General features: G+C 41.2%; 100 protein-coding genes, 2 tRNA genes and 4 pseudogenes (1 of these 106 running past the window's edge). 67 read left to right on the top strand and 39 right to left on the bottom strand.

Annotation, left to right across the window (positions count from 1 at the left end; all coding sequences use genetic code 11):
* Positions 1 to 178: pseudogene (locus VB693_RS00005) on the top strand (photosystem II q(b) protein); the annotation flags it as partial.
* A 229-nt stretch (positions 179 to 407) separates the two neighbouring features.
* The gene (locus tag VB693_RS00010; RefSeq protein ID WP_323264510.1) at positions 408 to 701 is read left to right on the top strand and encodes a hypothetical protein; all 294 of its coding nucleotides are present in this window, start codon (positions 408 to 410) and stop codon (positions 699 to 701) included.
* Between the two features lie 180 nt (positions 702 to 881).
* On the opposite strand, the gene VB693_RS00015 is transcribed toward VB693_RS00010, so the two are convergent.
* Positions 882 to 2,303, bottom strand: a complete 1,422-nt coding sequence (locus tag VB693_RS00015; RefSeq protein WP_323264511.1) for an NADP-dependent isocitrate dehydrogenase — start codon at positions 2,301 to 2,303, stop codon at positions 882 to 884.
* A gap of 420 nt (positions 2,304 to 2,723) precedes the next feature.
* Here VB693_RS00015 and VB693_RS00020 point away from each other — a divergent pair, with 420 nt between their 5' ends.
* Together VB693_RS00020 and VB693_RS00025 are read left to right on the top strand one after the other, a co-directional pair.
* Positions 2,724 to 3,440: a GUN4 domain-containing protein gene (locus VB693_RS00020; protein ID WP_323264512.1), complete on the top strand. Its 717-nt coding sequence runs from the start codon at positions 2,724 to 2,726 to the stop codon at positions 3,438 to 3,440.
* A gap of 139 nt (positions 3,441 to 3,579) precedes the next feature.
* The gene (locus tag VB693_RS00025) at positions 3,580 to 4,662 is read left to right on the top strand and encodes an ABC transporter ATP-binding protein (RefSeq protein ID WP_323264513.1); all 1,083 of its coding nucleotides are present in this window, start codon (positions 3,580 to 3,582) and stop codon (positions 4,660 to 4,662) included.
* Between the two features lie 61 nt (positions 4,663 to 4,723).
* Here VB693_RS00025 and VB693_RS00030 read toward each other — a convergent pair whose 3' ends face one another.
* From VB693_RS00030 to VB693_RS00050, 5 genes are all read right to left on the bottom strand, one after another.
* Positions 4,724 to 6,343: a histidine kinase N-terminal 7TM domain-containing protein gene (locus VB693_RS00030; RefSeq protein WP_323264514.1), complete on the bottom strand. Its 1,620-nt coding sequence runs from the start codon at positions 6,341 to 6,343 to the stop codon at positions 4,724 to 4,726.
* A 371-nt stretch (positions 6,344 to 6,714) separates the two neighbouring features.
* Entirely contained in the window at positions 6,715 to 7,758 is a 1,044-nt protein-coding gene (gene mtnA / locus VB693_RS00035; RefSeq protein WP_323264515.1) for an S-methyl-5-thioribose-1-phosphate isomerase, read from the bottom strand.
* A gap of 192 nt (positions 7,759 to 7,950) precedes the next feature.
* Complete coding sequence (locus VB693_RS00040) at positions 7,951 to 9,987, bottom strand: cation:proton antiporter (protein ID WP_323264516.1); 2,037 nt, start codon at positions 9,985 to 9,987, stop codon at positions 7,951 to 7,953.
* Positions 9,988 to 10,258: 271 nt separating this feature from the next.
* The gene (gene dxs, locus VB693_RS00045; protein WP_323264517.1) at positions 10,259 to 12,166 is read right to left on the bottom strand and encodes a 1-deoxy-D-xylulose-5-phosphate synthase; all 1,908 of its coding nucleotides are present in this window, start codon (positions 12,164 to 12,166) and stop codon (positions 10,259 to 10,261) included.
* A 320-nt stretch (positions 12,167 to 12,486) separates the two neighbouring features.
* Positions 12,487 to 13,170, bottom strand: coding sequence for an S-layer homology domain-containing protein (locus tag VB693_RS00050; RefSeq protein WP_323264662.1), 684 nt, complete (start codon positions 13,168 to 13,170; stop codon positions 12,487 to 12,489).
* 271 nt (positions 13,171 to 13,441) lie between these two features.
* On the opposite strand from VB693_RS00050, the gene rpiA reads away from it, so the two are divergent.
* Positions 13,442 to 14,152 (top strand): ribose-5-phosphate isomerase RpiA, encoded by a 711-nt coding sequence (rpiA, locus tag VB693_RS00055; protein ID WP_190710160.1) that lies wholly within the window; start codon positions 13,442 to 13,444, stop codon positions 14,150 to 14,152.
* Positions 14,153 to 14,243: 91 nt separating this feature from the next.
* On the opposite strand, the gene VB693_RS00060 is transcribed toward rpiA, so the two are convergent.
* Both VB693_RS00060 and VB693_RS00065 read right to left on the bottom strand, forming a co-directional pair.
* Positions 14,244 to 15,845 carry a hypothetical protein gene (locus tag VB693_RS00060; protein ID WP_323264518.1) on the bottom strand — a complete coding sequence of 534 codons (1,602 nt, stop codon included), beginning with the start codon at positions 15,843 to 15,845 and terminating at the stop codon, positions 14,244 to 14,246.
* Positions 15,846 to 16,011: 166 nt separating this feature from the next.
* Entirely contained in the window at positions 16,012 to 16,275 is a 264-nt protein-coding gene (locus VB693_RS00065) for a hypothetical protein (RefSeq protein WP_323264663.1), read from the bottom strand.
* A 177-nt stretch (positions 16,276 to 16,452) separates the two neighbouring features.
* Here VB693_RS00065 and VB693_RS00070 point away from each other — a divergent pair, with 177 nt between their 5' ends.
* A complete protein-coding gene (locus VB693_RS00070) occupies positions 16,453 to 16,794 on the top strand; it encodes an isochorismatase family protein (protein ID WP_323264519.1) in 342 nt (113 codons plus the stop codon).
* Positions 16,795 to 16,813: 19 nt separating this feature from the next.
* Here VB693_RS00070 and VB693_RS00075 read toward each other — a convergent pair whose 3' ends face one another.
* Positions 16,814 to 17,938: a transposase gene (locus VB693_RS00075; protein WP_323264520.1), complete on the bottom strand. Its 1,125-nt coding sequence runs from the start codon at positions 17,936 to 17,938 to the stop codon at positions 16,814 to 16,816.
* Positions 17,939 to 17,976: 38 nt separating this feature from the next.
* On the opposite strand from VB693_RS00075, the gene VB693_RS00080 reads away from it, so the two are divergent.
* Positions 17,977 to 18,123: a ribbon-helix-helix protein, CopG family gene (locus tag VB693_RS00080; protein WP_323264521.1), complete on the top strand. Its 147-nt coding sequence runs from the start codon at positions 17,977 to 17,979 to the stop codon at positions 18,121 to 18,123.
* A gap of 28 nt (positions 18,124 to 18,151) precedes the next feature.
* A complete protein-coding gene (locus tag VB693_RS00085; RefSeq protein WP_242039320.1) occupies positions 18,152 to 18,364 on the top strand; it encodes an isochorismatase family protein in 213 nt (70 codons plus the stop codon).
* 90 nt (positions 18,365 to 18,454) lie between these two features.
* Here VB693_RS00085 and VB693_RS00090 read toward each other — a convergent pair.
* Positions 18,455 to 19,143, bottom strand: a protein-coding gene (locus VB693_RS00090) for an IS1 family transposase (protein ID WP_323264522.1) whose coding sequence is annotated in 2 segments (ribosomal slippage) — positions 18,455 to 18,808 and positions 18,811 to 19,143 — 687 coding nt in all. Because the reading frame shifts where the segments join, the coding sequence is not laid out codon by codon here.
* Between the two features lie 92 nt (positions 19,144 to 19,235).
* On the bottom strand, positions 19,236 to 20,858 hold the full coding sequence (locus VB693_RS00095; RefSeq protein ID WP_416233362.1) for a mechanosensitive ion channel family protein: 1,623 nt from the start codon (positions 20,856 to 20,858) through the stop codon (positions 19,236 to 19,238).
* A gap of 394 nt (positions 20,859 to 21,252) precedes the next feature.
* Here VB693_RS00095 and ahcY point away from each other — a divergent pair, with 394 nt between their 5' ends.
* From ahcY to VB693_RS00155, 12 genes and pseudogenes are all read left to right on the top strand, one after another.
* Complete coding sequence (gene ahcY, locus VB693_RS00100) at positions 21,253 to 22,530, top strand: adenosylhomocysteinase (RefSeq protein WP_190699909.1); 1,278 nt, start codon at positions 21,253 to 21,255, stop codon at positions 22,528 to 22,530.
* 196 nt (positions 22,531 to 22,726) lie between these two features.
* A pseudogene (locus tag VB693_RS00105) lies at positions 22,727 to 23,143 on the top strand (XisH family protein).
* Positions 23,131 to 23,460, top strand: coding sequence for a XisI protein (locus VB693_RS00110; protein ID WP_323264523.1), 330 nt, complete (start codon positions 23,131 to 23,133; stop codon positions 23,458 to 23,460). The pseudogene VB693_RS00105 and the gene VB693_RS00110 overlap by 13 nt, the downstream one beginning before the upstream one ends.
* A gap of 99 nt (positions 23,461 to 23,559) precedes the next feature.
* The gene (locus tag VB693_RS00115; protein WP_323264524.1) at positions 23,560 to 23,811 is read left to right on the top strand and encodes a type II toxin-antitoxin system prevent-host-death family antitoxin; all 252 of its coding nucleotides are present in this window, start codon (positions 23,560 to 23,562) and stop codon (positions 23,809 to 23,811) included.
* A 747-nt stretch (positions 23,812 to 24,558) separates the two neighbouring features.
* Positions 24,559 to 25,749, top strand: coding sequence for an iron-containing alcohol dehydrogenase family protein (locus tag VB693_RS00120; protein WP_323264525.1), 1,191 nt, complete (start codon positions 24,559 to 24,561; stop codon positions 25,747 to 25,749).
* The gene (locus tag VB693_RS00125) at positions 25,746 to 26,957 is read left to right on the top strand and encodes an aspartate aminotransferase (RefSeq protein WP_323264526.1); all 1,212 of its coding nucleotides are present in this window, start codon (positions 25,746 to 25,748) and stop codon (positions 26,955 to 26,957) included. The genes VB693_RS00120 and VB693_RS00125 overlap by 4 nt, the downstream gene beginning before the upstream one ends.
* 31 nt (positions 26,958 to 26,988) lie before the next feature.
* Positions 26,989 to 27,318 (top strand): metalloregulator ArsR/SmtB family transcription factor, encoded by a 330-nt coding sequence (locus tag VB693_RS00130; protein ID WP_323264527.1) that lies wholly within the window; start codon positions 26,989 to 26,991, stop codon positions 27,316 to 27,318.
* A 116-nt stretch (positions 27,319 to 27,434) separates the two neighbouring features.
* Positions 27,435 to 28,496 carry a PstS family phosphate ABC transporter substrate-binding protein gene (locus VB693_RS00135; protein ID WP_323264528.1) on the top strand — a complete coding sequence of 354 codons (1,062 nt, stop codon included), beginning with the start codon at positions 27,435 to 27,437 and terminating at the stop codon, positions 28,494 to 28,496.
* Between the two features lie 142 nt (positions 28,497 to 28,638).
* The gene (locus VB693_RS00140) at positions 28,639 to 29,652 is read left to right on the top strand and encodes an ArsJ-associated glyceraldehyde-3-phosphate dehydrogenase (RefSeq protein WP_323264529.1); all 1,014 of its coding nucleotides are present in this window, start codon (positions 28,639 to 28,641) and stop codon (positions 29,650 to 29,652) included.
* An 88-nt stretch (positions 29,653 to 29,740) separates the two neighbouring features.
* Positions 29,741 to 31,000, top strand: coding sequence for an organoarsenical effux MFS transporter ArsJ (gene arsJ, locus VB693_RS00145; protein WP_323264530.1), 1,260 nt, complete (start codon positions 29,741 to 29,743; stop codon positions 30,998 to 31,000).
* A 79-nt stretch (positions 31,001 to 31,079) separates the two neighbouring features.
* Positions 31,080 to 32,210 carry an ACR3 family arsenite efflux transporter gene (arsB, locus tag VB693_RS00150; protein WP_323264531.1) on the top strand — a complete coding sequence of 377 codons (1,131 nt, stop codon included), beginning with the start codon at positions 31,080 to 31,082 and terminating at the stop codon, positions 32,208 to 32,210.
* Positions 32,211 to 32,773: 563 nt separating this feature from the next.
* Positions 32,774 to 34,030 (top strand): exonuclease SbcCD subunit D, encoded by a 1,257-nt coding sequence (locus VB693_RS00155; RefSeq protein ID WP_323264532.1) that lies wholly within the window; start codon positions 32,774 to 32,776, stop codon positions 34,028 to 34,030.
* A gap of 157 nt (positions 34,031 to 34,187) precedes the next feature.
* On the opposite strand, the gene ilvD is transcribed toward VB693_RS00155, so the two are convergent.
* Positions 34,188 to 35,876, bottom strand: coding sequence for a dihydroxy-acid dehydratase (gene ilvD, locus VB693_RS00160; protein ID WP_323264533.1), 1,689 nt, complete (start codon positions 35,874 to 35,876; stop codon positions 34,188 to 34,190).
* 101 nt (positions 35,877 to 35,977) lie between these two features.
* Between ilvD and VB693_RS00165 the strand changes: the two genes are divergently transcribed.
* A complete protein-coding gene (locus VB693_RS00165; protein WP_323264534.1) occupies positions 35,978 to 36,871 on the top strand; it encodes a LysR family transcriptional regulator in 894 nt (297 codons plus the stop codon).
* Between the two features lie 41 nt (positions 36,872 to 36,912).
* Here the strand turns inward: VB693_RS00165 and VB693_RS00170 are convergent, their stop codons facing one another.
* Positions 36,913 to 37,683, bottom strand: coding sequence for a pentapeptide repeat-containing protein (locus VB693_RS00170; RefSeq protein ID WP_323264535.1), 771 nt, complete (start codon positions 37,681 to 37,683; stop codon positions 36,913 to 36,915).
* 855 nt (positions 37,684 to 38,538) lie between these two features.
* On the bottom strand, positions 38,539 to 41,667 hold the full coding sequence (locus tag VB693_RS00175; RefSeq protein ID WP_323264536.1) for an MFS transporter: 3,129 nt from the start codon (positions 41,665 to 41,667) through the stop codon (positions 38,539 to 38,541).
* Between the two features lie 466 nt (positions 41,668 to 42,133).
* Here VB693_RS00175 and VB693_RS00180 point away from each other — a divergent pair, with 466 nt between their 5' ends.
* The 4 genes from VB693_RS00180 to VB693_RS00195 all read left to right on the top strand — a co-directional run bounded on the left by VB693_RS00180 (position 42,134) and on the right by VB693_RS00195 (position 45,439).
* Positions 42,134 to 43,408, top strand: a complete 1,275-nt coding sequence (locus VB693_RS00180) for a general stress protein (protein WP_323264537.1) — start codon at positions 42,134 to 42,136, stop codon at positions 43,406 to 43,408.
* Positions 43,409 to 43,572: 164 nt separating this feature from the next.
* Positions 43,573 to 44,031: a BON domain-containing protein gene (locus VB693_RS00185; RefSeq protein WP_323264538.1), complete on the top strand. Its 459-nt coding sequence runs from the start codon at positions 43,573 to 43,575 to the stop codon at positions 44,029 to 44,031.
* Positions 44,032 to 44,315: 284 nt separating this feature from the next.
* Positions 44,316 to 44,750: a CAAD domain-containing protein gene (locus VB693_RS00190; RefSeq protein WP_323264539.1), complete on the top strand. Its 435-nt coding sequence runs from the start codon at positions 44,316 to 44,318 to the stop codon at positions 44,748 to 44,750.
* A 284-nt stretch (positions 44,751 to 45,034) separates the two neighbouring features.
* Complete coding sequence (locus VB693_RS00195; RefSeq protein WP_323264540.1) at positions 45,035 to 45,439, top strand: hypothetical protein; 405 nt, start codon at positions 45,035 to 45,037, stop codon at positions 45,437 to 45,439.
* Positions 45,440 to 45,492: 53 nt separating this feature from the next.
* On the opposite strand, the gene VB693_RS00200 is transcribed toward VB693_RS00195, so the two are convergent.
* Positions 45,493 to 45,963 carry a hypothetical protein gene (locus tag VB693_RS00200; protein ID WP_323264541.1) on the bottom strand — a complete coding sequence of 157 codons (471 nt, stop codon included), beginning with the start codon at positions 45,961 to 45,963 and terminating at the stop codon, positions 45,493 to 45,495.
* A gap of 130 nt (positions 45,964 to 46,093) precedes the next feature.
* Positions 46,094 to 46,888, bottom strand: a complete 795-nt coding sequence (locus tag VB693_RS00205) for a hypothetical protein (protein WP_323264542.1) — start codon at positions 46,886 to 46,888, stop codon at positions 46,094 to 46,096.
* Positions 46,889 to 46,969: 81 nt separating this feature from the next.
* On the opposite strand from VB693_RS00205, the gene VB693_RS00210 reads away from it, so the two are divergent.
* From VB693_RS00210 to VB693_RS00225, 4 genes are all read left to right on the top strand, one after another.
* A complete protein-coding gene (locus tag VB693_RS00210) occupies positions 46,970 to 48,145 on the top strand; it encodes a sigma-70 family RNA polymerase sigma factor (RefSeq protein WP_323264543.1) in 1,176 nt (391 codons plus the stop codon).
* Positions 48,146 to 48,309: 164 nt separating this feature from the next.
* A complete protein-coding gene (locus VB693_RS00215) occupies positions 48,310 to 49,488 on the top strand; it encodes a DUF1822 family protein (protein ID WP_323264544.1) in 1,179 nt (392 codons plus the stop codon).
* A gap of 71 nt (positions 49,489 to 49,559) precedes the next feature.
* On the top strand, positions 49,560 to 50,027 hold the full coding sequence (locus VB693_RS00220; RefSeq protein WP_190699969.1) for a DUF4870 domain-containing protein: 468 nt from the start codon (positions 49,560 to 49,562) through the stop codon (positions 50,025 to 50,027).
* Positions 50,028 to 50,225: 198 nt separating this feature from the next.
* Entirely contained in the window at positions 50,226 to 51,329 is a 1,104-nt protein-coding gene (locus VB693_RS00225) for a Gfo/Idh/MocA family oxidoreductase (RefSeq protein ID WP_323264545.1), read from the top strand.
* Positions 51,330 to 51,362: 33 nt separating this feature from the next.
* Here VB693_RS00225 and VB693_RS00230 read toward each other — a convergent pair whose 3' ends face one another.
* The gene (locus VB693_RS00230; RefSeq protein WP_190699975.1) at positions 51,363 to 51,554 is read right to left on the bottom strand and encodes a hypothetical protein; all 192 of its coding nucleotides are present in this window, start codon (positions 51,552 to 51,554) and stop codon (positions 51,363 to 51,365) included.
* A gap of 89 nt (positions 51,555 to 51,643) precedes the next feature.
* Complete coding sequence (gene modD / locus VB693_RS00235) at positions 51,644 to 52,573, bottom strand: ModD protein (protein WP_323264546.1); 930 nt, start codon at positions 52,571 to 52,573, stop codon at positions 51,644 to 51,646.
* A gap of 503 nt (positions 52,574 to 53,076) precedes the next feature.
* Between modD and VB693_RS00240 the strand changes: the two genes are divergently transcribed.
* The gene (locus VB693_RS00240; RefSeq protein ID WP_190699978.1) at positions 53,077 to 53,406 is read left to right on the top strand and encodes a hypothetical protein; all 330 of its coding nucleotides are present in this window, start codon (positions 53,077 to 53,079) and stop codon (positions 53,404 to 53,406) included.
* A 217-nt stretch (positions 53,407 to 53,623) separates the two neighbouring features.
* Here VB693_RS00240 and ilvB read toward each other — a convergent pair whose 3' ends face one another.
* From ilvB to VB693_RS00255, 3 genes are all read right to left on the bottom strand, one after another.
* Positions 53,624 to 55,522, bottom strand: a complete 1,899-nt coding sequence (gene ilvB / locus VB693_RS00245; protein WP_323264547.1) for a biosynthetic-type acetolactate synthase large subunit — start codon at positions 55,520 to 55,522, stop codon at positions 53,624 to 53,626.
* 280 nt (positions 55,523 to 55,802) lie between these two features.
* Entirely contained in the window at positions 55,803 to 57,068 is a 1,266-nt protein-coding gene (locus VB693_RS00250; RefSeq protein ID WP_323264548.1) for an MFS transporter, read from the bottom strand.
* Positions 57,069 to 57,345: 277 nt separating this feature from the next.
* On the bottom strand, positions 57,346 to 57,894 hold the full coding sequence (locus tag VB693_RS00255) for a hypothetical protein (protein ID WP_323264549.1): 549 nt from the start codon (positions 57,892 to 57,894) through the stop codon (positions 57,346 to 57,348).
* 501 nt (positions 57,895 to 58,395) lie between these two features.
* Here VB693_RS00255 and VB693_RS00260 point away from each other — a divergent pair.
* A complete protein-coding gene (locus VB693_RS00260) occupies positions 58,396 to 59,514 on the top strand; it encodes a ferrochelatase (RefSeq protein ID WP_323264550.1) in 1,119 nt (372 codons plus the stop codon).
* A 149-nt stretch (positions 59,515 to 59,663) separates the two neighbouring features.
* Here the strand turns inward: VB693_RS00260 and VB693_RS00265 are convergent, their stop codons facing one another.
* Positions 59,664 to 60,227 (bottom strand): alpha/beta hydrolase, encoded by a 564-nt coding sequence (locus VB693_RS00265; RefSeq protein WP_323264551.1) that lies wholly within the window; start codon positions 60,225 to 60,227, stop codon positions 59,664 to 59,666.
* A gap of 949 nt (positions 60,228 to 61,176) precedes the next feature.
* Between VB693_RS00265 and VB693_RS00270 the strand changes: the two genes are divergently transcribed.
* From VB693_RS00270 to VB693_RS00315, 10 genes are all read left to right on the top strand, one after another.
* Positions 61,177 to 62,553 (top strand): S8 family peptidase, encoded by a 1,377-nt coding sequence (locus VB693_RS00270; RefSeq protein ID WP_323264552.1) that lies wholly within the window; start codon positions 61,177 to 61,179, stop codon positions 62,551 to 62,553.
* 147 nt (positions 62,554 to 62,700) lie between these two features.
* Positions 62,701 to 62,940: a ketohydroxyglutarate aldolase gene (locus VB693_RS00275; protein WP_190700000.1), complete on the top strand. Its 240-nt coding sequence runs from the start codon at positions 62,701 to 62,703 to the stop codon at positions 62,938 to 62,940.
* A 78-nt stretch (positions 62,941 to 63,018) separates the two neighbouring features.
* Positions 63,019 to 63,480, top strand: coding sequence for a trypco2 family protein (locus VB693_RS00280; protein WP_323264553.1), 462 nt, complete (start codon positions 63,019 to 63,021; stop codon positions 63,478 to 63,480).
* Positions 63,481 to 63,501: 21 nt separating this feature from the next.
* Positions 63,502 to 65,187 (top strand): SIR2 family protein, encoded by a 1,686-nt coding sequence (locus VB693_RS00285; protein ID WP_323264554.1) that lies wholly within the window; start codon positions 63,502 to 63,504, stop codon positions 65,185 to 65,187.
* Positions 65,171 to 67,180, top strand: a complete 2,010-nt coding sequence (locus VB693_RS00290) for a hypothetical protein (RefSeq protein WP_323264555.1) — start codon at positions 65,171 to 65,173, stop codon at positions 67,178 to 67,180. The genes VB693_RS00285 and VB693_RS00290 overlap by 17 nt, the downstream gene beginning before the upstream one ends.
* Before the next feature lie 51 nt (positions 67,181 to 67,231).
* Positions 67,232 to 68,326: a WD40 repeat domain-containing protein gene (locus tag VB693_RS00295; protein WP_323264556.1), complete on the top strand. Its 1,095-nt coding sequence runs from the start codon at positions 67,232 to 67,234 to the stop codon at positions 68,324 to 68,326.
* 14 nt (positions 68,327 to 68,340) lie between these two features.
* Positions 68,341 to 68,613, top strand: coding sequence for a hypothetical protein (locus VB693_RS00300; RefSeq protein WP_323264557.1), 273 nt, complete (start codon positions 68,341 to 68,343; stop codon positions 68,611 to 68,613).
* Positions 68,614 to 68,686: 73 nt separating this feature from the next.
* A complete protein-coding gene (locus VB693_RS00305; RefSeq protein WP_323264558.1) occupies positions 68,687 to 68,968 on the top strand; it encodes a hypothetical protein in 282 nt (93 codons plus the stop codon).
* Complete coding sequence (gene grrM / locus VB693_RS00310) at positions 68,919 to 69,818, top strand: cyclophane-forming radical SAM/SPASM peptide maturase GrrM/OscB (protein WP_323264559.1); 900 nt, start codon at positions 68,919 to 68,921, stop codon at positions 69,816 to 69,818. Before VB693_RS00305 ends, grrM begins: the two co-directional genes overlap by 50 nt.
* Positions 69,819 to 69,854: 36 nt before the next feature.
* Positions 69,855 to 70,892, top strand: coding sequence for a hypothetical protein (locus VB693_RS00315; RefSeq protein WP_323264560.1), 1,038 nt, complete (start codon positions 69,855 to 69,857; stop codon positions 70,890 to 70,892).
* Positions 70,893 to 70,967: 75 nt separating this feature from the next.
* Here VB693_RS00315 and VB693_RS00320 read toward each other — a convergent pair whose 3' ends face one another.
* Positions 70,968 to 72,425, bottom strand: coding sequence for an MFS transporter (locus VB693_RS00320; protein ID WP_323264561.1), 1,458 nt, complete (start codon positions 72,423 to 72,425; stop codon positions 70,968 to 70,970).
* Positions 72,426 to 72,517: 92 nt separating this feature from the next.
* On the opposite strand from VB693_RS00320, the gene VB693_RS00325 reads away from it, so the two are divergent.
* Positions 72,518 to 73,027, top strand: coding sequence for a phosphoribosyltransferase (locus tag VB693_RS00325; RefSeq protein ID WP_323264562.1), 510 nt, complete (start codon positions 72,518 to 72,520; stop codon positions 73,025 to 73,027).
* An 87-nt stretch (positions 73,028 to 73,114) separates the two neighbouring features.
* On the opposite strand, the gene VB693_RS00330 is transcribed toward VB693_RS00325, so the two are convergent.
* On the bottom strand, positions 73,115 to 74,041 hold the full coding sequence (locus tag VB693_RS00330) for an AEC family transporter (protein WP_323264563.1): 927 nt from the start codon (positions 74,039 to 74,041) through the stop codon (positions 73,115 to 73,117).
* Positions 74,042 to 74,142: 101 nt separating this feature from the next.
* Here VB693_RS00330 and VB693_RS00335 point away from each other — a divergent pair, with 101 nt between their 5' ends.
* Positions 74,143 to 74,949, top strand: coding sequence for a M15 family metallopeptidase (locus tag VB693_RS00335; protein WP_323264564.1), 807 nt, complete (start codon positions 74,143 to 74,145; stop codon positions 74,947 to 74,949).
* Positions 74,950 to 75,024: 75 nt separating this feature from the next.
* On the opposite strand, the gene VB693_RS00340 is transcribed toward VB693_RS00335, so the two are convergent.
* The 6 genes from VB693_RS00340 to VB693_RS00365 all read right to left on the bottom strand — a co-directional run bounded on the left by VB693_RS00340 (position 75,025) and on the right by VB693_RS00365 (position 80,529).
* A tRNA-Thr gene (locus VB693_RS00340) sits at positions 75,025 to 75,096 on the bottom strand.
* A gap of 58 nt (positions 75,097 to 75,154) precedes the next feature.
* Positions 75,155 to 75,237, bottom strand: a tRNA-Tyr gene (locus tag VB693_RS00345).
* 134 nt (positions 75,238 to 75,371) lie between these two features.
* Positions 75,372 to 77,192: an ABC transporter ATP-binding protein gene (locus VB693_RS00350; protein WP_323264565.1), complete on the bottom strand. Its 1,821-nt coding sequence runs from the start codon at positions 77,190 to 77,192 to the stop codon at positions 75,372 to 75,374.
* A gap of 145 nt (positions 77,193 to 77,337) precedes the next feature.
* The gene (locus VB693_RS00355; protein ID WP_323264566.1) at positions 77,338 to 78,117 is read right to left on the bottom strand and encodes a DUF6816 family protein; all 780 of its coding nucleotides are present in this window, start codon (positions 78,115 to 78,117) and stop codon (positions 77,338 to 77,340) included.
* 37 nt (positions 78,118 to 78,154) lie between these two features.
* Complete coding sequence (locus VB693_RS00360; RefSeq protein WP_323264567.1) at positions 78,155 to 79,408, bottom strand: 50S ribosome-binding GTPase; 1,254 nt, start codon at positions 79,406 to 79,408, stop codon at positions 78,155 to 78,157.
* A gap of 443 nt (positions 79,409 to 79,851) precedes the next feature.
* On the bottom strand, positions 79,852 to 80,529 hold the full coding sequence (locus VB693_RS00365; protein WP_323264568.1) for a sugar transferase: 678 nt from the start codon (positions 80,527 to 80,529) through the stop codon (positions 79,852 to 79,854).
* Between the two features lie 744 nt (positions 80,530 to 81,273).
* On the opposite strand from VB693_RS00365, the gene VB693_RS00370 reads away from it, so the two are divergent.
* The gene (locus VB693_RS00370; RefSeq protein ID WP_190700037.1) at positions 81,274 to 81,576 is read left to right on the top strand and encodes a hypothetical protein; all 303 of its coding nucleotides are present in this window, start codon (positions 81,274 to 81,276) and stop codon (positions 81,574 to 81,576) included.
* 110 nt (positions 81,577 to 81,686) lie between these two features.
* Here the strand turns inward: VB693_RS00370 and surE are convergent, their stop codons facing one another.
* From surE to VB693_RS00390, 3 genes and pseudogenes are all read right to left on the bottom strand, one after another.
* Positions 81,687 to 82,367 carry a 5'/3'-nucleotidase SurE gene (gene surE, locus VB693_RS00375; protein WP_323264569.1) on the bottom strand — a complete coding sequence of 227 codons (681 nt, stop codon included), beginning with the start codon at positions 82,365 to 82,367 and terminating at the stop codon, positions 81,687 to 81,689.
* Positions 82,368 to 82,431: 64 nt separating this feature from the next.
* A complete protein-coding gene (locus VB693_RS00380) occupies positions 82,432 to 83,361 on the bottom strand; it encodes a M48 family metallopeptidase (protein WP_323264570.1) in 930 nt (309 codons plus the stop codon).
* Between the two features lie 354 nt (positions 83,362 to 83,715).
* A pseudogene (locus VB693_RS00390) lies at positions 83,716 to 84,000 on the bottom strand (hypothetical protein); the annotation flags it as partial.
* A gap of 603 nt (positions 84,001 to 84,603) precedes the next feature.
* Here VB693_RS00390 and VB693_RS00395 point away from each other — a divergent pair.
* Entirely contained in the window at positions 84,604 to 85,182 is a 579-nt protein-coding gene (locus tag VB693_RS00395; protein WP_323264572.1) for a hypothetical protein, read from the top strand.
* 83 nt (positions 85,183 to 85,265) lie between these two features.
* Here the strand turns inward: VB693_RS00395 and VB693_RS00400 are convergent, their stop codons facing one another.
* Positions 85,266 to 85,553: a DUF427 domain-containing protein gene (locus VB693_RS00400; protein ID WP_190700049.1), complete on the bottom strand. Its 288-nt coding sequence runs from the start codon at positions 85,551 to 85,553 to the stop codon at positions 85,266 to 85,268.
* A 413-nt stretch (positions 85,554 to 85,966) separates the two neighbouring features.
* Between VB693_RS00400 and VB693_RS00405 the strand changes: the two genes are divergently transcribed.
* From VB693_RS00405 to VB693_RS00435, 7 genes are all read left to right on the top strand, one after another.
* Positions 85,967 to 89,008: an HAD-IC family P-type ATPase gene (locus VB693_RS00405; RefSeq protein WP_323264573.1), complete on the top strand. Its 3,042-nt coding sequence runs from the start codon at positions 85,967 to 85,969 to the stop codon at positions 89,006 to 89,008.
* Positions 89,005 to 90,192, top strand: coding sequence for a methionine adenosyltransferase (gene metK / locus VB693_RS00410; protein ID WP_323264574.1), 1,188 nt, complete (start codon positions 89,005 to 89,007; stop codon positions 90,190 to 90,192). Before VB693_RS00405 ends, metK begins: the two co-directional genes overlap by 4 nt.
* 210 nt (positions 90,193 to 90,402) lie before the next feature.
* Complete coding sequence (locus VB693_RS00415; protein WP_323264575.1) at positions 90,403 to 93,189, top strand: PAS domain S-box protein; 2,787 nt, start codon at positions 90,403 to 90,405, stop codon at positions 93,187 to 93,189.
* A 175-nt stretch (positions 93,190 to 93,364) separates the two neighbouring features.
* The gene (locus tag VB693_RS00420; protein WP_323264576.1) at positions 93,365 to 93,994 is read left to right on the top strand and encodes a response regulator transcription factor; all 630 of its coding nucleotides are present in this window, start codon (positions 93,365 to 93,367) and stop codon (positions 93,992 to 93,994) included.
* Between the two features lie 281 nt (positions 93,995 to 94,275).
* Positions 94,276 to 94,545: a hypothetical protein gene (locus VB693_RS00425; RefSeq protein WP_190700057.1), complete on the top strand. Its 270-nt coding sequence runs from the start codon at positions 94,276 to 94,278 to the stop codon at positions 94,543 to 94,545.
* 648 nt (positions 94,546 to 95,193) lie between these two features.
* Positions 95,194 to 96,903, top strand: coding sequence for a GTPase (locus VB693_RS00430; RefSeq protein ID WP_323264577.1), 1,710 nt, complete (start codon positions 95,194 to 95,196; stop codon positions 96,901 to 96,903).
* A gap of 4 nt (positions 96,904 to 96,907) precedes the next feature.
* On the top strand, positions 96,908 to 98,164 hold the full coding sequence (locus tag VB693_RS00435; protein ID WP_323264578.1) for a GTPase: 1,257 nt from the start codon (positions 96,908 to 96,910) through the stop codon (positions 98,162 to 98,164).
* A 183-nt stretch (positions 98,165 to 98,347) separates the two neighbouring features.
* Here the strand turns inward: VB693_RS00435 and VB693_RS00440 are convergent, their stop codons facing one another.
* Entirely contained in the window at positions 98,348 to 99,403 is a 1,056-nt protein-coding gene (locus VB693_RS00440; RefSeq protein WP_323264579.1) for a hemerythrin domain-containing protein, read from the bottom strand.
* Between the two features lie 260 nt (positions 99,404 to 99,663).
* On the opposite strand from VB693_RS00440, the gene VB693_RS00445 reads away from it, so the two are divergent.
* The 4 genes and pseudogenes from VB693_RS00445 to VB693_RS00460 all read left to right on the top strand — a co-directional run bounded on the left by VB693_RS00445 (position 99,664) and on the right by VB693_RS00460 (position 101,676).
* On the top strand, positions 99,664 to 100,410 hold the full coding sequence (locus tag VB693_RS00445) for a DUF2993 domain-containing protein (protein ID WP_323264580.1): 747 nt from the start codon (positions 99,664 to 99,666) through the stop codon (positions 100,408 to 100,410).
* A 10-nt stretch (positions 100,411 to 100,420) separates the two neighbouring features.
* Positions 100,421 to 100,981 (top strand): DUF2231 domain-containing protein, encoded by a 561-nt coding sequence (locus VB693_RS00450; protein ID WP_323264581.1) that lies wholly within the window; start codon positions 100,421 to 100,423, stop codon positions 100,979 to 100,981.
* Positions 100,982 to 101,082: 101 nt separating this feature from the next.
* Positions 101,083 to 101,423, top strand: a pseudogene (locus VB693_RS00455) (DUF2809 domain-containing protein).
* Positions 101,424 to 101,448: 25 nt separating this feature from the next.
* Positions 101,449 to 101,676 (top strand): DUF167 domain-containing protein, encoded by a 228-nt coding sequence (locus VB693_RS00460; RefSeq protein WP_323264582.1) that lies wholly within the window; start codon positions 101,449 to 101,451, stop codon positions 101,674 to 101,676.
* A 164-nt stretch (positions 101,677 to 101,840) separates the two neighbouring features.
* Here the strand turns inward: VB693_RS00460 and VB693_RS00465 are convergent, their stop codons facing one another.
* A complete protein-coding gene (locus VB693_RS00465; RefSeq protein WP_323264583.1) occupies positions 101,841 to 102,473 on the bottom strand; it encodes a glutathione S-transferase family protein in 633 nt (210 codons plus the stop codon).
* A 203-nt stretch (positions 102,474 to 102,676) separates the two neighbouring features.
* Here VB693_RS00465 and VB693_RS00470 point away from each other — a divergent pair, with 203 nt between their 5' ends.
* The 6 genes from VB693_RS00470 (at position 102,677) to VB693_RS00495 (ending at position 106,560) form a co-directional block, all read left to right on the top strand.
* A complete protein-coding gene (locus VB693_RS00470; protein WP_323264584.1) occupies positions 102,677 to 103,378 on the top strand; it encodes an SOS response-associated peptidase in 702 nt (233 codons plus the stop codon).
* Between the two features lie 257 nt (positions 103,379 to 103,635).
* Positions 103,636 to 104,157 carry a photosystem I assembly protein Ycf3 gene (locus tag VB693_RS00475; RefSeq protein ID WP_190700084.1) on the top strand — a complete coding sequence of 174 codons (522 nt, stop codon included), beginning with the start codon at positions 103,636 to 103,638 and terminating at the stop codon, positions 104,155 to 104,157.
* A 96-nt stretch (positions 104,158 to 104,253) separates the two neighbouring features.
* Positions 104,254 to 104,544 (top strand): Asp-tRNA(Asn)/Glu-tRNA(Gln) amidotransferase subunit GatC, encoded by a 291-nt coding sequence (gatC, locus tag VB693_RS00480; RefSeq protein ID WP_190700087.1) that lies wholly within the window; start codon positions 104,254 to 104,256, stop codon positions 104,542 to 104,544.
* Between the two features lie 83 nt (positions 104,545 to 104,627).
* Positions 104,628 to 105,596 carry a glutathione S-transferase family protein gene (locus VB693_RS00485; protein WP_323264585.1) on the top strand — a complete coding sequence of 323 codons (969 nt, stop codon included), beginning with the start codon at positions 104,628 to 104,630 and terminating at the stop codon, positions 105,594 to 105,596.
* Between the two features lie 63 nt (positions 105,597 to 105,659).
* Positions 105,660 to 105,863 carry a ChaB family protein gene (locus tag VB693_RS00490; protein WP_190700092.1) on the top strand — a complete coding sequence of 68 codons (204 nt, stop codon included), beginning with the start codon at positions 105,660 to 105,662 and terminating at the stop codon, positions 105,861 to 105,863.
* A 190-nt stretch (positions 105,864 to 106,053) separates the two neighbouring features.
* The gene (locus VB693_RS00495; protein WP_323264586.1) at positions 106,054 to 106,560 is read left to right on the top strand and encodes a hypothetical protein; all 507 of its coding nucleotides are present in this window, start codon (positions 106,054 to 106,056) and stop codon (positions 106,558 to 106,560) included.
* 100 nt (positions 106,561 to 106,660) lie between these two features.
* Here VB693_RS00495 and VB693_RS00500 read toward each other — a convergent pair whose 3' ends face one another.
* The 3 genes from VB693_RS00500 to VB693_RS00510 form a co-directional block, all read right to left on the bottom strand.
* Entirely contained in the window at positions 106,661 to 106,870 is a 210-nt protein-coding gene (locus VB693_RS00500) for a hypothetical protein (RefSeq protein WP_323264587.1), read from the bottom strand.
* Positions 106,871 to 106,960: 90 nt separating this feature from the next.
* The gene (locus VB693_RS00505; RefSeq protein ID WP_323264588.1) at positions 106,961 to 107,590 is read right to left on the bottom strand and encodes an HPF/RaiA family ribosome-associated protein; all 630 of its coding nucleotides are present in this window, start codon (positions 107,588 to 107,590) and stop codon (positions 106,961 to 106,963) included.
* Between the two features lie 43 nt (positions 107,591 to 107,633).
* Complete coding sequence (locus tag VB693_RS00510) at positions 107,634 to 108,287, bottom strand: phosphoribosyltransferase (RefSeq protein WP_323264589.1); 654 nt, start codon at positions 108,285 to 108,287, stop codon at positions 107,634 to 107,636.
* Between the two features lie 257 nt (positions 108,288 to 108,544).
* Here VB693_RS00510 and VB693_RS00515 point away from each other — a divergent pair, with 257 nt between their 5' ends.
* From VB693_RS00515 to VB693_RS00535, 5 genes are all read left to right on the top strand, one after another.
* Positions 108,545 to 109,372 carry an RnfABCDGE type electron transport complex subunit D gene (locus VB693_RS00515; protein ID WP_323264590.1) on the top strand — a complete coding sequence of 276 codons (828 nt, stop codon included), beginning with the start codon at positions 108,545 to 108,547 and terminating at the stop codon, positions 109,370 to 109,372.
* Positions 109,373 to 109,418: 46 nt separating this feature from the next.
* Positions 109,419 to 110,789, top strand: coding sequence for a DUF2330 domain-containing protein (locus VB693_RS00520; RefSeq protein WP_323264591.1), 1,371 nt, complete (start codon positions 109,419 to 109,421; stop codon positions 110,787 to 110,789).
* 158 nt (positions 110,790 to 110,947) lie between these two features.
* Positions 110,948 to 111,598: a sigma-70 family RNA polymerase sigma factor gene (locus VB693_RS00525; RefSeq protein WP_323264592.1), complete on the top strand. Its 651-nt coding sequence runs from the start codon at positions 110,948 to 110,950 to the stop codon at positions 111,596 to 111,598.
* A 110-nt stretch (positions 111,599 to 111,708) separates the two neighbouring features.
* Positions 111,709 to 114,420, top strand: a complete 2,712-nt coding sequence (locus VB693_RS00530; protein WP_323264593.1) for a CHAT domain-containing protein — start codon at positions 111,709 to 111,711, stop codon at positions 114,418 to 114,420.
* A 122-nt stretch (positions 114,421 to 114,542) separates the two neighbouring features.
* A protein-coding gene (locus tag VB693_RS00535) for a DNA cytosine methyltransferase (protein WP_323264594.1) crosses the window boundary here: on the top strand, positions 114,543 to 115,343 show its 5' portion. The gene runs 441 nt beyond the window's last position; only the first 801 of its 1,242 coding nucleotides appear in the window; its start codon is at positions 114,543 to 114,545; its stop codon lies beyond the right edge, outside the window.

Below are 115,343 nucleotides of genomic sequence, written 5' to 3' on the forward strand. Positions count from 1 at the left end.
TAACCAATCCATCATTGATTCCCAAGGTCGCGTCATTGCAACCTGGGCGGATGTAATCAACCGCGCTAACTTAGGTATGGAAGTAATGCACGAGCGTAACGCTCACAACTTCCCCTTAGACTTGGCTGCTGGTGAAGTTGCTCCTGTTGCTATCAGCGCACCTGCTATCAACGGTTAATCTTCAAGCTTTAGCTAATCTGATTAAATAAAAAGCGTCTCCTTCACCGGGGACGCTTTTTGTTTTGGTTATATAGTTTGAAGACGCGATGAATCGCATCCCTACAAACATCTATGTACTTAGTATAAGATATATCAAAATCTCTTTAATATATCGTATGTTTACTGTTGCTTTAGAATGGAATACTCAAATAGTATTTAGCACATCATTTTTTATTATTTGAAATATTGTGAAGTCTATTCTAGAATCATACTTAGATCAAGAAGTCTGGATACTGATACGAGATAAATGGTATTTTACAAAAATCATTCGAGTTGGGGATGATTTATTGTGGTTTCAACACAGGACTCACAACAAAGAAACAGAGGAAGATACTTTGTGGGAAATGGTTGTAAAAATCGGTGAAGTAATTGCGATCGATAGAATTATATCTGTTGTTAGTAGAAAACCAGATGTGTTTATCTCACAGCTAATAGAAACCGATCAACCCACAAATAATTACCATAAAGATAATGAAAATTAATTAACTAAAATTAATTATTACGCTATAAGCATACCAACCGCTCTAAGAAGGAAAGAAACACAAGCATTTAGAGTTTGGTAGCAAGAAATATTATCTAAATTCAAAATTTTAGATGTGCGTGAGAGAAATTGCTATTTGGCTTCTAGGACGGGGTTTCCCCGTCCTAATAGTTAACTGGAATTAACCGAAATGCTTGATAATTGCGTCTGCAAATTCAGAACATTTTAGTGGTTCTACGGGTGGTTCAATTAACCGTGCTAAGTCATAGGTGACTTGACTATTAGCGATCGCATCTCCTAAACCTTTTTTAACTAGGTCTGCGGCTTCTTGCCAACCCATGAACTCAAACATCATCACCCCAGACAAAATCACCGAACCAGGGTTAATTCTGTCTAAACCGGCGTGTTTGGGTGCTGTACCGTGGGTAGCTTCAAAAACGGCGCAAGCATCGCCAATATTTGCGCCAGGCCCCATTCCTAAGCCACCGACAATAGCAGCAGCCGCATCAGACAAGTAATCACCGTTTAAGTTCATCGTCGCCAGAATCGAATACTCATCTGGTCTGGTTTGGATTTGTTGAAAGATACTGTCAGCAATCCGGTCATTGACCATGATTTTCTCTTTCCACTTACCGTTACCGTGGGTTTCCCAAATTGAGTTAAGAACCGTTTCCACTTCCTTGACAATTTGGGCTTTCTTCTCTTCGGTAAGACCATCAAAACCAGGATCAATCAAACGGGCATTTTCTTCTAGAGAAATATGGGGATTTTTTTCCTTGTTGCTTAAAATCCAAGATTCCCGTTCGGTGACGCACTCTTGACGAAACTCAGAAGTGGCTAGTTCGTAACCCCAATCACGGAACGCGCCTTCGGTGTACTTCATGATGTTACCCTTATGCACCAGCGTTACCTGTTGCTTGTTTTTAGGTAATAACAAGGCGTGTTTGATGGCACGTCTTACGAGGCGTTGAGAACCTGTTTTGCTGATGGGTTTAATCCCAATACCAGAATCGAGGGGGATTCGCTTTTTCCCGTGTTCTGGGGTGGCGGGAATCAGTTCATTGTTGAGGATAGAGATTAAGCGATCGCCTATTTCACTACCTTGCTTCCACTCAATCCCCAAATAAATATCCTCTGTGTTTTCCCGATAGACTATCACGTCCAGTTTTTCGGGGTTTTTGTGAGGTGATGGCGTACCCGCATAATAACGGCAAGGACGCACGCAGGCATATAAGTCAAAAATTTGTCTGAGTGCGACATTCAAAGACCGAATACCACCGCCCACAGGAGTAGTCAAAGGCCCTTTAATTGCCACACCATACTCTCTAATAGCCGTCAGAGTATCTTCAGGTAAATACTGATAAGTACCGTATAAATCACAGGCTTCATCACCAGCGTAAACCTTAAACCAACTAATTTGACGTTTGCCCTGATACGCTTTAGCTACCGCCGCATCTAGCACTTTTTGCGTAGCTGGCCAAATATCAATACCTGTTCCATCGCCCCGAATAAAAGGGATAATGGGATTGTTTGGTACAACAGGTTCACCATTTTTGAAGGTGATTTTTGATCCAGTTGTAGGGGGGTTAATCTTGTCGTACATACTTCACACACTCCACAAAGGTACGCCGCCAGAGAGAAGATTCTTCTTGTGTAGGCTTGCAAATTTTACTGTAGATATTGGGGATTGGGGACTGGGGAACTCGGGGTCCCCTCTGGGGATAAGGGGCAATGGGGACTGGGAATTTAGGAAAACTTCTTCCTTGTCTTCCTGTCCTTCCCTTACACCTCTGTCACCTGTAACCTGTCCTCTGTCACCTTCTTAATCTCTAATCCCTCAATGAGCAGATATTCCCCCTATTTCCCTTGTACAGCATTTAGGGATTCAAGTGTAGGTTTTCGTGAAATTGTCGCAATTTTGTACGATCAAAAATAGTAAACTACTTTTCGCTATCACTGCTGGATCATAGATAAAGCTAGATAGCCAATTGCTTTTCCACTGACCGCTAACATGAGTAATGGCATGACAGACCCAATGATTGTATCAGGCACTGCTAATGAAATTGACTCCCTTCGACAAAAGTTAATCGCTGGGTCTATGCAAGTCCAACAACAGATCATCCCACAATTAGCTGCTTTGGGTAACGAGGGATTAAATGTGTTGTCAGAGTTTTTATTGCAACGTCGCGATCGCCCAGCTACTTGGGTTGAAGGCAAAGCCTATCAATTCCTCTACAACTCTGATGCACCCCAAGCCCAAGAATTTCTGCAAAATTATTTTCCTGAAGGAATTGTACCTCTAAAATCAGAGGCAGGAGTTAATTATAATTCTTTGCAACAGTTACTGGCTGTCCAAGACTTTCAAGCAGCTGATCTCATGACTATTCAACAAATGTGTGAGGTTGCAGGGGCTACGGCAGTACAGAGAAAATGGCTGTATTTCACTGATATAGATAATTTCCCCACTGTTGATTTACACACTATCAATAATCTGTGGATAGTTCACTCCGAAGGTAAATTTGGTTTTTCAGTACAACGAGAAATATGGTTAAGTTTGGGCAAAAATTGGGACAATCTCTGGACAAAAATCGGTTGGAAAAGTGGTAATAAATGGACAAGATACCCTAATGAATTTACCTGGGAAATGAGTGCGCCTAAAGGTCATTTACCGCTATCAAATCAATTGCGGGGAGTGCGTGTAATTGCTTCTTTATTTGCTCATCCTGCATGGTCTAAGTGAAGGGCATGGGGGTAGGGATTTGGGGAGGAAAAAACCTCATAACTATTAACGAAACAAGCAGGAGTTTATTTTATTCCTAGAATCAGAGAAATCAGGAAATTTTTTCAGTCATCGCTAGTTAAACATCTCAAATCTAATTATGGCAAGAGTTCTTCTAGAAGATATTAAGCGTAAATTTAACAATGTCACCGCGATCGAGGATATTACCTTTGAAATTCCCGATGGTGAGTTTTGGGTGTTAGTCGGCCCTTCCGGTTGTGGTAAATCAACAATTTTAAGGACGATCGCGGGTTTAGAAACTGCCACATCTGGTAAACTCTTTATTGGCGATCAATTGGTAAACACCGTCCCAGCAAGAGCGCGAGACGTGGCGATGGTGTTCCAAAATTACGCGCTTTATCCCCATCTGACTGTGGGTGAAAATATCGCCTTTGGGTTAAAAATGCGGAAAGTTGACCCGAAAATCATTCAAGATAGGGTGGTGAATGTAGCGCGATCTCTATCTTTGGAACACTTATTAGACCGTAAACCCAAACAACTATCTGGTGGGCAACAACAACGGGTAGCATTAGGGAGAGCGATCGCCCGTGAACCCCAAGTATTTTTATTAGATGAACCCTTATCTAATTTAGATGCTCAATTGCGAGATGATACCAGGGCAGAATTAAAACAGCTACATCAACAATTAGGCGTGACAACTATTTATGTCACCCATGATCAAGTTGAAGCCATGACTTTAGCAGATCAGATTGTGGTACTTAATCGGGGAAGGATACAACAAATTGGCGATCCTCAAACGATTTATGCTCGTCCTGCTAATCAAATGGTGGCAACTTTTTTAGGTAGTCCACCCATGAATATTTTGCCCGCTATTTATAAAAATGGTTGTTTTGATGTGAGTGGGCAATTAATCGAAATTCCCCCATTCATCCAAGATAATTTGCAGATACCTCAAGGACAAAGCATTGATTTGGGCATTCGTCCAGAACACATGACAATTAGTGAAGACTCAGGACTCTCAGTAGAAGTGAAGGTGATCGAACCTTTAGGAAGAGAAACCTTAGTGCGTGCTGGGTTACCTGGTGCTACGACGTTGCTAAATATTCAATTGAATGGTAATGTGCGTCTTCATCCAGGCGATCGCTTGCATTTACAACTAGATTTACATCAGTTATTTGTATTTGATCCCAAGACTGGAGATAGACTTTTACCTCAAGATTAAGTGTAGCTTTAATGTCAATTAATACAACATAAATTAGTTACTGTTTATACTAGTTTCGACCCTACTGAGAACTTCTAGGTTGGGCATATTTCATCCGATTACGCCCATCTAATTTAGCCGCATACAAGGCTTGATCAACCAATTGCAGCATCTCATCGCTGGTTGTTCCATGATCAGGAAAAACCCCTACTCCACCCGAAACTGTTGCTTGTATTTTTTTGTTACCAAATTCCAGTCGCGCAGCTTGGAAGGATAAGCGAATTTTTTCAGCACGCTGAAACGCTTTCTCTAGTGTTACACCAGGTAAAGCCAATACAAACTCCTCGCCACCATATCGGCAGATGATATCTTGAGAGCAACAATAGTGACGCAGAAACTCTGCAAATAACTTAATCACGCGATCGCCAGCTTGATGTCCAAACGTATCATTGATACTTTTAAAATAATCAATATCCATAATAACCAAAGCGACTGGATAAGCATCTCTCATTGCCACTAGCAATTCTTGGGGAAATATCTCGTCAAAATAACGGCGATTAAACAATCCTGTTAGTCCATCTCTGATCGCCTGTTCCCGTAGATGAATTTGTAAGATTTCAATTTCTAGTACCTGTTTGTGCAAACGTTCATTCGCCTGTCGAAGTTCAGATTCAGCTAGATAACGTTGAGTAATATCACGCAAAACCAGTAGTCGACCTGTTAATCGCGTGCAATCGTCGTGTATTGGTTTTAGCCATAGTTCCACATAAAGGGGTATTACCGAATCCATTAATATCTCTGTTTTAATACTTTCGTGAATGTGGTATTGCTTCACGATTTCTGGCCATTTTGCCAACACTTGATCAGCTGACTTACCAATGTAAAATCCTGTTGCCCCAATGAGATGTTTTGCCGCCGGATTAATATCAATAATGCGGTTTTTTCTGTCTAAAACCAAGACACCATCGCTCATTTTCTCAATCAATGTGCTACGGGCTATAGGCACGAGATCAAACATCCGAAAGCGAAAAAGATTAATAAAATGGAATATCCCGGTCAACATGAAGGTCATCGGCGTAATGTTTAGACCTGGAGGCGTGAGGCGTAACATATATAAGCTAGCCCCCAACAGTGGTAATAATGCACCAGCTAATGCTGTGATAGATTGCTGGCGATAAAGAACTGATGGCAGTAGGACTTTGGGAACAAGTAAAAATGTGCCTGCAAGTGTATAGACGTAAACACAGGCCATAATCCAAAAAAAACCGATATTGTGTTGATAAATTACAAACTTGCTTTCCTGTGGGTCATGTAAAAAACCATACCAGACTAAATCATGCCATTCGTTAGTTGCTACCAAAGCTACATTGAAACTAGGGATAACCCATAGCATCGCTGTATTTCGAGGCGTTAGCCAGTAACTATTGTTGGTGAAGTGAATGGCAAAAATTAGGAATAATGTGATTACACTACCTGAACCGACATACTCCCACTTTGACCAAAATATTTTTTCTGGTAGGCTGATGACAACTGCTTCCATAGCTGCAACTGTAGCGTATCCTGCGATCGCCAGCATCATTCCAATAAAAGGGTTGCTAGCAGTAGAGATAGAGCGACGCTGCCAAGTTGCAAAGGCTACCGTAGCCGAAATTATCGCAGTCAAGCAAAGCAGAACAAAATAGAGATTGTACTGAAGCAGCATGGTGATGCAACATCAAGAGATGACTCCATCATCTGGAATTAACAATTCAAAATTAAAGAATTTTCAGCCTGGAATTTAAACCCCCACTGAAAATATGCTACCTGTAGACATATGGGTCTTAAACCCTTGTATCTACGATAAGCCTGAGCTAGTTATTTCTGGCGTTCGAGTAGTTTTATGGTGAAAGCATATCTGGCAAATCATTATAAGAAATTTGTAAAATTTTATTTAATTTAGTTATTTTACTGAATAAAAACTAGAGAAGTTATACGGATTTTTATGTAAATTTACTATTATTTTATCTCTTTTGCCTTTCATCTCCATACGCAAAGAAGTCGAGTATGGAGATGAAAGGCAATTAAAATAGCTACTTAAGCTACTGGTTGTATTTGAGATTTCCTTAACTCACTAGGAGCAAATGCACCATTTTCTGTGATGATGGCTGTAATTAAATTGGCTGGAGTCACATCAAAAGCTGGGTTATAAAATTCCACGCCGGATGGTGTCAGCATGGTATCACCAACTTGATAAATTTCCTCTGGGTTGCGTTCTTCAATGGGAATTTGACTACCATCAGATAATTCAAAATCAATGGTAGAAATAGGTGCTGCCACATAGAAAGGAATATTATGTGCCTTAGCTACAATGGCTAAACTATAAGTACCGATTTTATTAGCAGTGTCACCATTAGCAGCAATGCGATCTGCACCGACGACGACAGAGTGAATTAAACCTTGCTGCATACAATGGGCTGCCATGTTATCGGTAATGACAGTTACAGGTATACCTTCTTGTACAGCCTCCCAAGCGGTGAGTTTTGCACCTTGCAAGCGGGGACGGGTTTCATCAGCAAACAAACGTGCTAAACGTCCCTCACGCCAAGCCGAACGCACAACCCCCAAGGCTGTACCATAACCAGCCGTAGCTAAAGCCCCAGCATTACAGTGAGTTAGTAGTGTTAGCTTGTCTGGGGTTTTGGGTAATACTTGCAAACCATGATCGCCGATCGCTTGACAAGTTTGCAAATCTTCCGCATTAATGGCTTGGGCTGTTTGCAATAAAGCTTGTTGAATTTCTGCTACTGTTCCTAGGGTGGCGTAGGCAGTTTTGATCATCCGACTAATTGCCCAAAATAAATTTACGGCTGTCGGACGAGTAGCCCGCAATAAATCAGCGACTTGTTCTAGTTGTGCTAAAAATTCGTGGCGATCGCTTGTTGCAATTTCTCTCGCCCCCAAATACATCCCATAGGCTGCTGCTACACCAATAGCTGGCGCACCCCGGACAATCATAGTTTTAATCGCCCGCGCCATATCTTCGCTACTGTGAATCTCTACAACCGCATACTCATTAGGCAAACGGGTTTGGTCAATTAGTAATACTGAATTATTCTGCCAAATAACAGGGTAAATCATAGGAAGGTAACAGGGGACAGGGGACAGGGGACAGGGGACAGGGGACAGGAGATTGAGGAAAACTTCTTCCTGGTTTTCCTTGCCTTCCAGTCCCCATAATTTCTTCACTGCGTGACGCTAGCGCGTAGCTTGCTTTGCTATGCAGGCGTAAGCCTAACTCCGGAGGAGTACAATTTTGAATTTTGAATTGATTTATTGGGGAAAGTTGGCAATAATCATAGCAATTTCTGGGTGATTGTGAGCGATCGCTTCTGGTGCATTGCCAAACATTGCCAATAGTTGGTTTTTGTGTTCTACTGTGCCATTTAACAGTAGTAAATCATTGCTTTTGAGTAATCGTGACACTTGCCTAACAAAGTTACCCCGTACCTGTTGAATCGGTGTGTCTGGGGGTAGTTCAATATCAGTTAACTCACCAGTTGCTCCTCTAATTGATACGACTTGTAACAGTTGTAACGATGCTTTGAGTTCGGTGGCTAAATTTTTAGCTAGTTGAATACTTTCTTTAAAAGAATTTTCACGAGTTTGTTGGGTGGTGAAAGCCAAAAATACTCGCTTGGTATGTTCAATTGGTAAGGGAAAGCGAGATACCAATACAGGGACACTACTACGCTGTACAATTTTATCGATAACACCGCCAAATAGATTTTCTTGATAAGTCGAGTAACCTTTCCAACCGCAGATAATCACACTTGCTTGCTTTTCTTCAGCAACGCGGGCAATACCTTTATCAATCGATTCATCAATTCTACCGATAGGGGTGACATTGGCAACTGCTGCATGGGCGATCATTTCTGCCGTTGAGAGGAGTTGGCTTTGTCTGGCTTTCGCATCAGGGGAAATAGGGGTCTTTTCTTCTAAGAGAACATGAAGCGGTAAGAGAGTTCCATTTGCTGATTTTGCCAGAATAATGGCTAATTTGAGGAGATTATCTTCTGTGCTGGGGTTAGCCACTGGGACTAAAACGCGATCGCCTATACTACTAATGTTTTGCAGTTTTTGGGTACTAGTTGCTTCTGGCTTAAGTTTTTGTCCCCACTGATTTGTTACCCAAGGGGAAGCAATACAAGTAACTAGAATCATGGCAATTGTGCCATTAACTGTCAGTTCATCAACTAACTTGATATTATAAGCAACAGTGATGGCTGCCAAAGTTGATGCCGCCTGTGCCACCGACAGCCCAAACATCACCATAGTATTGTTAAAGTCAAAGCCAAATAACCTGCCCACACCCCAGGCAGGAAGGTACTTGGCGACAATTGCCACAGTCACCATCACACCAGATACTACCAGCGATCGCGGTTCTTTAATCAAAATGCCAGGATTAACTAACATCCCTACAGAAATCAAGAAGAACGGGACAAACAAGGTATTCCCGATAAATTGAATCCGATTCATCAAAGGGCTAAGTTGAGGAATTAGCTGCGTAATAGCTACCCCCGCTAAAAAAGCCCCAATAATCGGCTCAATTTGGACTAATTCTGCCCCATAGGAAACCACAAACAAAGTAGCCAAAACGAAGGTAAATTCTGCCCCTTCATCATGGCCAAATCTCTGAAAAAACCATTGACCGATACGAGGTACACCCCATAAAGTCAAAAAGGTGTAGATGATCAAAGCGGGAATCAGAAACAGCCAAAAACTCAGAGTTAAATTACCTTGATGCGCTCTGACTACTACTGCTAATACCAAAAGTGCCAAAATATTGGTAATTAATGTGCCGCCAAGAGTAGTAGTTAAAACTTGAGAACGCATGATGCCCAATTTGCTGGCGATAGGTAGTGCGAGTAAGGTATGGGAAGCGAAACAAGAAGCCACCAAAACCGCAGGTAATAAATCGTAACCAATACCCATCATGGCTGCTGTGCCTAATCCCATCGGCACAAGAAAAGTAGCAACTCCAAAGATAACTGCCTTATCAGCATTGTATTTTAGGTCATCTAAGCTAGTTTCTAAGCCTGCCATGAACATGAGAAACAGCAAACCCACAGTACCCAGCAGGACAATTGTTTTATCCCGTGCCAAAAGTCCTAGTCCATTGGGGCCGACTACCACACCCGCCAAAATTAAGCCGACAATCCCAGGTAGCCGGATTTTTTCAAAAAGTAGGGGGGCAATTAGCATAATCCCCAAAATCATCAAAAAAACGGGTACTGGGTCTTTAATCGGTGTTGATAACACTGAAGCTATAGAAGCATGAGTTATACCCTGCCAGAGAATTGATTGCATAGTGGTAGGGAAATTATAGTTAGTTAAACTGACTCACATATTAGTACCATCTTCAACGAGCGATCGCATCACCACTAAAGTCAGCTTTATGGCGAGCAACCCAGTAACTTATGATTAATCAATACCTTTCTAGATATATTGACAATTTTTTAGACAATAAATTTTACGTGTCTCAGGTATGACTTCAAACAATTTAGACGTTTAAAGTCCCATTCTGATAAAAAAATAACCCCTAAAAACAGGGGTTATTAATCACTAAATACCTGATCAACTAAACAACAGCAGATACTTTTTGCTGAAAGAAAGCTGCCAAAACTCTTTCCGCTATTTGACGACTAGTTAATCCTAATTCTGCCTTTGATTCATCTGGTGTAGCGTGTTCGACCAACACATCTGGAATCCCAATGCGTTTCACAGGAACTACCACATCAGCATCTAGCAAGGCTTCTGCTACGGCTGAACCAAAGCCACCCATCACACAGCCTTCCTCAAGAGTAACCACGCGCCCAATCTTCTGAGCCAAAGGTACAATCAACTCTGTATCCAAAGGCTTAACAAATCGGGCATTAATCACAGTCGCTTCAATACCGTGTTCACTGAGAATTTCCGCCGCCTGCATACTGGGATAAACCATTGTGCCATAGCCAACGATTAACACATCATCACCGTTTCGGAGAATTTCACCCTTACCGATTTCTAAAGATTCCCAACCTTCTTCCATCAGAGGTACACCGTGGCCGTTACCTCTGGGGAAACGCATAGCAATAGGGCCACTGGTATGTTCAATACCAGTGACAATCATGCGTTGCAGTTCTGCCTCATCTTTAGGGGCCATCAGCACCATATTAGGAATACAACGCAGATAAGCAATGTCATACATACCTTGATGGGTAGGGCCATCCGCACCCACAATACCTGCCCTATCTAAGCAAAAGAATACTGGGAGGTTTTGGATACAGACATCGTGAATGATCTGGTCATAAGCCCGTTGTAAGAAGGTAGAGTAGATAGCAACCACAGGGCGCATACCTTCACAAGCTAATCCCGCCGCTAGGGTGACAGCGTGTTGTTCTGCAATACCGACATCAATATATTGATTGGGTAATTTGACTTGCAGTTTGTCTAAACCTGTTCCTGTCGCCATCGCCGCCGTAATCCCAATAATTTTGGGATTTTGTTCGGCAAGTTTGACGAGGGTGTGAGAAAAGACTTTGGCATAGGAGGGGGGTTTCGGCTTGTTGGAAGGAATCGCTTTGCCAGTTGTCAAGTTAAAAGGGGTTTGGGCGTGATAACCTACTTGGTCTTTTTCCGCGATTTCATAACCTTTACCCTTAACTGTTGACACATGGACTAAAACTGGCCCAGCAATTTGATGTGCTTGTTGGAAGGTGGCAATTAATTCTTCCAAATTATGCCCATCTACTGGCCCCATGTAGGTAAAGCCCAGTTCTTCAAAAACTGCCCCTACTTTGGGAACAGCCAAACGCTTCATCCCTTCCTTGATGCGTCCTAGTTCGGGAGATAAGGATTCACCCACAAAAGGAATGTGTTTGAATTGTTCCTCAAAATTATCTTTGATGAACTGCACCGGGGGACTGAGGCGCATTTTATTCAGGTAGCGAGGAATTGCCCCCACGTTGGGAGAGATAGACATCTCATTGTCGTTGAGAACCACCAGCAGGTTAGTTTTGGGCAAGTGTCCGGCGTGGTTGATGGCTTCTAAAGCCATACCGCCAGTTAAAGCACCATCACCAATCACCGCCGCAACTTTAAATTTTTCCCCACTCAAATCTCGTGCTAAAGCCATGCCCAAGGCAGATGAGATACTAGTAGAAGCATGACCCGCGCCAAAGTGGTCAAATTGATTTTCACTACGTTTGAGATAACCAGCAATTCCGTCTTTTTGTCGGAGGGTGTGGAAGTTACTGTAACGTCCTGTAATCAGTTTGTGGGGATAAGCTTGGTGTCCTACATCCCAAGTTACTTTATCCCGATCTAAGTCTAAAGTCTGGTAAAGCCCTAGTGTTAACTCTACAACACCCAAACCAGGCCCTAAATGTCCACCATATTCTGCGACTGTTTGCAGGTGTTTATCGCGAATTTGGCGGGCAATCTGTTGCAGTTGCCGGATAGATAAACCGTGCAACTGATTGGGATGGGTGATTTCGCTCAAGTGCATATTATAGTGTTTTCCTCTTTAATCTCTAACTTTCGGTATTTTGATTTTCCCACGGTCGGGTTGCCGATAGAATTAGACTGGTACTAAGTAGCAGTCTAAAATGTATTCTTCTGTAACGGGGAATTAGACACAATACCTTCAGCATTTTTTCTTAGTATTTATGCTGAAAGCTCATACCGCGAAATTACTTTAAAGTATGTATTCAGTTACATTCGAGGACAGTAACAAAATAGACAGTTATTCTTAAAACATCAAGAAAAAGCCCACATTATGGGTGTATCATGTTTTGATTTTTGCTTTTTTATTTTTGCTTTTAAGAACTAAAAAGATGGTGGAGTGTTGGTAACACTGGTAACTTCTGGCGTTTCCGGTTGCTTTTGCTGTCTTTGCAAATATTTACTCAAAAGATAGGCCATATCCCCACGATTCATCGGTCTTAAGGGGGATATATTATTTTGAGCATCAGTGTTAATGAATCCTTCTGTGACTACTGTAGCGATCGCTTTTCTCGCCCAACTAGGTATAGATGCCGCATCTGGGTATGGGGCAAGAATTTCGTTCACAGAATCATCCCCAAACTGAAACACCCCATAAGCTTGGGCGAATATAGCCAACCCTTCCGCCCTCGTCACTCTTTGATTCGGGAAAAACAAATTCCCCCGATAACCTTTCATCACATCTGTTTTTAGCACTGTCTGAATATCTCGATATGCCCAGTGAGAAGAGGGAACATCCGATACAGGTATTGATTTTTCTTGTTTAGCTGCTTCTTGTCTATCTAACTTAAATGCTTTGACTAAAATCGTCGCTAATTCTGCACGACTCACCAACCGTTCTGGATAGAAGTTACCATCAGATGAATTAGTCATCAACTTGGCAGCAACTACCTCTTGAATTGCTTCTGATGTAACTCCCACAGTAGTTTCAGTCACTTGCGCTTGCACAATTACTGGGAAGCTTTGGAGTAGTAGCACTAAAGAAAATGTACTTAACCAAGGACGCATAGTTCTTACCACCGTAAATTTGCTTCTTTGTATAGACAACAACTGACGCATCGCGCACTGATTATGTTGACACATTTTTACTGGGTAAGGTTGCCGAATTTGTGGATTGGGGACTGGGGACAAATTCTACCTTGTCTACCCTTTTTCTTTTTAGTCTCTAGCCTCTAAATTTTGAGAATTGTGCCTGAGTGAATTTTGAAGTGTCAAGGATTGTAGTATAGTCGGCCGTGATAAAGCCTTCTATTTAGTCGAAATTTCAGGAGTTTTGGGAATGACAGGAACAACAGACCCCGTTACTTTAATGAAGCAAGAAGTCGGCAAAGCGGCGGCGGCTTTGGTGAAGTCTGGTTCAATTGTGGGATTGGGTACAGGTTCAACTACAGCTTATACGATTCAATATTTAGGCGATCGCCTCAAGTCTGGTGAACTGACAGATATTGTCGGTATCCCTACTTCATTTCAGTCTGAGGTATTGGCGAAAAAATACGGCGTTCCTCTCACAACGCTGGATGCTGTTGACCATATTGATATTGCCATTGATGGGGCTGATGAAGTTGACCCCAAAAAGAACTTGATTAAAGGTGGTGGCGCAGCCCATACCCGTGAAAAAGTAGTTGATTACTTGGCCAGTCAATTTATTGTTGTGGTAGACAGTGGCAAGTTAGTAGACCGTTTGGGTTCAGTGTTTGCTGTACCAGTGGAAGTTATCCCAATGGCAATTACCCCGGTTACTAATGCTATTAAGCAACTCGGCGGTAAACCAGAACTGCGTATGGGTGTGAAAAAAGCCGGGCCAGTCATCACCGACCAAGGTAACTTTGTCTTAGATGTCCGATTTGACTCTATTGATGACCCAGTTAATCTAGAAAAAGTCCTGAATAACATCCCAGGAGTCCTAGAAAATGGGATTTTTGTCAACTGTGCCGATGTAGTTTTAGTTGGCGAAGTTATAGATGGTCAGCCAGTGGTGAGACAACTTTAGGCTAGAGGATAGGAAGAGATAGGGGAGACAGGGGAGACAGGGGAGACAGGGGAGAAGTTTTCCCCTGTCCCCAATCCCCATTCCCCAGTCCCTATTCCCTATTTTTACCCTGTCCTTGCAAACTTTTCTCCAAGCCAAACAAAGAACGTCCATTATGGGGATATTTTTGTAAATCGGCTCGAAAAACTGGCTCTGCTGCGGCATAATCACCTTTAGCTAACAGTACACCACCCAAGGCTTCCCGTGTGGGGAAGTACCAGTCTGGGGGTTCTACGTAATCTAGGTTATCTTCTGCTACTACGGCTTGTTGTAGTTTGGCGATCGCAGCATTATATTCACGCTGAGATTCGGCAGTCTTGGCATCTAAAAATTTTTGGGCAATGTCTAAAATACGACTGGCAGGTGTAAACCCAATAGTCGCCTCAGATGGCATAATCTGTGTTGCAGCTAGTAAAGCACGGCTTTCATTTGCTGCATCTTCAGGTTTATTTTGGGCTGCGTATGCCAAACCGCGTGTAAAATGCCAAAGTGCATTAGTAGTTGGTAGTGCCGCATCAGGTGCAGGAGTCTGTAAAATTTCGTCCCAATCGCCAAATCGGGCTTGCATCAATAATTTATTCCCTAGGAATCCCTCTAACATGGGCAGATGAGGGTCTATAGAACTAGCATGAGCAACTAATTTATCAGCAGCTTCCAGGGCATCTTCATGTTTGCCTGCCATACTACTAGCTACCATGAGGAAATGCAGATTGTGGGTCAGATATAACTGCGGATAAATACCCTGGACTTGATTGTGACAGATGTAAGGCTCATCTTGCGCGATCGCCTGCTGATTCACTCGCATTGCTCCCGCATAATCACCAACGCGAAAATAAATATGGCCAGGCATATGTATCAAGTGTCCAGCCGCAGGTACTAAGGTTTCTAATCGCTTGGCACTCTCAAGGGCGCGTTCTGGATGTAATGACGCTTCTACTGCATGGATATAGTAGTGATTTGCGCCTGGATGATTGGAATTTCTTTGTAGAACATATTCTAAAACAGCCACAATTTTGTTTGTCCCTGGTTGTGGTTGACCATCATGTGTCCACAATTGCCAAGGATGCAAATCCATCAGGCTTTCAGCATATAAAGTTGCTGCATCTAAGTCATCAGGATAGCGTTGAAATAGACTTGCCATTGCTTTGGCATAATCTACATCTAATTGATGTAAATCTGCATGGGAATTTGGGGAATAACGTTTTGCTAAAGCCTGAATATAGTCTCTTTCGGGAATTGATGCTTGCACAGCCAATTCTAAAGCTGTTTGTATGGCTTGATAAGCAGCTTGTTCTTTTTCACTGGTGACTACTGAATTAATATTAGGGCCGAGAGCAAGAGCAATTCCCCAATATGCCATTGCCATTTGCGGGTCGAGTTCAGCAGCGTGTTGAAAAGAGCGCACCGCTTCATCATGATTAAAGCCGTAAATCAGATTTAAACCTTGGTCAAAAAACTTTTGAGCTTGGGGATTTGGGGTGGAAACTGGATGATGGTATGTTCCCAGCCCTGGAATTAAAGCATCGGGCTGTTTGGTTTGAGCTATGAACTGTGTTCCCCCAGAGGCAATGGCGTTCCCCCCACCGGAGGTGATCGCAGAATTGGGAAAGACTAAAGATAGTACAAGTACCCAAATTATAAATAAGCACTTCATACTCAAGTTACCTGTTTTAAAGCTTTTTATTATTAGCTATCTAAATTACAGCCTCTTGAGTAAGTTATACGCATCTTTCCAATTGCTTAACAGTAGGTAAGCAGGTGGCACACCACCCGCTATAAATGAAACTCCCTCCTTCCTGTCACCTGTTACCTATCTCCAATTAAGCTGCTTCTCTAAGTTGAGTTGGGACATTAACCTCAGACAATGAGAGTGATAGTTGTTCTATTTGAGGTGTGGCGGCTTGTTCTAACACTTGTACTTCTATATTCACACTGACCAAATAACTGCCGGTATCAGCACCAACTGCATCAGCAATTAATTTGGCAATATCTGGACGCTTTGCAGTCAGGGGATCTCTTAAGATGCACCGATCCCATTCGTGTTTGGCTGTGGGGTTGAGATTGAGAATGTAATGCTTCATCATTGGATTAAACCCTTGAATCCCTCTTCCAGAAGACCGTGACATGGTTGTTCTACTAGGCTTTTTGAGTGCTGTGTCTATTATAGTACAAATGTACTAAATTGAGAAGATACAAGCCAAAAATCATCTTTTGGTAGAGCAAGTTAAACTATTCTGATGTGTTCTTAGAGACTAGTTCCCATGAAACGAGCCTTATTAGTTATTGATGTCCAAAACGAATATTTCACGGGTAAATTGCCAGTCACTTATCCATCAGGGAGTTTAGATAAGATTTTGCAGGTGATGGATGCGGCTCAGAACAATAGCATTCCCGTGATTGTTGTCAGACATACACAGCCACAAGAAGATACACCAATTTTTAAACAGGGAACTCCAGAGTGGGAAATTCATTCCGAAATTGCTAAGTATTCCTACGACTTATTAATTGATAAAAAATTACCAGGAAGTTTTACTGGTACAGAATTAGAGCCGTGGTTAAGAGACCAAGGTATTGATACTGTATTGACATACTCCCCAGCCTAAAGGCGTGGGGATTCTAGGCTCAAACAGCAATTGCAGGCATAGCCCGACTTATATCACCTAACCCAATGGTGGATGCCCCAACCATTTGAATATTACGTGCGGCGTTGTTGTCCCTCCCGTTAATTGATTGACACTCCTGGCAACGCCACTGTCTAACCGACAAATCAAGATTTTCTAAAACATGACCGCAGTGAGAACAAGTCTTACTACTGGGATACCATCGGTCGATGAAAACAACCGATTTATTCTTCTTTTTAGCAACCCATTCTAAAATTTGCAGGAATTCACCAAAAGCCAAATCTGATATCTTCCTACCCCAAAGCCGTTGCATTCCTTTGAGGTTTAAAGTCTCAAAACAGAGGATATCAAAGTTGTCGGTCAACTCATGCGCTAGCTTCCAAAACCAATCACGCCGACAATGAGAAATATTCTCATATTTGCGTACCAGATTTTTTCTAGCTCGTTCCCGATTTGATGAACCTTTCATCTTTTTAGAATGAAACTTGCTGGCTTTCTTAACAGAGTTTAGTGATTGCTTGAAAAATTGGGGAGACTCAACTTTAGTACCGTCTGAGCAGGTGAGAAATGTTTTCAACCCAAAGTCAAAGCCAGCGATTTTACCCGTCTTAACTTCGACTTCTGGATTGCTCCCGTTATCAACAACCACAACCATAAACAATTCACCTAACGGTGTACGTTTTATGGTTAAAGTTTTGATTGTTCCATCAATGTCTCTAGACTTCCAAAACTGATAAACCTGATTACCAATTTTTACTCTATTGCCACTCAAAAACTTATAACCAGACTGTTTAAGGGTGAATGACTTATACTTTTTAACTTTCTTAAACCCTGGTGGTCTAACTCCTTTTTTGTTGTGCTTAAAAAATAGTTGGTAGGCTTTCTCAATGCGTTGGCAAATATCTTGTACTGCCTGAGAACCTACTGACTGCCAAAACTGATTACGCTTCCTCAATTTGGCAATGTGTGACTGAAGTTTTGCACAGTTTAAGTGTTTACCCCACATTCGATAGTACCGACGATGAAGGGCGATACAATGGTTATAAATCACCCCAGAAGCATTAATCATTCGCTTGAGGTGTCTATTCCGTTTGTGTTCGTACAGCTTAAACCTTAGTGTTTTCATGCTAATATCATAGCACGATTTGACGGTATTATGACGGCATGAAGAAATTAACTGTTCGGTGTTCTGATGAAGAATATGAAATACTTTTGGCGTATTGCGAAGAAACAGATCGCACTCAAAACGATGTACTCAGAGAGTTGATCCGGAAGTTAAAGAAAAGCCGTCCTAGAAGGACGGGGCTTTAAACCCATTTTGTCAGTAATATCGGGATACATGACTCAAATGTGCTGTGACACTACAGCTAGACAAGCTGCTCATCTCGGTTTTTCTGTAGAGTTTCTCTCCGATGCTACAGGCACTCTCACCTTCACAAATAATGCTGGTGTGGCTACAGATGAAGAACTTCATAGAGCCACTTTAGTTGCTCAAGATGGTTTTTTGAGCAAAATTCTTAGTACCTCTGAATGGATTAATCATCTGGGTTGAGTTTTCAAAGAGGAAGGTCATTAGTCGTTTCTGGTAGACATAAATGACTAATGACAAAGAACAAATGGCGTTGCATAAATGCGGGATGAATCAGTTAAACACGGGTATTTCTCTATACTTTAAATAGTGAAGTAACAAGCGAATTGAGTATTTAAGCATATCTACTGATTTGGAATAGCATAATGTTTTTCGGTGTAAGCGTGCCAGGTAATGACGTAAACGGGTATTTTCTCCTTCAACTCTGGTCATATAGGTTTTGCTGACGATGTGGTCTCCTGGCTCAATAAAACTGGGGTAAACTTTCCATCCATCGGTAACATAAAAATAGCACTGCCAGCAGCAAACAATGTCCCACAAAGGTTTAAATGTTTCAGCACTATGGTCTCCTAAAACCCAAGCTAAAATTCCTTCCCGAAAGTGATTTACTGCCGTCCACAACCAAATTTTGTTTTTTTTGAACCTACAAAGGTTTCCAGTTCATCTAATTCTCCAACTTCTGGGATCTCATTTGGTGGTGCATCTGGAAGTTTTTCGCCAATTTGTTTGAGCCAATAAATTACGGTTGTATGATGAACTCCCTTATCACGCTCGATCGCTCGAAATCCCATGCCATTAACGTATGACCTTAAACAGTCTTGTTTTATCTCATCTGAGTATCCTTTCGGTGGACTATAGGCATCGATAAATTGACGACCACATTTTACACAAATGTGATTTTGCTTACCTCTTCGTTTACCATTTTTTCTAATCTCAGTAGAATCACAGTATGGACAATACACAGTAGAAAACCTCAATTCATCCCTCTATTATGCAACGCCAGAACAAATTACTGTTTAACTAACTTAAGTCAAATTCTCTTTCCTATCATCTGTCACCTGTCATCTATCACCTGTGTTCCATGAGAATTGAGCAACCGAAGGTCGTTAACCCGGATTGCTTGTTGTGGTACAGGAATCTGGACTCCGGCTTGGTCAAAGGCAATTTTCAGACGACGGCGATATTCTCTTGCGACATCCCATTGCTTAAGGGGTTGGGTTTTAATCCATACCCGAATCATTAAACCGCGATCGCCAAAATTATCTATACCTAATACTTGAGGTGTTTCGACAATTTGGCGTTTCCATTGTATGTCTTGATCCATCTCCAAAGCTACGTCTTTAATTAGCTGCAAAGCTTGATCAATATCAGTGTTGTAGTCCACGGGAATTGTTAAATCTGCTCTTGACCAACGGCTAGAAAGATTAGCGACCACTTTAATTTCACTGTTGGGAATAGTGATCAAGCGTCCTTCTGCATCGCGCAGTTGAGTCATCCGCAAATTGAGATTTTCTACTAAGCCGCCGAAATCTCCGACAGCAATCACATCGCCTAGAGCATATTGGTCTTCGATAATAATCAAAAAGCCGTTAATCGCATCTTTAATTAAGCTTTGGGAAGCCAAGGACAACGCCACACCCACTAAACCAGCACCTGCTAGCAAGGGAACAATATCTATCCCAAAGAAAATCAACCCCATTAAGATGCCAACCCCTACCCAGATAATGGTGACAATACTTTTAGTCACCCCAGAAAATGTAGAAACTCGTAGTTGTATACGTTCAGAAGTTTCTGAGTTGAGTAAAGCACCACTGCTAATCAAGGTAGAAGTGAAGCGGTCAATCAGGGCATAACTTAAACGGATCACGACATAAGTTCCCAGTAACACGACACCCAACTTCAGAGGAATTTGAGCGGCGGTGACAATCCCCACTTGTAGTATGCGTGTATAGGGAAATAAACCCAAAATTGTAAAACTTCCACCGCCCCAAATCCCAGCTTGAGTGAATTGAAACAGGCGTTTTTTGACTTCTTGAAAATGCTGGTGCTGCTGTTGATTTAGTTGAGTTGTGATATTCTGAGCGTTGCGTGCAGTTCGCGGAAGTGTAGTTACGGGATCTTTTTTGGCACGTCGCTGCCAGCAATATACCCCCCAACTAGCTACAATAATTGCTAACCCGATACCTCCAGCAATTTTACCCTGATTGATCAGAAATTGAGGTCGTCGCTCTCGTTTAGCTCGTTCTAAGCCTGTTCTTAAATCTTCAGCAATTTGATCTGCCAATGTTGAGGGATCTAGCTGCTGTAGTCTGGCATCTGAGGTAGTCACAGTCATCAAGTATTTACCATTGACTTCAATGATTGGTAATCCGTTGACTGGTCGGGTAGTGACCTCAATTTGTTGTGCATCTGATTGAAAGAATTTTTGACTGATTTGGGCTAAATTCTTTTGGATATTCTCTGAACGATCAGAAAAATTGCTTTTTGATGCTGCTATCTGGAACAAACGGCGACCATCTAAATATACCCAGTCTGAAACAGTTCTGTTACTAGTATCATTGCCTGGACTGCTCGCAGCTGGTAGTTGAGGTAAAAGAGGAATCTGGGCTGTAGCTTTTGGTACAGATACAACAGCGACAACCATTGAACCTGCGATCGCCAAAAATTTCACGCGCACTCAAACACCTCCTAAATTCTAATTAATTCCCTAGTATCCTCTACGATTAAATTCGGTAATTGTACCTATCAAAAGTTGAATTTTTGAGTTTCAGTGTGGTTTTGCATGGTGAAATTATTTTGAGTTACTTGTCTTTAGATAGTTGACAATCGACTTCATCTATCGCGAGTAATAGTTTAGAGAAATCTTTGTAATACTTTTACCAAAAATAAACTTAAAAGAAAAAAGCCAACGATGCAGTTAACATGAAGCTTATCAACCTTCAGGCTAGTTCACGGAAGCTTTGACTAGCTGTTTGGTAATTACAGCCAAATTTCTTGAGTCGTGGCATACTCTAGAGGAGTGCGTGTAAAATTACGTAGCTCTTGTTACTTTTTTTTGAGGAAACTGTTTAATGACCGCAACATCTCCCCGATTAAAGCACGAGGTTAAAGACCTCGGCCTCGCTCCCTTGGGAAGACAGCGTATTGAATGGGCTGGACGGGAAATGCCAGTTTTACGGCAAATCCGCGATCGCTTCGCCATTGAAAAACCCTTTGCTGGGTTACGCTTGGTAGCTTGCGCCCACATTACCACAGAAACAGCACATCTAGCGATCGCGCTCAAAGCTGGTGGTGCAGACGCGCTGTTAATTGCGAGTAATCCTTTATCAACTCAAGACGACGTAGCCGCTAGCCTCGTCTTAGACCACGAAATTCCCGTTTTTGCTCAAAAAGGTGAAGATAACGCCACCTATAATCGCCACGTCCAAATTGCTTTAGATCATCGCCCCAATATCATCATTGATGATGGTAGTGACGTGGTTGCAACTTTGGTACAAGAACGCCAAAATCAAATCAGCGATTTGATTGGTACAACCGAAGAAACCACCACAGGTATTGTGCGTTTACGCGCCATGTTCAAAGATGGCGTTCTGACTTTCCCCGCAGTCAACGTTAACGACGCTGACACCAAGCACTTCTTTGATAACCGCTACGGTACTGGTCAATCTACCTTAGACGGGATTATCCGCGCTACAAATATTTTGTTAGCTGGTAAGAACGTTGTTGTTGTTGGTTACGGCTGGTGTGGTAAGGGTACAGCCCTCCGCGCTCGTGGAATGGGCGCAAACGTCACCGTGACCGAAATCGACCCCATCAAGGCAATTGAAGCCGTTATGGATGGTTTCCGCGTCCTACCAATGGCGGAAGCTGCATCTATTGGTGATATCTTTATTACTGTGACTGGTAACAAGCACGTTGTTCGGGGTGAACACTTCGATGTGATGAAAGACGGTGCGATCGTTTGTAACTCTGGTCACTTTGATTTGGAATTAGATTTAAAATACTTGGCTGCTAATGCTAAGGAAATCAAGGAAGTCCGTCCTTTCACTGAAGAGTATAAGTTGACAAACGGTAAATCCGTTGTCGTTCTCGGACAAGGACGTTTGATCAACTTGGCTGCTGCTGAAGGACACCCCAGCGCAGTTATGGATATGAGTTTTGCTAACCAAGCTTTAGCTTGTGAATACCTGGTGAAGAATAAGGGTAAGTTAGAGCCTGGTTTGCACTCTATTCCTGTTGAAGTTGATCAAGAAATTGCTCGCTTGAAGTTGCAAGCTATGGGTATTTACATTGATAGTTTGACTCCTGAGCAAATTGAGTATATCAATTCTTGGCAGTCTGGAACTTGATACTTTGATTAGTTAATTTTTAGGGGATAGGCTTTCGGGCTTATCCCTTTTTTTGTTTCTCACGCAGAGAAGGACACTTGCGTGGGCGGGTCTCCCGACTTAGGCAAAGTGTCCGTCACGCAGAGAGCGCAGAGAAAGGAATACATTACTTAAAAAATTAGTTATTATGAAATAAGAAATATTATTTTAACCTTCTATGTCAGCGAAGGATTTCTTTCATAACGCGGTTTGTTTAGCCTTAGAAAAAGATAATTGGTTAATTACTGATGATCCTTTATCATTTACAGTAGATGGTCTTGAATTTCGGATTGATTTAGGAGCAGAGAGACTTTTAGCAGCAGAAAAAGAAGGACAAAAAATAGCAGTTGAGATAAAATCTTTTTTAGGTAAATCAACTATAAGTGAATTTCATACAGCTTTAGGACAAACACTTAATTATCGTTATATTTTAAGAAAACAGCAATCTGAACGTATTTTATATTTAGCAATTAGTTATGAGATATATCCAGATTTTTTTCTGATACCGTTGATTTAAGAAATTATTTCTGAACATCAATTAAAATTACTGATATTTGAAAGTATTCAACAGGAGATTGTTTTATGGAAGGAATGAATTATCCTGAATTGGTAAAAACTGTATTAGGAAGACATATAGAAAATCATTCTTCCGAAGGAACAGAAAAGGAGTTAATTTTTGATTGTGAACGAAATAGCTATTTAGTAGTTCATCTAGGTTGGGAAGGTGAAAAAAGGACTTATGGTTCAGTGATTCATGTTGATATTAAGGATGGAAAAATTTGGATTCAAAGAGATTTAACTGAGGAAGGCGTAGCTAATGAATTAGTAGAATTAGGAGTACCGAAAACAGATATTGTTTTAGGTTTTAGATCACCTCATGTTAGACAGTTTACTGGTTTCGCATCGGTTTGAATTTTTTATTTATTGTTCATGTTTGTGTAGCTACGATTTCTACCCAATACTGCTCTTCGATTCTTCGATATAATAGAGGCATTCCTACAAATTTATATTATGCTAACAGTAACCATTGATGAAATACAGAAAAACCTAACAAGCTACCTTCACCAAGTAGCAGCAGGAGAGAGCATTATTATTATGCAAGAAGGTAAACCTATTGCAGAAATTAAACCAGTTTCCCCTAATACTCAACACATGAGACCGTATGGTTTATGTGCTGGTGAGTTTATTGTTCCAGATGATTTTGATTTTACCTTACCTGACGAAATTTTGAATAGCTTTGAGGGTAAATTAAATTATTGTTAGATACCCATATTTTCTTATGGTTTATTAGTGGTGATCCAAAATTACCAATTCATTTACAAAGTATTATTCGTGATTTAAATAATGACATATATTTAAGTTGTGTTCCAGTTTTGGAAGCAACTGTTAAATATCAATTAGGTAAATTACCTTTACCAGAATCACCATTAATAGTCTCAATTTAGATGAAGAAAGTATTGCTCAACTCCTAAATCTGCCATTATTACTAACTTTTGACGGTGCGTTGCACTGTGCGACAACACACTCTACATTAAAATTTCCTAACATACTTTAGTTGTTGTATTATTTTTTACTTAAAATTTTTAAGTAAAACTGATCTGGATACATCAAGAGAATGTTATTTTTTTGTATTTGTGTATACAATATTGATTAATTTTAGATTAAGATATTATTCACATAAATTTAATTACAGTGTCATTTACGGGCTATAAGTACAGCTAAAACTGCCTCATATCCGTTAGATACTCTAATATTTACTTTCACTAAGCATTCTGTCAGTGGTATTGTGAGGAAACCGTCCGATGATTCAAAACTTTGATAGTTCGGAATTTATGGCTAATAGGCAATACCAACGAATTACTCCAACCGTCAAAATAAGGCGTAGTTGGCGTTATTGCTCAGTTGTGTAGGCGAGCGATCGCGTTTTGTCCACCCTAACTGAATCGCATCTGCAATTGCTATAAATTTAATTTTATTAAGAAACATCAAGATTTTGGCAAACTAGAGTATATGCCTAATCAAATATCTACTCAAACCTTGACTACTCAAACTCCTAGTTCATTCCTCACCCTCGCCATTGCCCCAGCAAAAGTGATGCGTGGCGTGCATATATTGCAGTCAGCTGCCTTAGAAATTGCCAAACTTGGCACTCGTCCCTTGATTGTGGCAGGAAATAGCACCCTTGCTATTTTTCAGGAGAGTTTACAGCCGATTTTAGAACACCAAAATCTGCAAGTGACTCCAGCCTCCTATGGTACAGACTGTTCGGAAGCTAGCTTAAAATCTCTGAGGAAAGTAGCAAAAGAACATAAAGCTGATGTGATTATCGGTGTTGGTGGTGGTAAAGCCTTAGATACAGCTAAATTAGTTGCCCATCAATTGCAGTTACCTGTCGCCACCATTCCCACCTCGGCGGCTACTTGTGCAGCTTGGACGGCTTTATCGAATGTCTATTCTGAGGAAGGGGCATTTCTCTATGATGTGGCTTTGTCTCGCTGTCCCGATTTATTGATACTGGACTACGAGTTGATTCAAACAGCACCACCACATACCTTAGTAGCAGGAATTGGGGATGCGATCGCAAAATGGTACGAAGCTTCAGTCAGTAGTGGGCATTTAGAACACACTTTAATTATTGCCGCAGTCCAACAGGCGCGAGTTTTGCGGGATATTTTATTGCAAAAGTCAGCCGCAGCCCTAGAAAAACCTGGGAGTGAAGTATGGCAAGAAGTTGTTGATGCTACTGTCTTACTGGCTGGTGTCATTGGCGGTTTGGGTGGGGCGCAGTGTCGCACCGTTGCCGCCCATGCAGTCCATAATGGTTTAACTCACATTGCTGGACACAGAAGCATCCACGGCGAAAAAGTCGCCTATGGTATTTTAGTGCAGCTGCGTTTAGAAGAAATGGTACAAGGCAACCAACTGGCAGCCGCTTCTAGACAACAATTGTTGAAGTTTTATGCAGAGATTACATTACCACAAAAATTAGCTGATTTGGGTTTGGGTAACATCACCCTCGGCGAGTTACAAACAGCCGCCGAAGTTGCGTTAGCACCTGAATCGGACATTCATCGACTACCATTTAAAGTTGCATTGGAACAATTGATGGCGGCGATGGTTTCTACCACTGCACCGACAGATAGTAGAGACTTAGTTAATCGTGTCTCCACCAGGGGAATAAGTGACGAGGTTGAGGAATGAGTTTGGATTGGATTACCCCAGCAGATCGGATACAGCAACTACCACCTTATGTATTTGCCCGTCTCGATGAGTTAAAAGCTAAGGCTAGAGAACAAGGAATTGATTTAATTGATTTGGGGATGGGCAATCCCGATGGCGCGACACCACAACCGGTGGTAGAAGCGGCTATCAAGGCTTTGCAAGATCCCGCCAATCATGGTTATCCCCCCTTTGAAGGCACTGCTAGTTTCCGCCGTGCCATTACTAATTGGTATAAACGTCGCTATGGTGTGCTATTAGATCCTGATAGTGAAGCTTTACCGCTACTCGGTTCTAAAGAAGGATTAACTCATTTAGCGATCGCATATATTAATCCTGGTGATGTGGTACTAGTGCCTTCCCCCGCCTATCCTGCCCATTTTCGCGGGCCAGTGATTGCTGGCGGTAAAGTTCACAGTTTGATTTTGAAGCCTGAGAATGATTGGTTAATTGATTTAGCTGCCATTCCTGAAGAAGTTGCTAGACAAGCCAAAATACTTTACTTCAACTATCCCAGCAACCCCACAGCCGCCACCGCACCCCGCGAATTTTTTGAGGAAATAGTTGCGTTTGCCAGAAAATACGAAATTCTCTTGGTGCATGACTTGTGTTATGCCGAGTTAGCTTTTGATGGTTATCAACCCACTAGCTTACTAGAAATTCCTGGGGCGAAAGATATTGGTGTAGAGTTCCACACCTTATCAAAAACCTACAATATGGCTGGCTGGCGTGTGGGGTTTGTGGTGGGGAATCGCCATGTGATTCAAGGCTTGCGGACACTCAAAACCAACTTGGATTATGGGATTTTCGCCGCCTTACAAACAGCCGCAGAGACAGCCTTACAACTTCCTGATATTTACTTACACGAAGTACAACAACGCTACCGCACCCGCCGAGATTTTCTCATTCACGGTTTAGGACAGTTGGGTTGGGATATCCCCAAAACCAAAGCTACAATGTATTTGTGGGTGAAATGTCCTGTGGGTATGGGTTCAACGGATTTTGCTTTGAACTTGTTGCAGCAGACAGGCGTTGTTGTCACTCCTGGTAATGCCTTTGGCGTTGCTGGTGAAGGCTATGTGCGTATTAGCTTGATTGCAGATTGCGATCGCTTGGGTGAAGCCTTACATCGCATTCAACAAGCTGGTATTTGTTATTGCCCGGAAGCCCTCGTTTCTGCCTCAGAATAAACACAGATAGCATTTTTGACCGAATTAATTCATGCAAACCCCCATTGCTAACGTTCCCCATTTCATCGCTGCTGGTTTCCATGCCCTTTCCGATCCCATTAGGATTAATGTGCTGGAATTGCTACGTCAGCGAGAATTGTGTGTTTGTGACTTGTGCGAAGCTTTGGGGGTAAGCCAATCTAAATTATCTTTTCACCTCAAGACTCTGAAAGAAGCCGGCTTAGTTAACTCCCGTCAACAAGGACGTTGGATTTATTACAGACTCAATTTGCCTCAATTTGGCGTTTTAGAAGAATATTTAGCAGATTACCGCCACTTAGGGCAAACCCTACCTGCACGCCCCTGTGATAATATTTCCTGATACATCAACTTTTTTTGATGAATTTTTGTGTATATAGGCTATTGTGTGATTGACATATCAATTTTTTTTGAAATGATATAAATATAAACTCCATATCACCCCTAAAGGTGAGGTCAATGAACGCAATAGCAAAGAAATTGGCTCTCGCAGTTGGGATGCTGGCTATAGCCACAGGTTGCGCTACCACATCCGACAAATCTGCTGAAACTCAGCCACTAGTAAACGCGGCTGAAGTAAGTAACACTCAAACAGTGTCACAAATTAAGATTGACGGTTCGAGTACAGTTTATCCAATTACGGAAGCGATCGCTAACCAGTTTCAACAAACAAAACCACAGTACAGAGGACAAGTAAAAGTTGACTTCTCTGGGACAAGTGGCGGGTTTAAGAAATTTTGTGCGAAACAAACCGATATTAGCAATGCTTCACGACCGATTTTGCAAGCAGAGATAGAAACTTGTAACAAAAATGGTGTGAAGTTTATCGAACTTCCTATTGCTTATGACGCTTTAACAATTACCGTCCATAAGGATAATTCTTGGGCAAAAGATATCACAGTAGCAGAGTTGCAAAAGATTTGGCAACCAGAAGCTGAAGGTAAAATTACCCGTTGGAATCAAATACGTGATGCTTGGCCTGATCAACCAATTAACTTATATGGTGCAGGTAAAGATTCAGGAACATTTGATTATTTTACAGAAGCGATCGTTGGTAAATCCAGAGCTAGCCGCAACGATTATATAGCCAGTGAAGATGACTTAGCTCTAGTACGAGGAGTTGCTAAAGATCCAAATTCCTTGGGTTATTTTGGCTATGCTTATTATCTAGACAATAAAAATCAAATCAAAGCTCTAGCAGTAAATAACGGCAAAGGAGAAGTATTACCATCGCGTGATACTGTTGAAGATTCCAAATATCAACCGTTGTCTCGACCTTTATTCATTTATGTGAATGCTGAGGCTGTAGAAAGAAATCCAGCACTCAAAGAATTAATCGATTACTACATCAAATATGCACAATTTACAGCTACTTCTGTAGGATATGTGCCTTTACCCAGTGAATCATACGAAATAGCTAAAGCACGGTTTAAAAAAGCCAAAACGGGAACTTTATTTGCGGGTAAAGAACAGATTGATTTAACAATTAGTGACTTATTAAAAGCAGCAGAGGGGAAATAGCAGCTTGAAATTAGAAGCTATAGATATTGGTGCAGTAATGATAAATAACCTAAATATTACTGTTACCTGTCTGGTATCCGGTTATGAAAGTGCCGATATCAAAACTCCAATTTTTTGAATGTAGATATTAACAGGAAAAATCATGAGAGTTCGTGTTGGCATTAATGGATTTGGTAGGATTGGACGGCTAGCATTACGAGCTGCTTGGGGTTGGCCGGAACTAGAATTTGTGCATATTAACGAAATCAAAGGTGGAGCAGTAACAGCAGCTCACTTGCTCAAATTTGATTCTGTGCATGGACGTTGGACACCAGAAGTAGAAGCACAGGGTGAACGTGTCTTAATTGATGGCACACCCCTCAGCTTTAGTGAATATGCCCAACCAGGCGATGTACCTTGGGAAGATTTAGGTGTTGATATAGTGCTGGAATGTTCCGGTAAGTTTCGCACTCCTGCAACCCTTGACCCCTATTTTAAGCGTGGGGTACAGAAGGTAATTGTGGCTGCTCCTGTGAAGGAAGAAGCCTTAAATATTGTCATGGGAGTGAATGACTACCTCTATGAGCAGGAAAAGCATCATCTATTAACTGCGGCTTCTTGTACAACCAACTGTTTAGCCCCAGTAGTCAAAGTCATTCACGAAGGCTTGGGTATTAAACATGGAATCATTACTACAATCCATGACAATACAAATACTCAAACCATTGTCGATGCGCCTCATAAAGATTTGCGTCGGGCGCGTGCTACGAGTCTATCACTAATTCCTACCACTACAGGATCAGCAACTGCGATCGCTTTAATTTATCCTGAACTCAAAGGTAAACTCAACGGTATTGCAGTCAGAGTCCCACTACTCAACGCTTCACTAACGGACTGTGTATTTGAAGTTGTACGACCAACCACAGTAGAAGAAATCAACGGACTTTTAAAAGCTGCTTCCGAACAAGCACCACTCAAAGACATCCTCGGATACGAAGAGCGTCCTTTAGTATCTATTGACTACAAAGATGATCCTCGTTCTTCCATCATTGATGCCCTCTCCACAATGGTGGTTGACGAGACACAAGTAAAAATTCTGGCTTGGTATGACAACGAATGGGGTTATGCCAACCGCATGGTTGAACTCGCTCGTAAGGTTGCGTTGACTCTTAGTTAGGTACTGGAGACTGGGAACTGGGTGTTTATTAGCTATTCTCCCCTGCTCCCCTGCCCCTCCGCTCCCCTGCCTCTACCCCCCATTCCCCATGACTACTACAGCTTCTAAAGCCAATTTCAAAAATTATATTCTCGTAACACTTGCATATTGGGGTTTCACCATTACAGATGGTGCGCTGAGAATGCTGGTGTTACTCTACTTCAATAAACTCGGCTATACCCCATTACAAATCGCTTCTTTGTTCCTGTTTTACGAAGTCTTTGGTATTATTACCAACTTTTTAGGCGGTTGGATTGGCTCGCAATTAGGATTAAAAGTTACTCTTTATACTGGCATTGGGTTACAGATTTTCTCTTTGGTGATGCTGGCATATCTGAATCCTGGTTGGGCGCAGTGGTTGGCTGTTACATATGTGATGGTAGCTCAGGCATTTTCTGGAATTGCCAAAGACTTAACCAAGATGAGTTCTAAAAGTGCTATTCGCTTGGTAGTTCCCCAAGATGCCCATTCCGCTTTATTTAAATGGGTGGCGGTGCTGACTGGTTCTAAAAATGCTCTCAAGGGAGTTGGTTTTTTTGTTGGTAGTGCCTTGTTAGCGGGGATTGGCTTTGTCAATTCCCTGTTAGTGATGGCGGCTGGTTTATTCCTGCTGATGTTTACTGGGTTGATGCTGCCTAAAGGCATGGGCAAAATCAAGAAGAAAGTCAAGTTTAGTCAACTGTTTTCTAAGAGTCCAGAGATTAATGTTCTCTCAGCCGCTCGATTCTTTTTATTCGGTTCGCGGGATGTCTGGTTTGTGGTGGCTTTACCAGTGTTCTTGCGTGAAGTTTTAGGTTGGTCTTTTTATCAAGTAGGTGGATTTTTGGCGGTGTGGGTGATTGGCTATGGCATTATTCAGTCATCAGCACCAACATTGATGCGGCGATTTGGTTCTGGTCGTCCGCCACAATCTAAAACTATCCAGTTCTGGACATTTACTCTCACAGTCGTTCCAGCTGCGATCGCCATAGCTCTACAATTAGGTATACCCGCCAATATCGCCATCGTTGGGGGACTGCTGGTATTTGGTGTGGTGTTTGCCTTTAACTCTGCGGTTCACTCTTATCTGGTGTTGGCATTTACCGATGATGACAAAGTGGCGTTAAATGTTGGCTTCTACTATATGGCTAACTCCGGTGGTCGCTTGGCAGGTACTGTCTTATCAGGTTTGGTATATCAATGGCTGGGGTTAGTGGGTTGTCTGTGGACATCAACATTTTTGGTACTAGGAGCAGCAGTAGTTTCACTGAAGTTACCAAATCCTAAACCCAGTAAAGCGATCGCCTGGAAAGCTGGTGACGGAGACTAAGCAATTCAAAATGTAGAGACGTTGTAATGCAACGTCTTGAGGAAAATCGGGATTAAACCGATGTATCAAGGTAATAACGATGAGCTTAAATCGTAAAACTAAGAGTAATCTCAGTTTTTTTGAAAAATATCTTACTCTGTGGGTGTTTTTGTGCATTGTTACTGGAATCACTCTAGGGAGGTTATTTCCAGAGATAGCGGTAAAACTTGACGCTATTAGTGTGTATCAAGTGTCAATTCCCATTGCGGTATGCCTGTTTTTCATGATGTACCCCATCATGGTGAAGATTGACTTTAGCCAAGCTATCAATGCTATCCGCACCCCAAAGCCTGTAATTCTCACCTTGGTGGTGAACTGGTTGATTAAGCCATTCACAATGGTAGCTTTTGCCCAATTCTTTCTAGGCTGGTTATTTCGGCCGTTAATTACTGGGACAGAATTAATTCGTGGTAGTGAAGTTGCGATCGCTAATTCTTACATTGCTGGCACAATTTTACTAGGGATTGCACCTTGTACAGCGATGGTTTTAATGTGGGGTTATCTGTCCTACGGTAATCAAGGACACACTTTAGTCATGGTGGCAGTTAACTCTCTAGCAATGCTATTTTTATACGCACCTTTAGGCAGGTGGTTATTAGCAGCAAATGACTTAACAGTCCCGTGGCAAACGATAGTTTTATCAGTGTTGGTTTACGTTGGGTTGCCTCTAATCGCCGGGATTTACAGCCGTTACTGGATATTTAAATATAAAGGTAGAGAATGGTTTGAGGGGCAATTTTTGAAGTATCTCAGTCCTATTTCCATTACTGCTTTGTTAATTACTTTAGTTTTGCTATTTGCATTTAAGGGTGAATTAATCGTCAACAATCCCCTGCACATCTTACTAATTGCTGTGCCATTGTTTATTCAAACTAATTTCATTTTCTTAATTAGTTATGTAGTAGCATTAAAGCTCAATCTTTCTTATGAAGACGCTGCACCCGCCGCCTTAATTGGAGCTAGTAACCACTTTGAAGTAGCCATTGCGACATCTGTGATGCTGTTTGGCTTAAATTCTGGTGCTGCACTCGCTACGGTAGTAGGCGTTTTAATCGAAGTCCCAGTTATGTTAATGCTGGTAGAATTTTGCAAACGCACAGCACCCTGGTTTCCCAGAGAGCCAGAAAAGGCAAGCTTGTCAGATCCACGCTGTATTAATTCTTGTCCTTGACTTACTCAGCACCCAGTATAAACCCCGCAAGAAAGTGGTCAGTTTTTTTAACTCAGCACAAGCTCAACGCCTTGCTACCACTAACAGCACTTTTAACTCACCACTCTTCATAAACTTCTAAATTACAAAATTCCTCTCATTTATGAGAGGAATTTTGTAAACTTTTATAGCTAAAATTTTATTTTTTATGTTTAGAAAACACTCATGATGATGATGATACTGACACTAGTCAACATGATTAAAGCACCCATAATCATAGATTCTCCCAAGGGATTACGACTTTTTTGATTATTTATCATAGTAGAATCCTGCAAATTTTGTTATCTCATAAACATATCAGTCACAGTACAAATATCTAAGAAACCACGGTAAAACTTAAAATACAGCAATATATCTTAGCAAATGCTGTAGTATTTACTAAGAAATTAGATTTATCACTAGAAATTTCCATTCCGTACAATAACTTAGGAATTACAAATTCACGCGGCATCAAGATAAGAGCAAATTCACTTATATTTCCCTCCTCCCCCTGCTAATCAAAAATATTGCCGACGACCTAACTTATGATTAAAATTCTTCACCTCTCTGACATTCATATGGGAAGCGGTTTTTCCCACGGCAGAATTAATCCCGTTACAGGTTTAAACACGCGACTGGAAGATTTTGTGCAGACTTTATCTCTGTGTATTGATCGGGCGTTGACGGATGCTGTAGATTTGGTTTTATTCGGTGGGGATGCTTTTCCTGATGCGACACCGCCGCCTTATGTACAGGAAGCTTTTGCTAGTCAATTTCGGCGGCTGGTTGATGCTAATATTCCGACGGTGTTGTTGGTGGGAAATCATGACCAACATTCCCAAGGACAGGGAGGCGCGAGTTTAAATATTTACCGCACTTTGGGAGTACCGGGTTTTGTGGTTGGGGATAAGTTAACTACTCACCACATCTCTACCCCCAACGGTAAAGTGCAAATAATTACCCTACCTTGGCTTACCCGTTCCACATTGATGACTCGTCAAGAAACAGACGGTTTATCACTGGCGGAAGTCAACCAATTGTTAACGGAACGCTTGCAAGTTGTTATCGAAGGGGAAATTCGTCGGCTTGACCCCGATGTGCCAACTGTGCTTTTAGCTCACTTGATGGCTGATAATGCAACTTTAGGGGCTGAACGTTTTTTGGCGGTGGGTAAAGGTTTTACTCTCCCCTTATCTTTGTTGACTCGTCCTTGTTTTGATTATGTGGCTTTGGGACACGTCCACCGCCATCAAAATTTAAATAAATCTAATAACCCACCTGTGATTTATCCGGGGAGTATTGAACGGGTAGATTTTAGTGAGGAGAAAGAAGATAAAGGTTATATCATGCTGGAACTGGAACGGGGAAGTGCGAAATGGGAATTTTGCCCTTTACCTGTTCGGATATTTCGCACACTGGAAGTAGATGTGTCGAAAGCAGAAGAACCCCAAGGTGTTTTAATAAAAGCGATCGCTAAACATGATTTAGAAGATGCAGTAGTACGGCTAATTTATAAACTTCGTTCCGAACAAATCGATTTGATTGATAACTCTGCCTTACATTCTGCCCTGAGTGCTGCCCATACTTATACTATTCAAGCAGAATTAATCAGTCAGTTAGCTCGTCCCCGCATTCCTGAATTGACTGCTAGTAGTAGCATCGACCCGATGGAAGCACTCAAAACTTACTTGCACAATCGTGAAGACCTTAAAGAGATATCAGGATTAATGTTAGAAGCCGCAGAAAAGTTATTAGGGGATAATGGGGAAATTTGGCTAAAAGCAACTATTGGGGACAGGTGACAGGGAACAGGGGACAGGGGACAGGAGACAGGAGACAGTTAAAAAATTGGCGTTGCATATTGGTGGGATAATTTAAGCAAAGTTCAAACTTTCTTCACTTGCTTGTATCAATTCATTCCACTTTTTTGCAACACCAAAATTTCAATTCAATTTAGGATCAATTAAATAAATCCAAGTCTGTGACAGCCCCAACACTGCTAGAGGAGACTAACTTGGCATATTTCGCTAAGATGCCTTTTGTGTAACGAGGTGGGCGGGGTTTCCAGTTGGCGCGGCGGCTGGCTAATTCTGCATCAGAGATATTTAACTGTAACAAGCGAGAATTAGCATCAATAGTGATACTATCACCTTCTTCGACCAGAGCGATCGCACCACCAACGGCTGCTTCCGGGGCGACGTGTCCGACTACCATCCCGTAAGTACCGCCAGAAAAGCGTCCATCGGTAATTAAACCGACAGCATCACCCAAACCCGCACCGATAATTGCTGAGGTGGGGGCTAACATTTCCCGCATACCGGGGCCGCCTTTGGGGCCTTCGTAGCGGATGACAATCACATCACCAGCTTGAATTTTACCTGCAAGGATAGCATCTAAGCATTCTTCCTCGGAATCAAATACCTTGGCGGGGCCAGTAATTAAGGCTTTTTTAATGCCAGTAATTTTAGCTACAGCCCCTTCTGTCGCTAGATTCCCTTTGAGAATAGCTAAGTGACCTTGAGCATACATGGGTTTATCCCAAGGACGAATCACGTCTTGATTGGCGGGTGGTTCTTCGGGGATATCTGCTAAAACTTCGGTAATGGTTTTACCTGTGATGGTCATACAGTCACCGTGAAGTAACCCATGTACGAGTAGCATTTTCATCACTTGGGGAATACCACCAGCTTGGTGTAAGTTTGTGGCGACATATCTACCACTGGGTTTTAAATCACACAAAACGGGTACACGACCACGGATAGTTTCAAAGTCATCTAGATTTAGTTCTACACCAGCCGCGTTAGCGATCGCCAGAAAATGTAATACAGCATTAGTTGAACCACCGACAGCCATAATTACAGAAATAGCATTTTCTATAGATTTACGGGTGATAATTTGCCGGGGTAAAAGTTGATTGCGAATTGCTTCTACTAGTACCTTGGCTGATTCTTCGGTGCTATCGGCTTTTTCGTCATCTTCCGCCGCCATTGTAGAAGAATAGGGTAAACTCATCCCCATCGCTTCAAAAGCCGAAGACATAGTATTAGCTGTGTACATCCCACCGCAAGAACCCGCACCAGGACAAGCGCGACGTTCTACTTCCATCAATTCGGTGTCGTCAATTTTCCCCGCACTGTATTCACCCACAGCTTCAAAGGAACTGACAACAGTTAAGTCGCGGCCGTTGTAGTGTCCGGGTTTAATTGTGCCACCGTAAACAAAGATAGCTGGGATATTCATCCTTGCCATCGCAATCATTGCCCCTGGCATATTTTTATCACAGCCACCGATCGCAATTACACCATCCATACTTTGTCCGGTACAGGCGGTTTCAATGGAGTCAGCAATGACTTCTCGTGACACTAGGGAATATTTCATCCCCTCAGTTCCCATAGAAATCCCATCACTAATAGTAATTGTGCCGAACATTTGCGGCATTGCCCCAGCTAGTTTAACTCCGGCTTCGGCTCTTTGTGCTAGTTGATTAATCCCCATATTACAGGGAGTAATTGTACTGTAGGCATTGGCTACACCGACAATGGCTTTGTTAAAGTCTTCATCCTGAAAACCAACTGCACGCAGCATAGCGCGATTTGGCGATCGCTGTACCCCTTGTGTGACAACTTGACTTCTCAGATTCTCTGACATCTTTGTTTCACTCATATCTCTGTAGAAGTATCATAGGTAGACTTTTTTGAGATGTCCAATATATATTTGTTTAAAATTAAAACTTATAAAATATCATAAATATGGAACTACGACATCTGCGCTACTTTATCGCTGTAGCGGAGGAACTACATTTCAGTAAAGCCGCAGAAAGACTGCATATATCTCAACCGCCTCTCAGCCAACAAATCCAGCAGCTAGAGGTGGAACTAGGTGTAAAACTTTTTCATCGCAAAACTAAGCGACAAGTACAGTTAACAGAAGCGGGTAAGGTATTTTTACAAGAGGCTTATCAACTACTGGCGCAATTAGAAACAGCAGTAGCACTAACTCAAAGGGCTGGACGAGGTAAAACAGGGCAAATCCGTATAGGATTTACTAGCTTGGTAATTTATGACCTATTACCCTTGATTTTGCGACAATTTCGCGAGCAATTTTTGGAAGTAGAACTAGTCTTACTGGAGTTAACTACAAGTCAACAGGAGCAAGCACTGAGAGATTCTCGGATTGATGTGGGTTTTGCTCATCCACCTTTGGAAGATGACACACTATCTTACAAGTGTATTCACAGAGAAACCTTAATGGTGGCTTTGTCATCAACTCATTCATTAGCTCAACAAGAATACATCTCAGTGCGATCGCTCCTCAATGAACCTTTAATTATGTTTCCCCGTTATCTAGCACCGGGACTATACGATCACATCATGAGTCTTTTTCAGCAGGGAAATTTCAGCCCTAACATTACTCAGGAGGCGATTCAAATGCAAACAATTATTGGATTAGTATCGGCTGGAATGGGTGTAGCGATCGCACCATCTTCTTTACAGAATCTGCAAAGGTCTGGTGTAGCTTATCGTCCCATACTAGACAAAGCACCTGTCATAGAAACTGCTGTAATCTGGCAGCAAAACAGTCTAACCCCTATTTTACAAAATTTTTTACAAATATCGGCTAATTGTTGCTCGCAACTTAATTAATCACAAGCGAGTTGATCTACGTTTAATTGATAGTTAAACACTCAAAATGGGAGAAATTGTAGTAAGACTGAACTGAGGCTACCCAGAAAGTCGAAAAAACTGGGTTTACCTGCGCTAATTTTTTCTGTGTAAGGGTTTTGCAGTTCTTTGATAAAGGCTTGGGTTGTTTGCATTCCTGTGGCGTTTTGCTCAGATGTAAACAGTTTTTCTGCTGCTTGAGCATCTTGAAATGCGCCTTCTCTGTCAAAAATTTGGTAGCGAGCAACACCACGCGCTAAATATGCACCTGCGTATTCTGGTTTGATGGCGATCGCTTGATTAAAATAGTTAATCGCCTGCTTTTGATTGCCCTTTTGTGCCTCAGCTACGCCCCAAGCATAAAATTCATCTGCTGTAGCAATTTGTAATGGTATACCTACTGCACCTTGAAAGTTTGCACCAGTGACGTAAGCACCAGTAAATTCTGTGTTTGCTAGATAGGTATTTCGCAAGTCAGCACTAGCAAGATTTGCGCCACCCAGTTTAGCTGCACTCAAATTCGCGCCAAATAAACCCGCACCACTCAAATTTGCACCCCGCAAATCTGTACCGCTTAAGTTAGCACGGCTCAGATTAGCACCTGTGAGATTAGCACCGCTTAAATTAGCACCTGACAAATCAGCCATGACTAAGCCTGCATTGGTTAAGTCACAGTTTTGACATTGTTTTGTTGCTAATAACTGCCTCAAATGTTCAGGATTTCCCGCTTGGACAACATTTGTCAGACTAATGGTAGTCAAAAATACGGATGTAGCTAAAATTATATTTTTCATAATCAGTTAGCAAATTTTTTGCTCAATACCCAAAATAACCTAAGACAAATTTATACTTGGGCTTATGATAGGAGTAATGTTAGCAGTTTGACCTCCGTAAAGACCTACGGTATTCACTTAATCTCTATACAATATGTGATGAAAAAGTATTGAGTGCGTTTAAGTAGAACAACTTGAAAAAACCAAACTATGTTAAGTAATGTAAAAAAATTAAGATTGATTTCGTAGTAAGGACTTTAGTCCTTTTTTATTCGCGGAGCGTGTCGTAGACAGAGGCTACGCCAACGCGGAGCGTGTTGTAGACAGACGCTCCGCGTTGTTTGCTTTGCTACGCAACGCTACCGCGCTTCCTGCGGAACACTGCGTGAACGCGTAGCGTATCCGTAGGATTCACCCCGCAGGCGGACACTACAAACCTTTAATGATTTACCCTGTTCTACTTAATTTGGAACTTTGAATTCCTTTAAAGGTTTTTGGCTCAGTGTTAAAGCTACTTTGTAATATGAGTTTATTTGTTGATTCATTACCAAAGAAGATGAACGATGCACCTGTGCAAATAAACTGAAAGTAAATGTTAAGATACCAGCTAAAAATAGTCTTTCTAGCATAGTTTGCACTCCCCACAACTATAAAATAGTTTAAACTCACGTAATACTTAACCGTGATTTATCTTTATCTAAAATATGGGATCACCGACTTAGTGCCAGGATATCCATACCTCAATAATATTTGTTATATATATCGCTAGCGAAGGCAGAAATTACGCAAAAATATGTTTTCTTTGAATACATTGTAAAAGAACCCCAGTTTCTTGAACAGGCTGGGGTTCTCTGTTTGTCAAGCAAACATAATATATCAACCAGGTAAAGATAAGCCTGTGACGGCTATTACACCAGCAATTACACTGGCTACGAGGGAAGATAATGCTGTACCAAATAGCCACCAAGCTGCACTAGCGACGGTTTTTCTAGTTTCTTCGGCTTGTTTTTTAGCTTGCTGTTGCACTGCTTTAATGCGTTTTTGGGCTTCTTGCTGAATCCTTTCGGCGCGTTGCAGTACACTATCTCGCGCCGCTTCTATTTGGTTGATGATGCGGTTAGCGTCTTCTTGGGAGATATCCTCACGGGAACTCAAGATGGCTACTAGGGTATCACGGTCAAATTGACTGAGGCGATCGCGCAATGCTGCAAATCCCACTTGCGGATCATCAAAGACTTTGGCAAAGTCTTGTCTAATACCTTCATAGCTGAGTTCTGGACGTTCTAGGGAATCGAGGTAGTTACGAATCTTGCCAAAAATTTGGTCAATGGCTGACTGGAATTTTTGCTGGATTTGTTGGATTTGCTGGACAATCGAGTTACGTGCTGATTCGATTTGATCAACAATCCGGTTAGCTTCCTCTTCGGAGATATCTTCCCGTTGAGATAATAACGCCACCATTGTGGAACGGTCAAATTTAGAAACGCGATCGCCTAAATTTTCTATTCCCAAGCGAGGGTCTTGCAATAGCAATCCTAAATCCCGTTTAATACCTTCGGGGTTGAGTTCTTCTTTATTGGTGTGACGCAGATAGTTTTCTAGGCTGGCTGCAAAATCTCCCACCCTTTGAGTAGTGCGTTGTGCCAAGCGGCGTGGCGTTCCGATTATATTCCCAATCGCCTCTTGTACTTGGTCAATTGTCTGATTCACTTGCTCTTCGCTCAAGTTCCCCTGTTGGCTGAGGAGTTTAACCAAGGTTTCGCGGTCAACTTGCGCTAGTCTGTCGCGTAATGCTTCCGCACCTTCTCTTGGCTGAGTTAGTAAGGTTTCTAAATCGTGTCTAATCCCTTCGGGGTTGAGTTCTTCTAAATTGGTATTGCGGAGATAGTCACCAATAGCTGTGATAGTGCGATCGTATTGTTCTCTTACTTTTTGCGGTGTTTGTAAAACGTTATCCCGAACAGATTCTAATTGATCAATAATTTGATTGATTTGCTCTTCATTCAAATCTTGACGTTGACTAAGTAGTCTCACAAATGTATCACGGTCAAACTGCGATAAGCGCGATCTAATCTGCCTAATTCCTATTTGGGGATCTTCTAGTAACGCTTGAAAATCGCGTCTAATACCTTCAGGGTTTAACTCATCTTTGTTGGTATTGCGGAGATAGTCCTCAATTCTTTGCCATAGTTGATTAACTTTATTTGTGGCTTGTTCTTGTTGTTCTCTGGCTTGATTGGAGACATCATTGCAGATACTTTCAAGTTGACTAACTATATTATTAGCTTCCTCTTCGCTAAAATCTTGCCGTTGCAAAAGTATCTGTACAAAGGCTTCTCGGTCAAATCCTTGTAAAAGAGTGCTTAAATCTATGGATTGACCATTTAATTCTGTTAACAAGTTGGCAAAATCTCGCCCAATTGCTTCTGGATTCAGTTGCTCTTTACCACTTGCACGTAGATAATTTTCGATGCGGAGACGAACTTGTTGACCTTTTTCAACTCTTTCAGTTTGGCGCACAGTTTCTAGAACTTCCTGGCGAATGCTATCCATCTGTTGAGAGATTTCTGTCACCTTCGCTTCACTAATATCACCCCGTTGTGTCAGCCAGTTGCTAAAGTTATCCGACTGGAGTTGTTCTAGTTGCTGACGGACATTTGTCGGATCTGCTTGGGGGTCATAGATAACTTCAGGGAATTCATCTCTAATAGTGATGCGGTTGAAATGCCAAGGAAAAGAATTCAAGATATAGTCTTTGACATCTGATTTGATGGTGTTATCACTAGGCGCGGGGAATCTCTCAGTTATTTTCTCAGTGGTTTTATCTCTGAGTTGCTGTATTTCGTGGGTGATTTTATCGACATCGATATCTTGAACTTTGTCTTTTAACTTTTGTAGTTGGTTGGTGATTTTATCGACATCAATATCAGCGATATCAACTCGATCTAAGACTGCTGGCATAGCAGCAGCTACACCATATTGTACAGCTTGCTTGATTACACCATTTCTGCCATTACCGTTTTTTCTGCCTACAGTCACTAACTGTTGTAGTCGTTCCCCTAAATCTTCCGATTTTAACTCTTCGGGAGTAGCAGATTGTAACAAATTGATGACTTGTTCTGTAGGGTTGCGGCGAGCAAAGGTTTGTTCCCAAGCTGCGTTTAATTGGTCAGCAATTTGGTTGATATTTTCCTTAGATAGATTGGTGCGACTGCTAACTAAATCTACAAAGGTTTGGCGATTAATATTTTTGAGTAAGTCGCCATCACCAAGTGTTCCCCAATCTACATCACTCAGAATTTTATCAAATTGACTGCGAATGTCTGCTAAATCTAGTTTTGGCAGTGGTAGAGATGCTAAGGAATTTTGCAGGGTATTGGTAATACTTTCAGTATCCAAACCAGCCGTCAATTCTCGCCGGACTGCGGCTGTAATTTCCTCAGCCGTGGAAACTGCTTGTTGTTGTACAGCACCAGCACCAATGGCTGTGGTTGCCGTTCCCATCAACGACTGCAAACCAGAATTGACAGTGCTGATGATAGAACCTAGTAAAGAACCAACTGCGGAAGAACCCAACCACGCTACCAATAAGAAATAGGTAGACCAAATTACAACGCCAATAATAGCTCCTAGCAGCGCACTGTCAATTAAGCTTAGTTTGACTGCTAAAAAACAAGCCCCAAATAAAGCAATACTGGCGGTGATGATTCCCCAAGCACCAACTTTAGCTTCAACTTTGCGAATCTTCCTCCCAAAACTGTCTGACTCCCCATCATCTACATCAGTTCCTAAAGTTGATATTCTGGCAGCTACTGAAAGGTTGGTTAACAATAATTGAAAGGCAATCGCCATTAAAGTGCCAGCTAACAAAGCTACTAGAAACTGAGAACTAGAAAACACAAAAGATGGTTCTACTGGCATTATGACATCTGGCAATCTTGTTGTAGATGCTACACCAAAAGATAACCAAGGTTGTATCGAAATACTTTCCCAAATTTCAAACATAGTATTTTTTCTCTTACGCTCAATAGATTAAATATCCACTTCTTAGAGAATGGCTTATTTGTTAGTCTATTTATTATTTGTAATTGAACTACACTTTCTTAGGTAAGAAGTTTAACTATCAAAGGTTATATCTTCTAGTAACGGGTTTAATGAAAAATCACATTACAACTATTACCAAAACAATCAATATGATACGCATTTGCAAGCGTTTATATTGGTAATTTATTTATATTTTGATTATATTTTTCTAAGGAAATAAGTCTTTTTTTATTGCTTTTGTAATTTTTATGCTTTCAGGGAAATTATCTATCTCTCTTGGTAGAACAGGAAATTATGCCAACAGATTGATGAAAAGAAATATAAAAAAATGTTTATTAGAAGTAATGGCATTCAAAAATTTTCTTTATTTGTGAAAGTGAATTTTTTAATTAGTAATTTTTGTGTTGATTATCGGGAGAAATAAGACATGGTTGTGGGTATACATAGACGCTCTGTAGGTGTGTTCTCTAATCGTCGGGATGCTGAACAGGCACTACATGAATTGAAGCACTCCGGTTTTCCGATGGATAGAGTCTCGGTGATCGCACAAAATGGAGGCCGGGATGATGATCTGGCTGGGACTCCAGTACAGGAGAAAGTAGGCAATAAAGCTGATGAAGGTGCAACAACCGGAGCGATTTCGGGAGGAGTTTTAGGCGGTTTAGGTGGCTTGTTAGTAGGTCTAGGAACTCTAGCAATTCCTGGTATTGGCCCAATCATGCTGGCGGGAGCAACCGCAACGACTCTAGCCACCACCTTAGCGGGAGCTGGTATCGGTGCGGTGGCTGGTGGTTTACTAGGCGCATTGATTGGTTTGGGTATCCCCGAAGAGCGCGCTAGAGTCTACGAAGAGCGTGTACGGCGAGGACACTATTTAGTGATCATCGATGGCACAGATGCAGAAATTGCTCAGGCAGAGGCAATTTTACATCGCCGTGGTATTGAAGAGTACGGCGTGTATAACTCTCCTGATGCACAACGTCCTACTACAAATGTCGCTCGTGTTGAGCCAACCAGTGGTACTACTACATCTATACAAAGAGCTAGACGGGCGATAGGGGTATTTCCTCATCGTCGAGACGCAGAAGTTGCATTAGCCGAATTGCGAAATGCAGGTTTCCCGATGAATCAAGTCTCATTAATTGCTAAAGATACCAACAGTCACGGCACACCAGGCGGAGATAGAGGTATAGGCAATAAAGCAGACGAGGGGGCGAAAGCTGGAGCTGCTACAGGCGGAGTTTTAGGCGGTTTGGGTGGTTTATTAGTCGGTCTGGGTGCGTTAGCAATTCCCGGAATTGGCCCAGTGATTGCAGGTGGTGCAGCCGCAACTGCTTTAGCGACAACTGTAGCGGGTGGTGCTGTAGGTGCAGCAGCCGGGGGAATTGTTGGCGGACTAGTTGGTTTAGGGATTCCTGAAGACCGCGCACGAGTTTATAGCGATCGCTTCCAAAGAGGTGACTACTTAGTAATTGTCGATGGAACAGAAGCACAAATCCACCACGCGGAAACAATCCTCAAACACCGAGGAATTGAAGAATTTGCCGTCTTTGATGCCACCGATTTAGACGCGGAACGCCACCACCGTCAAGGTTTAGAACGGGCGAGACACGAAGATATTGTTCGGACTGAAAAACCAGTTACAGGCGATCGACATGATCCTGCGGTAGTGATTGTTGACCGCAGGGAAGAACGAATTTAACCCCCTTAATCTCCCTAATCCAGTTCCCTCCCCTACCCTTCGGAAAGCCGCTTCGCATCTAGTGCAAGGGGAGGATTAGGGTGGGGTAAAACCTAGAGTTTCAAGCTATTTCCCACTTGTTAAGCAAGTCTACCCTTTTCATATTTACCTCCAGAAATAAAGCAATGAACAAGCTCACTCCTCTTTTTATTAGTTGTGTTTTAGTTATTGGTGCGGCGGCTTGTCAAGACACAGCCAGAACAACTGTGACTGCACCAGCACCAGACGAAGCACCACAAGCTCCAACGGCACAAGTAACACAAGAAGCTCAAGAAGATGCTCAAAGTGAAACTCGCAGAAGACAACTAAATGCAGACATTCGCGCCCGTGAAGAACGAAATAATCTGACGGGTGGAGATGCACAGAGAGCCGAAGGTGATTTAGCCAGTGAAGTGCGATCGAAATTGGAGGCTAACATCCCTGATGGTCAATTAACGGTTAATGCCCAAGAAGATGGAATTGTTACTGTTGCCGGAACTGTAAACAATCAAGAGCAGTTATCGAAGATTGAACCTTTGGCAAAAGAAATTAAAGGTGTCACACAGGTAATTGTCAATGCAACCGTTGCGCCGCCAACAAGCTAGAGCTTTTTGAGAAATAAATTACCCTCTTGTGGCATGGGAAATGTAGAATAGTTTTCTTCACCCGTCCCACAAGGGAATCAGGGATGTTTCTTTATTCGGAAGTGTCCTAAATTTGGTGGCTACAGTATTATTTAGGTGTAAATAAATATAGCTAATCATTAAAATAGTCAGTCGTTAGTGTAACTACTTACTTCTAATGATTGACAATTGACAACGCTCATGATTATGTTTATTTACATCTGATCACTTAGAAAAACTGTTTTGATTACCAAAATAGAAAAATTATGGAAACCGAACAAAAGCAACCGGAATCCTTAAATGCCACTTTACCACAAGGCACAATAGCACTACCAGAGGCACAAAATGGTAACTTACCTAAGCTACCACCTGCAACTGACAGCAATGCCCAGTGGCAACAAACTGCCAAACAAGTAGCAGATTTTTTTGGACAATTCCCTGAATATTTAGGGAGTTTTTATCAAAAATATAAGCAGCCCATTGTTACTGTTTTGCTAATTTTATCGCTTGTAGTGACACTGAAGGTCTTACTAGCTTTAATAGATGCAATCAATGATATCCCGCTTTTATCACCTCTTTTTGAAGTGATTGGAATTAGTTACTCAACCTGGTTTATTTTCCGTTATCTTATTAAGTCTTCAACTCGCCAAGAACTAGTATCTGAAGTTAATTCACTGAAAAATCAATTTTTTGGTGGATAAATTCTCTAACATTAAGTTCTTCTTACATGCGGTAGCAATCATATTTAGTTTTTGAGTATGGCTGCAATTCACAATCCCGGTTTCTCACAGAGATCGGGATTCTTAGTTTTTAGCAATCATTTAGATTTTCAACTCTCATTTATACTGATTTGAATATACCGCAAGGAATAAATAAATATAGAAAGTTAATTTTAAATTACTACTAAAGGTAGTAGATTTATCGTTATCAAAATTTTAATATTGTTCTCGAAGTTTTAACAGTTTTTTTTAACGAGGACATATTTATGGCTAGTGAAAAAAATAGAGGTATAGATTCATCTGAACGCGCAGAAGTAGATACATATGATAGAGGAATTGTCCCTGCTGAAACTGCTGCTCGCAAAGAAAGAGAAGGTGATTTATACAAAACACTGCCAACAGAAGAAAGAGAAGCAGATGCACCTACAGATGATCAAACAAATGCTCAAAGTGTTCGCACTACAGATGGTTATACAGTAGATAAAGAAGGTTTGTTAAATAACTACGCAGTTGAACCGGAAATGTATTACGAAGTTCCTGGTGATGCGAGAAAAGAAGCAGAACAAGACACCTCAGAACGTATGCAAGAATTAGCCGAAGTTAATGAAGATAAAGAAGGTGAATTAACCGAAAAAAGTGATAGAAGAGGTAAAGGAACAGGTTTAATTTAGGGTGTAAAGACGTTGCAATGCAACGTCTCCATAGGCGTTCTGAGTTTTGCAAATCATCTATTAGGGCTAAGTGGTAAATGTTTAATCGGCACTTTAACTACTGGTATTTTGTGAAAGTATTCACGAGAATAGTAATTTTGCCGACCACTATTATCTAAAAATTGCGTATAGCTTTGTAGCATGATTTGTTTACCAGCATAGCCTAAACCTAAAAAAGTATTAGCAAAGCCCTTATTGTAATTAGCCGAACCATAACTATGATTAGTATCTTGGACATTAACACCATAGGTAGCTAATTGTGTAGTACCCCAATTGCAATCTGTAGGATGGCATTGACCAAACACGCGAATATTTAACGTGTTCCTACCAGCAGAAGTAATCACTAAGCGAGTAATACCGCGAGTATTGGCATCTTTATTGACCCAAGTCCCAACAAAATCGCCAGGTGCAGCTAAAGTAGGACTGGCAAAAGCAGCAGTTAAAGCTATACTTGCAGCAGCAAGACTTAAAGCAGTTTTCATCATTGTAGTAATACTCCATTAATAGTATTTTATTGCTTTAATTTTTGATAGATAAACCCTGATATTGGGGATTTTATTTAGATAAACTCGGTGTGCCAAAATTCTTAGTTCCTAATTTTGAATTTTGAATTGTTTATCGCCACTTTTCACTCCAAGCACCTGTAACATCAATACCCCCAGGAACAGGCGTTAACTTCAATGAACCCCAACCAAAGGTGTTACAAATTGTGCCGAAGTTAGTACCACAAATATCACCAGCACCGTAACCATTTAAAGAACGAGTTCCTAGATGGGAATAAGTAGAACCTTCCCAATTACCATTACCAAACCAAGTGGTGTTTTTCAGACCACTCCGCAGAACACAACGCAAGCCATCACCTCTACGACTACCTGAAAGGTCAGATACTTGGTATTCATCAAAATATCCACCACAGGTTTTTGGTCTGGGTAAAGGTTTGTAATTAGTGCTGTTAACTAATTGCCATTCTTCATTCCATGCACCAGTAACACGAATTGTTGAACCACCACCCAAGACTTGTACACTTAAATTTCCAGGGAAGTTACCGTTAAAATATTCACCATTCCCGTGCATATCAGCAGCAAAACCAACCAAATTGCGGCCTCTGTAGATGGCTTGTCCGACGTGGCGATAGGTTGAACCGCCCCAATTTCCTTCGCCATACCAAGCCAATCGAGGAATTGCTGTTCCTGGTTTACCTTGGCTAAATTTGACGCAACGGATACCAATACCCTGACTATCATTAAGAGATTTGACAACGTAAGTTCGCAGATGCGCGCCACAATTAAAATTTTGTTTTTGAACTAGCTGGAAGTTTTGGAGTCTTGGTACTTGGGCTAAAGCTGTAGTTGCTGTAGTTAAGGCTACCATGCCCCCAAGTGTTAAAGATTTAAGTCCTAGACGAAACATGATACTTTTTCCTTATAGTAAAGTGTGTGCAGGTGTTGTTGAACACCTTCTGTTGTCCTCTAGGTCGGCTTCTAGTTTTTTATGCAACCTCGGCAAAGCATCATTGAAATTTTTTCAACTTTTGTGCAGTTCGATGCCGATCGCTTCAGTCGGTGGGCGATGGAATCGCGCTTGCGTCGCAGCATTCAAAGTTGTCTCCACCAAACCCCCAAGGAAACTTCGGAACACTTTTGGGCGTTGTATTGGTATAAGTTTTTGCAAATTCCCGAAACTCAATCCTTAGCCAAGCAACATCTGATGGCTTATCTGCAAGAACCTTGTTATTGGACATCCCAAAAAACAGCCGCTAGTCTTACTAGTACGCAGTACAAGCTGTCAGATTGTTTTCAAGTGGCGATCGCCCAAGTTGATCGAGTCCTCAAAGGGTTTAATCCCAGTCAAACTAGCACTCTAAAAAACTACGCTAGCATTATTTTTGGTAGTGCGATTCGGGAAACCCTACGCCAACGCCAGGAAGTTGATATCTGCACTGATTGGGGTCTGTTACGCAAAATCAGCCAAAAGCGGTTGGAGGAATCTTTGCAAAATGCTGGTTTGTCCCCAACAGAAATTAGGGCTTACATCCAAGCATGGAGTTGTTTTAAAACTCTGTATGTGCCTACAAAAGCGGCTAACTCGCGCCAATTATCTCCCCCAGATGATGCAACCTGGGAGGCGATCGCTAAAGCTTACAACTCCCAAAGCACACAATCAACTAACCCCCAAACCCTAGAGAAATGGTTATTGAGTGCGGCTAAGGCTGCACGCAAATATCTGTATCCCAACCCAGACTCTCTGAATGTTACTAAGGGTAGTGATGATTCCTTTGAGATGTTAGATAATCTCCCTGGTACAGAACAGCCATCTTTAATTCAAGAAATTATTATCCAGGAAGAAGAACAAGCCAGAAATTCGCAACAAGCAGAAATCAATCAAGCATTAGTGAAGGCAATTTCTCAACTAGATGCGCAATTGCAAGAAATTTTAGTTTTATACTACGGTCAAAAGCTGAATCAGGATGCGATCGCTCAACAATTAGACATCAAGCAATATACCGTTTCCCGACGACTCAGCAAAACTAAAGAAACGTTATTGCGATCGCTAGCAACCTGGAGTCAAGATACACTGCATATTTCCCTGACACCAGACATACTAAAGGGTATGAGTACGTTGATAGAAGACTGGCTACAGAACTACTACAATGCCTCGCACCCCTAAACTATGCTAAAACAGTCGAAAATTGATTATTAAGATTTGTAGATTTTTACGTCTGTTCGAGAAATAGCTAATTATCCAAAAAATTCTTAATTTTGAATTTTGTAGGCGCAAGACTTGCCACAGGCTATTTTGAATTTTGAATTGATCCCCCCGGAGTGTCCCTCATGACTGCTAACCCTACTGTATTCACCTTTGCTGACTCAACAGACTTGATTTTAGAAGTTCCTAATTATCCCCAAAATCAAGTAAATATAGCTGCTAGTCAGTCGTTTTCACATCCCAGTTCCTGGTATCAAGCCTATTTAAATGAAATTTGCTTGAGTGCAGTCTTGCCGTGGTTGCAAGAAGATTTTACACGCCAAGCAAAAGTTTGGCCTTATACCAATTCTCTAGCCAGCATTTGGGAACTGGTAAATGGAACTGCCGTCACTTTAGACGTAACTAAATTTATTTTAGTTCCCAGTGAAAATATTGATTTAAGTGAATTACGTGTACCTCAAGAATGGGTAGATTTACCAAGTTGGGTGGGGGATTATTATTTAGCGGTGCAAGTAGAACCGGATGCAGGCTACGTTAGGGTTTGGGGTTACTGTAGTCACGCACAACTGAAAAATCAAGGTAAATATGACGCAGGCGATCGCACTTATACTTTAGATGCGAGTGATATAACCACTGACATCAGTGTGTTACCTGTGGAATTACAATTTTGTTCCCAGACAGCCACACGCAGCCAACTGGCAACTTTACCTACCTTACCTCTAGCCCAAGTTCAAAACTTAATTACCCGTTTAGGAAACCCCGAAGTTATTACCCCCCGGTTAGCCGTCCCTTTTGAATTGTGGGGGGGACTGATGGAACATGGAGGCTGGCGCAAAAGCCTATATGAACGCCGCCTAGGACTACCAGAACAGCGTTCAGTGCTGCAATGGTTGCAAGATGGTGTTTCCCAAACGGCTGAGGCGATAGGTTGGGGAAAATTGAACTTACAATTAAGTGCAGCTGGCGCGAGGAGTGTAGAAGGAATACAACCAGGAGCAACATTATCTCGTAGATTAGCGATCGCCGGTCAAACCTACGAACTATTAATTTCACCCCAAGGCGAACCAGAAGAACCATCTTGGCGGTTTGAATTACGCAATGCAACAGTCGGCGCAGTCATTCCTGGCGGCTTTAAACTGAGACTCCTCACAGAAGACTTACAACCATTTCCCAATAATGAAGATATAGCCACAACCGCCGTAGAACAACTTTACGTTGAAGTTGCCCTAGATGCTGGCGAAGGTATAGTTTGGGAAGTAGAACCCCTACCAGAAAATTATGACCAAGAAATTTTAAGATTCTAAGCTGTTGGGAGTCTTTTTTTATTGATAATGTGGATAAATATTCTTTCTCTGTCCACATGAGATTACAAGCTATGAGAGAACAATACAACCAACAAATGCGTGTCTGGGCTATGTTGTGTCATCTCTCAGCATTGTTAGCATGGATACTATTATTTGCCTTAATTTTATCGGGTATTCCTTTATTTATACCCCTAAACATCGCTGCCCCGCTCATCATTTGGCAAATAAGAAAAATAAAATATCCCTGGGTTAACTTTCAAGGAAAAGAATCTTTAAATTTTCAAATTACATTAACTTTTTATATTGTAATTATTATCATGATTTCTTTACTACTAGTGCTAGCTAGTTGTGGTATTGCATTAGCTACGAATGGTGAAATCAATCAAGTAAATACAGTTTTAGACAGCTTATTATTTATTTGGATGTCTTTCATTATCGCCCTATTTTTATTACAATTATTCCTAGTAACCTTCGCTGCCACCAAAGCATATAACGGCGAACATTACCGCTATCCCTTTACCATGCGACTTTTAAAGTAATAATCTTGCTTCACACATACTGCAAGGCAGAACCCCCAGAGTAGGCAAGTATCATCTAGGTTTACCATTAGCTAATAATCCCAACCCATACCGCATTCATGCAACGCCGAAGAAAAAACTCCTCTTTCTCTCTGCGCCTCTGCGTGAGATAATCATACTCTTATTCAACCCAGCCAAAATTTATAATTAGTAAGAGTAATGACTTTAGAATCACAAAATAAAATTGGTGTAGCAATTGTCGGGACTGGATTCGGTCAAAAAGTCCACATTCCCGCATTTCAAGCCCATCATCGTACAGAAATAGTTGCTATTTATCACCGCGATATTAATAAAGCCAAAGCCATTGCCGAAGCTAATAATATTCCCCACGCGTGCGACACAATTGCTCATATTCTAGCCTTACCAACAGTACAAGCAGTTAGCATCTCAACACCGCCCTTTCTTCATTACGAAATGGCAAAACAAGTATTACAAGCAGGGAAACATTTACTACTAGAAAAGCCCGTAACATTAAATTTTGCTGAAGCCAAAGAACTGTATCAATTAGCCCAAAAACAAAGTGTAATTGCTACCGTAGACTTTGAATTTCGCTTTGTCCCAGCCTGGCAACTTTTCGCTGAATTATTGACATCAGACTATGTAGGCAACCAACGCCTAATTAAAATTGATTGGTTAGGTTCTTCCCGTGCTGACACTTCCCGCCCGTGGAATTGGTATTCCTCTCAAGAGAAAGGAGGCGGTGCATTGGGTTCTTTAGGTTCTCACGCCTTCGATTACATTTATTGGTTATTTGGCCCAGTCAAGAGATTAAACGCCCATTTGACTACTGCTATTCCCGCGCGAGTTGAACCTGCTAGCGGTGAATTAAAGCCAGTAGAGACAGATGACACCTGTTTGCTGTCCTTAGAATTAGCCAACGGTACACCTTGCCAAGTTGCTATCAGTGCCGTAGTTCATGCTTCCCGGACACATTCGGTAGAAGTGTATGGCGATCGCGGTACTCTAATCATAGGCAGCGACAACCAAAAAGATTACATACATGGCTTTAACGTCTGGGGTTCTCACCCAGGCCAACCCCTCCAAGAAATCGAAATTCCCCAAAGATTACTATTCCCCCAACATTACCCTGATGGACGCATTTGTGCATTTTTGCGAGTAATTAATCAATGGGTACAAGGAATTGATACTAAGCAACAAACAATACCATCCCTAAAAGAAGGCGTTTACTCACAGTTATTAATGGATTTATCCCATCAATCCCATCACACCTCAAGCTGGGTAGAAGTGCCAAATTTCACTTAAAAATACTCCGTTCACCTCCGCGCTCCTCCGCGTTTAAACATCTACATTTAGCTGTTCTATATGCCTAGCAGCTTTCTCCCACAGCTTTGCTGTAATCTCATCCTGCCAATGACTTCTGAGATTTTCAGCTTTCTTGTGGCATATGCGCTCTAACATCTCTAGAATTGCAGCTAATGTCAACTTATCTATTAACGCTTCTAAAACATCCATATCATCTTTTTTCATCATACTCACTCGGTAGGCATCCTTGATTTATCTCTCTTTCTTAAACTTACGAGAAAAGATTGAAGAACTTGTGAGGAGATACTTAGGAATTATGATGACATCTTCGCTGCAATATCCGCCGGCTTACCAAAATAGAGAGAACTTGTAACCAATAAATCTACCCCAGTGGCGGCATATTCCTGGACATTATTGAGTGTAATACCGCCGGCTGCTGCCAGTTTAATATCAGGATACCGTTGTTTAAGATTCTGGGCTAGCTCCTTGAGTGTACCCAATGGCATCTTATCAAGTTGGATGATATCAACTCCACTTGCAGCCACTACCAAAGCATCTTCTACAGTTTCCACTTCAATACAGATTTTATGTTCTTGAAATCGCTGCTTCAGGGAAGTTATCTGTTCCAGCAATCCAGACAGACCCCCCATATAGACTAAATGCTGCTTGAAAATCAGAATACTTTCCGAGAGTCCCAGGCGATGAGGTAGCGCACCACCCGCAACGATCGCCTTCATCATTAATGCTCTAGTTCCTGGAAATACCTTGCGCGTAGTCACAACAGAAATAGCCGGATTGACTGTTTTTGCCGCCTTCACAAATTCATCGGTGCGCGTGGCTATTCCTGAAGTATATTCCAGCAAATTTAATGCTATTCTCCAGGCAATGTGTAGAGATTCTGCACTACCTGTAGCTGCCAAAATTAATTGATCTGCCTCTAAATAAGTACCACTTTCTACAGAGAAATAGGCGATCGCTCCACACTGCTGCATCACCCTCACCGCTTCTTCCGTAGCGCAGACAGTCATGGGGTGGCGAGTATAAAATTCTATTTTTCCCTGTTCCTTACCAATACCCAGTCCCAAAGTTGTCAAGTCAAAATAGGGAACATCTTCAGCAATTAAATTGGTAATTGCCTCGTCAGACAAACAAATACGCATAGTAGGCTTTAATGATGGCTTGTGGAGGAAGGGAACAATTTGCGCCGATGTACTTAATCTCAAATTTAGACCTATTGAACCCATTTCTTCACTTTATTCTCAGTCCGAGTTCAGCGTCTGTGCTGTTTTTTATTTTTTGATAATTTATATGCAGTTATGTAGGCGAATAATTTTTGTTACTTTTCTTAACAAGATTTTTGGGCAAAAGTGCTGTTAGAGTAGTCCGTGCTGAGTTAAATTTTGTACTGGCTAGTTACTTCTGCCTGTTTTTACCAGGTTGATAATATTGCCAACCTATAAACTTGGCACTAACATAAACAATACCTTCGCCAAAATTTAGAATCATTAGCTGTAAAAAAAGCCTAAATCGTCAAAACTCTAGGGTTTCAACCTATGAAAGTTAGATTGAAATCCATAACTCAAAAGTTTCATGTTACGGAGTCTTCTAACAAAATTAAAAGTATTGAGAAGAACTCAGTAACCAGATAATGATGGTACTTATCCTGAATCAACTGTCCTTCAAAGGATGTTTTAACTTTAAATTTGTTAGCAACATCCCGTAAAATATTTTTAATCTTGAATTGCTTATGCCTTTTTACCGAGTTAATACAAATCAGCAACAATTGCCCAGCTTAAATAAGCTGACAAATGATATACCTCCTCTACTGCGAGATGAGTCTGAAGAAATTGACGCAGATTATGAGGTAATTGAGTCAAGTATATTAATCCGTTCTTTCCCTGAGTGGTACGCTGAACAAGCCCGGCAAATTATGCGGGAATTAAATTTTGATTTGCATTTAGCAGTCTGTGAGGTAGAAATCAAAAATGGTATCAGTGCTAGTTTAGAACCTATACCACAGCCTGAATTACCACCAGATATGACGATTTATAATTTAAATGCCATTTTGGATTCGTAATTAAGTAGGACTTACGCACAAATTACGGAATAACGTTCGCGTAGCGCATACCACAGAGGCGCAGAGAACACAGAGAAATAAGGATTTGAGAGAGTTTTTGCGTAAGTCTTGTTAAGGTTCAAAAAACTATCACTCATAAATAAATAGAACCCCGGTTTCTTAAAGAAACCGGGGTTCTATGGTTGAATTTTAGAGACTTGGCTAGAACAAAAACTAGTTACAACTTAGTCCCGCACTCAGAACAGAAGTTATGATCTGGTAAGTTTTTTGTCCCGCAATGGCTGCAATAGATTGGTTCTACATTTGTTTTTGGTGGTTGCTTGGGTAGACCAATCATCTGAGCATTACTCTTACCAGGAGCTATCATTGGATAGCAGTTTTCGTCTCTGGTGACGTGAACATCCAAAATTACGGGGCTATCGTAGGCTAACATTTGTGCGATCGCATCTTTTAATTGCTCACGCTCAGTTACAATTATCCCCTTAATACCGTAGGCTTGTGCCAACAGTTCAATATTTGGCATCCCTACTTCCATATTTGAGGATGAGTAGCGTTCGCCGTGGAAGGCTTGTTGCCACTGGCGTACCATCCCTTGCCAACCGTTGTTGATAATTATGGTCTTGACATTAATGCCATATTGTGCAGCAGTTCCCAATTCTTGCAAACACATTTGGAAACTAGCATCACCACTAATACAGATGACTTGATCATCAGGAAAAGCTACCTTTGCACCAATAGCCGCAGGTAAACCAAAACCCATCGTTCCCAACCCGGCACTAGAAATCCAGCGTCGAGGGCCATTCTTGAGGAATTGTGCTGCCCACATTTGATGTTGACCAACATCAGTAGTATAGAAAGCGTGGGGTGCTTGGCGACCAACTTCGACAATCACCTCTTGGGGTGCAATGCTGTCAAGATGTTGGGGTACAACTAAGGGGTACTCTTCTCGCCAACGATTGACTAAATTGAGCCATTCTATATTTTGGTTGGGTGTAGTTTTTGCTCCTGCTTGTTTACAGCGACGCAACAAGTCAATTAAAACTCTCCGCACATCACCAACAATGGGTACTTCCGGGACGCGGTTTTTACCGACTTCTGCGGGGTCGATGTCGATGTGAATGACTTTGGCGCGGGAGGCAAATTCATCTAATTTGCTGGTTACGCGGTCATCAAATCTTGCACCCACACAAATCAGCAAATCACAATCTGTCACGGCAAAGTTAGCATAAGCTGTACCGTGCATCCCTAGCATCCCTAAAGACAGGGGATGGTGTTCATCAAAAGCCCCGATACCCATCAAGGTAGTTGTGACGGGGATATTAAATAACTCAGCTAGTTCTTGAATTTCTGCGTGTGCGCCAGAAGCGATCGCACCACCACCGACATACAGTAGAGGACGACGGCTTTCTTGAATTAGTTGAATTGCGGCATTAATTTGCCGGGGATTACCCTTCACCGTTGGACGATAACCCGGTAACTTGACTGTACCTGCTTCTACAGGTACATAGTCAAATTCTTCAAAGGCCACATCTTTAGGTACATCAATTAAAACTGGCCCTGGACGACCTGTACTAGCAATATGAAACGCCTCAGCGACAATGCGTGCCATATCAGCAGGTTCACGCACTACATAGGAGTGTTTGACTATTGGTATAGTAATGCCGTAAATATCTGTCTCTTGGAAAGCATCTGTACCGATCATTTTCCGAGGTACTTGTCCTGTGACAATTACCATTGGAATCGAATCCATGTAAGCCGTAGCGATACCTGTCACCAAGTTAGTCGCCCCAGGGCCAGAAGTACCGAAGCACACACCTACTTTGCCAGTTGCGCGGGCATAACCATCAGCAGCGTGAGCAGCCCCTTGTTCATGCCTGACGAGAATGTGCTTAAGAAGACCATTTTCTGCTACTTTGTACAGGTCATCATAAATCGGCAGAATTGCTCCACCGGGATAGCCGAAAATATACTCAACACCGTGGCGCAGGAGGCTATCCAGTAGCGCAAAGCCACCAGTTGCCCGTTTTGGGGTCACAACTGATGAAGTAGAGCTGGCAGACTGGGTGTGTTGCTCTGTTTGTGAGGGACTAGTCGGGGAAGGCAAGCTCACAGTCACGATCAAACCTCAGAGGATAGCTAAGTTAATCTGGAATTTCTGTATTTAATATGTCAATTTTAGGGTAAAACTTCAACTAAGTTATAACTGAAATTTCTGTCTTTAGAGTGTAGCTGATATATCTGTATCATGCTTAGGAGTGGACTATACAAGATAACCCATGATTTTAGTGTAGGATTACGGCGGGTAATATTAGTTAATTTTCCCTGACTTATGAGGTGACAGGTGACAGGGGACAGGAGACAGGTGATAGGGAAGGAAAAAACCCAATGAATAATCACTAAATCACATCTTGCAAAACTCGACGGGTGTTTTTCCATGCCCAAACGCCGACGGTTGCGACTACAAAACTCATTCCTATTAATACAGTTCTCAAACCTAGAGCATCAGTTAATGGCCCGGTAATAGCTAAAGGTAATGATAGGGCAATGTTCACTGCATGATTTTGGAAGCCGAACACCTTACCATACATGGTAGGTGGTGTTTGGTGTTGAATTAGGGTTTGCATCGGCACACCGATTAAGGAAGCACCTATACCTAACAATGCACAAAGTCCTAAAGCTAGCAAAAGACTGTGAGTAAAAGTGAATACGCCTAAAACCAACGCCATCACCAAAAATCCGATTAGGGGTAGGGGTTTGTGATGAAATTTATCGCCCCAGTGACCTAAAATAGCTGCACCTAACACCATACCTACCCCTGCTGCTGCTAAGAAAAAGCCAAATTGTTTTTCTTTTAACCCGAAATCTGCTGCTAATCTAATTGCCAAAACCATTAAAGCTGCAAATACACAATATAAAGTAGTTAGTTGCAGCATGGCATTCAATACCAGACGATTTTTTTTGAGATAGCGCAAGCCTTCTTTCAAATCAGCCCAAGGATCGATTACTGACCGGCGATCGCTCACAGATTTGTGTTCTGATTTAAAATCTACTAACTGAAAGGCAATTGCTGACACTATATATAACCCACCCACCACGGCTTGTTGACCATAGCCTGCTCCCAACCAAGACTTCGCCAAACTCAATATTGGTTCTCCAATAGCAAAACCGACAATTAAAGCCCCCATCATGGTGCTACTGTACAGAGCATTGGCTGCCATAAAATTTTCTTTCCGTACCAACACAGGAATAGCCGCTTGTTCGGCTGGGGCAAAAAACTGTGCCAAGGCAGAAATCGCAAAAGTCAGGACTAAAAACAACAGAAATTCTTTTGGTGAAAACGCTATTAACAGCACCAATATTGCCTGTAATATATTTGAGCCAACTAGGATGAGCTTTTTAGAGAAGCGGTCAACAAAAATACCACCAGCAGAACCCAATACAATTGCAGGTAGAGTAAATGCCACCATCAAAATTGAGTACATGGAGTTTTCTGCTAAACCAGGAAGCGGTGGGTAATTCTCCAGCAAAGCCACCATTAGGACAAAGAAGACTTTATCTCCTAACTGGGATAACAACTGTCCCATCCACAGGAGCATAAAATTCCGATTTTTTAGCAGTGCGCCAAACCCATTATTGACGGCAGCAGGTTCAGTTGGAAACATGGGTCACTTTGGTATTTTAACTAGGGTAGATGGGGACAAATCAATTCAAAATTCAAAATTCAAAATTCAAAATTAAATAACTGGGGATTAGGGACTGGGGATTGGGGATCGGGGATTGGGGATTATTTACATCCTTTCGGTTACTTTGTTTGCCCTATTACCTGTCACCTGTCACCTGTCACCTATCACCTGTCACCTACTTCCTTCCTTGGATGATCGTCACTCCTGCCCAATATCCTTTATTTCTCACTCCTGTGTGCTTATACTGTTTTCCGGATTATTTTTCTTCATAACGTTTTAATAATAAATGCAGAAATTCGGCTGCTGTTAGACGGGTTTTTGGGGTGGTAATTTCACCTTGGGAGGAATCTGCCCAACAGCCTTGTACATTTTGGGGCGATCGCCACATGGTTAAATGATCAACTGATGGCTCTGCGTAAAAGTTATCTTGCCCACTACCAAGTAATAATGAACTCCAATGAGTAAAATAATCATGGCTAAGACGATGAATGGGAAAATTTCCCCATAATGGTACTCCCCATCCGTCGATAGCAATAAAGGCTTGGACATGACCTCCCATAATTTGCCATTGTGTAGCAGCCGCGATCGCTCCAACTACACCAGCACTGAAGCTGACGAATATAACTGGCGATTCTAGCCTATTGTGCAGGCGATCGTGCAGAAACTGCCAAATATGAAATCCTGATAAAGCTAAAACCCCCTCCACTGGCACAACTAATATATTGTTTCTATCTTGACTGCACCCTGAAATAAAGCTTTCAGTTAATTCTGTCTCATGGATTCCAGGGCAAATAATTATAGTCATTAGTTAATAGTCATTAGTCAATGAGCATTGAGCATTGGGCGACTCAATAAGTGGATTTTGGATTGAGTTTCAATCTAAAACCGTCTTGAAAAGTTGAGCCACTGCGTTGGTGTTCGCAAAGCGTCCCATAGGAAAGGGGGTTTCGCCCAAAAGGAACTGCCGAAAGGGTTTATCGGCTTGTAGCAAGTGGCGTTCCTAGGTTGGGAAACCCGCCTACAGAACTTTCCGCAAAATCTAAAATCCCCATCCTGTCACCTGTCACCTGTCACCTGTCACCTGTCACCTGTCACCTATCACCTTCTCCCCAGTTTCCATTCTTTAACCCTCTTTAACACTCGGTATCAAGTAATAACACTAGTATGTCTTTTGATGTATTATTATCAATTTTGTGGTTATCCCATCCCCCTGGATGGGATAATAGTTTATTAATTAGAGTGAACTCCAGCTTTGTCATAGCTGCTGATTTGGCTCTGAATTCTGGTTTATATTGAGGAACTCATTGTGGTTGCCACGCCGGAAAAATTACAAAACACCCAGGAACATTTATCAACTCACGACCGAGTAGCAGTGTTGCTCATGGGGTATGGTGAAGTCGAAAGCTACGAAGATTTCGCCAACTACAACGAACAAGCTTTAAATCTACTTACAGCAAAATTTGCACCTGTACCAACCTGGATTTATCCACCTTTAGCAAAATTATTGGCATTATTTGACCGCCACGAGTGGGGACACCAGCACCACGATTTTATCTCTCCCCACAATGCCATCTTTGAAAAGCAACGCGCTGGTCTTGAACAAGAATTACAAGCTCAATGGGGTAATAGCATCCAAGTTTTCAAAGCTTTTAATTTTTGCGCTCCGTTTTTACCACAACAAGTTCTCGCAGAAATTAAAGCCCAAGGCTTTGATAAAATTCTGATTTACCCGCTACTGGTGGTTGATTCTATCTTCACTAGTGGGATTGCGATCGAGCAAGTTAATAAAGCTCTAGCGGAAATGACTGATGGTGACAACCATTGGGTCAAAGGACTGCGTTATATTCCGTCTTTTTATAATGAGCCGAAATATATTCATTTGATGGCGCATCTAGTTGAAGAGAAAATTAACGCTGATTTAGCAGCAACCTATTTACCTTCTCAAATCGGTATTGTATTGATGAATCATGGGTGTCCTCATAAAGCCAAAGGATTCACCTCCGGTATTACCGAAAGTCAAGCATTGTATGATTTGGTGCGGGATGAGTTAATCAATCGCTATCCTTTAATTTCGGTAGGTTGGCTGAATCACGACACACCATTAATTGAATGGACACAACCAAATGCAACACAAGCAGCCAATAACTTGATTCAATTGGGTGCAAAAGCAATAATCTTTATGCCTATTGGTTTTGCCACAGAAAACCACGAAACTTTATTGGATGTACACCACATCATTCATGCTTTAGAGAAAAAGTATCCCGATGTGGATTATGTACAAATGTCTTGTGTTAACGACCATCCAGAGTTTTTGGCAATGGTTGCACAATGGGCAAGTAGTCATATTGCTGAGTTACAAAATCAGCAGGCAGTCACTGTAAATCCACAGGTAACTACTAATCATCATCACCATCACCATCACTAAATCGGATGGTAAAAAGTTTAAAAAGTACCACAAAGATGAAAGGGTTGTAGGGTTTAAGGTGTAGGGTATGGGGAAAACAGTCTTGGACTACGCCCCATACCCTTCAACTTTTTAAGCAAATCGTATTGGGTTGCGTCTCTGCTTAACTTTTAACCTGTAAATCCGAAGATTTTCGCCAAGTCGTTAAGTCGTTGATAAACAGGGAGAATCTTTTCTCCTTGCACTTCGACAGTAGCCTCTGGATAATTACGAATAGCTCCAAGTAGGGTAACTTCACCATCTTGCTGAATAGATGCAGTTACAGCACTTCGGAGTGCTTTTTGGTCTAGTGGTTTTGAGGGAGGATGAAGTACTTCCCCAATTTGAGAAACCAAAATTGGGCCTGTCCAACTAGAAAGCAAACTATTTAAAAGAGCAGGATTAGCCTTAATTCCATCTTGGAGTGCTTTACGAGCTAAATCTGGGTCTTGTTGAGATGTCTGGAAATAAGCTAAGAGGGCTGGTGTAGTTTCACCTGTAACTGCAAATTGATTTAATTCTTGAACAGAGATGGGAGTTTGAAAATTGCCATATTTTAAAATAACCTGTTCAGCAGCATAAGCATGAGTATTTGAGAGGAAAACCCCAATGCTCATTCCTAAAGCTGCTGTTTGAGCAAATAATTGCTTGAACGGAGATTTTTGAAATTGCAGCAAACGTGAAAAAATCTGCATCTTGTTAACCTTCCTAGTAGATAAAGCAGACACAAGCGTGAAAATATCAAGTGCGATTAGGGGCAATACATTTACTAGGTTATCTAAATAAATTAAAGTTTTTCAGAAGTTATTTTGCTTTGGGAAAAAAAGCAAATATTCCTTTGTGTGTGAGTCTATCTGAAGCATTGTTTTGGACTGTATACTTGTATCGGTTTTACCGATCCATTGAGACTGATTGTGTCAGTTGCATACATGACTTTTACGCTTAACTAAACCTTATTGGCATATGAGCAGCCTGATCTTTTTCGCTCATGTCTAAGTTCAATCTCCGTACGAAACCTGTGTAGGATTTTGTTTTATTGCTTACCAGAACTTCTTTTACTACTTTAGGAAGAAGCCATTCGATATATTATTTTTGCCTGCTATTGATTAATTTAACCTAGGTAAAATGCCAAAATGCTTGCTGACAATGTTTTTACTGTTGCAGTAGGCAGTGTCATATTCTTAAATAAGTTTCCACCTTAAGTAAGAGGTTTAACTGTTATTAATCTATGAGAATCTGAAGTTAAAAGTGGAAATAGTTATTGCACAAGCATTGACAAAACCTAAAATCCTGTTTGAAGAATCTTAAATTTTTGCAAACATCATAATCGTGAAATATCATCTAGTTAAAAGGCAGATGTTCGACGCTTTTTTAGCGAATTTGCCTAAACTATATGTCCTTTTGCTCAATACTTTTTAAGTTCAAAATGCTTCATCTGTGAGCGAAATAATTTTTGTTTATAGACCTTAAATAGCTATTACCATTCGCTCTCTCTGAAGCAAGCTACAACATGACAAAAAAATAGACTCTTCAAACAACCTCTTAAAGAATTTAGGTTTACTCTGCACCAATAAGTAGTTTGGACAACACTTTTGCCCTTTGCAATCAAATTAAGTCGCTAGAGAACTAGAAGGGAAGAAAATTATGATTAGCCCCATCTCATCAATTAATGGGTCGGAGACAACAGGCAGGTACTTAGTATTATTGCGTGAAAATGCAACCGATTCAGGAATCCGCACACTGCGTGATTACACTGGAAATAGGAGAGTTGCTAGAGCAGCCGACTTTGAAAAAAATGCCGTTACCGCAGATCAGTTAGAGCAAACGGATACCACGATATTTGACAATTTAGGTGTTGCTGTTTGTACTCTTGACCCAGAACAGTTGCAGTCACTCCATCAGGCGAGTGATGAAAGTAGTGCGATTGCTGTCATTGAAGCAGAAAGAGTTGTTTACGCTTTAAACGGTCAAGGATTGGGGGGTATCGTCGAACAACTAGCACCCAGGAGTACCACTAATCCGGCAATGGAATACCTCAAAGGCTACCGAGATGCTGTGGATAGGCTCGTAGATCATCTAGCACCCACAAATGGTACTACCAGGATGTTGCCTATGCCCGGTATCCAGGTGGTGGACGAAACAATAGCAACATGGGGACTACAAATCACAAAAGTCGTCAATTCCAAATTTAGTGGCCGGGGGATTAAAGTTGCAGTTCTCGACACAGGGTTCGACTTGACTCACCCTGATTTTGCCGGACGGAGGATAATCAGCAAATCGTTCATACCTAACCAAGAGGTGCAAGATAGAAACGGGCATGGAACTCACTGTATCGGTACAGCTTGTGGTCCTTTTTCTCCTGCTATCCCCCCGCGTTATGGCATTGGTTACGAAACAGAAATCTTTGCAGGCAAAGTGTTAAGCAATCAGGGACGTGGGACTGATAGCGAAATTTTAGCAGGCATTGAGTGGGCGATCGCCAATGGCTGCCAAATTGTCTCAATGTCTCTGGGAGCGCGTGTATTCCCTGGACAGCAGTACTCAGGGGTATTTGAGGTTGTTGCTGATCGTGCGCTCCGCAATGGGATGTTAATTATCGCAGCAGTTGGTAACGATAGTGAGCGACATTTAGGCATAGTTGAGCCAGTTAGTCACCCAGCTAATTGTCCCTCGATCATGGCTGTAGGTGCGATTGACTCTCAACTGGAAGTTGCTTACTTTTCTAATGCTGGGCTGAATGCGAATGGTGGTCAGGTCGATATTGTCGCTCCTGGGGCTGAACCGAGAACACCAGGGGGCAGTTCGAGAATTGATGTTCATTCAAGCTATCTGATGCCAACCAGATATAGAAGATTGGCGGGTACGAGTATGGCCACACCTCATGTCGCTGGTATAGCTGCTCTGTATGCCGAGGCTATAGGAGCTACTGGCCGTGTTCTCTGGAATCGACTGACTCAAAATGCTCTCAGACTGTCCTTACCTTCAGTAGATGTTGGGGCTGGACTTGTTCAAGCACCTTAGAAGATTTTTCCTATCTTCTCACCTGAAGACCGTACTTCAACCATCCTTAGACTATACCTTGGGATGGTGAGTACCTATTTTAGCAATGCCGACTTAGCTGATAAGCATTGCAGGTTCTACTCCAGAAAGCGGTAGGGAATTGTTGATATGTCAAATGTTAATTTATCAATTGCAGTTGATGAAAAATACATAGATCAGATCCAGGAAGTAGCTCAAAACTTAGAGTCTTCTGGAATGAATGTTGGACAACTGTTGGAGAATCTGGGAATTATAACTGGTTCATGTGATTCTGAAAAAGTGGATGCTCTTGCTCAAGTTGAAGGAGTCTCTCATGTGGAACTGTCGCGAGAATATAAATTAGCACCACCGGAATCTGATGTCCAATAATAATAGCCCAGAAACTATATACAGAGGCTAAATTTCTATATTCTTACAAAAGTAAACTTCCCATGAGTAGGAATTAAAATGTCAAACAAAATTAGCTTAAATGAATTTATTTCTCAAGTCAAAGAGGACTTGAAACCCACAGAAGATACACCAATCTTCTTTTTAGAAAAAGCAGAATTAGAGATTCATGTAGCAGTTTCAAAAGTGGGTTCAGTTGAAGGCGAAGTCATGGGAAAATCTGACTTAAAAATTAGTGTACTAGGTGTGGATTTCTTGAAAATCGGCGAATTCCAAGCTAGTGGTAAAGCATCTGGAAGTCTAGAAAGAAAAGATATACATACTATAAAAGTGACCCTTGTACCAATTTTTAATAATGAAGAGATAAAAACTAGTTTAACCGAAAATCAATTGATAGAAATAAAAAGAGCTATCAAGAGAAAGATAATGCGGGGAGAAGAGGAAGATCATAATACTAATTTAAGCGAAACAGAACTAGAAGAAACAAATAAAGCTACTAAAAACAAAAGAATGCGTGGATAACAAAATAAAAATGAACCTTCAATGTTTAAGAAAAAAATATTGATTTTAACAGCCAGCCCAGAAAATCATCTCAGGTTGCGGGTAGATAAAGAAATTAAAGCGATCGAGCAAGAATTAGATCGCTCTAAAAATCGCGATAAGTTTGAAATTATTCCTAAATTGGCAGTGAACCCTGGCGACTTAATTCGGGTTCTAGAAGCCGAAAAACCAGAGATTGTCCATTTTTCTGGGCATGGAAAGCAGGCAGGTTTAGTTTTTGAGAATGAAGCAGGACAGTCTCAGCTAGTGAGTGCAGAAGCTCTGGCAAGGCTATTTAAGCAATTTAGGAATGAAATTCAGTGTGTTCTCTTGAATGCTTGCTATTCCGAATTTCAAGCTCAGGCAATCAACGAACACATTCATTACGTGATTGGGATCAGTAATCAGATTGAGGATACAGCAGCCATTAAATTTGCCGTCGGTTTTTATGCCTCCCTAATTGCCGGTCGTACCTATAAAGATGCCTATGACTTTGGTTGTATTGCTCTCGATCTGGAGGGAATACCGGACGATTTGATCGACTTTAAGGAAAATACTCAACCCAATTTAACTGTTCCACGACTTCCCGAAAATCCCCCGACAACTCACCATTACCTAAATATTATTAACGCCTTAAAGAGCGGAAGATTAGTTCCATTCATTGGCCCGGGGTTTAACTTGTTTGACGAACAGTTAACGAATCAGAGACTCAGTGAAATTGAACTAGCAGATTACTTAGCCCAGAATTTAGGAATAACCTCTCCCTATGAAGATTTAGTAGGTGCGCCGTGTCCACTCTGCCTTGTCAGTGCAGATGATCTGCCAGCCGATTGTCCTGTCAAGAAAGCCCTGCTGCAAGGCACAATTACAGCTTGTCCACTCGCTAACGAACAGGCACTTGCTCTGGCGAAGATGAATCTTCAGTGCCTTGCTCAATATGTCCAGCTTACCTTCGGCATCAAGGATGTTTACGAAAGGTTGTACGAACTTTTGAGAGGGAAATACAGTCCTAGTCGATTTTATTTGTTCTGGGCTAATCTCCCTGAAAAAATGGAAGAAAAGCAATATCCTTTGCCTTATCAATTAATCGTGACCACCAATTACGATGATATGTTGGAACGGGCTTTTAGAGCAGCTAATCAACCGTTTGATTTAGTGTTCTATGTAGCAGAAGGCGAAGAGGTGTGTGGTCGATTCAAATATAAGCCGTTTGAAGAAAAAGCCCGTCCCATTGACAAGCCCAATCAATTGGAAGTCATCAGCAAAGCAAAAGATCGTCCAGTTATTCTCAAACTCTATGGCGTAGTTGATTTAATTGAGAGTCAACAGTGCAATTTTGTCATTACTGAAGATCACCACATCAATTATTTAGCCTACCGAGAGATTGGACAACTGCTGCCTAAGGATATTTTGGAAATTTTATGGGAAAGTCATAACATCTTGTTTATGGGTTTTAACCCCAGCGATCCTGATCTGCGGGTTATCATCAATCGAATTTGGGGAGAGCGGCTAGTTGGGCAAAAATCTTGGATGATCCATCAATCGAAGCCAGGGGAGCTAGATAAAACCTTCTGGAGTAAGCGACAGGTAGAACTGATCGATAGTCGCTTAGAAGATTACTGTACTGACTTAGCCAATGGGATAGAAAAGTTGTCACCCAAGAAGTCCCTATATGAGCTTTGGAGTTAATTCTATGGGTGAAGTACCTTACCTGGGTTTAAATCCATTTTCAGAAAAAGACGCACCATTCTTTTTTGGACGGGATGAGCAAAAAAGAGCGATCGCCAGAAATCTTCGGGTTTCGCGTCTGACAGTCCTGCTGGGGGAAAGTGGAGTAGGCAAGAGTTCCATTTTGCAAGCTGGCGTTGTTCCCCAGTTCCACCGAGATGGCGAACAACACCAACAAGAGCATGATGGTAGGCCTTTGTGGGCTGTTGTTGTGTTCAATGCCTGGCACAGTGATAATCCGTTGATGCTACTAGTAACCGAGATTCGGCATTCTGTTGCCGCAGCATTAAAAATTGACCCGGCTAGCTTGAAAGATGAGGCAACAATCACCGAAAGTCTGCAAACCTGGACAGAGATGTTGAGTGAAGAGCCAGAAAGAGGTCAAATTTTCATTATTCTAGACCAATTTGAGGAGTTCTTTCAGTACCACTCACAGGAGTCTGGGGAAGGAACATTCGCCGATGAGTTTCCTCGATGGGTCAATCGTCCCAGCTTGTCGGTCAATTTCCTCATTGCCATGCGCCAGGATGCTCTAGCTAAACTCAATCACTTCCAGGGACGAATTATCAATATATTTGACAATCAACTGGTACTCCAGCGTCTTGACCGACCCTCAGCACGAGACGCAATTGTCAAGCCAATTGGGCAATACAACCTGCAACAGATTATTACAGACCACTTTATGACCTCGCGACTCACTCTGCTTTCTATACCTAGCATAGAAAAAAGTCGCATCCTCAAGTATGGTGTTGTCCATCGCTTGCAGCAGATCGCCCAGCAAAATCTGCACAATCAGAGCGTACCTCAAATAGCTACTGTTATTTTTAATTCCTGGCGTGGTAATCCGGTCGTTAATTTAAAACAGCAGGTGGATAACGACATCAGAAAAATCTTTCCCGATGTCCAAGTTCCTCAAGCCGGGACTTCATTGGCTCAAACCTTGCAGGAGTGGGCGGAGCATATCGGTGGTAAAGAAGGAAAGGGTAAACTTTTTATCATCTTCGACCAATTTGAAGAGTTTTTCCAGTATCAGCAGCCAGACATGGGAGAAGGAAGCTTTGTTGCCGAATTTGCCCGTGCGGTCAATTATGCTGAACTACCTGTCCATTTCCTGATTGCCATCCGTGATGAGGCATTAAGTTTACTCAAATATTTTGAACAGCGCATACCTGGTATTTTTGACAACCACTTGCGTATTAAAGAACTAGAAGAAGACTCAGCGATCGCTGATTTAGTCAAACCGATTGAAGAAACCACCGACAAAACAAGCCAGGCGATCGCGATCGAACCCGAACTAGTTGAGGAGGTATTAAATCAGGTTCAGGTGGGTATGGTTTCTCTCATCGAAACTGATCAGGGTAGGATAAGTATTCCTTCTACCTCCCAAGACAATATAGAAATTGAAGCTCCTTTTCTAGAACTGGTAATGGAACGCCTCTGGAAAGAAGAGATTGGCAAAAAAGGCTCACGTTGCCTACGGTTAGAGACACTAAATCAATTCAGCATTCCAGAGAAGAATATAACTGCCGCCCAAAGGATCGCTAACGAGCATCTAAGTGAACAGATGAATATTCTCTCAGACAGAGAACGGAATGCTATGGCAACTGTCTTTAAATACTTGGTGAGTGCAGGAGGCACTAAGATTGCTTATCCTGTCCTCGATTTGCCAGAGACTACAGGGCTGAACCAAGGTGAACTCATATCGGTGCTAGACAAACTCGACAGACAACGCATCTTGCGTACAGTCAAAGCCCCTCATCATTCAGATGTAAAACGCTATGAGATTTTCCACGACATCATAGCTTTACCGATTTTAAAATGGCGCGATCGATACTTACTGGAAAAAAGGCTCAAAGAAGAAAAAGAAAAAGTTAAACAGAAAGCAGAAAAGCAGATTCGGAGAGGCAGTTTAATTGGGGGAGGTGTTTTGTTATCCATCATTATTTTGACATAGTTCTGGGATGCAGGTAACAAAATACATCAATTATCAGTGGTAGATACTGAGATGAAAAAAGCTTGGGATGCTTATACTGCCGCCCAACTCTCTCAACTCCCTGGACAAATTGATGGGTTAATTACGGCTATCCAGGCAGGACATAAATTGACAGTGCCCTTGAAAGATCCATCTTTCATTTGGAACCCCTTCCTCGCACCTCGAATTAATGAGTACAAAAATAATTCAATCCAGGTCTTACAAAAAATTTTGAATAGCATCCGAGAAAAAAATCACCTGATTCTCCACCCAATGCCTCAGAGTAGCATGTATAGCCTGAGTTTCAACCAGAATAGGAAGCTCATAGCTACTGGCTTCGCCGACGGCACTGTCCGTCTGTGGACGCTACAGGGTCAGCAAAAAAATCAATTCCCAGTTCCCGGAGGTAGAATCTTGAGCCTCAGCTTCAGCCCTGATGGAAAGCTCTTAGCCACTAGCTCTGATGATGGCATTGTCCGCCTGTGGACCTTACATGGTCAACAACAGAATGAATTCTCAGTTCCGGGAGGTCAAGTCTTGAGCCTCAATTTCATATCTGATGGGAAGCTCTTAGCCACTGGTTCCGTTGACGGCATTGTTCGCCTGTGGACTCCACAAGGTAAGAAACAGAATGAATTTCAAGTCTCTCAACAACCAGTTTATGGCCTCAGCTTTAGCCCAGATGGGAAGTTCCTAGCCACTGCCTCCCAAGACGGTACTGTCCGTCTGTGGGATCTCCAAAACCTCCAACCTTTTAAGGCTCTTCTAACTTTGCCAAATCAGGGTAGTGTTTGGAGCCTCAGTTTCAACCCAGATGGGAAGCTCTTAGCCACTGGTTACGTTGACGGTACTGTCCGCCTGTGGACTATACAGAGTAAGAAACAAGAAGAATTCCCAGGCTACACAGGTCGAGTGCCAGTATTGAGCATCAGTTTCAATCCCCATCAGAATCTCATGATTACTGGTTCCAGCAACGGGATTGTCCGTTTCTGGGATATTCAACAAGAGAAACGACAGGTTGCCGATAATTTAGATAACTTGCTAGCAAGTGGTTGTGATTGGCTCAAGGACTATCTAGCAAGCCATCCTAATGAAAAAAAGAATTTGTCATTCTGTCAATATAAATAGGGAGTTTTGACCTAATGAAAACAAAGCACTATAAATTCAAAGTTTTGCCACTCTTTACAGTATCAGTCGTTGCTATGATTTTTAGTTCTGTTTTGTCCAATTCTGCTGTAGTAGAGGCGGCAAGTATTTCAGAGTTAACAATAGAAGAGCGGTTAGTGAGAGTGAGAAAACATATACAGCAGGGAGGAGAAGAACTCATAGACTCGTATTGCCCTGTATCTTCACAGCAAGATGATCTAGATGCTAAAAATATTCTTTTAGTCAAGTGGCCAAAAATATTCTTTTAGTCCAGTGGGGCAAGAGGCAATTATATGAGATTTAGCACAACCCGTAAAATCCAAAAAATTGGTGACGAAATCCATGCAATATACCAACATGGGGCCTGTCAAACTCGTTATCATTCAACCCACTACCTTCTGTAATTTAGATTGCGATTACTGCTATCTACCCAATCGCCAATCTAAACTACAGATGTCACTCGATTTGCTCGAACCCATCTTTAAAAATCTGTTTCATAGCCAATTAATTGATCAAGAATTTACTGTGATTTGGCACGCTGGTGAACCTTTGACTATGCCAATCGCTTTTTATAATGCGGCATTTCAAAATATTAAGCACCATATATCAGTCCATTCAAACTAATGGAACATTAATTAATCAAGCTTGGTGTGATTTGTTTAAAAGCTATCAAGTGCAGATGGTTATTAGCCTTGATGGTCTGGATTTTATCCACGATGCTCACCGCAAAACTAGGAAAGGCTTGGGTACTCATGCCAACACAATGAGAGGAATATCACTGCTCAAAGCAAATAATATTGACTTTCGTGTAATTGCTGTGCTGACTCAAGACTCTTTAGATTATCCAGAAGAGATGTTTAATTTCTTCATGGAAAATGACATTAGAAAGGTGGGATTTAATATTGACGAAAAAATAGGCTCTCATGAGTCATCATCTTTTGAAAATAGGGGAATAGAAAAACGCTACCGTGCTTTTATGCAGCGTTTCTATGAGCTAGTGAAAAGCACGAATTGGTACTTAAAAATTAGAGAATTTGAGGAGCTTAAACATAAGATTTGCTACGGAATGCCCAATGAAATAAAAGGTCAATTTACACCTTTTTTAATTATCAGCATAGACTATCAAGGTAATTTTTCCACATTCTCACCAGAACTTTTATCTATGAAAAGTTCTATCTATGGCGATTTTATTTTGGGTAATGTGAAACATGACACATTTGAATCAGTCTGTAAAACAGATAAATTCAAAAGAATCAATCACGATATTCAAGCAGGGGTCGATTTATGTCAGCATACCTGTCCATATTTCTCTGTCTGTGGAGGTGGTTCTCCTGCTAACAAATACTTTGAAAATGGCTTATTTGAATCGTCTGAAACGATGTATTGCAGATATTCAACGAAGATTTTAACAGATATCATTCTGGAGGATATTGAAACTTATTTGGTACTCGATCAACCTAAGATTAACGGATGAAGTAGCTATATCTAGAAACTAAAAAAGTAAAAATTTATGCCAGTACCACAGCAAGAAAACCAAACTCGTAATGGTTCGATTTTGGATCAACAGAAACAAGCCCTACCAGAGGTATCTTCACCTCTCACAATAGCCAAAAGTTTTGCAGAAAATCAACGGCTTCTGATTGAAGCTTACCTGAAGCTATTAGATATGGTTGCAGTATCCCAAGTATCAACAGGGGTGCTGCCAAGCATTACTAAAAACCGTTATCTTGTCTATGTGCATGGGATTAGCCAGCATCAACATGGATATTCCAACAGTTGGTGGCAAGCATTACAACCTTATATTGGAAAAGTGTTCGAGGATGGCAATCTTGGCGATACCCGTAGAGAGGTGCTGTGGAGTGATTTAGTTAATGCGTCAACTGTTGCTGATATGGTTGATACTACGCAAAAAGAGCAATTAAAGCGAGAGATTCTGGCAATTTTAGAAGATAGACAGCGACAAGAGATAGCCGCAAAAACTGGCGGTGGTCGCCAGGTACATCTGTCCATGCAGACTCGTGTCATAGAACCTAGTCAGGTTTTGGGAATTGATGACTTTCTTATCTATATGTTGAACAACGAAATGCGCCAACAAATCATCAATCGCTTTACTGATACTGTGAAACCACTCCTTGGCAGTAATAATCAAATCGACATTATTTCCCACAGTTGGGGTACTGTAGTTGCCTACGAAGGGTTACGAGAACTTGAGGCTGAACAATTTTTACAGGGACAAGTCTCAAACTTCTTTACTGTCGGCAGTGCATTATCCATTGGACCAGTACGCGCCTCTTTGCGCCGAGAAAATCAGGATGGTCGCCGACCTTCTATGGTGAATAAATGGATTAATCTTGATGCACAAGGGGATTTGGTTGGCGGGATGTTAGGGGATATGTTTGAGATTACTCAGGAAAACCTGGGACTTTACCCAATCGGTTGTCTATTAGAGTGGTTTGGTTATAGGTTATCCTGTGCGCACCATTCTTACTTTGTAAAGGAAAATACAACGGTCAACCGAGATATCTTTGCTCAGTACATTGTGGAGTAAGTGCTAGAATCTACCCGAAATTCGGAACTAGGGTTAGGCTACACTTTAACCTACCCTACTGTTACGGCAATTTTTCTATGGGTTATCTCGCTGTTGTTGGCGTGCTTGGAGTTTGAGCATAATCTCTGCGTGCATTTCACGGGTGATGGGGTAGAAATAGGTTAAGACTAAGCCCAAAATTAAACAGATGGTGGGTAAAGGGCCAACGGCAATGCGAATAGCTAGTAAGGCTGATTCAGGTTGTATGGGTGGTGGACTTTGACCGGCTACAGTTTCTTGAAAACCGGATGCTTGCAAGGCATTACCTACTAAAAATAGCCCAAAAGCTAAACCAAATTTTTGCAACAACACCATAAAGCCATAAAAAATCCCTTCCCGGCGTTGTCCAGTTTGGAGTTCATCTAATTCAATCACATCGGGAATCATCGACCAGGGAACTAAGTAAGCTGTGGATACGCCAACACCCGCCATGATAGCCATGACATACATCAGAACTATTTGACCAGGTTGTAAGAAAAAGAGTCCGGCGGCGGCAATTATCCATAAACTCATACCGAGGAAATAAACTAGTTTTTTACCAACTCTTTTACTCACAGCCGCCCAGACAAATAACATTAATAGGGCTGTTCCTTGAACTGCAATCATGACTGTCGGGACATCTGCGGTTTTGAGGGACATACAGTAGATGACAAAGAAGGGAATAATACTGGCGGTGATTTGTACGCCTAGCCAAGAAAATAGATAGATACCGATAACGAAGAGAAAAGGTCGGTTAGTGAAAACAATTTTGAGTTGTGCAAAAAAGGGTATAGATTCAGATTCTTCGACTTGAATACGTTGAGCTTCAAAAGCTAAGACGCGATCGCGCACGCCAAAAATACACCAATATAAAGATATAACGGAAATTACAGTACAAATTGCTGCTAAAACTATATATTGTTGTTGCTCATTGACTATCTGGGAAAACACTACTTGCGCTAACAACAATGACAGAATACTACCACCAATAGAAAAGGCAAAGCGAAAACTATTCAGGCTGGTACGTTCGTCATAATCTTGGGTGAGTTCTGGGGTGAGTGCAGTGTAAGGTAAATTCACCACAGTATAAAATACTTGGGAAACTACCCCAATCGCTACGTAATACCAAAATAACGCCCAAACATTAATACTTTGGTTGCTATTAAATTGCGGTACAATCCACTGCAAGAAAAAGAAGATGCCGAAAGGAATTGCTCCATAAAACATCCAAGGTAAACGACGACCCCAACGCCTTGATTGGGTCTTATCTGTTAGCACTCCCACAAAAGGATCGTTGACTGCATCCCAGATTTTACCAATCAACAAGACACTACCAGCTAAACCTGCTGGAATCCCCGCTACATTGGTAAAGAAAATCAAGAGAAAAAATATGGAGATGTTGGCGGTAATTGCGGGGCCTAAATCTCCCGCACCATAAGCCAGCTTGGTTTTTAAATCTAGTTTTTGACTAAGTTTATTCTTTTGGGGATAGTCATCAGCCGCAGAATCGTTCATAATGTTTTGCGCTCATACTAAAATAAGAAATTTGCGATCGCTTCGCTCACTGTAGGCATCGCCTTTAGTATCACCTATAAAATACTTACCTTATGCCAGACCTTTACGTTTCTTGGTCAGAATATCACTATAAAATTGAGCAACTGGCGGCTCAGATTTATCACTCCGGTTGGGAATTTAATCAGATTGTTTGTCTAGCCAGAGGCGGACTGCGAGTTGGTGATATTCTTTCCCGTATATACCAACAGCCTTTGGCAATTTTAGCAACATCATCTTACAGTGGCCCTGGTAAACAAGAAAGAAGTAGTCTAAGCTTTGCTCGTCATTTAACGATGACCACTGAAACATTAGGCTCGCGTATTTTGGTTGTTGATGACTTAGTAGATTCTGGCATCACACTTAAGGAAACTATTCCTTGGCTGGATGAAAATATTGACTCCCTAATTGAAGAGATTCGCACCGCCGTGATTTGGTATAAAGCTTGTTCTGTCGTTGTACCCAATTATTACATTGATTATTTGCCCGATAATCCTTGGATTCGTCAACCTTTTGAACATTATGAACAGATAAGTCCGGCGGAAATGGCGGCTAAGGTGGGATGAGGGGGCATTAATCTCTCTGTGTTCTCTGTGCCTTTGTGGTGTCAGAGCTTTTTAACCACAGAGGCACAGAGACATGGAGATTTCTAGCTAGAATAACCACAACCACATTGGCAGGGTGAATAGTAAGAGAATAGATCCTAGTGCTAAAGTTGTGACTGCGAGATTACGATCTAAATTAAAGGTTTCGGCAATTACCAGGGAAGCGAAGGCTGGAGGCATAGCCATTTGTAGGATAATTACCTTGGCGGCTGGCCCGGTTAATCCCAAAAAGGGCAAAGTACAGCCCAAAATGAAGGGAACGAGCAGCATTTTAATGAGTAAGCTGATTCCTACCTGTGGTAAGTTGACCCAAGTGTTAAGCTTTGCCAACCGCATCCCAATTAATACTAAAGATAAAGCTACTGTAGTCCAAGCTAATTTATCTAAGCTGAATGCTACCTCATCAGGAATTGCTATTTGACGGAATAATAAGCCAAAGCCAAAACTCCAGATGGCGGGGTTAATCAAAATAGCTTTAGCTACTTGAGTAATGTGTCCTTGATTGTGTTCATTGTCACCAAAACGCGCACCTAAAGCTACACCCAAGCCATACGCACCAGGAAAAGACCCTAGTAAATCGTAAAATAACGCCCAAGCAAAGTATTCTTGACTGATCATTGCTAAGGTGATGGGGAAACCCAGATATCCGGTGTTACCAATCATCGCTGCTAACAACAAACTACCTTGAGTAGACTTTTGGGGGATGGTTTCGCTGAAGTAAGTTTGTACTTTTATGCCTAGCCATGCTAAAAATGCTCCTAGTAGAATAGCAAGGTAAGCGATCGCTGGAGCAATCCAAATCGGCCCTGATAAGTCAGCTTGGCGTAAGAAAGCAACAATACTGATAGGTACTCCCACCCAAAACAAGAATTGAGCTAAACGAGTCGGGACTGTACTAGGTAGTTTCCGTCCCAGCATAAATCCTATGAGGACTAATCCCACAAGTTTGACGTATAGTTCTAGGAGATTTATCAATGTTGTGTCTGGGGATATAGATGTAAAATGCTACCCAATCAGTTTATTTCTATTTAGTTTAAAATCTGTTATGAATTGTGAACAAAAACAGGAGTTGACCTTTGAATAAAGCTGGATATTCTGGAAAACCAAAAAACTCATTAGGTGAACCTATTGACGATATTCCAGCAGCTTTACGCGATACTCCTGATGTCACGCGTAAGACAAAGTTGCAACCCATAGTTTTGTTGCTGGGGGGAGTAACAATATTTGTACTGCTGGCTATAATTAGCGGCTTTTTGTTTTCGCTCACCACACCGAAGAAAACTGTCGAATCTCAGCCTTCACCCGTTAGTTCTGTTCCTATACCAACTCCTACTAACTCTCCCAATAATATTGATAGTGTATTGGGACATTTGGCATATCCAGAAGCACCAGTGTCAGAATTAGTCCCAATTACCGCCGATGGCCGAATCAGAATGCGGAAAAACGCCGCCGCTAGATATCAGGCGATGGTACAAGCGGCCAGGAGTGCAGGGGTAATTTTAGTCCCTATTTCTGGCTTTCGTGCTGTAAAAGAACAGGAGCAGTTATTTTTTACTATTGGCGCACAACGCAATCAAACCCCAGCGCAAAGAGCAGCTCTCAGTGCGCCACCAGGACATAGTGAACACCATACTGGTTACGCTGTGGATATTGGGGACGGAGCAGCACCAGCGACAAATCTGCAAGTTACCTTTGAAAATACCAGAGCTTTTCAATGGCTTCAAGCTAATGCTGCTCGCTTTGGCTTTGAGCTGTCCTTTGGACAAGATAATCAACAAGGGGTGAGTTATGAACCTTGGCACTGGCGTTTTGTAGGCGATCGCGATAGCCTAGAAACGTTCTATAAAGCCAGAAATATCAAACCAGCTAAAATAGCTCAATGAAAAGTGCTGAGTGCTGAGTGCTGAGTGTATAAAAAATTAACCAACTTCTCAGAGAAGTTGGTTAATTTTTTAAAAAGCCCGTGACGAGGATTGAACTCGTGACCTCACCCTTACCAAGGGTGTGCTCTACCACTGAGCCACACGGGCGAATTTTGAAAATTCTAGATTTTGAATTTGCATGAAATCCAAAACCTAAAATTGAAGGTGGGCCGGGCTGGATTTGAACCAGCGTAGGCGTAAACCAACGGATTTACAGTCCGTCTCCATTAACCACTCGGACACCGACCCGTATGTCCCACGATTTACAATAATAGCAGCATATTTTAGAAATGGCAAGGGCTTTAGAAAAATTTTAGGAAGTTTGTAGTCAGGACTTTAGTCCTGAAAGTTTCTAAGCACTAAAGTCCTGACTATAAAACTGTCTAATCTAGAAGTTCTCCGGTTTCTTGCAGGGAGTGCAAGCGGCGATAAATGCCTTCATGACGCAAGAGTTCATCATGGCTACCGACTTCTACAATCTTTCCTTGATCTAAAACGACAATCTTATCTGCTTCCCTGACTGTACTCAGACGGTGAGCAATGACGATTGTGGTACAAGTCCCTTGAATCGATCGCATCGCTAATTGAATGGAACGCTCAGACTCGTAATCTAGACTAGAGGTGGCTTCGTCAAAAATCAGCACATCGGGTTGTACTAGCAAGGCTCTCGCAATACCCAAACGCTGTCTTTGTCCACCAGATAACCTGACGCCACGTTCCCCAACAACGGTGTAATAACCTTGGGTTAGTTGCTGCACTACTTCGTCAACTCTGGCAATTCTACAGGCTTCTTGAACTTCTTCCAAGGTAGCAGTTGGTCTACCATAGGTGAGGTTTTCCAAGATAGTCCCGTTAAACACGTCTACTTCTTGGTGTACGATCGCCAGCCTGCGTCTATACTTACCTACATTCAAGGTGCGAATATCTTGACCATCAATGAGAATTTGTCCATCTTGGGGTTCAAAATAACGCAACAGTAGCTTCACCAAGGTAGACTTACCAGAACCAGAACGTCCGACTAAGGCGACTGTTTGGTATGGTTCAATCAACAAGTTGATATCTTGCAGCACTTTACGGTTAGCATCATAACCAAAACCAACGTGAACAAATTCAACTTTGCCAGTAAATTTATAGGGTGATGTTGTCTCGTCTTCTTTACCTAAAATCCCAACTGATTCATTACCAATTGGTTCTTGGAGAAATTCATGAAATCGCAGCATGGAAGAATAGCGACGAGCAAAAACTTCTGCTAGGGTGCTAATTGGTTCTAACTCAGCATAAGCCATACTAGAAAGAGTTAAAGTCATAACAAAATGACCGAGAGAAACTCTACCGTTGACTGTGGCTGCTAACGTTAAACTCAAAATGCTAAATACACAAAACTGAATTACGGCTTTTTGCCAAGTCAGCAGTTTAACATAACCTTTATGAATGCGATGATCTACTACTTTTAGCTCTCGATCTAAACGTTGCTTTTGGCGTTTTAATTCTTTGCCTTCCGTTGCAAAAGCTTTGACAGTTTTGATATTAGTGATTAGTTCGGAAGTCCGGCTTTCCGTATCTTCCATGTATTTATCTAATTTGCTTTCATGCCAAATTATCCGTTTTAATTCCTTCAAGCTAAAGCCAAGTATAGCTACAAAAGAAATTAAATATAACAGAGCAATTCGCCATTCAATCAACACAATAAATACAAAAATTCCCACCACACGAAACATTTTAGGAATTAACTGTCCGGCGATTTCAGGATATGTCCAAGTGTGGTTAGAAATACCTCTAGCAACTCTGCCTGCTATCCGTCCGGGATTATTTTCATCATAAAATTCTAGTGGGAGAGTCAGAATTTTTTCGATGGCAATTTGGGTTTTATCCCGACGCGATCTTAAGGCGATATCCCAGTGAAACCAACTAGTTAACCAAGGTTGTGTGGGTGCTTTGATTACAGTCACCAGGAAAATTATCCCTAGCAACACACCTAATGATAGAGTTTTATTGACTGGATAATTAGTAAAATCGGAAAAAATTGCGATCGCCTGCGTCAATGGTTGATCCAAAGGTTGACCAGACAGAACATTTAAAATCTGTCCAATCGCATAAGGGACAAGCAAATCAACAATTTCGTAAATACTAGACGCTGCAATACTGAAAACACTCAGCTTCCAGTCGGGACGAAAGTAATTGAGAAGGTCTCGAAATTTAGCCATGATGCACACTGCCCAAGAGTGCGAGTGTTCGCTTGGAGTTATAATATTACATACATAATACAATTGTAGTCAATAGCTAAATCAATAAATCACCCGAATGGGTGAGAGATTTGAGCAGTGTAGATGTTTAAAATCTTTACATTTATTATTTCTGGGGATGAAATTCTAACCGATAGCGATAAAGAGCTACGGGTTGAGAAACAGCCTGAAAATAATCTGGGTCTTGGGGTGAGAGATAGACAGCAGTAACTTGATCTGCTTCAATCGCTGGATTATTTGGAGAAAGTTGATGATAAGCTGTAGTAGATTCAACGGAGTTTAAATAAGGTCGAGAACCACCTTTAAATAGTTGTTGAAATACCTCTGAAGTGATAAATTTTCCATCTGGTGTATTTTCTGTGGCGCGTGCAGTCACAATCGAAATTAATTGGCGTTCTCCCCGTAAAAAGGTAATTTGACGATTAGGAGAATCAGGATCAACTTTGACTGTTAATACTGTTTCATCTCCCAAATAAGCCCGCGCTAAATTCAAGCTATTAAATGCTCTATCTGCAACTAAATTTTTAGAATGATTATTTATTTTAGGAATTATTTTTAAGCCAGAACTAGGTATTTTTGAGGGAATAAACCGGACTAAAAAACTGACAGGTTTGTTGAGTTCTTGGCGATTTCCTTCAAATCCAGGTGTAACTATATTTGGTGCTAAAGGTGCGGCTAAATCTACCAAAGTGCTTTTAACTTCCCAATTTCCCGCCATCCATTCCGGGTAAACTAAATCTCCAGTTGCTGTTTGCACAGAGGTTAGTTTTTCCCACTGAGGAAAGTTAGCCAAATGTTCGGATAATTCACCAGCTATTGCATGATCATTCCATCCCAATAGAAATAAAAACACTAAGCAGATACTTAAAATTGCTTTTTTAATCATTAGTCATTAGTCATGAGTTTTTCCCCTACTCCCTCAATTAACCCTTGATTCCCTTAAAGCGTTCCTTGGCTTTCTCAAATGCTTCTTGCATTACCGACTGAATTTCTTGGGGATCGGGTTTATTACCACCCATTAAATCACCAAAGTAGACACAGGCGGTTTCCCCTAATGACCAAGTGTAAGCAGCTGCCCAAGATGCCGCGATCGCACTACCAAAACCTGGTACAAATTTAATTAACTCTCTACCAATGGCTTGGGCTAAAAAACCACCTGCGATCGCACTTACAATACCACCGGCTTGCGATGGCGACAAGTTCTGTCCGTAGAGTTTCCCCAATATAGTCACCATCGAAACTTGCAAGGCGGTTAATACAGGCATGGTAGCAAAGGGTAATGGCACAGCCGAGAGGGTAGCCGCCATCACAGCGAATGATAAAATATAACGTCTGCCTGCATCTCGGTAGATATTGCCCAGTTTCTCTGATGCTTGCTTATCTAATAGCTGGTAAATCGCCTGCGCTTCTGCTTCGGGGAGCAATTCTGCCAGGCTATCCCTAAGTGCGTCTAAGCCGTAAAACACAGGATTATAGCCATCTTCCTCTAAGGTAAAGTCAATGAGAACCGAGCGATCGCATAATCCCGCAAAGGCTTCTTGAATCGCCCCAAAAGCTCGATTCATCTCCTCATAGTCTGGGGGATAGGCTGGATGATCCGAGACGCTGGGGGGGTAAATTTCATGCAAGCAGGTAACTGCTAGTAAACAGGGTACTTCTGGGTACTTCTGACGCAACTGTTGAGCAATCTGGCGTAGGGTGTCAGTAGCGAAGTCGTTAATTTTTACTGTCAAAATTAAGACTCTGGCACGTTTGGTTTCCTGTTGTAAGTCTCCTACCAACTCTTGAATAATCGCCTGGGTTTCTTGGTTGATATCTCCTAGCCCTACTGTATCAGTAAAAATCAGCAACGGCAGTTCATTGGAAGGATAAGCATACCGTTCAGTGTGTTGTGTGTGGGGACGATATCCCTGTCCGACAATCTCAGCCGACACCCCTGTTAATCCCCGGATAATGGAACTTTTGCCAGCTTGGGGTTTACCGATTAACAAAGCCTCTGTTGTTGGTAGTTCTTTGCGGACTCTCTCTAAAATTTCTGTAATTTCAGTTTCGCTAACACTAAACCACTGTGCTACTGTCTGTGTAACTTGGTCTACAGGTACACGTTGTCTTAAACCTCCGGCTGTCTTCTTCCAGGCACCAGTTAGGCGATTTCTCCAAGATTTTGGTCTAATCATCGTCACTAATTCGTAATTCGTAATTTACGCCGTGTGCAACTTTCTCTCAAACCTAACCCCCAACCCCTTCCCTACATTCTCTTCTCCCAAAGGGAGACGCTACGCGAACGAGAGGCTACGCCAACGCGCAGCGTCCCGCAGGGAACGTAAGAGAAGCAAGCTATGGAGAGGGGTTTCAAAAATAAGTTGCACATCGCGTTAATTTGTAATTTTTTGGTTATTGCTCTCAACTACAATTTTGCCGTTAACTGAGTAGAAATGGTAATTTTTATGCCTTGGACTAGTATCAACAAAACTTAAAAAACCGGGTTTCTCAAGAGCTATCAAGGCTTTCAACCTCAAATATACTCAAGAAATCCGGTTTTTGACCCAGGTGCAAGATGTCAGCCTCACACTAGCAGCTAGGAAAAGAAGAAACAAGTCAAATCCTCTTCATTTCTGCGTTAACAAGCTCCAATTCTGCCAACAATGACGTAGATGGTCTTAAAAATTAGATATACATCGTATAGTGGATGCCAATTGCTTTGATAACGTAGGTCTAATTCAACTATTTGTTCAAAATCTTTTACTTGCGATCGCCCATGAACTTGCCATTCACCGGTCAATCCTGGTTTGACGTTTAAACGTTGCCAGTGGCGGTTGTTATACTTTGCTACTTCATCACCAGTGGGTGGACGTGTTCCCACTAAACTCATATCGCCCATCAACACATTCCAAAACTGGGGGAGTTCGTCTAAACTGGTGCTGCGTAAAAAGCGTCCTACTTTTGTGACGCGGAAATCATTTTTGTTCTTAAATACGAGTCCATTAGCTTCGTTGTCTACTAAAGATTTGAGGTTCTCCGCATCGTTGACCATTGAACGGAATTTCCAAATGCGAAAGGGACGACCGTAAACTCCGTAGCGTTCTTGAGAGAAGAAAATCGCACCGGGACTATCGAGTTTGATGGCGATCGCGATCGGTATAAATACAATAGCAAAAATCAACAGTCCCACCAGACTCCCTAAAATATCGAGACAACGCTTAAATTTTGACTGTACTGATGGATGTTGAGTAAATTCTAATCTCCAGTCTTGATAAGTATCACTTTGCAAGATTTTTTGTACAGGTGTTGGGTACATGGTACATTCTCTAGCCGAATGTTTAGGAACAATGGTAGTATTACTGATTTTCGCTCAGGATATAAACATTACTTCATATAAAACTGATATTTCACAGTATATTTACTTGATCTTCATCTAAATTCAGGAAATCATTAAGTTTTATGAATTTAAGATAAAGAGAGATAAATATATCTCATAGAGGATGATTGGCACAGATTAATATGTATAAAAGAACTCATCCAGCTTAAAAATTGTTCCTAGTGCAAGCTAGCAAGTTAAATTTGACGGGTAAGGAAATTCGTAGAATAGCGTTTCTCGGTTGAGTGAGGTAGAAGAACTCCACCCCCCAAACCTCTCCCCCGAAGTTCTGTTCGGTGGAAACGGCTGCTCAGACTTCGCTCTGCCGCGAAGAGGGAACTATGATATACCTCATGTGATGAGGAAATGCTATAGCTTAAACAACTAAATAAGCTGGGCAAAAATCACTATTTAGTTTAAAAAGGTTGAAAAGCTTCTGCAATAAGTTTTCCTACCTTCTACATTTTTGTAATATCTAAATTACATAGGTTAAAAAGTGAAACAAAACTAAGAAAATATCACTTAACTAGAAAAAATGCTTCTATCATTTGCCAGAAGCAGTAACAAACAACTTAGAAATATTATTAACGCAGCGATTATATCAGGCTGTTTTTAGTAAATTAAATTACTTATTATTGATATTCAAATACGCAAATGCTCTCTCACTATCGGGGTAGTCAGGACATGATTTCATCTGGGGTCGAAGTAAAAATTAACCGTCTAGAATCCATTGTTGAGCAAATTGGAGAAGCTGTACTCTCTACAACTGAAACAATTGAACGTCTGGCAGACAGATTAGAAAATCTTAGTTGCCAAGTTGAAGCACAAGGTAAGCAGTTACAGCAACAAGGGTATCAAATTTTTGCCTTGTGTGATGCAGTCCAAAGTCTGGCCGAATCACAGGATGACTCATTGCAAAAATTGGCTCAACTCACACAAACTTTAGATAAATTGACTTCATTAATTCAGGGATTAGATGAGTGCTGAGTTGTGTTAGCGGTAGCGCGGCTTTTAGCCGGTGCTGAGTAATGAGTGCTGAGTGCTAGTTGTGAGTTTTAAATTTTTCTCCAATGTCCAATGCCCAATTCGCAATGCTCTTAAACTTTTAATTGAGTAACTGAAATATTACCAGAAAAGCAAACATCTACATCACTGCCAGGTGTGCGATCGCGTTTGCCATATTCCCCCACATAATAAAAATCATCACCATCAATGCGATAGTTGACTGGTAAAGGTTTATTACAAGGTTGGCAGAACACCAACTGCGGTTCTGGTTCTCCTGGTTGTAGATGGGGTAAGTTCACGTTCCAAAAACATCCCGATTCTAGGGGACGGTGTAATAAGTCGGTTAAAACCTCAGCCGTCAACTTAGCCGCCAACTCCCAATCAAAATTTTGCTTGGCTTTACGATAATGGGAGATGGCGATACCGGGGATACCGTGCATGGCGGCTTCTCGTACAGCCGCGACAGTACCAGAAATGTAAGCATCAACTCCCAAGTTACCGCCGGCGTTGATTCCTGACAAAACAAATTTGGCATCTTGACACAGTTGCGTTAAGGCAATTCTGACACAATCAGCAGGAGTACCAGCGATCGCATACTCAAAATCAGAACGCCGCTTCAGATTAATTGGACGAGTAGTCGTGACTTGATGACCACAACCAGATTGATGATGCTTTGGTGCAGCAATCAGCACATTTTTAGCATTGACAGCTTGCGCCAACGCTTTAATCCCAGGCGCATCAATACCGTCATCATTAGTTAAAATTATGGTCACGTCGCTTCGCTCCGAATTCAAAATTCAAAAAAACTCTTCCCTGTCCCCTGTCCCCTGTCCCCTGTCACCTATCACCTATTACCTCTTCCCTGTCTCCATCCCAGGCGGTAAGAAAGTTCCAGTTTTCGTCATCTTCCTGATTTTCAGGTTGCTGACTTCCTAGTTCTTTTCCTTCTCGCAAATTTTCATAATCGCCTGAGTCTACCCACTTCAAAAGTTCAGATGCTCTCATTACTGTCCAGGGTAGAAGATGTTCCATAAAGCTAAAAGTTTTAGCAAATTGATCCAAACTATCCAGATTATTAAATTCAAAAGCACGAGCCTGAATTACAAAATCATTGATTGTATCTTCATTCAAATATTCCTGTGGTAAGCCACCCAATTTCATCAAAGCAGTAATCGCTACATCTACATTTTGACAAGCCAATAAACCAGCGCGATCGGCAGTAAATTTGGACATAATCATCCAGTTATATAAGGCAATTTCTATACCATTAACAGCTAGTCCACCTATTCCTAATGTTGTACTACTAATCAAGTTCTTAACCACAGGCATAACATGAGCCATTTGTTGATATGCCAGATATTTGCCTTTAATTTTTGCAACTTCGTGTCCAAACACAAACAACAATTCATCATGGGAAAGCCATTCCATCCCTTCCAGATTTATCCCTACTACTGGCTTTTCTACCCCAACGGCGTAGGCTTTAATGTACCCTGTGCCGCGAAATAAAAACAGTTCTGGAATAGGATTAATATTGAGGATGTTACAGGCTTCCAAAAAAGCGTCATTGAGTCTGGGAAAATTACGAGGCGTGACTTTAAATTCACAACCAGTTATTTGCATCCGCAGTAATTTATCGATGCCATATTCATTGACTTTTTTCAACAATAAACGTAGCACTGGAGTCCGTTCTAAAGAGACGCGTGCTTGATGATCAAATGGATGCTCATAAAACTCTGTTTCCAACCCGATAAATTGTTTTTTTGTCATAAGTTTGGGTGTTTAACATAACAATCTAAATATAGACTGGACGGGTCTCATCATACTTGTTACATAACTAAAATTGACTCGTCATATATAACGCCGTGTGCAACTTTCTCTCAAACCTAACCCCCAAGTCTCCCAAACCATCCCAGAAGGAAAAATCCCTGAAAGGAAAGTCTGGTTTTGTGCCGATTAAAGCCAGATGGGTCATTGAAAGAAGTAATGCTTGGATGGAACGCTGTAAAAGCTTGGTCAAAAATTTTGAAAGAACTTTGGCGAATGCGACGACTAAAATTCATCTCTGTTTTGTCAGACTTATGCTCAAACGGTTAGCTACTTCATAGATCCCAAATGGGTTCTATATAAATTAAAATATCCCACCAAAGTATCAATCATCCCCGCATACCATTGTTCCGGCGTAATCTCTGCCGTCCCAATGGCGGTAATATCCACAGCCGCACAAGCAAACCCCTCCGCCTGCAATCGCCCCATCACCTGCACCCGCAGGCTAGATTTCCCCATCTGGCGCGAGTTAAGAACATAACAAAATTGCCCAGCTTTCAAGCCCGTATATAAGTCATCATCAGCTTGACGTTTGACATAAGTTGGCGCATCTGTGGGAAGGCTACCACCGACTTGATACATAAAAATTCAAAAATATTCTGAGGTTTGTAGTAAGGACTTCAGTCCTTATCCCTCTTTTGTTACTCTGGGAAAATAAAAATCAAAGCCAAATCTTGAACTGTAGATAGAACGGGCATTTGAGCGTTTATTTTCTAACACAATGGTTGAAATCATGGTTTTTGGTAAAAGTCTTATGCTGTAAGCATTCCAGATTATTCTCTCCCGAAAGTGATAAAAGAGGGTTATTCTTCTAAGAACTGAAGTCCTTACTACGAACTTTGATTAAACTCAGCACTCATTCCAACTCAGGCGATCGCTAAAATATTTACTATACAACTTACACCTACAGCAAATATACGGTTATCGTTTAAAACTTTATTTTCTTAAGGAAATTAGGCTTTTTGGCGATGATGAATGCCTAAGAATGGCTAAAATGCTGAAAATAGTTACTTGTGGTTTTTGACTAGATAGCCAGATATTCTTCATGGAAATTTTACGCTAACCTCGTATTTTCCCTGATTACACAAAGATTCCATCAAAATATCTAGATCCATCTCCGAAATATTACGGTTTTAGTTTAGTAATTGGGTATATAGCTATAAACCTTAGAAGCTACCCAAGGCTATGAAGCGATCGCACTTTGTCAAATTCACGATGATAGTTTTATTCTCCCTAGGCAGTGTTGGCGTTGTCGGCGGGAGTTTCTTTCTAAGAAGAGCGTTTAGTAGTAGTAGCCCCAATCAAGTAATTACTGATACATCTCGTTATCATGAAATTCGTCATCAACTCTGGTTAAGTCAAGAAGAAGTAAAGCATTTCCCTAAAGAAATACCGAAGGATACCGAAAATCTACGCATTGCTTACTCTCCGGGAGTTTCCCAAGCAAGTGTTTTCTTTCAAACTAGACTCAAACAATCACCAGCACAGATTCAAAAGTTACTGACACAATACAGAAAACTGGCAAAACGTCAATATCGGGGTGGAGACAGTAACGACCACGCCAATTTACCCAATGGTGTACCAACCACTTTGTTTTACACAAGCGATTCTGGCGGTGAGTCTTTTCCCCCTTCCTACGAAATATTAGTCTTAAATGCCGAGGATAAAGGTAGAGCCGGCTTTAAGTGGAATCACGGTAATAGTTATGGTGTAGCTATTGATAGTTCAGCCTCAGAAATTGTCTATTGGGCAGAAGCATGGTAAGACTAATTCTCTGTGCCTCTGTGGTTAAAAATAATTTATTCACCACAGAGACACGGAGACACAGAGGAAAATAGGTGTTTTTCCTAATTATTTTCGACTTTTACACCTTTCCAAAAAGCAACATAACCCTCAATATTCTTAGCTTTCTCCTTGGCGTTGGGATAGTACCAAGCCGCGTCTTTGTTGACTTGTCCATCAACGGCGATGCTGTAGTAACTAGCAACACCTTTCCACGGACAAGTAGTGTGAGTGTTACTTTCTTGGAAATACTGCTTGTTAATTGCGTCAGATGGGAAATAATGGTTGCCTTCCACGACGACGGTTTGGTCGCTTTCAGCTAAAACAGCCCCGTTCCAAATAGCTTTCGGCATAAGTGCGTTTGTGATTAAAGTTTACACTTAATATTCTGACACTTCTACAGCTTCAAGTATTGAGATTGTGACTCACACAGAATGCTATCAGAAAAGCGATCGCTACTTTTAATACCATGATGGCAGAGGAAGTAATGGATAGCCAAACCACTATAGTTTTGTGAATAATGGCAAAACCCTTCTGTCACTTTTGGCTGATGGCACTAGTAATTGTTTTAATTAAGCTTTTATGTGAAGTCATATTTTCATAGTCATGTGCATATGTAGTGAAAATGACTGATGGTGTGTAATTAAAACTTTGAAACTCTTAACAAGCTCAATAACTATATTTTAGAGTTAGTCATACTATGATTATTTAATAAGTATATACGTATAAAACAAACTTTTTAGAGATGGAAGGGGTCAAGGTTGTTGTGATTAAAGCAATACATACTCAAGTTAAAGGGAGAGCCAGATATAAAATCACAGAACTTTATGGTTCGATAGAATTAAAAGAATATTTAGAGCGATCGCTAATCAAAAACCCAGTAATATGGCAAGTCCATGCCAATACATTAACGGGGAATTTGTTGGTAAATTTTACGCCACAATACAATTATCAACAAATTCAAGCTTTGCTTGCAAAAGCTATATTAAAATTTACAAAAAATCAGCCGTCAACTCAAACCGCAAAATTAATAAAACCTACTCATAAAATTACAAAAACTCATAGTAGTGTCGAAGAACAAAGAACAGATAATTGGCATTTAATCCCCACAGATAAAGTTCTCCATACCTTCCAAACTTCACCGGAATCAGGGCTATCGAGTCAAGCGGCTGCCATTAATTTGAGTAAATATGGCGCGAATGTCCTTGCAGAAACTGAATTGCGGTCTAATTTGAGCATCATCATTGAACAGTTTCAGTCCTTACCTGTGGCTTTATTGGGTGTGGCGGCGGGAGTATCAATTTTCACTGGTGGATTGATTGATGCTGCGGTGATTTTAGGCGTGGTGGGCTTGAATGCAGTGATTGGTTATGTCACAGAAAGCCAGTCAGAAAAAATTATTCACTCCTTGAAACATCATCAACAAACATCTGCTTGGGTAATGAGGGATGGAAAGTCTATAGAAATACCCATCGAAAATATAGTTGTGGGAGATATTTTAATTCTTAAACCAGGCAATTATATAGCGGCTGATGCCAGATTGATTGCAGGCGATGATATAAGTATTGATGAGTCGGCTTTGACTGGTGAGAGTATCCCCGTTAGTAAGACTACGGCATCTTTGATGGGTGAAGATGTGCCATTAGGCGATCGCTTCAATATGGCCTACAAAGGCACTTATATCACAGGCGGTCAAGGATTGGCGGTGGTGGTGGCGACAGGCACATATACAGAAATGGGTAAAATTCAACAGCTAGTAGGCGCAGCCAAAGCCACAGAAACACCCCTAGCCAAACAACTAGACGCAGTAGGCGGACAACTGGTGTTAATCAGTATGGGGATTTGCGGACTAGTCTTTGGGATGGGAGTAATGCGGGGATATGGTTTAGTACAGATGCTGAAATCATCCATATCTTTAGCGGTGGCGGCTGTTCCCGAAGGACTACCCACAATTGCCACTACCACCCTAGCTTTAGGTATCCGCGATATGCGGAAGCATAAAGTTTTGGTGCGGAGTCTGGCTGCTGTCGAAGCTTTAGGTTCTGTGCAGACAATTTGCATGGATAAAACCGGGACAATTACCGAAAATAAAATGTCCGTGGTGGAAATTCACGCCAACACCAGAGAAATTAAAGTTTCGGATGGTGACTTTCTAGTTGGAGAGGAGAATCTCAACCCCTACGCTGACGATGAACTATTAAAGTTGATTCATGTATCGGTGTTATGTAATGAAAGTGAAGTCAGCAGACAAGCGGATGGGGAGTATGCAGTTACAGGTTCAGCTACAGAAAACGCCCTGATTTACATGGCCATTGCGGCGGGAGTAGATGCGATCGCCCTGCGAGAAAAATATCCTCTACTGCAAACTAACCTGCGTTCCGAAAACCGTAACATTATGAGTACAATTCACCAAACTCATAATCAAAATAAATTTGTAGCTGTCAAAGGTAGCCCCACCGAAGTTGCACAGCTATGCCAATGCAGGATAGAAAATGGCCAAGTAGTGCCTTTAGATGACGAACAAAGGCAGACAATAGAAATTGAAAACGATCGCATGGCCGGGAAAGCGTTGCGAGTCCTGGGCATAGCCTACAGCCATATAGATGAAGACTACAACGGCAACGGCAACAATCATAACCATGAATCAGACCTGATTTGGTTGGGTTTGGTAGGTATGGCAGACCCTATTAGAAAAGGCGCGAAAGCCTTAATTGCCGACTTCCATCAAGCCGGGATTGACACCGTCATGATTACCGGTGATCAAAGTCCTACCGCCTATGCAATCGCTAAAGAATTAGAATTAAACCGCGACACCCAACTAGAAATTCTCGACTCCACAAACCTCAACAACCTCACCCCAGAAGCCTTAACCGCCCTCAGCGACAAAGTAGACGTATTTGCCCGCATCAGTCCCAGCAACAAACTGCAAATCGTCCAAGCCTTGCAAAGTGCAGGTAAAGTCGTCGCCATGACCGGCGATGGAATTAACGATGCACCCGCCTTAAAAGCTGCTCAAGTTGGTGTCGCAATGGGTAAAGGTGGTACAGATGTCGCCCGTGAGGTTGCAGATATAGTATTAGAAGACGACCGACTCGAAACCATGATTATCGCCGTCAGTCGCGGACGGACGATTTATAACAACATTCGTAAATCCGTGCATTTCCTCCTCTCCACCAACCTCAGCGAAATCATGGTGATGACTACTGCTACAGCCGTGGGTATTGGTGAACCCTTGAATGCCATTCAACTACTATGGCTAAATTTAGTCACAGATATTTTCCCTGGTTTATCTCTGGCGTTGGAAGCACCAGAACCAGAAGTATTAAGCCAACCACCCCGCAGTCCAGCAGAACCAATCATCAAAAATTCTGATTTTGGCAGAATTGCTTTTGAATCAGCAGTCATCTCTGCTAGTACCCTAGCCGCCTATGGTTACAGCCTCCTCAGATATGGTATGACTCCCCAGGCTAGCACCATTGCCTTTATGAGTCTGACATCAGCCCAACTGCTACATACAATTAGCAGCCGTTCCGAAACCCACAGCATTTTTAGTCAAGAAAAACTCCCGAATAATCCTTATTTAAATGCTGCCATTACAGGTTCTTTTGCCATTCAAGTTTTAGCGATCGCTATTCCCCCACTGAGAAATCTATTAAGAATCACCCCAATTAATCTTGTGGATGGTGCTGTCATTGGTGCTAGTGCTGTACTGCCCTTGTTGGTAAATGAAGGAACAAAAGGGACTGGTGACTGGGGACTGGTGACTAGGAAAAAATTATCCCAATCCCCAAAAGTAGGTGAAGTATGAAAAAAGACTTTATGTTTACATCAGAATCGGTGACAGAGGGACATCCTGATAAACTTTGTGATCAGATTAGTGATGCGATCGTTGATCGTTTTTTGCAACAAGACCCCTACGCCAGAGTCATTACAGAATGCGCTGTTGCTACAGGGATTGTTTTTCTGGCTGCCCGATTTGAACCAAATGCCAACGTAGATTTTACCAATATTGCTAGACAAGTTATCGATCAGGTTGGTTATAACCACAAAGAATTTAATGGTAAAACTTGTAGTGTTTTGACCAGCTTAACAGAATTACCTCCTGATCAATATCACTTATTTGATGAGCAAAAACTATCAGATGAAGAGATAGAAAAAATTACGGTAACTAACCAAGCTACAGTTTTTGGTTTTGCTTGTAAGCAAACAACAACACTCATGCCCTTGCCTATATGGTTAGCACATAAACTAGCTAGAAAAATGAGTGAAGTTAGAAGTAAAAACATCCTAGATTATCTAACTCCTGATGGTAAAACTCAGGTTGGAATTGAATATAAAAATCGCCGTCCCCATAGAATCCATAGTATTACAATTGTTGCTAGTCAAAATAAACGCAAAAAACCTGAGTTGAAAAAATTGCAGGATGATATTAGAGAAACTGTAATTTTTCCGGTGTTTGAACATGAAGAAATTAAACCGGATGTAGAAACTAGAATATTTATCAATCCCGATGGCCCGTTTATTGTTGGGGGGCCTGCGGTGCATTCTGGTTTAACAGGCAGAAAAAACGCTATAGATACCTATGGTGAATATTCTAAACATAGTGGTTCAGCTTTAAGTGGTAAAGACCCCATCAGAATAGATCGAATTGGAGCTTATGCTGCTCGTTATGCTGCTAAAAATATTGTTGCGGCTAACCTAGCAGATGAATGTGAAGTGCAACTAAGTTATTCTATAGGTCTATCTCGTCCTGTAAGCGTGCAAGTAGAAACTTTTGGTACAGGTAAAATATCTGATGATGAAATCACAATTTTATTAGAAAAATATTTTGATTTTCGCCTAGCAGGTATTCTCAAAGAGTTTAATTTAAGACATTTACCTTCATTGATGAAAGGCGGATTTTATAGAAAGCTAGCTGCTTATGGTCATGTAGGTAGAGATGATCTAGATTTGCCGTGGGAAAAAATAGATAAAGTCAGTTTTTTGAACTAAACATAATTTGCAGACATTCAATTAAATAGATTTGTAGTCTAAGGCTTTTATTTGATTCAGGTTTGTAGTCAGCATTTTAGTGCTTGACCTCAGTGGAAGTATGGTAGACTTACCAACATTAATGGGTAATTAACCACTCGAAAACCCCTATGCCTACCTAAAAAGTAGACGCTGTACCTTCGCTACAGGAAGCTAACGAGCATGGTTTTTATGTTGAGCCAATCTCTGAAAAAATTAGGTGATCGCCATACCAAGCTTTCTCTGCGAACTGTTTTGATCATCCCCTTTATTCTGCAAATCCTTGCGGTAGTGAGTTTAACGGGTTATCTCTCATTTAGAAATGGACAGCAAGCAGTAAATAATATTGCAGTACAGCTACTAACTGAAATTAGTCACCGTGTTCAACAGAATCTAGAAAATTTTCTGGCAACTCCCCATAAGGTTAATCAAAATAACGCTAATATCATTAAGCTTGGTCAATTAGATGTAAAAGATTCTAATATATTAGAACGTTATTTTTTCGACCAATTACAAGTATTTAATGGAGTCAGCTTAATTGGGTTTGCTAATCCAAATAAAGAGTTTATTTCAGCAGAAAGATTTCCTGATAGTTCTTCAACAATCAGAGTATCTGGTAAATTAACTAATTATCATTTGCGGACTTATACTACTAATATTCAAGGCAAACGTACAGGCATAAGCGATTCTGGACAACCTTATGATCCTGAAAGACGTAATTGGTATAACAAAGCGATCAAAGATAGACAACAAATTTGGAGTGAAATTTATCCTCACAATTCTGGCATTGCTTTATATATTGCGGCTAGTCAGCCTATTTATAATCAACAAGGAAACTTGCAAGGTGTCTTATTATCAAATTTAAACCTATCAAAAATAGGTGATTTTCTGAATAAATTAAACATTGGTAAAACAGGCATAAGTTTTGTCATCGAGCGTCAGTCAGGAAACTTAATTGCCACATCAACTAATGAAAAGCCTTTTCGCTTCAATAAATTAAAACATAAACTAGCAGAAAATAAAATAAAAGCATTCTTAGTTATAGAGAGTAATGATAAAAAAACACAAGCTACTGCTAAATATTTGGCGACAAAATTTGGTAAATTCAACTCTATTACAAGTCAACAGCAATTAGATTTCTCCATAAATGGGAAGCGGCATTTTATTCAAGTTTTACCTTTCCAAGAAAAGCGGGGAATTGACTGGTTAATTGTGGTAGTAGTCCCAGAAGATGACTTCATGTCAGAAATTAATGCTAATACCCGCACAACTATTGTGTTATGTATTCTTGCTTTGATAGTAGCTGTAGCCGTTGGCATTCTGATTCTCAGGTGGATAATCCAACCAATTCTGGCTTTAAAACAATCAGCTTTCGCACTGGCTCAAGGTGAATGGGAAAAGAGGATAGAAATAAAGCATTCTGATGAGTTGGGGGAATTAGCCAAGTCATTTAATAGTATGGCGGATCAACTCCAAATAACATTTGCAGATATGCAGGATTTAAACAAAACTTTGTTGCAGAGTGAAACTCGCCTGAAGCAATTTCTTGATGCTGTACCTGTAGCTATTTCGATCAATGATCCTGGTGGGGAAATCTACTATAATAATCGAGCTGTACAAAAATTAATCAGCGTAGACTTATTACCATCTATCGAACGGGAAGAAATAGCAGAATATTATCAAATTTATCTAGCTGGAACTGACCAACTATACCCTACTGATGAACTCCCCACTGTGTATTCTTTCGCAGGTGAAACTGTCCATGTTGATAATATGGAGTTTCGCCACCCGAATAAAACTATCCCTGTAGAAGTTTTAAGCACGCCAATTTTTGATGAATCAGGGAAAGTAATATATGCGCTCACCGTTTGTATTGATATTACTGAACGCAAAAAAGCCGAGAAAATCCTGACTGATTATAATTCGATTTTAGCGCACCAGGTTGCTGAACGTACCCTGGAACTAGAACGGGAAATTGCTGAACGCAAGCAGGCAGAGCAAGCACTTATAGAAAGTGAGACGCGATTTCGGCTATTGGCAGAGGCAACATTTGAAGCGATCGCCATTACCGAAAAAGGCATACTTGTAGACACCAACCAAGCCTATACCGAGATGTTTGGTTATGAATCTTCTGAGGTGATTGGTATGCGTGTCATGGATTTTACTGCTCCTGAATACCGGGAACAGGTGATGCAGAAAATGCTCTCAGGGGATGAGGGAGTTTATGAAACCGTTTGTCTTTGCAAGGATAGAACCACTTTTCCCGCAGAGATCAGAGCCAGAGTCATGTCATATCGTGGGCGTACCATCAGGATGGCGGCAATACAGGATATCACTAGTCGCAAGCAGGCTGAACAGGCTACGGTATTAGCAGAACGCAACCGTTTAGCACAGGAAATCCACGATACCTTAGCCCAAACCTTCGCTGTTGTCATTATCCACTTAGACACCGCCTCACGGAAACTGACTACAGATATAGAAGTGGCACAGGTATTAATCAAAGCCGGGCGAGACTTGGCTCACTCTGGGCTGACTGAAGCACGCCGTTCTATCAAAGCACTACGCTCTCAATTTTTGGAGGAAGGCGACCTTTGTCATGCTCTTAAACGCTTCATCACACAGATGTTTTCCCCTACCAATACACATATTGTCTGTCAAGTAGTAGGCGAGATATACCCCTTATTTCCAGATGTTGAAAACAACTTGCTCCGCATTGGGCAAGAAGCATTAACTAATGCCTTCAAGTACGCCCAAGCTAGGGAAATTCAAATTGAACTAACGTATCAAGAAAACCAGTGCAGCTTACGGATCAAAGATGATGGAGACGGGTTTGACCTAAGTAGTGTATCTATTGTCAACAGCTTTGGTCTTTTAATCATGAGTGAACGGGCTGAACACATCGGGGCAAAACTAACAGTTCAGAGTTCGCCAGGAAAGGGAACTGAGGTGGTGGTGACTATCAATGATACTAATCCGTAATTTGTAATTTGTAATTGGTAGTTCGTAATTGGTAAGAGCTGATTTATAAAGTAACCATATATTTACATTATAAATAAGCTCTAATTGGTAATTAGTCCCACATAAAAGCTTGTCAATGGCTGTTTGTGAGCTTTTTTTCCTGCTTATTAAATAATACATACTTGGACTATTTCGTATGAGCCAATCCCATGTCATTCGCATCCTGATTGCTGACGATCATCCGATTCTAGGACAAGCTTTAACAATGTTTCTCCAATGTGAGCCAGACATGACTGTAGTTGGCCATGCTGGCGATGGGCGAGAAGCGGTAGAATTTTTCCGCCAACATCAACCCGACGTGGCACTGATGGATTTGCAAATGCCTAACATGGAAGGTGCTGATGCGATCGCTGCCATCTGTGCTAAGTTTAAACACGCCCGGATCGTTGTTTTGACCACCTTTGATGGTGATGAAGATATCTATCGGGGACTACGGGCTGGTGCAAAGGGCTATCTCCTCAAGGGGGCTGAACCGAATGAACTCTTAGATGCCATTCGTACTGTTCATAAAGGCAAAAGGTATATTCCGCCGAGTATAGCAGCCAAGCTAGCCGAGCGGATGGGTAGCGAGGAATTGAGCGATCGCGAGTTGGAAGTGCTGCGCTTGATCGCCAAGGGCAAGAATAACCAGCAGATTAGCACAGACCTAAATATCGCGGAGAGTACCGTCAGGTTTCATGCCAATAATATTTTCGGCAAATTGAACGTGAGCGATCGGACACAAGCCCTAGTCGCCGCACTAAATCGGGGGATTGTTAGGCTGTAGCTAACATCTTATCAACCTCACATTTTGATAGGTTTAAAACCCAACATTTCGCTAGCGACAAAGTTGAGCTTATTCTCTAGGCTTAGTATATTCACTTAGTTCTGATTTGCATAACTGTGAGTAGTGTAGTCAAAATACTTAGCGAATGTTTTAAAAGTTCTCATCTAGAGAGGGTTAGAGGCATCTTAATACCACTGGAGACTTGACAAACATCCTCATAAGAAAATGCTACATGACAAAATTTCATTTGACTATTAAGTAAGGAAAAATAAAAAATGCTCATGAAGCCAACAATTTTAGTTTGTTCTTTATTTGCTGCTCAGATAGTGTTTGCGCCAGCTTTTGCTACTACAGGAAGCTACACTCAGTCTTGTAGAAATATTAAAACTAGAGCCGTTCCTATTGCTCGTGGTCGTGAATACTTTGAGTTGGCAGCAGATTGTCGAAATCGGCGTGGCCAATGGGTAAGTACAACATTACAAAATTATCATCGTTGCCGACCAGGTACGATTAATAATCAAGACGGGAGATTGGTTTGTCAGTACAGATAAAAAGTAACTAGTACCGCAAGGTGGAGTCAAAAGTCAAAAGAATTGTATTCCGGGCTTTTGCAACATTTGAAATGGTATATTCATTTACGCAGTGCTGTACTAGTCAATCTTCTTCTAGCTAATTAGGTAAACATAATTAACCATACAATGTCATTGCGTTGGCGTTAGCCTTCCCATAGGGTATGCAGCAAAGTGAAATTAACTAATCGCAATAACTGGGATCATATTTTTTCTCCATAGTGACGGGAAATCTTATTCCCACAGAGTAAAGATTTTAATCTACATGACAAGCCAATCGCTGTAATCTATTGAGATTATTAAACGATTACTACATATATAAAGGCTCTTCATTGATATGCAGATAAATCTTGAAAAGAGTCAGCAATCTCTTATATTTCTGGCTCTCTGCTTCACTAGCTACCTCGCATTTGCACTTCTATCATTATCAACTAACCTATCTCATCATATTTATTCTCCCCTGGCATATTCTAGACAAAATGTCAGGTCATTGGAGCTATTTAACACCGTTGGAAATTCTGATTAGCCTGATATGTATTTATCTATTTTTGAAACGAAAGAGATTAGAAGTTAAAAGCATATAGCAAGAAGCCAAATTCACAACCAAAGCAACCTAGCAATTAATTAAATATGAACTTTTCAGACTTTGTTTTCTCAGCAACAGAGATTGCAGCTTTTGATTTCAATAAACAAAAGAAACGTATTTGGGAAGCAACAAATAATCGCCCTGGTAGCCCTCAAACTTGGCAATTTCGCTATGATCCGCTTTTTATGCCAGAAGTTAGTAATAATCAGCTATTAGTTAGGAGTGAGGAATGGCAGGGAAGTTATTGGATAACTAGCCTGACAATACTGTTAGACAACGAAGAAGCGGGAAAAATTGCATACCAATCTGTATATAATCTGTATCCAGAAGAAAAGGGTAAAATTCAACGGTCTAGCGTTTTTGCTCTGCAAATTGCTTATATTAAAATCAATATTCCTGAACTGAAAGAGTTAGCACCAGAAGCCACTATTATCAAAGAGAATTTTGGATTTTCTCAACCATCTAAAGAATTTACAATCAAGATTAAATCTCCTGATAAAGATACTGCTCTTAAAATTGAAAAGGGCTTATCTTCTATGACTCTTGAGTATGAATTTTCTATATCTGCTCGAAAATCACAGCAAAATACAGTTAGATTCTCACTTCAGAAACTCAAGAACAGCAAACTGTTTACAAATTTGCGTGGTTTGGGTGATGTAGCTTATGTACACCGAGACGACTTAAGAAAGCTACTAGAGGGAATTCATACAGAAGTTGTCTTTGATGCTGTTATTGAGAAACCAGACCATTTTGAATCTGGACTATTGGACAAATTATTAACTTATTGGAATCAATCTGAATCTTCAAAAAACTTTGACGAAACTAAATGGCAGTCAACATATCATCAGGATGATTTAAAACCTAGCATCCTGACTAAACAACTAAATAAAATGTTCACAAAAGATGAACCTGAAAACCACTGGAAATTTAATCCTTCTGCTGATATAAATGCCGACGCGGGGGCATTGACGCAAATTAAAGGCAAGATAGCTGGCAAATTATCATTGTCAAATGATGAACTCAAGAAGTTGATACAAGAGCAAAATATTGAAGTAGATATACAAGGTGCAAAAATAGAGGCTAAGTCTATTGATCTACACCAAGTTAATTTAGCTGATTTTAATGATAAAACTGAATTAATTAGTGTTGTAACATTTGTAGAACCTCTTGAATCTAATACTATTAGAGGTTCAGTAGATTTTTCTCGGCTAATTTCAGGTACGGTATCTAATGTCAAAGATAAGATAATAGTCCTGTTTGGCAAAACATCTGTTGGCAAGTCAGCAATTTTAAATTCATTGATTGATACTGATATAGCTGAAACTTTAGGGCTAGATAATTTAATGACTATCTGTATCAAATCGCCTTTTGTTTTGATTGATGTACCTGGAATAATTGGTGATAAGAATTATGAGGAATTGGCAATAAAAAAAGCTCAAAAAGCTGATATTCAGATTTTCGTCATTGATAGTGAGCCTTATAAAGATGAAATAGAATTATTCGATTTAGTTTATCAAAATTCACCGAATACTACCAAGATTGTATTTGTTAACAAGTGGGATATAGTTCAAAAAAATAAGCCCAAGAGAGAGCAGGAAACTATATGCTCCCGGATTTCTGAAAAGATGAGTAAATTCGTGAATTCTACAGAGGATATTGTTTATGGTAATGCCATGCTTTTTGACCTAGAGCGAGATCAAATGATCCGGCAAGAGTTACCACAATTAATTAATAAAATAAAGGAGATTTTTTAGGACTATGGTAAGCAATCAAGAAATTCGTAATGACATGGACAAAGTTCAGGCTCAACTAAAGGAAGCCCTGGAAAGTATGATTCAGCAATTTGGTAAAAAGCTGAAGGATGAAGAACGCAAAGAAATTCAGAAAGAATTTGAAGAAATCAACGACCTTTTGGAACGTCTAAAAACTGGTTTAATATTTGTAGCTTTGTTCGGCAAAACTTCTGTTGGTAAGTCGGCAATTACAAATTCATTAATAAATGATGATGTCGCCGAAGTTGGTGTTGAACATGATAAAACTACTAAAATAACCGCTTATAAAAAAGAACCTTGGAATATAGTAGATGTGCCTGGGATAATGGGTGAAGAATGCAATGAAAAGTTGGCAATTGAAGAGGCTAAGAAAGCTCATGGACATATTTTTGCCATTGATGGTGAGCCTTATGGAGACGAAATAGAATTGTTCGATTTAGTCCATAATAATTCACCAGACATTCCCAAAATTGTTTTTGTTAACAAGTGGGATCAGATCCAAAACAATAGACCCAAGAAAGAACAGGAGACTATACGGTCTCGAATTTCCGAAAAAATGGGTAAATTTGTGAAGTCTCCAGAGGATATTGTTTATGGTAGTGCCATGCTTTTTGACCCAGAGCGTGATGAAATGGTCCGACAGAAGCTACCTCAATTGCTTGATCGCTTATATGACAGTGCTGGAACTTTAGGTGCAGTCATGAATATTCTAGATCCAGCTAAACGTGCGGCTGATTTGAGTAATGATATGAACGCTCGTATATTCCAGTTCAGGGCAAAATTAGCGCGCAGGGTAATCAGTATTTTTGGTACTGTTGCTGCAATGACTATAGTAGTACCATTCGCTACGTTTTTTGGTTATCCTGCCCTCCTGACAGCTATGGTGTTGACAGTTTCTAAAATCATGGGAAAAGAAGTCACAAAGGACAATGCAGCCAAAATTATGTGGGCTTGCTTGAAGGTTATAGGTGTAAATGGTACGGCTGGATTGGTTGGTTTCTTTGTAGTAGATATAGCATCAACTGCACTAGTTCCGGTTGGCGGAGCAGGCTTTGCTGTGGGAGCGTTAGCAGCATTGGGCGGTGTAGGTTTTTATGCGTATCGACAAACTGTAACATTAGGTGAAATAACATTAGAGTATATTCGCAATGACTTTTCTTGGGCTGGAAAAAACGAGAAAGAGGTTCTTGAGAGGTGTAAACATGGAGTTAAAGAACATTATGTGAAGTTCAAAACCGTTTAAAACTCTAATAAAATTGCTCTTGTTGCTTTGAGTGAAATCGTTATCGGGCGATCGCATTTTCAATGACGAAACGGAACAGCCCGTTCACTCGTTGAAACAAGGAGTGGACGGGCTTAAATGAATCTATAAATCAGCTTGAGCTACACTCAATTTAATGAAGTGATTTCGCCTACAGTATCGACCTTAAACACCTGCACCGGTGGTTTGACCACCCAATCTTTCTTGAATGCGGCTTTTAGCTGCTTTAAATTGTGTAGCTAATTGCTCAGTTTGGTCTGAACTGAGATTGTTACGAATGGCAGCGAACATTGTGTTTTCTTCTTGACGAACGTGATCCATCACGATGTCTGCTAATTGTCTAACTCTATCTTTAAATTCAGAGGTAGAAGGACTTAGAGCCTTGATTTGCTCTAACATCCGCTTCATTTGGCCTTGTTCATCATACAGTTCTTGGGTGTCACTTTCACCATAGAAAGAACGTACTCTGGGGTAGACTACTTCTTCTTCAGCTTCAGCGTGAGCAGTTAGATCCTTGTAAATTTGACCAAAATACTCTTGAATCTTTTGCGGATCGTTGCTTTGCTGTATTTCGGTGAACAGGATATTGACTTTGTTGTGATCTAAGCGCAGCGCATCTTGGATATTCATATCCCGTTTGTCAGAACCCTGGGTGACAGCACTACCTACCGCACCCGTCAAAGCCGCCATCGCATCTTGGACTCGTCCCCAGATACCTTGATCAACTTCTTGTCCAGTCAGTTCACGCACCCCTAAGATTTCCAAAATACCTTTGAGTTGTTCTTGGTGAGCGCGATTTTCAAAGTTAACGGTGTTGAGAGGCCCAATTGCGGCCATGACATCAGCACCAACTTTTTGTGCTGCTTTGTGAATCAGCAAACCACTCATGACTTGTTGGTGCTTCAACAATTCATGCTGAAATGCTTTTTCGTAAAAGTTCAATTGAGAGCCTTGCATTAATTGGCGAAGCTTGTCCACCATTTCTCTGACTGTATTGCGTGGTTCTTGTTGGATACCATACTGCACGTTGACAGTTTCTAGAATCCCCAAATTTTTGCGATCATCATCGAGCATGGTACGAAAGCGATCGCTGATTTCATTATCAGTGGATTCTCTCAAAAATAATTGCTCATTATCTATGAGCAACTGTTGAATTAATTTCATATCTGCCAATTTAGCAGCGATAGCATTGCGTTTTGTATCATCTAAAGTTGATACCATCTTGAGTTCTCCTCAAAAAAATACTCGTATTCTTAACTAAGATAAATTTGACATATTTACTAGTAATATTCCTCCTTCTTTTGAGCGATTAGACTCGTAACTCAGGATAGAAAAGAAACATTCTTCTTGACATAAACTTATATTTATACTTGCAGACAGATAGGGATTTAGTATTTACTCTGTCTTTAGGTAGATAAAATACAAAGTTTATTTTTCTAAATTGACTCAAAGATATTTAAAATTCAGGAGATTAATTGATAATGCCAGAGGCTTCTGGAATAGGGGAACAGGCGTTGAATAAGGCAGCAGAAATTGGTTTATCTAGCCAATTAGATGAAGTGGAAAATCTAGATGTAAATATTAAAACAGACCCATTAAAGCTGGTTCAAGGAGAGGTGGAAACAGTTGCGATCTCAGGTGAAGGTTTGGTCATGCAAAAAGACCTCCGGATGGATGTCATGGAAATGCAAATCAATAGTGTGGCTATCAATCCTTTAAGCGCAGCTTTTGGGAAAATTGAACTCACAAAACCAACAGCAGGTAAGGCGCGGGTTGTGTTAACAGAAGCAGACATCAACCGGGCTTTTAACTCTGAATATGTTCGTAATCAAATTCAAAGCCAGAAGATAAATATTGATGAGCAACCCAAAACAGTTGTACCGCAACAAGTAGACTTTCGCCTACCGGGTGAAGGTAAAGTTGCACTCAATGCCAGCATTTTGGTAGTAGAAAATAACGAAACTCACCAAGTTGTATTTACAGCAGTACCTCGTGTCAATCCTAATGGCACAACTGTAACTCTGGAAAATGTTACCTATGGTGAAGGTGAAGAAATTTCACCAGAATTAACCAAAGCTTTAATAGCACAAACCAGCGAAATATTGGACTTGAGTAACTTCGATTTAGAAGGAATGAGCTTGCGAGTTCAACAACTAGTAGTAGACACAGGTAAACTCACACTGCAAGCCGAAGCGGACGTAGAAAAAATTCCCTTTGCTGAAAACTAGGATTAATATTATGGAAACCACAGAAACAACTTCTACCAATTCCACCGCTTCCACACCATTCCCCAATATTCCCCCAGTCATTGAAAGTGACGATCGCGAATATCGTGATACAGGTGTACCCAGTACAGTAGCGATCGCCGGACATCCTTTACATCCCCTCAGTGTGATTTTCCCCATAGCCTTCTTAGCCGCCGCCTTGGGAAGCGATTTCGGCTACTGGTTAACCCGTGATTTCTTCTGGGCGAGGGCTTCCTTTTGGTTAATTGGATTAGGATTAGCTAGTGGTGCGATCGCTGCAATTATTGGTTTAAGCGACTTTTTGCAAATCGAACGCGTCCGTAAGCGTCAAGCAGGCTGGGCGCACCTGATTCTCAACGTTTCTCTCTTAACCTTGACTGTAGTTAATTTCCTACTGCGGCTAGGCGATCCTGAAGCCAAAATCTTACCTTGGGGACTATTACTTTCCTTAATTGTCGGTACTCTCACTAGCATTTCCGGCTGGTTCGGTGCAGAACTTTCCTACCGCCACAAAATAGGTGTAGTCGGTGCTGGTAGTAGAAGATACCCCTAAGTAGCCATTATTCATTAGTCATTACTGTTTCTTCCCAGTCCCCAGTCCATCTTTTCAATACCTAAAGGCTAAAATCGTGCATAGTTTTTAGGCTTGATAAAATGCCTAATAATCGCACCCAATCAAAATTGATCATCCTGTCTCTGCTCATTGTAGTAGCGATGGGATTTTTGTTTAAATACTACCCAGGTATTGGTAATAAATGGTTAAATAATTATGGAGCAGTAGTATTTTACAAAATACTTTGGTGTCTGTTTGCCTTTTGATTGTTCAGAAATCAAGCTGCTATCAACCAAATTCCCATATGGGTTTTTGTTATTACCTGGATTATTGAATTTTTGCAACTTTGGCATCCACCACTATTAAATCCGGTTCGCGCTACATTGATAAGTAATGGGATTTTCCTCATTATGCACTGGGTTGTATTTTAGGTTGGCTGTAGCTAAAAAAATTACAGAATATAGATTATGCACAAAAAGGTGAAGGTTAAACCCAACTCAAAACAGCAAAAAATTGCAGAACAATCTGATGGTAGCCTAACTGTACACTTAAAATCTCCGCCTATAGACGGTAAAGCTAACGAAGAATTAATTAAACTGCTAGCCAACAAGTTTGATGTATCAAAATCTCAGATCAGAATTAAGTCTGGTTTATCTTCACGACAAAAATTTATTGAAATTGATACAGAGGTTTAGTGTTAATAGTCATTAGTTATTAGTCATTAGTCAGTGGTGATTGGCTTGTCACCTGTCACCTGTCCCCTGTCTTTCAATGAGTGGATTTTAGATTATTCAATCCAAAATCTAAAATCTAAAATCTAAAATTCCTAGTCACCTGTCCCCTGTCACCTGTCCACCTACTACCAATCCAAGCATAATTGAGGCTCATGAATGATACTGATATATCCTGGTTGGTTTTTGACTCTTTCTATCCAGGCTTGAATTGCAGGGAATTGCGTTAAATCAAACCCTCCTTCATCAGCAACGTGAGTATAAGCGAACAAAGCAATATCAGCAATTGTGTAACGCTCATCCACAAAAAAGCGATGATGGCGTAAATGATTTTCCATTACTTTTAGGGCTGCGTAACCCGGTTCACGCTTTTGTTCTAGGGCGGTGCGATATTCCTCGGCTTTCCCTAAAATAGACATCCAAAATCTTGATTTAGCAATATATGGTTCATGGCTATATTGTTCAAAAAATAACCATTGCATTACTTGCGCTTTTAAATAGCGATCGTAAGGTAGAAATTCTGTATTCTCGCTCAGATACATCAATATAGCATTTGATTCTGCTAAATATTTTTCTGATTCAATTTCTAAAACTGGTATCCTACCGTTAGGATTTTTACTCAAAAATTCTGGTGTGCGGCTCTCTCCTTTTAAGATATTAACTTCTACTCTTTCAAATGGCATACCCATTTGTGTTAACAAAAGGCGTATCTTGTAGCCGTTACCTGAAAGTAAAAAATCGTACAAACGTAATGCTTCCATGTACAAAATATAATAAAGAATGTGTTTACGATTAAAGGTCTAAAATACAATATCTTACAAAATTATTTTTATCAAACAGGATAGTTTGTTGAATTTAATATGTTGATATAGTAAATATTAATTATCTGGAAAAATAAAAATATTAGTAATATTTAATGTCGTAATTTAAATGTTTTATTTTATGCAATAGGCAAAAAAAAACTATGTGTGGAAGATTTACTTTAACCCAGACAGCAGAAGCATTAGCTGAAATTTTTCATGTTCAACCAGAGCAAAATTTAGCTGTACAATATAACATTGCACCTACGCAAATGGTGGTGACAGTTTTACATAATCCTGAAGTTAATCAACGTGAATTGCAGCAGTTACGCTGGGGTCTAATTCCTTCATGGGCTAAAGATTCCAGCATCGGCTCAAAATTAATTAATGCCAGATCAGAGACTGTAGCCGAAAAACCCTCTTTTCGTTCCGCTTTCAAGCACCGACGCTGTTTAGTAGTGGCTGATGGCTTTTATGAATGGCAAAAACAACAAGGTACAAAACAGCCATTTTACTTTCGTCTCCGAGACGGACAACCCTTTGGCTTTGCGGGTTTATGGGAAAAATGGAGTTCCCCTACTCAAGAAGAAATCATCTCTTGTACAATTTTGACAACGGCAGCCAACGAATTACTGCAACCAATCCATGATCGGATGCCAGTAATTATTGACCCCAAAGATTACGATTTATGGCTAGATCCTGAAGTCCAGACACCCCAACCACTACAGTCCCTATTATCGCCCTATCCAACCGCAGCCATGACCGCCTACCCCGTGAGCAAACTGGTCAATAGCCCAAAACACAACAGCCCAGAATGTATCATCCCAGTCAACGAGCAGAACACCCACCCAAATCAGTTAAATTAGCTATTGAGTGTACTAAAGCAATGGCGAATGGCGACTAGGGACGAGGGAAAAGGAAAAGAATCACCAATACCCAGTCCCCAGTCCCCAGTCCCCAGTCTTTCAATTTTGGATTTGCAATGAGTGGATTTTAGATTATTCAATCCAAAATCCGTCTTGAAAAGTTTCCTACGGCGGGAAACCCGCCTACAGAACTTTCCGCAAAATCTAAAATTCCTAGTCCCCTGTCCCCAGTCCCCAGTCCCCAACCAGAGACGAATATGCCAAGAACGCAAAAAAACGATAACTTTATTGATAAATCCTTTACAGTTATGGCGGATATCATCCTGAAGATATTGCCAACTAACAAAAAAGCTAAAGAAGCATTCGTTTATTACCGAGATGGGATGTCCGCCCAGGCAGAAGGTGAGTATGCCGAAGCACTAGAATATTATGAAGAAGCCCTCACCCTAGAGGAAGACTCCAACGATCGCGGTTATATTCTCTACAATATGGGTTTAATTTATGCCAGTAATGGCGACCACGACAAAGCTTTAGAACTCTATCACCAAGCTGTTGAACTCAATCCTCGCTTACCCCAAGCCTTAAATAATATCGCTGTAATTTACCACTATCAAGGTGAAAGAGCCAAAGAAGGTGGGGATCATGACGGCGGCGAAGCACTATTTGACCAAGCCGCAGACTACTGGATTAGAGCTATCCGCATGGCCCCCAATAACTACATTGAAGCCCAAAACTGGCTCAAAACCACCGGACGGATGCAAATCGACGTATTCTTTTAGTCATTAGTCCAAAGTCAGTAGTCTACAGTCCAGGTAAAGATAATTAACTGTTGACTGTTGACTGTTGACCATTAACTATTAAATCTTCAACAAACCATGATTGACCAGGAACAAGTTCATAAAGTCGCCCTGCTAGCTCGTTTAGAATTGACTCCAGAAGAAGAGGAACAATTTACCACTCAGCTAGGCAGTATTTTGGATTATGTCGAGCAGTTGAGTGAGTTGGATGTTAGTGATGTACTGCCTACAACACGGGCTATTGATGTCAGCAATGTGACTAGAGAAGATGAATTACAACCATATGCTGACAGAGAAGCCATCCTCAACAGTGCGCCTGAGCAAGAAGGCGAATTCTTTAAAGTGCCAAAAATTATGAATGCTGATTAGTTGTTAGTTATTAGTCAATAGTCATTAGTCATTAGTGTTGACTGTTGATTGTTGACTGTTGACTAATACGCAAGGAGGAAATCATGGGTTTGGGAATTCTCAAAGATGGTCAGTGGGTAACTGAACGGAAACAAGAAGATTTACAGGGTAAATTCATTCGCCCCTCAACTACATTCCGTAATCAAATTACAGCCGATGGTTCAAGTGGATTTAAAGCCGAATCAGGGCGATATCATTTATATATTTCTTGGGCTTGTCCTTGGGCGTGTCGCACTGCGATTGTGCGCCGCTTGAAAGGACTAGAAAATGTGATTGGTCTATCAGTAGTTGCAGCAGAAATTGATCAAAATAGTTGGGAATTTAATGATGAGCCTGGTAGTATTCCCGATACAGTTAACGGCACTCAATACCTCTGGCAAATCTATCTTAAGGCAGATACTAATTACAGTGGACGGGTGACAGTTCCAGTTTTATGGGATAAACAAACCAGGACAATAGTTAATAATGAATCCCGCGAAATTATGCGGATGTTAGACACAGAATTTAATGCCTTAGCTGAAAAAGATATCAATTTTTATCCTCAACATTTACAAACAGTAATTGATGAGACGATTGATAAAATTTATCAGCCAATCAACAATGGTGTTTACCGTGCAGGGTTTGCAACTAGTCAGTCTGCTTATGATGAAGCCGTAACAGAATTATTTGCGGCTCTTGATTACTGGGAAGAAGTCTTAAGTGAACAACGCTATCTTTGCGGCGACCAAATTACAGAAGCGGACTGGTGTATGTTCACTACCTTATTCCGTTTCGATGCGGTTTATTATGTCCATTTCAAGTGTAATTTGTACCGACTTGTTGAGTACCCCAATCTTTGGAATTATCTGAAAGAACTTTACCAATTTCCTGGAGTGAGAGAGACTTGTAACCTTGATCACATTAAACGCCATTATTATCGGAGTCATCCCAAAGTTAACCCCACGCGCATTGTACCGAAAGGGCCTGTGATTGATTTTGATGAACCTCATAACCGCGATAAAATATTTAATTAGTTGATAACTGACCAAGGAAAGCAGCATGACTCTCTTTACTAGTAGAGTAAAGGAGTTGAATTGATGCCTTACAAACAGATTGAAGATTTACCAGATTCGGTAAAAGAACACTTACCCCAACACGCGCAAGAAATTTTTCGAGCAGCGTTTAATAGTGCTGAAGAACAATACGATGAAGAAGAACGTGCTTTTCGTGTTGCTTGGAGTGCAGTTAAGCGTGACTACGAAAAGGGTGATGATGGAGAGTGGCACAAAAAACCAGAATAGTTGTGTGTAATTTCTCTCTTTAGTTAGAAGTAAGAGCAAAATATAATCGTTATCTTGCTTACTAGCAGTAGTAGTAATTAATGGTTTTGGGAATTATCGAACTAACAGATAATCGTCTGGGATATGAAGGCAATTAGCTGAAAGTTGGAGAAATTCCCAATTTATTTTAAATTAGAAATTACGAATTAGTATGAATTATCTTGTTGCAGTGTTACCTGAAAAAACAACAGCAGAAGCTGCTTATTCTGCTCTCGAACAACAAGGATTGTCAAAATCACAAGTTAATATTTTAGGACAGGGTTATAAAAGTGCTGATGAATTTGGTTTGATTAATCCTGAAAAGCCAGCACGCAAACAGGTAAGTCGGCTTTTATATTGGCTTATACCCTTTGGATTTATTGCAGGCTACGCTTTTAATTTGCTGACTAGAATTGAGATTTTACCTCAAGTTACAGCATTTGGTAATCATTTTATTGCGGGTTTGTTAGGGGCTGCATCTGGTGGTTTGGGTGCTTGGATGGTAGGTAGATTAGTTGGCTTAACAGTTGGTAGTGGTGATGCTTTGTCCTACCGTAACCGATTGAACGCTGGTAAATATTTAATTGTTGTCAATGGTAATGAGGGGATAGTCCGCGAAGCTACTCGTGTATTGCGTCAATTTGAACCGGAAAATATTCAAGGTTATACAGGGGGGTAAATTATATTTGGATAGAGATTGTAATATAAACTCTATCCAAATATTGTCATGTATATTTCAAAAATAAAGTCCGATTACTATACGTATTTCCCCTGTTAATTTAATTTTTCTGCTGTAGTTCTTTTTCTGTTTGGGAATGAGTATTTTCAATGTGCTGAGTTAAGATTTCTGCCATCTCTACGGCTGTGAGAATTAATTGCTTTTCCATTTTGCCGTAACCGCCCTCATCGCTTAATTGGGGGTATATATGAGGGTTAGACAGCATAGCGGCTAAAAGTTGAGATGCGGTTTGTTTCAATTCGCTATTCATAATTAATTCGTTATTGGTAATTTGTAATTGGGGGATGAGGGGAAAATTTCTTTTCCCCAGTCCCTGTGAATTATTGAATTTTGATTTTTTTTATTCTCTCCAGTCTAAGGGCGGTTCAATCAGGGTTTGACCAGATTTACCAGCACGGACACCTGGTTTATCTACGATTTTGACTGTACTGGCTTGTAGTCCTTCTTCGCCTTCTTCTACCGCACAATGGACACCAGTACCAATTTCTAGGCGTTCAAAGTCGTGATGGAGGACGCTGTTGCGGTGGAAGTAAATTTCTTCGCCATCTAGGTTTTTGATAAAGCCGTAACCTTGATCTCGGAATAGTTTGATGACTAGTCCTGTGGTTTCTCCTGCGTCTTCCTGGGTTTGGGCGCGATCGCTTTGTTGTTGAATTTGGGTGAGTTTAGTCAACTGCTGACGCGCTGCATCAAAAGCATCTCTAATGACGGCATCCAGAGGATCATACTGGATACTTTGACCAGGATTACTATGTGCTACGATTTCATGCCCTGGTGGTACGGTGATATCAATTCTGACACGATAAGGTGAACCACTACGGGGGCGATCGTGTATCTTTTCAACAGCAATATGGCAGCTATTGATATAACTGCAAATATGCTCTAATTTGGCAACTTTTTCTTTAATAAGGTTATCAATCGCAGCTGTTTTATCTACGTTGCGATAGGTAATTTCTAGTGGTACTTTCATTCTATTGCCTGAACTTTAGCAGTGCAGGGGTATAAGGAAAGAATTAATGACTATTGACTAAATTGCTGGCTTTTTTGAGCAATTCACGGACTTCAGCATCCGTAGTCTGAGGAAAGTCTTCGTACCACATACCCACGCTATAAAATTGGCTGGGTGTGGTGATACAGACCATTTTTTCTACTTTGGTTTGTAATTGTTGATATGTTTCCAGTGCAGCAACGGGGACAGCAATGACAATCTCTTGGGGATTCTTTTGTCTGACAGCGATTACAGCTGCCCACATGGTTGCACCAGTGGCTAAACCATCATCGACTAAGATAACTTTACGTCCTGTTAATTCGGGAAAAGGTTCATCGCCCCGATACATACTTTCCCGTCTTTCTAGTTCTCGTTGTTCTTGGGCTGCAACTCTAGCAATTACTTCCTCGGAAATATTGATATCGTTGACAACTTGTTGGTTAATGATGCGGACACCACCAGAAGCAATCGCTCCCATAGCTAGTTCTGGATTATCGGGTACGCCGAGTTTGCGGACTACCAATACATCTAAGGGAGCATTTAAAGCTTGAGCAATTTCAAAAGCAACGGGAACACCACCCCTAGGTAGGGCTAAAACCAGCACATCGGGACAGTTAGCATAATCTGCTAACTTGCTGGCTAAAACTTGGCCTGCGGCTGTGCGGTCTTTAAATAGCATGGCGTGGGTAATTCGTAATTCGTAATTCGTAATTTGGTTTTTCTACTGTGGTTCGATTTTAAGAAGTTGAAGATGAAATGTCCTCTGACTAACGAAGCGATATCTTGATTATATCCGTCTGTCTAATGGGTTAGTTGAGGTAGGGGCGCGGAGGTTTGAGGTTTTTTTGTTACAAAATTTGTAACGGCAACATATTTTGGGGTTTGACTCGTTTAAATTGATGACAAATCTACGGGGAATCCCTGAATAAAGAGTTAATGTTGCTCAAAGATATACGGGATTATCAAATTCTTTTTCTCAGCTTGTTCCTGATTTTGGGTATTGGAACAAGGGATTGGACTCTGCGACCAGAATTAATTGCAGTAGCGATCGCCACCTGTTTGATCACACAGTACATTTTGTCATTAGTGCAAGTCAGAAGCGAGGACGGAGAAGATGCGCCCAATCCGCTAAATCTCCGCAGTGCTTTGATTACTGCTTTGGGACTCAGTTTACTGTTACGGGCTGATCATTGGACAACAATGGCGTTTGCGGCAGCTAGTGCGATCGCTAGTAAGTTTTTTTTACGAGTTAACCAAAAACATTTCTTTAATCCAGCTAACTTTGGCATCATTGCTGCCTTAGTTTTCACTTCTGATGCTTGGGTTTCTCCAGGACAGTGGGGTGAAGATTGGTGGTATGGGCTGTTATTTGCTGGGGCTGGAGGGATGATTTTGCAACGCGTTGGTCGTTGGGATACTACAGCTGCCTTTTTGGGTGCTTACTCCCTATTAGAAGCCATGCGTAATCTCTGGTTGGGCTGGACTTGGGATGTTTATTTGCATCGGTTAATGAGTGGGTCTTTGTTGCTGTTTGCCTTATTTATGGTGACAGATCCCCGGTCAATTCCTAACGCACGGATGGGGCGTGTTCTTTGGGCAGTAGGCATTGCTATTGTTACTTTCCTGCTGCGGAATTATTTCTTTATCCCCACGGCAGTTTTTTGGGCATTGTTCATGTTTGCACCTTTAAGCATCCTATTTGATGTGATCTGTACAGCCCCCCGTTTTTCCTGGTTGAGTGACAGGGTACAGGTGACAAGATAAACAATTTGTCTACTCATTACTCATTACTTTACATATGAGGTATAAAATGCAGCGTTTTCGATTCATTATCCCATTATTATCAGTATTAATTTCTGTACTCTGCTTTGCACCTACAGCTTGGGCATTTTGTGGATTTTATGTAGCGAAAGCTGATACAAAACTATATAACAAAGCGTCTCAGGTAGTGATTGCTAGAGATGGCGATCGCACTGTTTTAACAATGGCGAATGACTACCAAGGGGAAGTCAAAGATTTTGCAATGGTTGTCCCTGTACCTACGGTGATCAAAAAAGAGCAGGTGCGTGTTGCTGACCCTAAAATTATCGAGCGTTTGGACGCTTTTAGCGCACCGCGTTTAGTAGAGTATTTTGATCAAGACCCTTGCACTCCATATAGACGCAGAGGAGATGTATTTTTAGCAGCACCCTCAGCCGCAGTTAATGAAGCACAAAGTGCAAGACGCGATCGCAGTTTGGGTGTAACGGTCGAAGCGCGTTTTAATGTGGGTGAATACGATATTGTTGTTTTGAGTGCCAAAGAATCTGGTGGCTTAGAAACTTGGCTCAATCGCAATGGTTACAAAATTCCCAGAGGCGCAAGACAGTTACTTAAGCCCTACATTCGCTCTTCCATGAAGTTTTTTGTAGCTAAGGTCAATCTAGATAAATTTGCACAATCTGGTTACGAGTTTCTGCGACCCTTGCAAATCTCTTACCAATCACCCAAGTTTATGTTACCAATTCGCTTGGGGATGATTAACGCCACAACTGAGCAAGATTTAATTGTCTACGTTCTCTCACCCAAAGGACAAGCTGAAATCACCAACTACCGGACTGTAAAGCTTCCCTCTAACCTCAACGTTCCCATATTTATCAAACAAGAATTTGGTGACTTCTACAAATCTACATTTGAAACGGCTCATACCAAGGAAGGTAAAAGAGTCGCCTTTTTAGAATATGCCTGGGATATGGGTAATTGCGATCCCTGTTCTGCTGAACCCTTAACACCCGATGAACTCAAACAAGCAGGTGTGTTTTGGCTAGATACTAATTCCCCCAGTAATACATCATCCCCTGGCTTTCGTCGTCCCTTTCCCACCAGTAACGTTTTTATCTCTCGTTTACACGTCCGCTACACCCGTGACAAGTTCCCCGAAGACTTGATATTCCAAGATACTTCTAACCGGGAATCTTTCCAGGGACGATATATTTTGCAACATCCCTTTACTGGGGAAGTTAAATGTCAAGCTGGCAAAGAATACAGGCGGTCTTTACCAAAACGTTTTGAACAAGAAGCCCAAACCCTTGCTAAACTAACTAACTGGAATATCCAAGACATCCGGCGTAAAATGCAGTTGAGTGTTGGTAATCTCACCAGTTCGTGGTGGGAAAATTTCTTCTCTTGGCTAGGTATGTAATTCGTAATTCGTAATGGGCTGCGATATCTCGCGTCTCTACTCCCTGACTCACTACTCAAAAATCCTAGGCAAGAGAAATTTTTTGAGGATTGCAGCTCGTAGTAATAATATATTCTTGCTGCTCCCTATAAACTCTTGCCTTTTTCGTTCTAGTAATCATGGTTGAATTTGATGAACAGCTACGTAACATAGTTTCCCAAGTCTGTGGACATCCTCCAGGAAGTCCTCAACGTCAGAAGTTGCTCACGCAAATTATTCGCCTCAGTTCCCAAAAACTTTGGCGGGAAAATACCCCCTACTATCAAGATGCACTACAACAAACTTGGTTATATTTTTGTCGTAACATTTGCGAAGGTCTGACAGGGCAAAAATACGACTCTACCTATGGTACTGTCGTTACTTGGTTAAATGCTTACTTAAAACGCAGACTACAAGATTTTTATATCAACCAAAATAAAGAACAAGCAACAACAGTTCCTTTGCGGGTTCGCCAGTCTACATCAGGTGGAAGTAGTGATGTTATTGACCCTGTAGACAATTTAGCTGCTACCCCTGAACCACCACCAATTTTAGATGAGTTAGAAACTTGGATAAAAACAGACCCCACTGGAGAATTAAGGACTACTCACGTTAAAGGTCGTCCAGAGGTAAACTGCCAGATATTAATTCTCAAACGTCTACCACCGGAAGTTAGTTGGAAAGAATTGTCTGAGGAATTTGGGTTAGCAATTCCCACCTTAAGCAGCTTTTATCAGCGTCAATGTCTGCCACGCTTACGTAATTTTGCAGAATCAGAAGGTTTGATTTAATAGAGATTAACTTAAGTTGAGCGATCGCTCTTGAGCTACTTATTGACTACCTAATTCCCATAAAATTTTTGAAGCTCAGGTGTGAGTTGTCATCTGCCGGTTGCCATACTATGAATAACTTAGTTAGGATCTTTTGTCGTTATTTCGCAGGTAAAAAGCAGAAAATAAAGCTCAGTTTACTTGTATACTTTTTGGTGGCTTTGGTGTTGACAGTCAATGTACCTGTACTGGCAATCAACTCTGTAACTGCGGATAGAGGAAAACTGAAGACGGTAACTGAGCAGCCTCTGGATGCGCCAAAGTTGGTCAATTCTGAGCGCGACTTATTGATAGAACAAGGTAAATCTTTATACGATGCTGGACGCTTTGCAGAAGCGGTGCAAGTATTACAACAGGCAACGCAGGCATATAAGCAGCAGGGTGATAGTCTGAAATTGGCTGCTACTTACAGTAACTTGTCCTTAGCCTACCAGCAACTTGGGGACTGGCAAGCAGCAGAGGAGGCCATTAAAACCAGTCTAGAATTAATCCCAGCCCAAAAAAATGCGCAAAACCTGCAAATATTAGCCCAAACACTTGATATTCAAGGTCGTTTGCAATTAGCGATGGGCAAACCAGAAGTAGCCTTAACTACTTGGCAACAAACCGCAGAGATTTACCAACAAACCAAAAATCAAGCGGGCGAAATGCGATCACAGATTAATCAAGCCCAAGCGTGGCGTAATAAAGGCTTTTATCGTCGGGCAGTGCAGATTTTACTAGCAGTCAATCAAAAATTACAAGCACAACCAGATTCTGTAGAAAAAGCCGTCGGATTGCGATCGCTCGGTGATGCTTTAATGGTAATCGGCGATTTAGCCCAATCCCGCACGATTTTAGAGCAAAGTCTAGCCGTTGCCCAACGTCTGCAATTACCTGTACAGATGGGAGCTAGTTTATTAAGTTTAGGCAACAATGCACGAGCCAATTTATTAAATTTAGGCAATAACGCACGCGCCAAACCACAACTAGCACAAGCAATCGACTATTATCAACAAACTGCAACAAAATCTACTTCACCCCTCACCAAAATTCAAGCCCAACTCAATCAACTCAGCCTGCTAATTGACACTCAACAATTTTCAGAAGCACAACCTCTCATCCCCTCAATTCCTGATCAACTCAAACAACTTCCCACTAGTCGGGCTGCTATTTATGCCCAAATTAACTACGCTCAAAGTTTGATGAAATTGGTCAGGGGGCAGAAAATAGAATCTTCTACCTCGTCCTCCAATGCCCAACACATCGCCCAACTTTTAGCTAATACCGTCAAACAAGCCCGCAGTTTGGAGGATAAACAAGCCGAAGCTTATGGGTTGTTAAGTTTGGGGCATTTGTACGAGAACAACCAGCAATGGCAAGAAGCACAAAGTCTGACTCAGCAGGGATTAAGTCTGGCACAGAGTAGTAATGCTCCAGATATTATCTATCGCTTGGAGTGGCAGTTAGGGAGATTGCTATCGGCGCAAAAAAATATATCTAGTGCGATCGCCGCCTATGATGCAGCAGTGAATACACTCCAGTCTATCAGAGGTGACTTGGTAGCCGTCAATCAAGACGTACAATTTAACTTTCGTGACAGTGTAGAACCTATCTATCGCCAATCAGTAGAGTTATTGTTACAGTCTGACGCGGGAGAAATCGATGAAAAAACGCTAGATAAAGCCCGCCAAAGGATTGAGGCTTTGCAGTTGGCAGAATTAGATAACTTTTTTCGGGAAGCTTGTCTGCGAGGTGAGAGTGTACTAATTGATCAAGTAGTAGACAAAGATAACCCCACAACTGCCATTCTTTATCCAATTATTTTGCCGCAACGCCTGCAAGTAATTGTCAAAATTCCTAACCAACCCCTCAAACATTACAGTGCCAACATTACTCAACCAGAAGTAGACAAAGTTCTTTCTGAACTCAGAAAAAATCTGGTTAATCCCACAGCTACCAACAAAATTAAAACCCAATCACAACAAGTTTATAACTGGTTGCTCAAACCCATTGAGTCAGAATTAGCTGCTAGGGGAGTCAAGACCCTAGTGTTTGTACTAGATGGCGCGTTACGTAACTTACCAATGGCGGCTCTTTATGACGGGCAGCAATATTTAATTGAAAAATATGCGATCGCCCTCAGCGTCGGTCTACAACTACTTGACCCCAAACCCCTAGAACGCCGCCAGTTAAGAGCCTTAACGGCTGGACTAACTCAGCCACCTGAAGGGTTTCCTGATTTTTCAGCCCTACCAGCAGTCCAATCAGAAGTAAACTTCATTGCTAGTGCCGGAGTCTCAACCAAAAGCCTCTTAGATCAGCAGTTCACCAGCCAAGCATTAGAAAAAGAGGTAAGTAGTGCTTCATTTAATGTTGTACATTTAGCTACTCATGGTCAGTTTAGTTCAATTGCCGACGAAACCTTTATTTTGGCTAACGATCGCCGAATTTACGTCAAAGAATTTGATGGACTGCTACGCAACCAAGAACAAACCCGATCAGGCGCAATAGAACTATTAGTGTTAAGTGCCTGTCAAACAGCCGCCGGAGATAACCGCGCCGCCCTAGGTCTAGCAGGAGCAGCCGTCAGAGCCGGCGCACGTAGCACTGTCGCATCTCTATGGCAAATTGATGATGAATCAACGGCTTTGTTTGTCGGTGAATTTTATCGAGAACTCAAAAATGGCAAAATGACCAAAGCTGAAGTTCTCCAAGTAGCCCAACTAAAACTACTCAGCCATCCCAATTACCAAGCCCCTAGTTTTTGGTCGGCCTATGTGTTGATTGGCAATTGGCTGTAATTTGGGAATTGGGAATAGTAACCTACAACTTGATCTAATCTGTTATTATGCTTTACCCAGAGTAGTAAAACTACAAGTGGGCTATTTTTGTAATGGGAAAGACCAAGTTCAAGTAAAAGTTTATGTTCAAGTCGCAACCTGTAGCTATTGATTTGTTTGCTGGGTCTGGTGGATTTAGTTTAGGTTTCGAGATGGCAGGGTTTTCTGTTCCTCTATCCATTGAGATGGATGCTTGGGCTTGTGATACGCTCCGCTATAACCACCCTGACATGACAGTTATTCAACATGATATTTGTGATTTTAATTCTGCAAGCAGCGTAAAAAAGATATGTATCTTCAAGCCAGATATTGTTATGGGTGGACCTCCATGTCAAGGTTTTAGTATTGCCGGACCAGCCCAAAAAGATCCTAAAGATCCTAGAAATACTCTGTTCATTAATTTTGCTCAATGGATTAATTTTCTTGAGCCTAAAGCATTTGTAATGGAGAATGTCAAAGGGTTACTTTCACGAAAAAATACAGAGGGTGAAAAGGTAATAGATATTATAAAAGAAACTTTTGAAAACTTCGGATATTTTGTAGAAGTATGGTTGCTAAATGCTGCTGAATATGGTGTGCCACAAAATCGTGAGCGTATCTTTATTGTTGGAAATAACCAGGGGGAAGAGTTAGGTATTCCACCAAAAACTCATTCTCTAAATTTGTTAAATATTCGTGGGGATCAACTATCAGTATTTGAACATAATAAGTTACTTCCTTCTCTTAGTTTGTGGGATGCAATATCAGATTTACCCCCACTTAATGCTTGTGAGGGAAAAGAAGAACAGCTATATATTTCCGAACCTCATAATAACTATCAGAGATGGATAAGAAATGGGAGTTATGTACTTTATAACCATGTTGCAATGGAGCATTCTAATAGA

The organism is Anabaena sp. UHCC 0399, assembly GCF_034931465.1.
Taxonomy (GTDB): domain Bacteria; phylum Cyanobacteriota; class Cyanobacteriia; order Cyanobacteriales; family Nostocaceae; genus Trichormus; species Trichormus minutissimus.

Coding starts and splice junctions, on each gene's coding strand:
- VB693_RS00015 (WP_323264511.1), bottom strand. CDS start 2,303: ATGTACGACAAGATTAACCCCCCTACAACTGGATCAAAAATCACCTTC.
- VB693_RS00020 (WP_323264512.1), top strand. CDS start 2,724: ATGACAGACCCAATGATTGTATCAGGCACTGCTAATGAAATTGACTCC.
- VB693_RS00025 (WP_323264513.1), top strand. CDS start 3,580: ATGGCAAGAGTTCTTCTAGAAGATATTAAGCGTAAATTTAACAATGTC.
- VB693_RS00030 (WP_323264514.1), bottom strand. CDS start 6,343: ATGCTGCTTCAGTACAATCTCTATTTTGTTCTGCTTTGCTTGACTGCG.
- mtnA (WP_323264515.1), bottom strand. CDS start 7,758: ATGATTTACCCTGTTATTTGGCAGAATAATTCAGTATTACTAATTGAC.
- VB693_RS00040 (WP_323264516.1), bottom strand. CDS start 9,987: ATGCAATCAATTCTCTGGCAGGGTATAACTCATGCTTCTATAGCTTCA.
- dxs (WP_323264517.1), bottom strand. CDS start 12,166: ATGCACTTGAGCGAAATCACCCATCCCAATCAGTTGCACGGTTTATCT.
- VB693_RS00050 (WP_323264662.1), bottom strand. CDS start 13,170: ATGCGTCCTTGGTTAAGTACATTTTCTTTAGTGCTACTACTCCAAAGC.
- rpiA (WP_190710160.1), top strand. CDS start 13,442: ATGACAGGAACAACAGACCCCGTTACTTTAATGAAGCAAGAAGTCGGC.
- VB693_RS00060 (WP_323264518.1), bottom strand. CDS start 15,845: ATGAAGTGCTTATTTATAATTTGGGTACTTGTACTATCTTTAGTCTTT.
- VB693_RS00065 (WP_323264663.1), bottom strand. CDS start 16,275: ATGATGAAGCATTACATTCTCAATCTCAACCCCACAGCCAAACACGAA.
- VB693_RS00070 (WP_323264519.1), top strand. CDS start 16,453: ATGAAACGAGCCTTATTAGTTATTGATGTCCAAAACGAATATTTCACG.
- VB693_RS00075 (WP_323264520.1), bottom strand. CDS start 17,938: ATGAAAACACTAAGGTTTAAGCTGTACGAACACAAACGGAATAGACAC.
- VB693_RS00080 (WP_323264521.1), top strand. CDS start 17,977: ATGAAGAAATTAACTGTTCGGTGTTCTGATGAAGAATATGAAATACTT.
- VB693_RS00085 (WP_242039320.1), top strand. CDS start 18,152: ATGACTCAAATGTGCTGTGACACTACAGCTAGACAAGCTGCTCATCTC.
- ahcY (WP_190699909.1), top strand. CDS start 21,253: ATGACCGCAACATCTCCCCGATTAAAGCACGAGGTTAAAGACCTCGGC.
- VB693_RS00110 (WP_323264523.1), top strand. CDS start 23,131: ATGGAAGGAATGAATTATCCTGAATTGGTAAAAACTGTATTAGGAAGA.
- VB693_RS00115 (WP_323264524.1), top strand. CDS start 23,560: ATGCTAACAGTAACCATTGATGAAATACAGAAAAACCTAACAAGCTAC.
- VB693_RS00120 (WP_323264525.1), top strand. CDS start 24,559: ATGCCTAATCAAATATCTACTCAAACCTTGACTACTCAAACTCCTAGT.
- VB693_RS00125 (WP_323264526.1), top strand. CDS start 25,746: ATGAGTTTGGATTGGATTACCCCAGCAGATCGGATACAGCAACTACCA.
- VB693_RS00130 (WP_323264527.1), top strand. CDS start 26,989: ATGCAAACCCCCATTGCTAACGTTCCCCATTTCATCGCTGCTGGTTTC.
- VB693_RS00135 (WP_323264528.1), top strand. CDS start 27,435: ATGAACGCAATAGCAAAGAAATTGGCTCTCGCAGTTGGGATGCTGGCT.
- VB693_RS00140 (WP_323264529.1), top strand. CDS start 28,639: ATGAGAGTTCGTGTTGGCATTAATGGATTTGGTAGGATTGGACGGCTA.
- arsJ (WP_323264530.1), top strand. CDS start 29,741: ATGACTACTACAGCTTCTAAAGCCAATTTCAAAAATTATATTCTCGTA.
- arsB (WP_323264531.1), top strand. CDS start 31,080: ATGAGCTTAAATCGTAAAACTAAGAGTAATCTCAGTTTTTTTGAAAAA.
- VB693_RS00155 (WP_323264532.1), top strand. CDS start 32,774: ATGATTAAAATTCTTCACCTCTCTGACATTCATATGGGAAGCGGTTTT.
- ilvD (WP_323264533.1), bottom strand. CDS start 35,876: ATGTCAGAGAATCTGAGAAGTCAAGTTGTCACACAAGGGGTACAGCGA.
- VB693_RS00165 (WP_323264534.1), top strand. CDS start 35,978: ATGGAACTACGACATCTGCGCTACTTTATCGCTGTAGCGGAGGAACTA.
- VB693_RS00170 (WP_323264535.1), bottom strand. CDS start 37,683: ATGAAAAATATAATTTTAGCTACATCCGTATTTTTGACTACCATTAGT.
- VB693_RS00175 (WP_323264536.1), bottom strand. CDS start 41,667: ATGTTTGAAATTTGGGAAAGTATTTCGATACAACCTTGGTTATCTTTT.
- VB693_RS00180 (WP_323264537.1), top strand. CDS start 42,134: ATGGTTGTGGGTATACATAGACGCTCTGTAGGTGTGTTCTCTAATCGT.
- VB693_RS00185 (WP_323264538.1), top strand. CDS start 43,573: ATGAACAAGCTCACTCCTCTTTTTATTAGTTGTGTTTTAGTTATTGGT.
- VB693_RS00190 (WP_323264539.1), top strand. CDS start 44,316: ATGGAAACCGAACAAAAGCAACCGGAATCCTTAAATGCCACTTTACCA.
- VB693_RS00195 (WP_323264540.1), top strand. CDS start 45,035: ATGGCTAGTGAAAAAAATAGAGGTATAGATTCATCTGAACGCGCAGAA.
- VB693_RS00200 (WP_323264541.1), bottom strand. CDS start 45,963: ATGATGAAAACTGCTTTAAGTCTTGCTGCTGCAAGTATAGCTTTAACT.
- VB693_RS00205 (WP_323264542.1), bottom strand. CDS start 46,888: ATGTTTCGTCTAGGACTTAAATCTTTAACACTTGGGGGCATGGTAGCC.
- VB693_RS00210 (WP_323264543.1), top strand. CDS start 46,970: ATGCAACCTCGGCAAAGCATCATTGAAATTTTTTCAACTTTTGTGCAG.
- VB693_RS00215 (WP_323264544.1), top strand. CDS start 48,310: ATGACTGCTAACCCTACTGTATTCACCTTTGCTGACTCAACAGACTTG.
- VB693_RS00220 (WP_190699969.1), top strand. CDS start 49,560: ATGAGAGAACAATACAACCAACAAATGCGTGTCTGGGCTATGTTGTGT.
- VB693_RS00225 (WP_323264545.1), top strand. CDS start 50,226: ATGACTTTAGAATCACAAAATAAAATTGGTGTAGCAATTGTCGGGACT.
- VB693_RS00230 (WP_190699975.1), bottom strand. CDS start 51,554: ATGAAAAAAGATGATATGGATGTTTTAGAAGCGTTAATAGATAAGTTG.
- modD (WP_323264546.1), bottom strand. CDS start 52,573: ATGGGTTCAATAGGTCTAAATTTGAGATTAAGTACATCGGCGCAAATT.
- VB693_RS00240 (WP_190699978.1), top strand. CDS start 53,077: ATGCCTTTTTACCGAGTTAATACAAATCAGCAACAATTGCCCAGCTTA.
- VB693_RS00250 (WP_323264548.1), bottom strand. CDS start 57,068: ATGTTTCCAACTGAACCTGCTGCCGTCAATAATGGGTTTGGCGCACTG.
- VB693_RS00255 (WP_323264549.1), bottom strand. CDS start 57,894: ATGACTATAATTATTTGCCCTGGAATCCATGAGACAGAATTAACTGAA.
- VB693_RS00265 (WP_323264551.1), bottom strand. CDS start 60,227: ATGCAGATTTTTTCACGTTTGCTGCAATTTCAAAAATCTCCGTTCAAG.
- VB693_RS00270 (WP_323264552.1), top strand. CDS start 61,177: ATGATTAGCCCCATCTCATCAATTAATGGGTCGGAGACAACAGGCAGG.
- VB693_RS00275 (WP_190700000.1), top strand. CDS start 62,701: ATGTCAAATGTTAATTTATCAATTGCAGTTGATGAAAAATACATAGAT.
- VB693_RS00280 (WP_323264553.1), top strand. CDS start 63,019: ATGTCAAACAAAATTAGCTTAAATGAATTTATTTCTCAAGTCAAAGAG.
- VB693_RS00285 (WP_323264554.1), top strand. CDS start 63,502: ATGTTTAAGAAAAAAATATTGATTTTAACAGCCAGCCCAGAAAATCAT.
- VB693_RS00290 (WP_323264555.1), top strand. CDS start 65,171: ATGAGCTTTGGAGTTAATTCTATGGGTGAAGTACCTTACCTGGGTTTA.
- VB693_RS00295 (WP_323264556.1), top strand. CDS start 67,232: ATGAAAAAAGCTTGGGATGCTTATACTGCCGCCCAACTCTCTCAACTC.
- VB693_RS00300 (WP_323264557.1), top strand. CDS start 68,341: ATGAAAACAAAGCACTATAAATTCAAAGTTTTGCCACTCTTTACAGTA.
- VB693_RS00305 (WP_323264558.1), top strand. CDS start 68,687: ATGCAATATACCAACATGGGGCCTGTCAAACTCGTTATCATTCAACCC.
- grrM (WP_323264559.1), top strand. CDS start 68,919: ATGCGGCATTTCAAAATATTAAGCACCATATATCAGTCCATTCAAACT.
- VB693_RS00315 (WP_323264560.1), top strand. CDS start 69,855: ATGCCAGTACCACAGCAAGAAAACCAAACTCGTAATGGTTCGATTTTG.
- VB693_RS00320 (WP_323264561.1), bottom strand. CDS start 72,425: ATGAACGATTCTGCGGCTGATGACTATCCCCAAAAGAATAAACTTAGT.
- VB693_RS00325 (WP_323264562.1), top strand. CDS start 72,518: ATGCCAGACCTTTACGTTTCTTGGTCAGAATATCACTATAAAATTGAG.
- VB693_RS00350 (WP_323264565.1), bottom strand. CDS start 77,192: ATGGCTAAATTTCGAGACCTTCTCAATTACTTTCGTCCCGACTGGAAG.
- VB693_RS00355 (WP_323264566.1), bottom strand. CDS start 78,117: ATGATTAAAAAAGCAATTTTAAGTATCTGCTTAGTGTTTTTATTTCTA.
- VB693_RS00360 (WP_323264567.1), bottom strand. CDS start 79,408: ATGATTAGACCAAAATCTTGGAGAAATCGCCTAACTGGTGCCTGGAAG.
- VB693_RS00365 (WP_323264568.1), bottom strand. CDS start 80,529: ATGTACCCAACACCTGTACAAAAAATCTTGCAAAGTGATACTTATCAA.
- VB693_RS00370 (WP_190700037.1), top strand. CDS start 81,274: ATGATTTCATCTGGGGTCGAAGTAAAAATTAACCGTCTAGAATCCATT.
- VB693_RS00380 (WP_323264570.1), bottom strand. CDS start 83,361: ATGACAAAAAAACAATTTATCGGGTTGGAAACAGAGTTTTATGAGCAT.
- VB693_RS00395 (WP_323264572.1), top strand. CDS start 84,604: ATGAAGCGATCGCACTTTGTCAAATTCACGATGATAGTTTTATTCTCC.
- VB693_RS00400 (WP_190700049.1), bottom strand. CDS start 85,553: ATGCCGAAAGCTATTTGGAACGGGGCTGTTTTAGCTGAAAGCGACCAA.
- metK (WP_323264574.1), top strand. CDS start 89,005: ATGAAAAAAGACTTTATGTTTACATCAGAATCGGTGACAGAGGGACAT.
- VB693_RS00415 (WP_323264575.1), top strand. CDS start 90,403: ATGTTGAGCCAATCTCTGAAAAAATTAGGTGATCGCCATACCAAGCTT.
- VB693_RS00420 (WP_323264576.1), top strand. CDS start 93,365: ATGAGCCAATCCCATGTCATTCGCATCCTGATTGCTGACGATCATCCG.
- VB693_RS00425 (WP_190700057.1), top strand. CDS start 94,276: ATGAAGCCAACAATTTTAGTTTGTTCTTTATTTGCTGCTCAGATAGTG.
- VB693_RS00430 (WP_323264577.1), top strand. CDS start 95,194: ATGAACTTTTCAGACTTTGTTTTCTCAGCAACAGAGATTGCAGCTTTT.
- VB693_RS00435 (WP_323264578.1), top strand. CDS start 96,908: ATGGTAAGCAATCAAGAAATTCGTAATGACATGGACAAAGTTCAGGCT.
- VB693_RS00440 (WP_323264579.1), bottom strand. CDS start 99,403: ATGGTATCAACTTTAGATGATACAAAACGCAATGCTATCGCTGCTAAA.
- VB693_RS00445 (WP_323264580.1), top strand. CDS start 99,664: ATGCCAGAGGCTTCTGGAATAGGGGAACAGGCGTTGAATAAGGCAGCA.
- VB693_RS00450 (WP_323264581.1), top strand. CDS start 100,421: ATGGAAACCACAGAAACAACTTCTACCAATTCCACCGCTTCCACACCA.
- VB693_RS00460 (WP_323264582.1), top strand. CDS start 101,449: ATGCACAAAAAGGTGAAGGTTAAACCCAACTCAAAACAGCAAAAAATT.
- VB693_RS00465 (WP_323264583.1), bottom strand. CDS start 102,473: ATGGAAGCATTACGTTTGTACGATTTTTTACTTTCAGGTAACGGCTAC.
- VB693_RS00470 (WP_323264584.1), top strand. CDS start 102,677: ATGTGTGGAAGATTTACTTTAACCCAGACAGCAGAAGCATTAGCTGAA.
- VB693_RS00475 (WP_190700084.1), top strand. CDS start 103,636: ATGCCAAGAACGCAAAAAAACGATAACTTTATTGATAAATCCTTTACA.
- gatC (WP_190700087.1), top strand. CDS start 104,254: ATGATTGACCAGGAACAAGTTCATAAAGTCGCCCTGCTAGCTCGTTTA.
- VB693_RS00485 (WP_323264585.1), top strand. CDS start 104,628: ATGGGTTTGGGAATTCTCAAAGATGGTCAGTGGGTAACTGAACGGAAA.
- VB693_RS00490 (WP_190700092.1), top strand. CDS start 105,660: ATGCCTTACAAACAGATTGAAGATTTACCAGATTCGGTAAAAGAACAC.
- VB693_RS00495 (WP_323264586.1), top strand. CDS start 106,054: ATGAATTATCTTGTTGCAGTGTTACCTGAAAAAACAACAGCAGAAGCT.
- VB693_RS00500 (WP_323264587.1), bottom strand. CDS start 106,870: ATGAATAGCGAATTGAAACAAACCGCATCTCAACTTTTAGCCGCTATG.
- VB693_RS00505 (WP_323264588.1), bottom strand. CDS start 107,590: ATGAAAGTACCACTAGAAATTACCTATCGCAACGTAGATAAAACAGCT.
- VB693_RS00510 (WP_323264589.1), bottom strand. CDS start 108,287: ATGCTATTTAAAGACCGCACAGCCGCAGGCCAAGTTTTAGCCAGCAAG.
- VB693_RS00515 (WP_323264590.1), top strand. CDS start 108,545: ATGTTGCTCAAAGATATACGGGATTATCAAATTCTTTTTCTCAGCTTG.
- VB693_RS00520 (WP_323264591.1), top strand. CDS start 109,419: ATGCAGCGTTTTCGATTCATTATCCCATTATTATCAGTATTAATTTCT.
- VB693_RS00525 (WP_323264592.1), top strand. CDS start 110,948: ATGGTTGAATTTGATGAACAGCTACGTAACATAGTTTCCCAAGTCTGT.
- VB693_RS00530 (WP_323264593.1), top strand. CDS start 111,709: ATGAATAACTTAGTTAGGATCTTTTGTCGTTATTTCGCAGGTAAAAAG.